The 115,343-nt window shown below is 56.3% G+C and carries 105 protein-coding genes and 2 pseudogenes (2 of these 107 running past the window's edge); 53 read left to right on the top strand and 54 right to left on the bottom strand.

The annotated features are described in order from the left end of the window. Together ACR0LF_RS06355 and ACR0LF_RS06350 are read right to left on the bottom strand one after the other, a co-directional pair. A protein-coding gene (locus ACR0LF_RS06355; protein ID WP_480580540.1) for an HlyD family secretion protein crosses the window boundary here: on the bottom strand, positions 1–529 show its 5' end (the start). 698 nt of this gene lie to the left of the window's left edge; the window shows 529 of its 1,227 coding nt (coding positions 1–529); it begins with the start codon at positions 527–529; its stop codon lies beyond the left edge, outside the window. Next, a complete protein-coding gene (locus ACR0LF_RS06350) occupies positions 522–860 on the bottom strand; it encodes a hypothetical protein (RefSeq protein WP_480580542.1) in 339 nt (112 codons plus the stop codon). The genes ACR0LF_RS06355 and ACR0LF_RS06350 overlap by 8 nt, the downstream gene beginning before the upstream one ends. 270 nt (positions 861–1,130) lie before the next feature. On the opposite strand from ACR0LF_RS06350, the gene ACR0LF_RS06345 reads away from it, so the two are divergent. From ACR0LF_RS06345 to ACR0LF_RS06335, 3 genes and pseudogenes are all read left to right on the top strand, one after another. Beyond that, complete coding sequence (locus tag ACR0LF_RS06345) at positions 1,131–1,301, top strand: hypothetical protein (RefSeq protein WP_480856150.1); 171 nt, start codon at positions 1,131–1,133, stop codon at positions 1,299–1,301. Next, entirely contained in the window at positions 1,302–1,739 is a 438-nt protein-coding gene (locus ACR0LF_RS06340) for a hypothetical protein (protein WP_480580546.1), read from the top strand. Between the two features lie 193 nt (positions 1,740–1,932). Beyond that, a pseudogene (locus ACR0LF_RS06335) lies at positions 1,933–2,475 on the top strand (IS6 family transposase); the annotation flags it as partial. A gap of 155 nt (positions 2,476–2,630) precedes the next feature. Here ACR0LF_RS06335 and nagA read toward each other — a convergent pair. From nagA to ACR0LF_RS06315, 4 genes are read right to left on the bottom strand one after another with little or no spacing between them, the layout of a single operon-like run. Beyond that, entirely contained in the window at positions 2,631–3,764 is a 1,134-nt protein-coding gene (nagA, locus tag ACR0LF_RS06330; RefSeq protein ID WP_480580548.1) for an N-acetylglucosamine-6-phosphate deacetylase, read from the bottom strand. Continuing rightward, positions 3,761–4,789, bottom strand: coding sequence for an SIS domain-containing protein (locus tag ACR0LF_RS06325; protein ID WP_480580550.1), 1,029 nt, complete (start codon positions 4,787–4,789; stop codon positions 3,761–3,763). Before ACR0LF_RS06325 ends, nagA begins: the two co-directional genes overlap by 4 nt. 12 nt (positions 4,790–4,801) lie before the next feature. After that, positions 4,802–5,557, bottom strand: a complete 756-nt coding sequence (locus ACR0LF_RS06320) for a GntR family transcriptional regulator (protein WP_480580552.1) — start codon at positions 5,555–5,557, stop codon at positions 4,802–4,804. After that, positions 5,544–6,431 carry a glucosamine kinase nucleotide-binding domain-containing protein gene (locus ACR0LF_RS06315; protein WP_480580554.1) on the bottom strand — a complete coding sequence of 296 codons (888 nt, stop codon included), beginning with the start codon at positions 6,429–6,431 and terminating at the stop codon, positions 5,544–5,546. The genes ACR0LF_RS06320 and ACR0LF_RS06315 overlap by 14 nt, the downstream gene beginning before the upstream one ends. A gap of 159 nt (positions 6,432–6,590) precedes the next feature. Between ACR0LF_RS06315 and ACR0LF_RS06310 the strand changes: the two genes are divergently transcribed. The 6 genes from ACR0LF_RS06310 to ACR0LF_RS06285 all read left to right on the top strand — a co-directional run bounded on the left by ACR0LF_RS06310 (position 6,591) and on the right by ACR0LF_RS06285 (position 12,618). Then, a complete protein-coding gene (locus tag ACR0LF_RS06310) occupies positions 6,591–7,514 on the top strand; it encodes an N-acetylmuramic acid 6-phosphate etherase (protein WP_480580556.1) in 924 nt (307 codons plus the stop codon). After that, positions 7,511–8,761, top strand: a complete 1,251-nt coding sequence (locus ACR0LF_RS06305) for an ABC transporter substrate-binding protein (protein ID WP_480580558.1) — start codon at positions 7,511–7,513, stop codon at positions 8,759–8,761. The genes ACR0LF_RS06310 and ACR0LF_RS06305 overlap by 4 nt, the downstream gene beginning before the upstream one ends. 69 nt (positions 8,762–8,830) lie before the next feature. Beyond that, on the top strand, positions 8,831–9,745 hold the full coding sequence (locus tag ACR0LF_RS06300) for a carbohydrate ABC transporter permease (protein ID WP_480580560.1): 915 nt from the start codon (positions 8,831–8,833) through the stop codon (positions 9,743–9,745). Between the two features lie 10 nt (positions 9,746–9,755). Beyond that, positions 9,756–10,595, top strand: a complete 840-nt coding sequence (locus ACR0LF_RS06295) for a carbohydrate ABC transporter permease (protein WP_480580562.1) — start codon at positions 9,756–9,758, stop codon at positions 10,593–10,595. Beyond that, entirely contained in the window at positions 10,592–11,626 is a 1,035-nt protein-coding gene (locus tag ACR0LF_RS06290) for a Gfo/Idh/MocA family protein (protein WP_480580564.1), read from the top strand. Before ACR0LF_RS06295 ends, ACR0LF_RS06290 begins: the two co-directional genes overlap by 4 nt. Continuing rightward, a complete protein-coding gene (locus ACR0LF_RS06285; protein WP_480580566.1) occupies positions 11,623–12,618 on the top strand; it encodes an ABC transporter ATP-binding protein in 996 nt (331 codons plus the stop codon). Before ACR0LF_RS06290 ends, ACR0LF_RS06285 begins: the two co-directional genes overlap by 4 nt. Before the next feature lie 172 nt (positions 12,619–12,790). On the opposite strand, the gene ACR0LF_RS06280 is transcribed toward ACR0LF_RS06285, so the two are convergent. The 11 genes from ACR0LF_RS06280 to ACR0LF_RS06230 form a co-directional block, all read right to left on the bottom strand. Continuing rightward, positions 12,791–13,423, bottom strand: a complete 633-nt coding sequence (locus ACR0LF_RS06280) for a DUF1826 domain-containing protein (protein WP_480580567.1) — start codon at positions 13,421–13,423, stop codon at positions 12,791–12,793. Then, positions 13,420–14,634, bottom strand: coding sequence for a GTP-binding protein (locus ACR0LF_RS06275; RefSeq protein WP_480580569.1), 1,215 nt, complete (start codon positions 14,632–14,634; stop codon positions 13,420–13,422). Before ACR0LF_RS06275 ends, ACR0LF_RS06280 begins: the two co-directional genes overlap by 4 nt. Then, complete coding sequence (locus ACR0LF_RS06270) at positions 14,627–15,703, bottom strand: CobW family GTP-binding protein (protein WP_480856147.1); 1,077 nt, start codon at positions 15,701–15,703, stop codon at positions 14,627–14,629. The genes ACR0LF_RS06275 and ACR0LF_RS06270 overlap by 8 nt, the downstream gene beginning before the upstream one ends. Before the next feature lie 216 nt (positions 15,704–15,919). Continuing rightward, positions 15,920–16,612 (bottom strand): FadR/GntR family transcriptional regulator, encoded by a 693-nt coding sequence (locus ACR0LF_RS06265; protein WP_480580573.1) that lies wholly within the window; start codon positions 16,610–16,612, stop codon positions 15,920–15,922. Positions 16,613–16,641: 29 nt separating this feature from the next. Next, positions 16,642–17,475, bottom strand: a complete 834-nt coding sequence (locus ACR0LF_RS06260; RefSeq protein WP_480580574.1) for a sulfite exporter TauE/SafE family protein — start codon at positions 17,473–17,475, stop codon at positions 16,642–16,644. Between the two features lie 3 nt (positions 17,476–17,478). After that, entirely contained in the window at positions 17,479–18,228 is a 750-nt protein-coding gene (locus ACR0LF_RS06255) for a DUF1028 domain-containing protein (RefSeq protein WP_480580575.1), read from the bottom strand. A gap of 1 nt (position 18,229) precedes the next feature. Then, positions 18,230–20,023, bottom strand: a complete 1,794-nt coding sequence (locus ACR0LF_RS06250) for a gamma-glutamyltransferase family protein (RefSeq protein WP_480580576.1) — start codon at positions 20,021–20,023, stop codon at positions 18,230–18,232. 18 nt (positions 20,024–20,041) lie between these two features. Further along, the gene (locus ACR0LF_RS06245) at positions 20,042–20,905 is read right to left on the bottom strand and encodes an ABC transporter permease (protein ID WP_480580578.1); all 864 of its coding nucleotides are present in this window, start codon (positions 20,903–20,905) and stop codon (positions 20,042–20,044) included. A gap of 1 nt (position 20,906) precedes the next feature. Continuing rightward, positions 20,907–21,851 (bottom strand): ABC transporter permease, encoded by a 945-nt coding sequence (locus ACR0LF_RS06240; RefSeq protein WP_480580580.1) that lies wholly within the window; start codon positions 21,849–21,851, stop codon positions 20,907–20,909. Between the two features lie 62 nt (positions 21,852–21,913). After that, positions 21,914–23,425, bottom strand: coding sequence for an ABC transporter substrate-binding protein (locus tag ACR0LF_RS06235; RefSeq protein WP_480580582.1), 1,512 nt, complete (start codon positions 23,423–23,425; stop codon positions 21,914–21,916). After that, entirely contained in the window at positions 23,422–25,533 is a 2,112-nt protein-coding gene (locus ACR0LF_RS06230) for an ABC transporter ATP-binding protein (RefSeq protein WP_480580584.1), read from the bottom strand. The genes ACR0LF_RS06235 and ACR0LF_RS06230 overlap by 4 nt, the downstream gene beginning before the upstream one ends. A 447-nt stretch (positions 25,534–25,980) precedes the next feature. On the opposite strand from ACR0LF_RS06230, the gene ACR0LF_RS06225 reads away from it, so the two are divergent. The 5 genes from ACR0LF_RS06225 to ACR0LF_RS06205 all read left to right on the top strand — a co-directional run bounded on the left by ACR0LF_RS06225 (position 25,981) and on the right by ACR0LF_RS06205 (position 30,505). Further along, complete coding sequence (locus tag ACR0LF_RS06225) at positions 25,981–27,765, top strand: ABC transporter ATP-binding protein (protein WP_480580586.1); 1,785 nt, start codon at positions 25,981–25,983, stop codon at positions 27,763–27,765. 158 nt (positions 27,766–27,923) lie between these two features. Continuing rightward, the gene (locus ACR0LF_RS06220) at positions 27,924–28,154 is read left to right on the top strand and encodes a type II toxin-antitoxin system CcdA family antitoxin (RefSeq protein WP_480580587.1); all 231 of its coding nucleotides are present in this window, start codon (positions 27,924–27,926) and stop codon (positions 28,152–28,154) included. Further along, complete coding sequence (locus ACR0LF_RS06215; RefSeq protein ID WP_480580589.1) at positions 28,154–28,453, top strand: CcdB family protein; 300 nt, start codon at positions 28,154–28,156, stop codon at positions 28,451–28,453. Before ACR0LF_RS06220 ends, ACR0LF_RS06215 begins: the two co-directional genes overlap by 1 nt. Positions 28,454–28,888: 435 nt before the next feature. Beyond that, positions 28,889–29,644, top strand: coding sequence for an SDR family oxidoreductase (locus ACR0LF_RS06210; RefSeq protein WP_480580591.1), 756 nt, complete (start codon positions 28,889–28,891; stop codon positions 29,642–29,644). 18 nt (positions 29,645–29,662) lie between these two features. Continuing rightward, entirely contained in the window at positions 29,663–30,505 is an 843-nt protein-coding gene (locus ACR0LF_RS06205) for a fumarylacetoacetate hydrolase family protein (RefSeq protein ID WP_480580593.1), read from the top strand. Between the two features lie 72 nt (positions 30,506–30,577). Here ACR0LF_RS06205 and katG read toward each other — a convergent pair whose 3' ends face one another. Then, positions 30,578–32,758 (bottom strand): catalase/peroxidase HPI, encoded by a 2,181-nt coding sequence (gene katG, locus ACR0LF_RS06200; RefSeq protein WP_480580595.1) that lies wholly within the window; start codon positions 32,756–32,758, stop codon positions 30,578–30,580. 107 nt (positions 32,759–32,865) lie between these two features. Here katG and ACR0LF_RS06195 point away from each other — a divergent pair, with 107 nt between their 5' ends. After that, a complete protein-coding gene (locus tag ACR0LF_RS06195) occupies positions 32,866–33,798 on the top strand; it encodes a hydrogen peroxide-inducible genes activator (RefSeq protein WP_480580597.1) in 933 nt (310 codons plus the stop codon). Between the two features lie 41 nt (positions 33,799–33,839). Here ACR0LF_RS06195 and ACR0LF_RS06190 read toward each other — a convergent pair whose 3' ends face one another. Continuing rightward, entirely contained in the window at positions 33,840–34,421 is a 582-nt protein-coding gene (locus ACR0LF_RS06190; protein ID WP_480580599.1) for a carboxymuconolactone decarboxylase family protein, read from the bottom strand. Between the two features lie 151 nt (positions 34,422–34,572). Here ACR0LF_RS06190 and ACR0LF_RS06185 point away from each other — a divergent pair, with 151 nt between their 5' ends. Beyond that, positions 34,573–35,676, top strand: coding sequence for a hypothetical protein (locus ACR0LF_RS06185; protein ID WP_480580601.1), 1,104 nt, complete (start codon positions 34,573–34,575; stop codon positions 35,674–35,676). A gap of 3 nt (positions 35,677–35,679) precedes the next feature. Here the strand turns inward: ACR0LF_RS06185 and ACR0LF_RS06180 are convergent, their stop codons facing one another. The 4 genes from ACR0LF_RS06180 to ACR0LF_RS06165 are packed head-to-tail and all read right to left on the bottom strand — an operon-like array spanning position 35,680 to position 38,590. Then, the gene (locus tag ACR0LF_RS06180; RefSeq protein WP_480580602.1) at positions 35,680–36,729 is read right to left on the bottom strand and encodes an aromatic ring-hydroxylating dioxygenase subunit alpha; all 1,050 of its coding nucleotides are present in this window, start codon (positions 36,727–36,729) and stop codon (positions 35,680–35,682) included. Positions 36,730–36,734: 5 nt separating this feature from the next. Further along, complete coding sequence (locus ACR0LF_RS06175; RefSeq protein WP_480580604.1) at positions 36,735–37,070, bottom strand: carboxymuconolactone decarboxylase family protein; 336 nt, start codon at positions 37,068–37,070, stop codon at positions 36,735–36,737. An 11-nt stretch (positions 37,071–37,081) separates the two neighbouring features. Then, positions 37,082–37,840: an amino acid ABC transporter permease gene (locus ACR0LF_RS06170; protein ID WP_480580606.1), complete on the bottom strand. Its 759-nt coding sequence runs from the start codon at positions 37,838–37,840 to the stop codon at positions 37,082–37,084. 9 nt (positions 37,841–37,849) lie between these two features. Beyond that, on the bottom strand, positions 37,850–38,590 hold the full coding sequence (locus ACR0LF_RS06165; protein WP_480580608.1) for an amino acid ABC transporter ATP-binding protein: 741 nt from the start codon (positions 38,588–38,590) through the stop codon (positions 37,850–37,852). Between the two features lie 121 nt (positions 38,591–38,711). Here ACR0LF_RS06165 and ACR0LF_RS06160 point away from each other — a divergent pair, with 121 nt between their 5' ends. After that, on the top strand, positions 38,712–39,482 hold the full coding sequence (locus tag ACR0LF_RS06160; RefSeq protein ID WP_480580610.1) for a transporter substrate-binding domain-containing protein: 771 nt from the start codon (positions 38,712–38,714) through the stop codon (positions 39,480–39,482). A 56-nt stretch (positions 39,483–39,538) separates the two neighbouring features. Here ACR0LF_RS06160 and ACR0LF_RS06155 read toward each other — a convergent pair whose 3' ends face one another. Both ACR0LF_RS06155 and ACR0LF_RS06150 read right to left on the bottom strand, forming a co-directional pair. Continuing rightward, entirely contained in the window at positions 39,539–40,147 is a 609-nt protein-coding gene (locus tag ACR0LF_RS06155) for a helix-turn-helix domain-containing protein (RefSeq protein WP_480580612.1), read from the bottom strand. A 187-nt stretch (positions 40,148–40,334) separates the two neighbouring features. Continuing rightward, on the bottom strand, positions 40,335–40,724 hold the full coding sequence (locus ACR0LF_RS06150) for a DnaA N-terminal domain-containing protein (RefSeq protein ID WP_480580613.1): 390 nt from the start codon (positions 40,722–40,724) through the stop codon (positions 40,335–40,337). Between the two features lie 763 nt (positions 40,725–41,487). On the opposite strand from ACR0LF_RS06150, the gene ACR0LF_RS06145 reads away from it, so the two are divergent. Together ACR0LF_RS06145 and ACR0LF_RS06140 are read left to right on the top strand one after the other, a co-directional pair. After that, positions 41,488–42,795: an AAA family ATPase gene (locus ACR0LF_RS06145; protein WP_480580615.1), complete on the top strand. Its 1,308-nt coding sequence runs from the start codon at positions 41,488–41,490 to the stop codon at positions 42,793–42,795. Continuing rightward, positions 42,792–43,904, top strand: a complete 1,113-nt coding sequence (locus ACR0LF_RS06140) for a ParB/RepB/Spo0J family partition protein (protein ID WP_480580617.1) — start codon at positions 42,792–42,794, stop codon at positions 43,902–43,904. Before ACR0LF_RS06145 ends, ACR0LF_RS06140 begins: the two co-directional genes overlap by 4 nt. Positions 43,905–44,636: 732 nt before the next feature. On the opposite strand, the gene ACR0LF_RS06135 is transcribed toward ACR0LF_RS06140, so the two are convergent. Then, complete coding sequence (locus tag ACR0LF_RS06135; RefSeq protein ID WP_480580619.1) at positions 44,637–45,347, bottom strand: GntR family transcriptional regulator; 711 nt, start codon at positions 45,345–45,347, stop codon at positions 44,637–44,639. Between the two features lie 228 nt (positions 45,348–45,575). On the opposite strand from ACR0LF_RS06135, the gene ACR0LF_RS06130 reads away from it, so the two are divergent. The 7 genes from ACR0LF_RS06130 to ACR0LF_RS06100 all read left to right on the top strand — a co-directional run bounded on the left by ACR0LF_RS06130 (position 45,576) and on the right by ACR0LF_RS06100 (position 51,731). Continuing rightward, the gene (locus ACR0LF_RS06130; protein WP_480580621.1) at positions 45,576–46,763 is read left to right on the top strand and encodes an ABC transporter substrate-binding protein; all 1,188 of its coding nucleotides are present in this window, start codon (positions 45,576–45,578) and stop codon (positions 46,761–46,763) included. A gap of 95 nt (positions 46,764–46,858) precedes the next feature. Then, positions 46,859–47,728 carry a branched-chain amino acid ABC transporter permease gene (locus ACR0LF_RS06125; protein ID WP_480580623.1) on the top strand — a complete coding sequence of 290 codons (870 nt, stop codon included), beginning with the start codon at positions 46,859–46,861 and terminating at the stop codon, positions 47,726–47,728. Between the two features lie 19 nt (positions 47,729–47,747). Continuing rightward, entirely contained in the window at positions 47,748–48,719 is a 972-nt protein-coding gene (locus ACR0LF_RS06120) for a branched-chain amino acid ABC transporter permease (protein ID WP_480580635.1), read from the top strand. Further along, positions 48,716–49,498, top strand: coding sequence for an ABC transporter ATP-binding protein (locus ACR0LF_RS06115; RefSeq protein ID WP_480580625.1), 783 nt, complete (start codon positions 48,716–48,718; stop codon positions 49,496–49,498). Before ACR0LF_RS06120 ends, ACR0LF_RS06115 begins: the two co-directional genes overlap by 4 nt. A gap of 3 nt (positions 49,499–49,501) precedes the next feature. Next, positions 49,502–50,224: an ABC transporter ATP-binding protein gene (locus ACR0LF_RS06110; protein ID WP_480580627.1), complete on the top strand. Its 723-nt coding sequence runs from the start codon at positions 49,502–49,504 to the stop codon at positions 50,222–50,224. Between the two features lie 7 nt (positions 50,225–50,231). Then, positions 50,232–50,909 (top strand): aspartate/glutamate racemase family protein, encoded by a 678-nt coding sequence (locus ACR0LF_RS06105; protein ID WP_480580629.1) that lies wholly within the window; start codon positions 50,232–50,234, stop codon positions 50,907–50,909. Positions 50,910–51,047: 138 nt separating this feature from the next. After that, positions 51,048–51,731 carry an IS6 family transposase gene (locus tag ACR0LF_RS06100; protein WP_480580631.1) on the top strand — a complete coding sequence of 228 codons (684 nt, stop codon included), beginning with the start codon at positions 51,048–51,050 and terminating at the stop codon, positions 51,729–51,731. 550 nt (positions 51,732–52,281) lie between these two features. Here ACR0LF_RS06100 and ACR0LF_RS06095 read toward each other — a convergent pair. Next, positions 52,282–53,892 (bottom strand): arylsulfatase, encoded by a 1,611-nt coding sequence (locus ACR0LF_RS06095; RefSeq protein ID WP_480856140.1) that lies wholly within the window; start codon positions 53,890–53,892, stop codon positions 52,282–52,284. A 131-nt stretch (positions 53,893–54,023) separates the two neighbouring features. On the opposite strand from ACR0LF_RS06095, the gene ACR0LF_RS06090 reads away from it, so the two are divergent. Together ACR0LF_RS06090 and ACR0LF_RS06085 are read left to right on the top strand one after the other, a co-directional pair. Then, positions 54,024–55,196: an adenylate/guanylate cyclase domain-containing protein gene (locus ACR0LF_RS06090; RefSeq protein ID WP_480580364.1), complete on the top strand. Its 1,173-nt coding sequence runs from the start codon at positions 54,024–54,026 to the stop codon at positions 55,194–55,196. 280 nt (positions 55,197–55,476) lie between these two features. Continuing rightward, positions 55,477–55,665, top strand: a pseudogene (locus ACR0LF_RS06085) (transposase); the annotation flags it as partial. A gap of 359 nt (positions 55,666–56,024) precedes the next feature. On the opposite strand, the gene ACR0LF_RS06080 reads toward ACR0LF_RS06085, so the two are convergent. The 4 genes from ACR0LF_RS06080 to ACR0LF_RS06065 are packed head-to-tail and all read right to left on the bottom strand — an operon-like array spanning position 56,025 to position 58,578. Then, the gene (locus ACR0LF_RS06080; RefSeq protein ID WP_480580361.1) at positions 56,025–56,870 is read right to left on the bottom strand and encodes an energy transducer TonB; all 846 of its coding nucleotides are present in this window, start codon (positions 56,868–56,870) and stop codon (positions 56,025–56,027) included. Further along, positions 56,867–57,250 (bottom strand): ExbD/TolR family protein, encoded by a 384-nt coding sequence (locus ACR0LF_RS06075; protein ID WP_480580358.1) that lies wholly within the window; start codon positions 57,248–57,250, stop codon positions 56,867–56,869. Before ACR0LF_RS06075 ends, ACR0LF_RS06080 begins: the two co-directional genes overlap by 4 nt. 4 nt (positions 57,251–57,254) lie before the next feature. After that, positions 57,255–57,626 carry an ExbD/TolR family protein gene (locus ACR0LF_RS06070; protein WP_480580355.1) on the bottom strand — a complete coding sequence of 124 codons (372 nt, stop codon included), beginning with the start codon at positions 57,624–57,626 and terminating at the stop codon, positions 57,255–57,257. 4 nt (positions 57,627–57,630) lie between these two features. Continuing rightward, complete coding sequence (locus ACR0LF_RS06065) at positions 57,631–58,578, bottom strand: MotA/TolQ/ExbB proton channel family protein (protein WP_480580352.1); 948 nt, start codon at positions 58,576–58,578, stop codon at positions 57,631–57,633. A 958-nt stretch (positions 58,579–59,536) separates the two neighbouring features. On the opposite strand from ACR0LF_RS06065, the gene bfr reads away from it, so the two are divergent. Both bfr and ACR0LF_RS06055 read left to right on the top strand, forming a co-directional pair. Beyond that, complete coding sequence (gene bfr, locus ACR0LF_RS06060) at positions 59,537–60,022, top strand: bacterioferritin (RefSeq protein ID WP_480580349.1); 486 nt, start codon at positions 59,537–59,539, stop codon at positions 60,020–60,022. Between the two features lie 63 nt (positions 60,023–60,085). After that, complete coding sequence (locus ACR0LF_RS06055) at positions 60,086–60,334, top strand: hypothetical protein (RefSeq protein WP_480580346.1); 249 nt, start codon at positions 60,086–60,088, stop codon at positions 60,332–60,334. Between the two features lie 19 nt (positions 60,335–60,353). Here ACR0LF_RS06055 and ACR0LF_RS06050 read toward each other — a convergent pair whose 3' ends face one another. The 5 genes from ACR0LF_RS06050 to ACR0LF_RS06030 all read right to left on the bottom strand — a co-directional run bounded on the left by ACR0LF_RS06050 (position 60,354) and on the right by ACR0LF_RS06030 (position 65,436). Then, on the bottom strand, positions 60,354–61,421 hold the full coding sequence (locus tag ACR0LF_RS06050; protein WP_480580343.1) for a siderophore-interacting protein: 1,068 nt from the start codon (positions 61,419–61,421) through the stop codon (positions 60,354–60,356). A gap of 218 nt (positions 61,422–61,639) precedes the next feature. Further along, entirely contained in the window at positions 61,640–62,602 is a 963-nt protein-coding gene (locus ACR0LF_RS06045) for an ABC transporter substrate-binding protein (RefSeq protein ID WP_480580340.1), read from the bottom strand. 10 nt (positions 62,603–62,612) lie between these two features. Continuing rightward, entirely contained in the window at positions 62,613–63,665 is a 1,053-nt protein-coding gene (locus ACR0LF_RS06040; protein WP_480580337.1) for a FecCD family ABC transporter permease, read from the bottom strand. After that, on the bottom strand, positions 63,662–64,708 hold the full coding sequence (locus tag ACR0LF_RS06035; protein WP_480580334.1) for a FecCD family ABC transporter permease: 1,047 nt from the start codon (positions 64,706–64,708) through the stop codon (positions 63,662–63,664). Before ACR0LF_RS06035 ends, ACR0LF_RS06040 begins: the two co-directional genes overlap by 4 nt. After that, complete coding sequence (locus ACR0LF_RS06030; RefSeq protein WP_480580331.1) at positions 64,705–65,436, bottom strand: ABC transporter ATP-binding protein; 732 nt, start codon at positions 65,434–65,436, stop codon at positions 64,705–64,707. Before ACR0LF_RS06030 ends, ACR0LF_RS06035 begins: the two co-directional genes overlap by 4 nt. 142 nt (positions 65,437–65,578) lie before the next feature. Here ACR0LF_RS06030 and ACR0LF_RS06025 point away from each other — a divergent pair, with 142 nt between their 5' ends. From ACR0LF_RS06025 to ACR0LF_RS06000, 6 genes are all read left to right on the top strand, one after another. Then, on the top strand, positions 65,579–66,880 hold the full coding sequence (locus tag ACR0LF_RS06025) for an NtaA/DmoA family FMN-dependent monooxygenase (RefSeq protein WP_480580328.1): 1,302 nt from the start codon (positions 65,579–65,581) through the stop codon (positions 66,878–66,880). A 338-nt stretch (positions 66,881–67,218) separates the two neighbouring features. After that, entirely contained in the window at positions 67,219–68,904 is a 1,686-nt protein-coding gene (locus tag ACR0LF_RS06020) for a (2,3-dihydroxybenzoyl)adenylate synthase (RefSeq protein ID WP_480580325.1), read from the top strand. Positions 68,905–68,942: 38 nt separating this feature from the next. Next, entirely contained in the window at positions 68,943–69,281 is a 339-nt protein-coding gene (locus ACR0LF_RS06015) for an isochorismate lyase (RefSeq protein WP_480580322.1), read from the top strand. 158 nt (positions 69,282–69,439) lie between these two features. Beyond that, on the top strand, positions 69,440–70,630 hold the full coding sequence (locus ACR0LF_RS06010; RefSeq protein WP_480580319.1) for an isochorismate synthase: 1,191 nt from the start codon (positions 69,440–69,442) through the stop codon (positions 70,628–70,630). Positions 70,631–70,647: 17 nt separating this feature from the next. Then, on the top strand, positions 70,648–71,289 hold the full coding sequence (locus ACR0LF_RS06005) for an isochorismatase family protein (protein ID WP_480580316.1): 642 nt from the start codon (positions 70,648–70,650) through the stop codon (positions 71,287–71,289). A gap of 1 nt (position 71,290) precedes the next feature. Continuing rightward, a complete protein-coding gene (locus tag ACR0LF_RS06000; RefSeq protein ID WP_480580313.1) occupies positions 71,291–72,064 on the top strand; it encodes an SDR family oxidoreductase in 774 nt (257 codons plus the stop codon). Here ACR0LF_RS06000 and ACR0LF_RS05995 read toward each other — a convergent pair. The 3 genes from ACR0LF_RS05995 to ACR0LF_RS05985 form a co-directional block, all read right to left on the bottom strand. Further along, a complete protein-coding gene (locus ACR0LF_RS05995; RefSeq protein WP_480856137.1) occupies positions 72,031–72,627 on the bottom strand; it encodes a 4'-phosphopantetheinyl transferase family protein in 597 nt (198 codons plus the stop codon). The genes ACR0LF_RS06000 and ACR0LF_RS05995 overlap by 34 nt on opposite strands. 100 nt (positions 72,628–72,727) lie before the next feature. Continuing rightward, on the bottom strand, positions 72,728–72,958 hold the full coding sequence (locus ACR0LF_RS05990) for a phosphopantetheine-binding protein (protein WP_480580308.1): 231 nt from the start codon (positions 72,956–72,958) through the stop codon (positions 72,728–72,730). Positions 72,959–72,987: 29 nt separating this feature from the next. Then, positions 72,988–74,673 (bottom strand): (2,3-dihydroxybenzoyl)adenylate synthase, encoded by a 1,686-nt coding sequence (locus ACR0LF_RS05985; RefSeq protein WP_480580305.1) that lies wholly within the window; start codon positions 74,671–74,673, stop codon positions 72,988–72,990. Between the two features lie 188 nt (positions 74,674–74,861). On the opposite strand from ACR0LF_RS05985, the gene ACR0LF_RS05980 reads away from it, so the two are divergent. Both ACR0LF_RS05980 and ACR0LF_RS05975 read left to right on the top strand, forming a co-directional pair. Beyond that, positions 74,862–79,253 (top strand): amino acid adenylation domain-containing protein, encoded by a 4,392-nt coding sequence (locus tag ACR0LF_RS05980; RefSeq protein ID WP_480856136.1) that lies wholly within the window; start codon positions 74,862–74,864, stop codon positions 79,251–79,253. A gap of 46 nt (positions 79,254–79,299) precedes the next feature. Beyond that, positions 79,300–80,676, top strand: coding sequence for a condensation domain-containing protein (locus ACR0LF_RS05975; RefSeq protein WP_480580299.1), 1,377 nt, complete (start codon positions 79,300–79,302; stop codon positions 80,674–80,676). Positions 80,677–80,724: 48 nt separating this feature from the next. Here the strand turns inward: ACR0LF_RS05975 and ACR0LF_RS05970 are convergent, their stop codons facing one another. Both ACR0LF_RS05970 and ACR0LF_RS05965 read right to left on the bottom strand, forming a co-directional pair. Next, entirely contained in the window at positions 80,725–83,598 is a 2,874-nt protein-coding gene (locus ACR0LF_RS05970) for a condensation domain-containing protein (protein WP_480580296.1), read from the bottom strand. A 345-nt stretch (positions 83,599–83,943) separates the two neighbouring features. Then, positions 83,944–84,768: an IclR family transcriptional regulator gene (locus ACR0LF_RS05965; protein WP_480580294.1), complete on the bottom strand. Its 825-nt coding sequence runs from the start codon at positions 84,766–84,768 to the stop codon at positions 83,944–83,946. Between the two features lie 308 nt (positions 84,769–85,076). Between ACR0LF_RS05965 and ACR0LF_RS05960 the strand changes: the two genes are divergently transcribed. Next, positions 85,077–87,164, top strand: a complete 2,088-nt coding sequence (locus ACR0LF_RS05960; protein ID WP_480580291.1) for a TonB-dependent receptor — start codon at positions 85,077–85,079, stop codon at positions 87,162–87,164. Between the two features lie 266 nt (positions 87,165–87,430). Here ACR0LF_RS05960 and ACR0LF_RS05955 read toward each other — a convergent pair whose 3' ends face one another. From ACR0LF_RS05955 to ACR0LF_RS05930, 6 genes are read right to left on the bottom strand one after another with little or no spacing between them, the layout of a single operon-like run. Beyond that, entirely contained in the window at positions 87,431–88,336 is a 906-nt protein-coding gene (locus ACR0LF_RS05955; RefSeq protein WP_480580289.1) for an HAD-IIA family hydrolase, read from the bottom strand. Further along, positions 88,333–89,148, bottom strand: a complete 816-nt coding sequence (gene phnE / locus ACR0LF_RS05950) for a phosphonate ABC transporter, permease protein PhnE (protein ID WP_480580286.1) — start codon at positions 89,146–89,148, stop codon at positions 88,333–88,335. Before phnE (ACR0LF_RS05950) ends, ACR0LF_RS05955 begins: the two co-directional genes overlap by 4 nt. Beyond that, positions 89,148–89,963 (bottom strand): phosphonate ABC transporter, permease protein PhnE, encoded by an 816-nt coding sequence (gene phnE / locus ACR0LF_RS05945; RefSeq protein ID WP_480580283.1) that lies wholly within the window; start codon positions 89,961–89,963, stop codon positions 89,148–89,150. The genes phnE (ACR0LF_RS05950) and phnE (ACR0LF_RS05945) overlap by 1 nt, the downstream gene beginning before the upstream one ends. Further along, the gene (phnC, locus tag ACR0LF_RS05940) at positions 89,960–90,754 is read right to left on the bottom strand and encodes a phosphonate ABC transporter ATP-binding protein (protein ID WP_170352080.1); all 795 of its coding nucleotides are present in this window, start codon (positions 90,752–90,754) and stop codon (positions 89,960–89,962) included. Before phnC ends, phnE (ACR0LF_RS05945) begins: the two co-directional genes overlap by 4 nt. A gap of 59 nt (positions 90,755–90,813) precedes the next feature. Further along, on the bottom strand, positions 90,814–91,788 hold the full coding sequence (phnD, locus tag ACR0LF_RS05935) for a phosphate/phosphite/phosphonate ABC transporter substrate-binding protein (RefSeq protein ID WP_480580280.1): 975 nt from the start codon (positions 91,786–91,788) through the stop codon (positions 90,814–90,816). Positions 91,789–91,840: 52 nt separating this feature from the next. Continuing rightward, a complete protein-coding gene (locus tag ACR0LF_RS05930) occupies positions 91,841–92,656 on the bottom strand; it encodes a DeoR/GlpR family DNA-binding transcription regulator (protein ID WP_480580277.1) in 816 nt (271 codons plus the stop codon). Between the two features lie 166 nt (positions 92,657–92,822). Between ACR0LF_RS05930 and ACR0LF_RS05925 the strand changes: the two genes are divergently transcribed. Genes ACR0LF_RS05925 through ACR0LF_RS05900 form a run of 6 tightly spaced genes read left to right on the top strand, consistent with a single transcriptional unit; the run spans position 92,823 to position 99,881 of the window. After that, a complete protein-coding gene (locus ACR0LF_RS05925; RefSeq protein ID WP_480580274.1) occupies positions 92,823–94,484 on the top strand; it encodes a Na/Pi cotransporter family protein in 1,662 nt (553 codons plus the stop codon). Further along, complete coding sequence (locus tag ACR0LF_RS05920; RefSeq protein ID WP_480580273.1) at positions 94,481–94,945, top strand: NUDIX hydrolase; 465 nt, start codon at positions 94,481–94,483, stop codon at positions 94,943–94,945. Before ACR0LF_RS05925 ends, ACR0LF_RS05920 begins: the two co-directional genes overlap by 4 nt. Before the next feature lie 59 nt (positions 94,946–95,004). Further along, on the top strand, positions 95,005–96,030 hold the full coding sequence (locus ACR0LF_RS05915; protein WP_480580270.1) for an ABC transporter substrate-binding protein: 1,026 nt from the start codon (positions 95,005–95,007) through the stop codon (positions 96,028–96,030). Further along, the gene (locus ACR0LF_RS05910) at positions 96,031–98,247 is read left to right on the top strand and encodes an ABC transporter permease (RefSeq protein WP_480580267.1); all 2,217 of its coding nucleotides are present in this window, start codon (positions 96,031–96,033) and stop codon (positions 98,245–98,247) included. It begins immediately after the preceding gene. Then, complete coding sequence (locus ACR0LF_RS05905) at positions 98,244–99,314, top strand: ABC transporter ATP-binding protein (protein WP_480580264.1); 1,071 nt, start codon at positions 98,244–98,246, stop codon at positions 99,312–99,314. The genes ACR0LF_RS05910 and ACR0LF_RS05905 overlap by 4 nt, the downstream gene beginning before the upstream one ends. Then, positions 99,315–99,881 (top strand): histidine phosphatase family protein, encoded by a 567-nt coding sequence (locus ACR0LF_RS05900; RefSeq protein ID WP_480580261.1) that lies wholly within the window; start codon positions 99,315–99,317, stop codon positions 99,879–99,881. A 3-nt stretch (positions 99,882–99,884) separates the two neighbouring features. On the opposite strand, the gene ACR0LF_RS05895 is transcribed toward ACR0LF_RS05900, so the two are convergent. Together ACR0LF_RS05895 and ACR0LF_RS05890 are read right to left on the bottom strand one after the other, a co-directional pair. Further along, on the bottom strand, positions 99,885–100,676 hold the full coding sequence (locus ACR0LF_RS05895; protein ID WP_480580258.1) for an inositol monophosphatase family protein: 792 nt from the start codon (positions 100,674–100,676) through the stop codon (positions 99,885–99,887). 222 nt (positions 100,677–100,898) lie between these two features. After that, positions 100,899–101,810 (bottom strand): LysR family transcriptional regulator, encoded by a 912-nt coding sequence (locus ACR0LF_RS05890; RefSeq protein WP_480627518.1) that lies wholly within the window; start codon positions 101,808–101,810, stop codon positions 100,899–100,901. 107 nt (positions 101,811–101,917) lie between these two features. Here ACR0LF_RS05890 and ACR0LF_RS05885 point away from each other — a divergent pair, with 107 nt between their 5' ends. From ACR0LF_RS05885 to ACR0LF_RS05855, 7 genes are all read left to right on the top strand, one after another. Next, positions 101,918–102,694 carry a CmcJ/NvfI family oxidoreductase gene (locus ACR0LF_RS05885; RefSeq protein WP_480580252.1) on the top strand — a complete coding sequence of 259 codons (777 nt, stop codon included), beginning with the start codon at positions 101,918–101,920 and terminating at the stop codon, positions 102,692–102,694. A gap of 13 nt (positions 102,695–102,707) precedes the next feature. Further along, positions 102,708–103,673 (top strand): LLM class oxidoreductase, encoded by a 966-nt coding sequence (locus ACR0LF_RS05880; RefSeq protein ID WP_480580249.1) that lies wholly within the window; start codon positions 102,708–102,710, stop codon positions 103,671–103,673. Positions 103,674–103,685: 12 nt separating this feature from the next. Beyond that, positions 103,686–104,474, top strand: a complete 789-nt coding sequence (locus tag ACR0LF_RS05875) for an SDR family NAD(P)-dependent oxidoreductase (protein ID WP_480580246.1) — start codon at positions 103,686–103,688, stop codon at positions 104,472–104,474. Positions 104,475–104,566: 92 nt separating this feature from the next. Then, positions 104,567–105,412 (top strand): enoyl-CoA hydratase/isomerase family protein, encoded by an 846-nt coding sequence (locus ACR0LF_RS05870; protein WP_480580244.1) that lies wholly within the window; start codon positions 104,567–104,569, stop codon positions 105,410–105,412. A gap of 78 nt (positions 105,413–105,490) precedes the next feature. Next, positions 105,491–106,477, top strand: a complete 987-nt coding sequence (locus ACR0LF_RS05865; RefSeq protein WP_480580241.1) for a zinc-dependent alcohol dehydrogenase family protein — start codon at positions 105,491–105,493, stop codon at positions 106,475–106,477. 255 nt (positions 106,478–106,732) lie between these two features. Next, the gene (locus ACR0LF_RS05860) at positions 106,733–107,806 is read left to right on the top strand and encodes a TIGR01458 family HAD-type hydrolase (RefSeq protein ID WP_480627519.1); all 1,074 of its coding nucleotides are present in this window, start codon (positions 106,733–106,735) and stop codon (positions 107,804–107,806) included. Between the two features lie 83 nt (positions 107,807–107,889). Next, positions 107,890–108,525: a glutathione S-transferase gene (locus ACR0LF_RS05855; protein WP_480580235.1), complete on the top strand. Its 636-nt coding sequence runs from the start codon at positions 107,890–107,892 to the stop codon at positions 108,523–108,525. 111 nt (positions 108,526–108,636) lie between these two features. Here the strand turns inward: ACR0LF_RS05855 and ACR0LF_RS05850 are convergent, their stop codons facing one another. Genes ACR0LF_RS05850 through ACR0LF_RS05830 form a run of 5 tightly spaced genes read right to left on the bottom strand, consistent with a single transcriptional unit; the run spans position 108,637 to position 114,591 of the window. Beyond that, complete coding sequence (locus tag ACR0LF_RS05850; RefSeq protein ID WP_480580232.1) at positions 108,637–110,148, bottom strand: class I adenylate-forming enzyme family protein; 1,512 nt, start codon at positions 110,146–110,148, stop codon at positions 108,637–108,639. Then, positions 110,145–111,566, bottom strand: coding sequence for an acylating sulfoacetaldehyde dehydrogenase (gene sauS, locus ACR0LF_RS05845; RefSeq protein WP_480580229.1), 1,422 nt, complete (start codon positions 111,564–111,566; stop codon positions 110,145–110,147). The genes ACR0LF_RS05850 and sauS overlap by 4 nt, the downstream gene beginning before the upstream one ends. 59 nt (positions 111,567–111,625) lie before the next feature. Then, positions 111,626–112,585, bottom strand: coding sequence for a Bug family tripartite tricarboxylate transporter substrate binding protein (locus ACR0LF_RS05840; RefSeq protein WP_480580226.1), 960 nt, complete (start codon positions 112,583–112,585; stop codon positions 111,626–111,628). Between the two features lie 42 nt (positions 112,586–112,627). Then, entirely contained in the window at positions 112,628–113,083 is a 456-nt protein-coding gene (locus ACR0LF_RS05835) for a tripartite tricarboxylate transporter TctB family protein (protein WP_480580223.1), read from the bottom strand. Beyond that, positions 113,080–114,591: a tripartite tricarboxylate transporter permease gene (locus tag ACR0LF_RS05830; protein WP_480580220.1), complete on the bottom strand. Its 1,512-nt coding sequence runs from the start codon at positions 114,589–114,591 to the stop codon at positions 113,080–113,082. The genes ACR0LF_RS05835 and ACR0LF_RS05830 overlap by 4 nt, the downstream gene beginning before the upstream one ends. Before the next feature lie 113 nt (positions 114,592–114,704). On the opposite strand from ACR0LF_RS05830, the gene ACR0LF_RS05825 reads away from it, so the two are divergent. Beyond that, a protein-coding gene (locus ACR0LF_RS05825) for a LacI family DNA-binding transcriptional regulator (RefSeq protein WP_480580217.1) crosses the window boundary here: on the top strand, positions 114,705–115,343 show its 5' portion. The gene runs 393 nt beyond the window's last position; the window shows 639 of its 1,032 coding nt (coding positions 1–639); its start codon is at positions 114,705–114,707; its stop codon lies off the right edge, out of view.

The following is a 115,343-nucleotide window of genomic DNA, read 5'->3' as shown; positions in this document are numbered from 1 at the left end:
GTTCCAACTCTTGTTCGCTAACAACGGTGTCATTCCGCTCAGCAAGCGTGAGGCGGCGTTCCAGATCGTCCGTTGCTTGGTTCAGATCGGCCTCTGCCGCGTCCAGTCCCGCAGTTGCAGCGGCTATTTCCGTCGTGACCAGACCAAGCGCTGCGTCAATTTCTTCCAGACGGCGTAGCGCGGTGTCCGCGGCGGCCTCTTGGCGGGTCGTGTCGAGACGGAAAATGGGGTCGCCCGCTTTCACTCGTGCATTGTTGCCGACATAGACCTCGTCAACTCGACCCGGGCGGTCCGAGAGGACAGTCACCGTGCGAAAGGCCGCAGATACGTTGCGTGTCGATGGATGAAAGTAGAAGATGACGGTGATCAGTGTCACAGCCAGTATCGCGCAGGCTGTTAACCCCCACCGCAACTCGTACCAAATGTTGAACAGAGTAATTTCATGCCCCCATCGTTTGCCTTGCCGGTAGCGGCGGAACAGGTAGTCGGGAAGGATTGTGATCAGGGCCGAGAATACGAGTTCAAGCATCGTCGACCTCCGGGTTCCTGTTAGGGGGACTCAGCGGAAACACCTCGTGCAGGGGCACCGCAGCGATCAGGATCGCGGCAATCCAGAAGGCATTGTTCAGCGTAAACAGGGAAATCAACCCCAGTACGCCGACCAGTTGCATCTGCACCTTATGCGCACCAGCCGCCATACGGTCTGGAATGGCCTGTATTGTGAAATAGAGCGCACCGAAGCCAAGCAGCGCAAAGACAAGCAGGCAGCCGACAACAATCAGGAAACCGTCGGTGTCACCCGGCGGCGTTACCCAGAAAGGCAACCTTTCCAGCGCGGCCTCTGAAAGAGAACTGTTCATTCGAACCTCCGATTTTCAACGACCCTTCAATCAGTTAAGCGCGCGGAAACCTGAATATCAACGGATATGAATAACTTCGAACTCCGAACGCTCCAGACTGATCTGCTCCGGACGGCATTCAAGCATCATTTTATGCGAATAGATTCGAATGTTACAATGCCGCGACAACAAAGCACCTGCATCATTGCAGTAAAGGTGCTGTCAGTATTCGGGGGAAGTCACGTGATTGAGTTCTACAAAACCATCTGGAGTACAACCGGACGGCGTCAAATGGTTAACATACTGTTGTCGCTCTTCATTGCTGCTTTGGCAGCGTTTCCTCTGAATTATCAAAAGGAAATCGTGAACGGCCTGACCGAAAAGAACATTGACCCGGGCGGATTACTGTCGCTTGGCGCGGCAATGGGTGGAGTGATCGCTCTGAGCCTCGCGCTGAAATAGGTGCTGGGCTATCTTTCCAGCGTTCTGAGCGAGGACATGATCCGAAAGCTGCGCAAGCGCATTTGCAACCTGTCCCGTCAAAACCCCGCAGGGTCGGAAAAAATTGCCTATGGCGCCAAGGAAACAATGGTATCGGCCGAAGCCGAACAAGTGAGAAAATACACGGGTAGCGCCCTGTCCGAGCCAATTGTACAGGCCGGAACGCTTGTTGTGATCGTTGGCTACATCGCAGCCAACCAACCCTCTCTGGGACTGATCACAATCGGCATGATCATACCGCAGGTCTTTATTGTTCTCATGGTTCAGACTCGGGTGAATTTCCTGGTCTCGGATCGGGTGCACACGCTGCGCCAGGCCACAAACTGGCTCGTGGATGCTGATCGCTCTGCGGCCGAAATCACGCCCGGATTTGACGAGATTTATGACCGCCCCGGATAGCGCATCAGGCAGGTTGTGGAAGGAAACACTGATGTCGGCACCGTGGTTACCGCCACGGTAGGCTTGGCCGGATGTGTCGCACACTATTGCGCCTAGTTGACGAACATGCGTGATCTGACTTTTGTTCCTGTCGAATGGTTTTCGAACAGGTTTCGGCATGATCTCGTTGTAAAGCTGTCCTTTCTCCAAGGATGCGGTTTTGTACGCTGTGTACATTTATCTGCGGTACACGGTGTCCTATCGTTACCTTGTAGAGATCATGGCCGAACGTGACGTGCAGGTGGACCACGTTACTCTCAACAGGTGGGTTGTTAAGCATTCACCGAAGATCGCCGTGCGCGCACAATCGAAGACGCGACCAACGCTGAGTTCCTGGCGCATGGACGAGACCTATATTCGTGTTCGCGGCAAATGGATGTACCACTATCGGGCCGTCGACAAGGCAGGAAACACCCTTGATTTCATGCTGTCTGAGCGGAGGAACCGTCCAGAAGCAGCCGAGTTCTTTGCCAAAGCGCTGTCTTCTAATCGAAGTCCTGGAAAGATCGTCATCGACAAAAGTGGAGCTAATGCGGCGGGCATTCGAGAAGTAAACAAAATCCTTAATCAGTTTGGCTACTCAGCCAAAGTCCAAACAGTCACGTCCAAGTATTTGAACACCCTGATTGAGCAGGTTCAAAGGTTCATCAAGCGTCGCATTCGACACAAGTGTGGGTTCAGGTCGTTCAAATCCGCTTCGGCTATTTGCCGAGATCGCAGGATAGGTGTGTCCAGTACGTCGCTAACTTTGGCCGTTCCAATAGTTTGCGACACATCCAGATTTATCTGCTTAAAGGCATGGTGGATCACCTGTGCTTTACACGTAGACCAACCCCATTCAGCCAAAGCTGATTACGGCCGCGCGGGTCTGGCCTCGGACAAATCCGGAGCAATCAATATCACCTGTGACAGACTTGGCCTTCGCGCTTCACCCTGCCCGGAAATCATCCGATGCGGAACACTCGTTGCTGCCGCAAGGGCCTCACCCAATGGAATTCCCGCCTGCTGCGACAGAACCTGTATTGCCTTGGTCAGGCACAAATCCGCCCCGGCCAGAGTCCCATCCTGCAAAGTCAGCCGACCGTTTTCTCGCCGGATCGAACGGCCCTCCAACTGAAACTCTGTCTTTGACGTACCGGCAACGGCCATCGCGTCGCTGACAAGGAAAATCCGGCCCGGACCGCGCTTGGCGGCCCACGCGGTCCGCATCGTTTGGGGATGAACGTGGATACCATCCGCGATCAGCCCTGCTGACATTGACCCGCAGGACAACGCCGCGCCGACCAATCCCGGCGCGCGGCTGCCAAGTTGGCTCATTGCATTGAACAAATGCGTGGCACATTGCGCCCCAGCCTCGGCGAACGCCTTGCAGGTCTCAAACGACGCATCCGTGTGACCCAGCGAAACGATCACACCGGCACGTTTCAAAGCGTCGACCTGATGCACAGTCGTACTTTCTGGCGCTAGCGTGACCATCAATGCGGGCAGGCGTTTCGCAGCGCGAACGATGGTGTCCAGATCGGCTTGCTGCATCGGGCGGATCAAGCCGGCATCATGCGCCCCTTTGCGACGCTCAGACAAGTGCGGACCTTCCAGATGCAGTCCCGCGATGCCTGGAACACCGGTCCGAACGGCCTCGATCGCGGCATCAATAGCGGCCCTGGTTTTCTCGGCCGTATCCGTGATCAACGTCGGCAGGATACGCGTGGCACCTAACCCGCGATGGGCCGCCGCGATCCGTTCCAGCGTGCCAACAGAAGGTTCGTCGTTGAACATAACGCCACCGCCACCGTTGACCTGCAAATCGACATAACCCGGGCTGAGAATGCTACCCGACAGATCCTCGATCCGATCATCGCCCGTTACTTGATCTTCGGAGATAAGCGCATCCAACACCCCGTTTTGGAACCGCGCGGCACACCCTTCACGCAGTTCGGTGCCGTCAAAGATAGGGCCACCTGCATAGGTGATCGAAGACCCAGTCATACCGTTTCCGTTACTTTCTTCAGATGGCGCGGCGTGTCGGGGTCAACCCCGCGTTGCGTGGCGACCTTCTCAACCATTCCATAAAACGATGCAATGGTTGGTATGGCGTCCGTCATCCAATGCGATGTCCGGACATGCGGCAACACTGTGGCGCGTTTCACGCGGCTGGTCGTGGCAAAAACTTCAGCCCCTTTCGCAGCCAACTCATCCGCAACTTCGGCCAGATTGGCTTCGGTTGCGTCCCCGGACGACAACGCAAGGACAGGAAAGCCGTGATCCACGATGGAAACAGGACCGTGCAAAACCTCTGCCGCCGAATAGCTTTCCGCGTGAATCTGGCAGGTTTCCTTGAATTTCAATGCGGCTTCATTGGAAATTGCCAATGACATGCCCCGCCCCAAAGTAAACAACGAGCGACCATCAACGGCATCGGCAACAGCACTCCAGTCACAGGCGATGGCTGCTGACAGGCTGTCCGGCAAACCGTGGATCGCGCGCAACAAGAGATCATCCCGCTTCACTTGCGCGATCAGCCACAGGCCAGCCACCAAAGAGGTCACGAATGTCTTGGTCGCGGCCACGCTCAGTTCAGGGCCCGCATGAATTGGCAGCGTCGCTGTTGCCACTTCGGCCAAGGCAGAGGCAGTGTTGTTCGTGATTGCAACCGAATAAGCGCCTCCGGACGTCACCGATTGCGTCAATTGTACAATGTCCGGGCTTTGCCCGGATTGCGAAACTGAAATGCAGATTGCGTCGTCGCAGCGCATGTCTACGCCGTAGATGGATTTGACCGACGGTCCAACTGACGCCATCGGCAGACCGAGCAACAGTTCTGATGCGTATTTCAGAAAACTACAGGCGTGATCCGAAGACCCCCGCGCCACCGAGATCAGAAAGCGCGGATCACGGGCCCGGATTTCGTCAGCGGTTTGTGCGATCAAATCCGCGCCCTCGGTCAACAGGCGGTCTACGGCGTCGGGTATCTCATTGATTTCCCGCCGCATTTGAGTGGTTGTGTCAGACATTTTCCCAGGCTTTCAGTTTGACAGGCGCAGCTCGGCCACAAAGTCATAGGCATCGCCGCGATAGATTGAACGGGTCAATTCAGCGACCCGCCCGCTTTCCAGATAAGAGGTCCGTTGAATCCGAAGCCCCGCGGTGCCTTCCGCAACATCCAGAAGTTCCGCCTCGGGCGCTTCAAGGTTGATGGCGGAAATTTTCTGGATCGCGCGCACCGGCCGGTGACCGGATTGTTCAAGAACGGTATAAAGCGACCCCGCGACATCGGTGGGGTTTGGCAGGATATCGAGCGGCAGAGCTGCCCGTTCCAGCGCCATCGGGCGACCTCCGGCCTCTCGCAGGCGGTAAATGCGGGCAACCTGTTCGTTGGCCGACAGGCCCAATGCCATCATTTCCTCGGGCGACGGCAGAAATATCCCACGCTCCAGCCACGTTGAGGTCGTCTTGAGCCCACGCCTCTCCATGTCTTCGGTAAACGAGGTCAGGTGGGACAAGGACTGTTCGACCTTGGCCACGGGTTCCCGAACAAAAGAACCAGACCCCTGCCGTTGTTCGATCGCGCCCTTGCGCACCAGTTCCTGAATGGCCTTGCGCACGGTCACACGCGACAGGTCGGTCAGCTCGGCGATTTCCCTCTCGGGTGGCAGCGAACTGTTGGGCGGCAGGATGCCATCCTCGATCCCTTGCTCGAGACGTTGACGAAGTTGTACGTATCGCGGGCCTGAACTATGCCCCAACCATCCTTCCGGTCGCAGGAAATCAGCTACATTCATGTTCGATTTCCTCCTGATAGGCCCGGGCCAACGCCAGTGCGCCGGACAGTGGGTCACCTGCAGGCTGGACCAAAACAGACTGCATGTCTGAGGGCAGATAAGGCGCGTAGAGGGGGCCAATACCCCCGGTCAGACAAATCGGCAAATCCGCGACCCACCCCATTTTCACCATCATGCCCGCAAGATAGCCTGCTCCATCCTGCAGTATGGATATGGCCAGTGCGTCGCCTTGATCAGCGAACGTCGTAACGGTCGGGGCCAGAGCCCCGAATTCGGATGGGGTCATCTCAGCCGCCGCCCGCACGATACCAGCCGCTCCGCCATACCGGGACAACAGATCCTGCACCAATTGCGAAGGCCCGGTCACGTCATCCGTGTATTCCAGCGCTTTGGACAACGCCCGTTTGCCAACCCATTGCGCAGAGGCCTGATCGCCAAGGACCGGGCCCCAGCCACCAGCAAACCGCATCTCTTTGCCCCTTTGCATCGCGATAAAAGACCCCGTGCCGCAATGCGTAACACATCCGTCCCGAGGGCCCAGCGCGCCGCGCAACGACGCTGCCCGGTCATCTTCGATCCGCACATGCTGAAACGGCAAAGCCGCCGCAAGTTTTCCGGCAATCGCGTCTCCCGTAATCCCGGCCAGCCCCAGATAGGCGGGCGCTTTTGCAAGCTCGTCCCTGGAATAACCAGACTGAGATGCAAGCGCTTCCAGACCGCGCCGCAACTCAATGCAGGCGGCATCGAAATCCGTGGACACATTTGCCGCGCCGACCTCGACCCTATGTGTCGCGCCGCCATCATGAACGGCAAGACGGCAACGTGTTCCACCCCCGTCGACAGCCAGAATCAGAGATTTTGAGACTTGAACCATATAAATACCTTTATAATACCTTTCGGAAATTTAGAAGTCCTAAATACAACCAAATAGCCAATTTTCGCCTTAATGCGGTGAAATATCGGGTGAAAAATAAAATGGTAGACTAATGGTATTTAAAAGGTATGATTTTGAAAGCTCTTGGGGGAGAATCACTTGATCACGCCAGCGACGGAACAATTGCATCAGGATGCGAATGGGCTCGACACCCGCCCGCTGACCGAGGTGGCCACCCTTCTGGCCAAGTCGCAGGCGACGGCCGCGCAGGCTACCCTTGATGCCGTTGCCCCGATTTGCGGCGGAGCGAAGTCCATGGCCAACACAATCCGGTCCGGCGGTAAGCTTCGCTATCTTGCGGCAGGATCCTCTGGCCTGATGGCTGCTGCGGACGCACTGGAACTGGGTGGAACCTTCTCGATCCCCTCCGCGCAAATCCGCATTCACATGGCGGGTGGATTGCCGACCACGGCTGAAATGCCGGGCGATGTGGAAGACGCCGTTGACGGGCTAGCACATGAATTGGCCGATATGGACGCTGCCGATACGCTCATCGCAGTCTCTGCCAGCGGCACCACTCCTTATACTGTCGCCGCCGCAAGGTTGGCGCGCGACACGGGAACGCCCGTGATCGGGATTGCGAACAACGCGGGTTCGCAATTGTTGGAGCTGGCAGACCACGCCGTGTTGCTCTCTACGCCCCCTGAATTGGTTTCAGGCTCGACCCGAATGGGGGCCGGGACGGCACAGAAAATCGCCCTCAATATGTTGTCGACGCTGATGGCCATAGAGCTTGGCCATATTCAGGACGGCATGATGATCAATCTGCGAGCAGATAATGACAAGCTGCGCGCTCGGGCCAACGGCATTGTCTGCCAACTGACCGGTGCGACACCCGAACGCGCTGATGCCGCGCTAAAGACCGCGAGAGGCAACCTCAAATGCGCGGCCCTCCTCGCCGCAGGGGCCGGATCGGTCGAGGACGCACACGTCCTGTTGAACGAAACAAATGGCCATCTGCGCCCCGCGATGAACCAACTGAATCAAGACAACGAAAACAGCAACCTGGGAGAAACCAAATGAAACGCAAAGTTCTAAGCCTCGCTCTGATGAGTACGGCACTGGTCACAAGCGCCTATGCGCAAGAGGCCACGCTGACGATCGAAAGCTGGCGAAATGACGACCTAGCCCTTTGGCAGGAAAAGATCATTCCGGCGTTCGAGGCCCAGCATCCGGGTATCAAACTGGTCTTTTCCCCCTTTGCGCCTACGGAATATGACGCGGCACTGAATGCCAAGCTCGAGGCCGGCTCTGCCGGTGACATCATTACATGCCGCCCGTTTGACCGCTCGCTGGGGCTGTATGACGGCGGGCATCTGGCAGACCTGTCTGATCTGGACGCGATGTCAAACTTCTCGAACGTGGCGAAAGCGGCTTGGCAGACCGATGATGGGTCAGCCACGTTCTGTGTACCGATGGCTTCTGTGATCCACGGCTTCATCTACAATAAAGACGCATTCAATGAGCTGGGTATCGAAGTTCCGACCACCGAGGCCGAGTTCTTTGCTGCATTGGACAAGATCAAGGAAGACGGCACCTATATTCCGATGGCAATGGGCACCACCGATCAGTGGGAGGCCGCCACGATGGGCTACAACAACATCGGGCCCAACTACTGGAATGGTGAAGAAGGCCGTCTTGCACTGATTGAAGGCACTCAAAAGCTGACCGACGAACAGTGGGTCGCACCATATGAAACATTGGCCAAGTGGGGTGCCTATCTTGGCGACGGATTTGAGGCCCAGACCTATCCCGACAGCCAGAACCTTTTCACCCTCGGCCGCGCAGCCATCTACCCGGCTGGCAGCTGGGAGATTTCAGGCTTCAACACTCAGGCCGATTTCGAGATGGGCGCCTTCAAGCCGCCAGTTCGGAATGCAGGTGACACCTGCTATATCTCTGACCATACGGACATTGGCATCGGCATGAACGCGGCCACCGAAAACCCCGAGGCAGCGCGGACATTCCTTGCCTGGGTCGCGTCCCCCGAATTCGCCAATATCTTCGGCAACGCACTGCCTGGCTTCTTCCCGCTGTCGAATGAGCCGGTCGAGTTGGAAGACCCGCTTGCGAAAGAATTTGTCAGCTGGCGCGGAGACTGCGAAACCACGATCCGGTCGACCTACCAAATCCTGTCGCGCGGCGAACCGAACCTCGAACTAGAGACATGGAACGCGTCTGCCAATGTTGTGAGAGGCGCGGAAAGCCCAGCGGACGCTGGTCAGCGCCTGCAGGACGGTCTGGCCAGCTGGTATGCGCCACATCAATAAAACCTGAGCAACTTACACCGGACGCGGCCCAACGCGCCGCGTTCGGCCCTTCTTTCCCAGGAGAGTCCTATGCAGACCCGCCGCATACGCTGGCACATTGCCGTATTCCTCGCCCCTGCGGTGCTGGTTTACACGGCGGTGATGATCTTCCCCTTGTTCAACACACTGCGTCTTGCACTGTTCTCAGAGGTCGATCAAACACGCATCTATGTAGGGCTGGAAAACTTCCGCACCCTGTTCTTTGATCCGCTGTGGTCTGAGCAGTTCTGGAATGCTCTGGGCAACAATTTCTGGTTCTTCCTCATCCATATGCTGGTCCAAAACCCCATCGGCATCGCGCTGGCTGCGATCTTGTCACATCCACGGTTGCGCTTTGCCGCGCTCTATCGATCAGCAATTTTTATCCCGACAATCCTGAGTTTCGTGATCGTGGGTTTTGCCTGGAAGCTTATCCTGTCTCCGCTTTGGGGCATTGCACCCTCGATGCTGGACGCTGTTGGCCTGAAATCTCTGTTCGCGCCTTGGCTGGGCAAGGAAGAATACGCCCTGACCACGCTGGCATTGGTGTCTGTCTGGCAATTTGTCGGTATCCCGATGATGCTGATCTATGCCGCCCTGCTGTCGATCCCCGAAGAGATCCTTGAGGCCGGAGAGATTGATGGCATCACCGGAGCCTCCGCCTTTTGGAAGATCAAGCTGCCACTGATCCTGCCGTCAATCGGGATCATCTCAATCCTGACATTCGTGGGTAATTTCAACGCGTTTGACCTGATCTACGTCTCGCAAGGCGCACTGGCGGGCCCCGATTTCTCGACCGACATCCTTGGGACCTTCATGTACCGCACCTTCTTCGGCTTCCAGCTGCAACTTGGCGATCCGCATATGGGATCCGCCATCGCAGGGGCCATGTTTGCGATCATCCTTGTGGGTGTCTGCATCTACCTCTTCGGCATCCAAACCCGGATGCGCCGGTATCAGCTGTGAGGGTCCCGCAATGAACAAAGCACGCCATAACCCGCTGAACACTGCCGCGATGCACGGGGCGCTGATCCTGTATACCCTGATCGCCCTGTTCCCGGTCTTCGTGATTATCATCAACAGCTTCAAGACCCGCCGCGCCATCTTTCGCGAGCCGCTCGCCCTGCCCGATGCCGAGAGTTTCTCGCTGATCGGCTACCAGACGGTGATGAAACAGGGGGATTTCTTCCTCTACTTCCAGAACTCGCTGATCGTCACCGTTGTGTCACTCGCCTTCATTCTGCTGTTCGGGGCCATGGCCGCTTTCGCGCTCAGCGAATACCGGTTCAAGGGCAACATGCTGATGGGTCTTTATCTGGCGCTGGGGATCATGATCCCGATCCGTATCGGCACGGTTGCCATTCTGGAACTTATGGTGGCCACCGGTCTGGTGAACACGCTTTGGGCGCTGATCCTCGTCTACACGGCGCAAGGATTACCGCTGGCCGTGTTCATTCTGTCCGAATTCATGCGGCAGGTTTCGGACGATCTGAAAAATGCGGGCCGTGTCGACGGGTTGTCCGAATACACGATCTTCTTCCGGTTGGTCCTGCCCCTCGTCCGCCCTGCCATGGCAACCGTCGCCGTGTTCAACATGATCCCGATCTGGAACGATCTGTGGTTCCCGCTGATCCTCGCCCCGTCTGAGGAGACCAAGACCCTGACGCTGGGCAGCCAGGTCTTTATCGGCCAGTTTGTGACCGACTGGAACGCGGTTCTGTCGGCGCTTAGCATGGCAATCCTGCCGGTGCTGGTGCTCTATGTCATCTTCTCGCGCCAACTGATCCGGGGCATCACTTCAGGAGCTGTCAAATGACCAATGTTCTGATCGCTGGCCTCGGCAATATGGGCCTATGCCACGCGCTGGCCCACCACCACCACCCGGACGCGCAGATCGTGGGGCTGGTGAACCGGTCCGGGCGGGTGGACCATCCTGATCTGTCAGCCTATCCGACCTATTCGGATTTTCACGCTGCTCTGAATGAGACCAAACCGGAATTGGTGGTCGTCGCGACCTATTCTGACAGCCACGCTGACTTTGCCTGCGCTGCGATGGAGGCAGGCGCGCATGTCTTTGTTGAAAAACCTTTGGCAACCACGGTGGCCGATGCCAAACGCGTCGTCGCCAAAGCCATTGAGACCAACCGCAAACTGGTCATCGGCTACATCCTGCGGCACCACCCCTCATGGATGCGCCTGATCGCTGAGGCCCGCGATTTGGGTGGGCCGTATGTCTTCCGCCTGAACCTGAACCAACAGTCCTCGGGCGCTGAGTGGGAAACGCACAAGGCCCTGATGCAGACCACCTCGCCCATCGTCGATTGCGGTGTGCATTATGTCGACGTCATGTGCCAGATCACCGACTCCGACCCCGTTCGCGTGCATGGCATGGGTGTACGGCTAAGCGATGAGATCGCCCATGACATGTATAACTACGGCCAGTTTCAGGTGATCTTTGAGGACGGCTCGGTCGGCTGGTATGAGGCTGGCTGGGGCCCGATGATGTCTGAGACCGCGTTCTTTGTGAAAGACATCATCTCGCCCAACGGATCGGTCTCGATCACCGACGGCAACAAAGGCGCATCGTCCGATATCGACGGCCACACCAAGGTCGGTGGCCTTCTGATCCACCGCCCCGAGGGTGACCAGACAATAGATATGCCCGATGAACCCGGTCATCAGGAGCTCTGCGACACCGAACAAGCCTACATGCTGCGCGCCATCGCCGAGGATATCGACCTGACCCGCCACATGAACGACGCCGTGAAATCGCTGGCCATCTGTCTGGCCGCCGACGAAAGCATCCGCACCGGCCAACCCATTTTGCTGAAAGAGGCAACCAAATGACCGCCCTGACGCTTACGAACGTGAACAAATCCTTCGGCTCCGTCGAGGTTCTCAAGGATATCAATATAGAAGTGGAGGACGGCGAGTTCGTCGTCTTCGTTGGCCCCTCGGGTTGCGGGAAGTCGACCCTTTTGCGTGTGATCGCAGGGCTCGAAGATGTAACTTCGGGCGAAGTGCGTATCGACGGAGAGCTTATGAACCTCACCCCGCCCTCCAAGCGTGGCATCGCGATGGTGTTCCAGAGCTACGCACTCTACCCCCATCTGAACGTGCGCAAGAACATGTCGCTGGCGCTGAAACAGGAAGGTCAGAGCAAGCAGGTCATCGAAGAGCGTGTCGCCAAGGCCAGCAAGATGCTGAACCTTGAACCCTATATCGACCGCTACCCCTCCGAACTGTCCGGCGGCCAACGCCAGCGTGTCGCCATTGGCCGCGCCATCGTGCGCGAACCCAAGCTGTTCCTGTTCGACGAACCGCTGTCCAATCTGGACGCGGCTTTGCGCATGAACACACGTCTGGAAATCGCAAACCTACACCAACAACTCGACGCCTCGATGATCTATGTAACCCACGACCAGACAGAGGCAATGACACTCGCCGACAAGATCGTCGTGCTGCGTGACGGGCGCGTTGAGCAGGTCGGCAGCCCGATGGATCTGTATAACAACCCCGCAAACCAGTTTGTGGCGGGTTTCCTTGGTGCCCCGTCGATGAATTTCTTTCCCGCCAGCCTGATTGGCGAAGGTTCAGACATTACCACCGGCATCCGCCCAGAGGATCTGTTTCTGGCGGACGATGGCCCGGTCACGGCAAGTGTTACTCATGTCGAGCATCTGGGTGGCGACACCAATGTGATCGCGAGGATGCAGGACCATCAGATCACTGCACGCCTGTTCGGGCAGCATCAGGTAGATGCGGGCCAGACCATCCGGTTCGGGTATTCACCAAGCCGGGTCTATCGTTTCGACTCTCATGGCGCGCGCTTGGAGTAACAGCTCCTGCTTTTGCCATAAAAGGGGTTCTGACACGCAGAAAGGTCTACGCTCTTCGCGGCCACATCTAAAATCTCGCGCCGGTGTTCCAGCAAGGCGCAACTATAAGGCGGTGGCACTCTCCGCTACAGAGTCTTACCACCGCCCGATCTATCTAAGATGTTTGCGGCCTCTAAGCGTCTTCAAGATCGAAAACAGGGTCAAGCACCAGAACCAGACGGGTTTCCCCAGAACCCTCAATGGGCGGAGAGCGGTGCAACAAACCAGTGGCGGGCGTTTCAGGCCAAAGTGTGCCGCGCATCACCATGGGTGAGCCGGTGGCGACAGTGAACACTTTTCGCGGCTCGGCCCCATCGGTCGAAATGCCGTATTGAGTGCCTGTACCCCGGTAGGTGCAGATCAAACGCGCCATGATCGCGTCAATGTGGAACTTTCGGCAGGCGTTCGTTTTGACGACGCCAAGGCGTAACCGCAGGTACGGCGCGCGCATGGTATCGGCAAACCGCGCCGACAGGTCGGCAATGTCATCCACCAGCCACGTGCGCTCCGGGCATTCCCTCATACCTGCGACGTCGCACAAATGCTGAACGGCCTCTCCTACCGCAGCAGCACGCAGGACCGTCCGGGTTGCTGGCAGCTGATCCGGGTGCAACCCATCGATCCAGTCCTGAAACCCCCGCGGCGGTTGTCTGCGCCAGATCGTGGCGGCGCAACCCGGTCTGCGGATCGCCTCCAGATCATCGGGCTTGTCCGCGATACCAACACCGACCGCAGCGTTTCTGATCTCTGTCTGCACTACGTTCATGCCGCTTCTCCCTCACGTCGCCAACCGGGGAACGGGTCGGGCAGGTCCAGCGGCAATGCATCCGGTCCGGCGGCAATGTCTTCAGGAACCAGACATGCGTCCAGCCGTGCCTTCAGGGTCGGCCAGTCGATGCCAGACCCGATGAACACGATCTCTTGCCGACGGTCACCCCAGGGCTCGGCCCAATGCGCCTGCATGTACGCCCGCGCGCTTTCATGATCCGGCCAGCGCTCTTTCGGGATCGAAGCCCACCATGTGCCCAAGGGTTTGACGGACGACAGCGCCCCCGCCATCGAGAATTCGGCCACCCAATTGGGGCGCGTTGCCAGCCAGAAATGCCCTTTTGCGCGGATCACGCCAGGCAAATCTCCGTTCAGGACTTTCAGAATTTTTTCAGGCTCAAACGGTTGCCGCGCGCGGTAGACAAAACTGGCGACACCATATTCCTCGGTTTCGGGAACGTGTTCGGCGAACCCGTAAAGCTCTTTCGCCCACATCGGGTGCTCATGGGCTTTTTCGAAATCAAACATGCCTGTATCAAGGATTGCTTCCGCGGCAACGTCCGAGTGGTTGGTTTCGATGATACGGGCATCCGCGTTCAGGCTGCGTATGATCTTGCGGGCCGCATCCGTGCGCTCGGGGCCCGCATCGGCCACTTTGTTCAGGATCACAACGTCCGCGAATTCGATCTGTTCCACCAGCAGGTTGACCAAAGTTCGGTCGTCTTCCTCACCCAGAGTTTCACCACGGTCCTTCAGGAAGTCGTGGCTGGAATAGTCCTGCAACAGGTTCACCGCATCCACGACGGTCACCATGGTATCAAGGCGCGACACATCGGACAGGCTTTCGCCCAATTCATCCCGGAAATCGAAAGTGGCTGCGACCGGAAGCGGTTCCGAAATACCGGTGGATTCGATCAGCAAGTAATCAAAACGGCCATCCTCCGCCAAGCGACGTACCTCCTGCAACAGATCATCGCGCAATGTGCAGCAAATACACCCGTTCGACATCTCAACCAGTGTTTCATCGGTATGCGACAATTCGGTATCGGCGCGCACGAGATCTGCATCGATGTTCACCTCTGACATGTCGTTCACGATGACGGCCACGCGACGTCCTTCACGGTTGTTCAGGACGCGATTGAGCAAAGTTGTTTTGCCAGCGCCGAGAAATCCGGAAAGGACGGTTACGGGTAGTCGGGTATCAGTCATTGCCTTGCAACTCCGTAGCATTTTGGCTGTGGGTAGGGTGTGCCTTGCGCAACAAATCGAGGCTGCGCTGGATTTCCGGCCGGCTCAGATTGCGACCGATGAAAACGATGCGGGTGCACCGGTCTGTGCCGGTCCAGTTCTTCAAAGGAACCGGCGGATCAAAGATGAGTTGGACGCCATGGAACGCGAATGGGGTGTCGATCCCGTCCAAAAACAAGATGCCTTTCACGCGCAGAAGGTCGCGGCCCTTGTAGGCGATCAGTGTGTCGAACCACTTGTCGAACACGTCATCGCTCAACGCCTCGTCCAGCACCACGGATATGGACGTTATATCCGTATCGTGACGACGAAACTCGGACGTGGTCACAGGGTTCGCCGCAGAGGTGGGCCATATTCCTGAGAGATTGCCCAGAGGATCATCCGCACCTTTGGGAGTTGTCCATGCAATAGCGTCCTGCTGAGGCGCGTCTTCCCGCATGCTCGTCAGGTTCCAAAGCTTGCGCGGGGTGAAATCGCGATCTGACGGGCAAACAATATCGGCGGTTGGATTTAGGCCTCGCAACCTTTCCGAAATGGCCTTCGCCGCTGCGTTAGGAACCAGGTCCATCTTGCTTAGAATAATCAGGTCGGCTAGCGCCACCTGAGACACGGCTTCGAATTGAGCATCCAAAGTTGCAGGTCCGTTCACCGCATCAACGACGGTGACGACACCGTCCATTCGCGTATTGCGCGCAAGATATGGGTCCACCAAAAGCGTTTGCAGGATTGGTCCCGGATCGGCCAGTCCCGTAGTTTCAATCACCACGCGGTCAAAATTCAGCAGACCCTCATCGCGCCGCGCCAGCAATTTCACGAACGTCTCTGACAGATCACCCCGGACAGAACAGCACAGACATCCCGATGACATCAACATGACTTCACCGTCCACCGTTTCGATAAGATCGTGGTCCAGCCCTGCCTCACCAAACTCATTTACAATGACGGCAATTGGTCCCGAGGACGGGTCCGATAGCACCTGATTAAGCAGCGTCGTTTTTCCGGCGCCCAGAAACCCGGTGAGCAGCGTCACGGGAATTCGCAGATCTCCGAATGAACCCGGCTGGGTTTTTGAGGCGTGGGTCATAAACATTGCTGGTCTCTGTATGTAATAACATTACATCTCTATGACAAAAGAATTGGGCTGTCCAGACAGGCTCGCACGAACCCGATTGTTTCGGCCAAAAGGCAGAAGGCGAAAAAAGTAAGAGCCCCACCCAGCGCATCAATTTTACTGACTCATTGTCAGCTACCCGTCATGCAGTTCGGACAGGTCTTGATTTTGCCCATAGGTCCTGGCGCGCAGCATCGCATTGGAAACCGAAAGCAAGTGCGACTGCATGACTTCCGCGGCCCCCTGGCTGTCGCGCGACGCGATACTGCTGAACAATTGCTCGTGCTGCTCGCCCAGACGCGCAAGGGTCGAGGGCGAATATTGCGTTTCACGCTGCCGGGTCCAGGCCGATTGCTTGCGCACGGCACGGATCGAGTCATACACCGTAAGGAACAACGGATTGTGGGCCAGCTCGGCGATTTTGTAATGAAACACATCGTCCGCGACCCCGTAAGCCTGGGTGTCCGCCGCGTCCAAAGTGGCCCGCATCAGCTGTTCAAGCGTCCGCAATTCTTTCGTCGTTGCGCGTTGTGCCGCCAGAGCCGCCAGCGCAGGTTCAATTTCCAACCTCACCTCCATGACGTCGCGCGGCATCACCTTGGCGGCAACGGCTCGAAACGGGCTTGCACCGACGGCGGGCGGAGGCGACACGAATGTCCCCTGCCCGTGCCTGCGAAACACGGTGCCGTCTTCTTCCAACTGCTCCAGAATGCGACGCATTCGGGCGCGGGTGACGGCCAACGCCTCTGCCAAGGCACGCTCGGGCAGCAACTTGCCGTTCTTGAGGAAATCACCGCTTTCGATTCCTGCCCGCAGGGCTGCGGTCAATTCGGTATCCGTTGGACAATTTCCCAAGGTCAGAACGCTCCGATCAGATCATAAAACATGCGCAAGGACGTAAGCATCAGGAAGGCACCAAAAGCAAGACGTAAGGCACGTTGCGAAATCGTGTGAGCGATGCGAACCCCGACATGGGCAAAGCTGGTCGTCAGCGGAATGATCATCGCGGCTGCGATCAGATTGACGTAACCGAAGGAAAAAGGCGGCAGTCCGGATTGCCCCAGACCTGTACCCGCGTAGATCAGCGCCCCGGGCAGACCGATGACAAATCCGATGGCCGCCGAGGTGCCCACGGCGCGACGGATGTCGTAGCCCAGAAAGTTCAATACGGGCACGCAAACCGTGCCACCGCCGATGCCCATCATCGCGGAAACCGCGCCTGCAAACACTCCGGTCGCAGTCCAAACACGTGGTGAAAAGCTGCGTGGCGGGCCGTCATTGCCGGATTTGCGAAAGATCATGTCCAGCGACACCAGCGCCGCGACCGTTGCGAAAACAGCGACCAGAATATAGCCACTGACCAATCCGCCCAACAGGCCACCGATGACCACACCCACCAGTATGGCAAGCGCCCAGCGCTTCAGAAGCGTCATGTCCAGAGCATCGCGCCTGTAGTGCCCCCAGCTTGAGGACAGCGCAGTGAAAACGATCGTTGCCAGCGAAGTTCCCACCGCAATCTGCATAGTCAGGGAAGGATCGCTGCCGGTCAGAGACAAAGCAAAATACAGCGCGGGGACAATGACGATCCCGCCCCCGACCCCCAGCAATCCAGCCAGAATACCACCGAGAACGCCGGCAGCACCGGCTATGGCGATCAGCGTTACCAGAGTTGAAAGCTCAATCCCGCCCATGCATCACGCGGGGTCGCTTGCAAACGAGCGGCTTTGCCAACCTTCCGCCTGACGCTGCGCATCTGCGCGTGCAATCGCATCTTCCAGCGCTGTGCGGTCGGGGTTGCCCGAGAAATTCTGCTCACTGGGCATGGCCTCGGCGAAATGCAGATACCGTTCACCAGCCACGTCATATAACCGCCGCAGCTCGGCCAGCGGGTCGGCATGATCATCGCTGCGCATGTCCAGCCAGGCATGGGACTGGCCGCGGTGTATCACCAGACCAGCGGCCTGTTTGCCGCGCTTGTCACCACCTGCGCGCTCACCGGCCTCCATCGCAGACATCAGGCGTTCGGGAAACGGCAAAGCGCTTTTTGATGCGTAGGTCTCAAAAGTCGCGTCGACCACGTCCGGCCCGGTCAACATATTGCCCGCAACTGAATGAGCTTCGCCGATCCGGTGCCCGGCCCAATCGACGCAGGCAGCGCCTGTGTAAGCCGCGAAATCGCCATTTGCATCCATAAGATGCGCCTGCCGTTCGTCCCGGCCCGTGTCCCGGGCGACAAGATCATCCAGAACCGATTGTGCGGAATCACCGGCCTCCAGCCGCCTTAATCCTTCGGTGCCCCAGACCGGGTTCGAAAACGCCTGCGATGCAATCGCACTGCACGCACCCAAGCAAGGAACCCGTGCGCCGCAGGCGAAAAAGCGGCTGGCCACGATCAGGCCAATGGCACCGGTCTCAGTGTCTTTTGCGATCAGGGAATACGTCATGTCACCGTCCTATTGCATAAGCCTGCATCAGCCGGGGCGTGGCCGCAGCGCGCAAAGTTCCGTCTTTTTCGCGAAGGGCCGCCGTAAGGCGGCCAACCGTCCAAGGCTCGGCCACAGTGATCTTGTGTCCCCGCGCCCGCAGGTCTTCGATCACAGTTTCGCCAAAGGTCTCTTCGATCATCATCTCGCCGGGTGCGGCAGCGCGTGGATAGAAAGACCCCTGAAAATGCATCGAGTGAAACAAAGGCGCATCCATGCATTCCTGAAGGCCCAGCCCGAAATGAACAAAGCGCAGGAACCAGATCAGTTGCCATTGATCCTGCTGATCGCCGCCGGGGGTGCCAAAGACCAACTGAACCCCATCCTTTTCCGCAAGGCTGGGCGTCAGCGTGGTACGCGGTCTGCGTCCGGGCGCCAGCGAGGTTGGCAGGCCGGGTTCAAGCCAGAACATTTGCGCCCTGCTGTTAAGCGGAAAGCCCAGACCCGGAATGACGGGTGAGCTTTGTAGCCAGCCGCCAGACGGCGTCGCTGCCACCATGTTGCCCCAGCGGTCGATCACGTCCAGATGCACGGTATCTCCGCGTTTTTCCGTCAGATGCGACATGGTGGGCTCACCGGCGCTGGCCCCTGTCCTGGCGGCAAAATCGCGGTCAGCGCGGGCGATATAGGCGTCGGCCAGATGCTCGTACCCCGGAACGCGGCCCGGGCGGTGTTCGTACGAGGCATCCGGGCTGATCAAGGCGCGGCGCTGCGCGGCATAGGCATCGCTCAGCAGGTAGCCCATTGGAATATCACTATGGGCCGGGTCGCCGTAATAGGCCTCGCGGTCGGCATAGGCGAGCTTCATCGCCTCGATCACCGTATGCACGAACTCAGCCCCGTTCGGGTCCATCGCGCCAAGATCAATACCTTTGAGGATCGCCAGCGCCTGCAACAAGACCGGCCCCTGACTCCACGCATGGGTCTTGTGGACGGTCCAGCCGTTGTAGTCGTAGGTCAGCGTCTCCTCGTATGACGCCTGCCAATCGGCCATGTCTTTGCGTGTCATGACCGCACCGTTGCGCTGACCTGACACGTCCATGACCTTGGCATCAGCCAAGTATTCAAAAATCCGATCCGCTACAAAGCCCTCGCGCCACGCACGGCGAGCCGCATCAATCTGATCCAGCCGATCCTCATGGGCAGCCTCGGCATCCGTCACAAGCCGCTCATAGGCCGCCGCCAGCGCCGGGTTTGCAAAGGTGCTGTGCGGCTCGGGCGCTTTGCCGTCGGGCATCCATGTTTCTGCGGATGCGGGCCATTCGTCTTCAAAGAAATCCGAAAGGCCGGCGATGGTATGCGCAACCCGCGGCAAAACAGGGTGGCCATCACGGGCATAGCCGATAGCCGGCTCCATCACGTCGCGCAGCGACAATGACCCATGGTCGCGCAGCATCAGCATCCAGCCATCAAACGCCCCCGGGATCACTGTGGCCAGCAGGCCCGAGCCGGGGATCAGGTTCAGACCCAGCCCGGTGTAGTGCTCAATCGTGGCAGCGGCGGGTGCAGGTCCTTGCGCGCACAAGACCTCGGTCTTGCCGGTTTTGGCCGAGTGAAAAATGGCAGGCATATCACCTGCGGGACCATTCAGATGTGGCTCGACCACTTGCAGGGTCATCGCAGTTGCAACGGCGGCATCAAAGGCGTTTCCACCTTTTTCCAGAATGCCGAACCCCACAGCCGAGGCAATCCAATGGGTCGAAGTAACGACGCCGAACGTGCCTCGGATCTCAGGCCGGGTGGTGAAATCTGACATGCTTTAGGTCTCCGAAATTCAGTGTTCGCGCGGGTCCAGCGCATCGCGCAGCCCGTCGCCCTGAAGGTTGAACCCCAGCACCACGAGGAAGATCGCGATGCCTGGCCACATGGCCATCCAAGGGGCCTGATTGAGGAAGTTCTTGGCCGTGTTCAGCATCGAGCCCCAACTGGGTGCGGGCGGTTGCTGGCCAAGGCCGAGAAAGGACAAGGAAGCCTCGGCAATGATGGCCGTGGCGATGGTTAACGTTGCTTGTACCAGCACCGGCGGCAGCACGTTGGGAAAGATGTAGCGGCTGAGGATTTTCGACGTGGGTAACCCGATGGCACGGGCAGAGGCCACATAATCTTCGGCCCGAACCGACAGCACCTGCCCTCGTGTCAATCGGATGAAAATCGGTGTCGCGGACAGGCCAATGGCGATCATGGCATTGGTCAGTGACGGCCCCAGAAAGGCGGCCAGTGCAATGGCGAGGATCAAGAACGGTGCGGCCAGCAGCGCCTCGGTGCAGCGTGAGATGATGGCATCGATCCAACCGCCGAAGTACCCGGCGACAATGCCCAGCGGTACGCCCAGCATCACAGCAATACCCACCGACACTACGCCCGCCAGTAGCGACGCCTGCGCCCCCCAGATCATCCGCGCCAGCACATCGCGACCGATTTCATCAGTGCCAAAGGGATGCGCGGCGGTGGGCGGTTTGCGCACTGCGCCCCAGTCAGTGGCGGCAGGATCGGGCACTGGCAGGATCGGGGCCAGCAGGGCGATCAGCACGAAGAACGCGACCAGAACGCCTCCCAGCATGGCGCTTTTGTGCGTGCGGAACTTCTTCCAGACCCGGCTTTCGGGTCGGCGCGTCAGGATCGGATCAGCAACGGTCATGTCAGGAGGTCCTCAGGCGCGGGTTCAACAGCACATAGGCTACATCGGCCAACAGATTCATCACGATGAAGCCGACGGCGGTGACCAGAACGATGCCCTGCACCACCGCATAGTCCCGATTGAAGACCGCATCGACCACCATCTTGCCGAAACCAGGGATGGTGAAGATCTGCTCGGTCAACACGGCACCTGCGATCAGTTCGCCAAACAGCAGTGCCGTCAGCGTCACGATCGGGGTCAGCGCGTTTCGGAACGCATGTTTCAGCACCACCCGCCGTTCATGCAACCCCTTGGCACGGGCGGTGCGCACATAATCGGATTTCAACACCCCCAACATGGCCGAGCGTGTATGCCGCATCAGTGTCGCGGCCAGCGCAGTGCCCAAAACAAAGGCTGGCATCAGCATGGTTGTGATCGATTTCACCGGATCCTCGGACAAGGGCACATAGCCCGAGGCAGGCAACAGGTCGAGTTTCACCGAAACCAGAAGGATCAGCATGATCCCCAGCCAGAAATTCGGAATCGACAGGCCGGACAGCGCCACGATGTTAGCGACGTAATCCGTGAGTGTCCCTTTTTTAACCGCAGACAAAATGCCCGCCGGGATACCGATCACAAGCGCAAACAGAATTGCCATGACAGCCAACTGAATGGTCACCGGCAGCTTTTCACCAATCAGTTCCGTCACCGGCTGATTGGTCCGCAACGAAATTCCCAAATCGCCGCGCAGCGCGTTGCCGACCCATGTCAGATACTGCACCGGGATCGGATCGTTCAAACGGTATTTCTCGCGCAGGAATTCCAGCACTTCGGGATCGCGCTCTTCGCCCGCCATGGCCAGTACGGGATCGCCGGGCAGCAGCTTTTGCAGGCTGAACACAAAGACCGAGATCAGCAGAATCGTCGGGATCGCAATCAGAATGCGGCGCAGGATGAAGGACAACATGAGATCAGGGCTTTCGGTAAGACGACCCGCCCGACCTAAGGATCAGGTGGGTCGCGGGTGGCTTATTTCTCCAGCGTCACACCTTCCAGACGGATCATCCCGTCGGGATATGGGGTGAAGCCTTTGAGACCATCATCCAGCGCCCAGATCCATGTTTGGTGATAGAGGTACACGATGGGCATATCTTCGGCCAGAACGTCCCGCGCTGCATCGTAATCCGCCTTACGTGCATCGAAATCGGTCGAGGCACGGGCGGTGTTCAAAAACTCGTCCACCTTCGGATCGGAATAGTGGCTGTCGTTGATACCACCGCCAGTGGTCATGAACTGATGGATATTGCCATCAGGATCGACCCGGCCCGACCACCCAATCTGGCTGGCCTGATAGTCCCCGGCGCTTTGATCGGCCAGCAGGGTGGCAAATTCCTTGGACGTGATCTCGATATTTATCCCGGCCTCGGCCGCCATCGCCTGCACCACCTGCATCAATTGAAGTGGGACGGTGGTGTTTGGTACCTGAACCTCAAGGTCGATCCCGTCAGGGAAACCAGCCTCGGCAAGCAAGGCCTTGGCTTTTTCCACGTCCCGGGCAGGCACGGGGTGATCGGCGTCATACCAAGGTGACGTCGGCGGGAAAGGCTGATTGCCCGGTGCAAAGGCACCTTCGAACACCACCTGATTGATCGCATCCCGGTCCAAAGCATAGCTGAGCGCCTGGCGCAGACGCTTGTCGTTACCCCAGGGGTTATCGCCCTTTTCGCCATTGTTCACATTGATGGTGATCCCCTGATAGCCCAGCGAAACGGCCCGTTCGACGTTGATATCAGCGTCGCCCTCGGCCTGCCCCAGATCGGTTGCGGCCAGACGTTCCAGCATATCGATATCGCCCGATTGTAGGTTCGCCAGACGCACGGTTGTGTCCGGGATCGGCAGGAAGGTGACGCTGTCAAAATGAATCTGGTCCGCGTTCCAGTAGTCAGGGAAGCGTTCCAGTGCGATCCGGTCCTGCGAGACACGCTCTTTGAATTTGAACGGGCCTGAACAGACCGGGTTCAAACCGAAATCCGCACCCGCCGCTTTGGCCGCTGTTGGAGAAACCATCATCCCCGAACGGTCGGCGAACTGCGCCAGCAGGGTCGCGTCCGGGGCCGCCATGTTGAACCGAACGGTGTAATCATCCACCACATCCACGCCGGTCACGGACTTCAGCTCGGACTTACGACGAGATTCCTCAAGGTTTTGCGACCGATCGATATTGTCCACCACAGCCTGCGCATTGAACGGCGTGCCGTCGTGGAACACGACACCTTCGCGCAGCTTCATGGTCAGGGATTTACCGTCCTCGCTCCACTCCCAGCCGGTGGCCAGCTGCGGGATCAGCTCAAGGTCAGGGGTGATATCGACAAGCTTGTCACACATCGACGCGTACACAATGCGCCCCACGAAAGTGCGCGATTGATCGGGGTCCAATACGTCCGCATCCGATTGCAGGGCGATGCGCAAATCGGCAGCCTGAGCGCTCAGGGCGTTGGCGCCGAGTAATCCGGCCAGCAGGCCGGTCTTGAAGACGTTCATGATCTTTCCTCTCTGTTTTCGGCAGAAGCCGGTGGAGATTGGACAGCCGCGCGATACAGCGCGAACCGCTCTTCTGCTCCGGCGCTTCGACGTCGGGGCGGGGCCGGTTTTCCGGCCTCTGGTATGGTTTTCCAGTGATGGCAGGCGACGTGGTGATCCGGGCCTGCACTATCCAGAACGGGGGTCAGGGTTCGGCAATCGTTCTGCGCAAATGGACAGCGCGTGTGAAACCGGCATCCGCCGGGCGGTGAAGACGGGCTTGGTGTTTCGCCGGTCAGCGCCACGTGATCTCGTTCACGGCCCGGTTCGGGCTCTGGGATCGCCGACAGCAAGGCGTGCGTATAGGGATGGCGCGGGTGTTCAAACACCTGATCGGCGGGGCCGGTTTCAACCATCTGCCCCAGATACATCACGGCGATGCGGTCGCTCATATGCCGGATGACGGCCAAATCATGGGCAATGATAACCAGCGTGAGGTCCAGATCCTGTTTCAGGTCATTCAACAGATTGACTACCTGCGCCTGCACCGAAACATCCAGTGCCGAAACGGGCTCGTCCCCGATAAGCAGCTTTGGTCCCGAAGCCAGCGCGCGGGCAATTCCGATCCGCTGTCTCTGACCGCCCGAAAACTCGTGCGGATACCGGTTGGCGTGATCCGGCAACAACCCAACCTGCGCCAGTAACGCCGCAACTTTCTGGCGGCGGGCGGTTTCATCAAGCTGCGGAGAATGCACCTCCAGCGGTTCACCGACCAGTTTGCCTACCGTCATCCGCGGGTTCAGGGACGAGAACGGGTCTTGGAACACGAACTGCATCTGCTGGCGCAACGGGGCCATATCGCGGCGGGCAAGGTCCTGAACTTCTTGCCCGTCAAACAGGACCTGACCGGATGTCGGACGATCCAACCGCATCAACAGGCGCGCAAGCGTAGATTTCCCGCAACCAGATTCACCTACGATGGCAAAGGTTTCACCCCTGCGAACCGCCATCGAAACCCCATCAACGGCCCGCACCTTGGTTTTTCGTTCGAACAGCCCGGTGCCAAGTGTGAAATGGCGGGTGAGGCCCCTTGCCTCGAGGATTACATCGCGCATCTGACCCCCTTGAGCTGTTCCAGAGGGGCATAGTGGCAGGCGACCGCGTGCCCCTGCCCGATGTCCGACAAGGACGGGCGTTCGGCACAGTCCGCGGTGGCAAAGGGGCACCGGGTGCGAAATCGGCAACCTTCCGGCATATCGGCAAGCGAAGGCACGGCGCCCGGCACGGTGATCAGCCGGTCGCGCGATCCTGTCATCCGCGGGACCGAGCTCATGAGGCCGATGGTATAGGGATGCTGCGGATCGTCGAACACCGCGTTTACAGGGCCGCGTTCGACGATCTGCCCCCCCATACATAACAGCCACATTCGTGGCGATTTCGGCAACAACACCAAGGTCGTGGGTAATGAATAGGGATCCCATGCCGGTTTCGGCCTGAAGCTCTCGGATCAGGTCCAGTATCTGCGCCTGAATGGTCACGTCCAGCGCCGTTGTCGGCTCGTCTGCGATCAGCAATGACGGATTGTTGATCAGCGCCATAGCAATCATCACCCGCTGCCGCATACCGCCGGACAGCTGGTGCGGGTATTCGCTCAATCGCTGTTCGGGGGCCGGGATACCGACACGGCGCAACATGGACAGGGCGGTTTCCGCAGCCTCAGTGCGGCTGCAATGACGATGATGCAGAACGGCCTCGGTGATCTGGTCACCGATCCGAAACGCCGGGTTGAGCGAGGTCATCGGCTCCTGAAAGATCATCGCCATCCGGTCGCCCCGCGTTGCAGCGTCCAGCTGTTCCGAGCGCAGGTCATAAGCGCGACCTTCGAATTCCAATCGGCCCGAGGGGATGTCGATGACGTCCCGCGGCAACAACCCCATCAGCGCCATGGCCGTCACGGATTTCCCACATCCGGATTCACCCACAATGCACAGGGTTTCTCCCGCGGATACCGTCAGGTCCAGCCCATCTACTGCTGGTGCGGGTTGGTCGCGAAACGACAGACTGAAGGCCGACAACTTCAGGATTGCGGTGTTTGAGTCAGGCTCGAAGCTGGAACTTGGGTCGGGCACAGGTGTCAACCTTTATGTACAACCAATATCCAATTGGTTGCATTTTTGAAAAATGCTTGTCAACGGTTGTGTTGCTCTTTTTCCGGGTCCAGCGGCCGTCGTCCGCATGCCAGGACTACTGCGTGGGGCATTTATGTGATTGCGCCCGCTGGCGGATTTTTGCCGGAATTGGCGCATTCCCATTGGAATGAAAAACGAACTTTCAAAACCGAATTTTATCGATCCCGCCGTGTTTCAAATCCTGTCCGCAGGCAATTTCCGGGGCGAAATTCGGTTTTCATTGCGGATCCCGGCTCTTGTCCGAACACCAACCAGACCTTATCTAGCGATCTCACAGCTCAGACAGTCGGGATGGGCCGCTCTGCCGCAGCTTAGCATCTGTCCTTTAGGCCCGACAAAATATAGGTTATCTGAGCGTGCGCACAGTTTCATGATTTGGAGAACGCAATGATAAAGCGCGCCTGGAACAATTGGCGATCAGGCTATATGGGCCGCCTTGTAGGTGAGAGCTTTTATGCACAAGGCGGGCTGTATGGCATTGCTGTGCTTGCAATGATTGCTGTGGCGGTCACCACGGCCGGTTCTGCTTACATGATGGAGTACATCGTCGACGCGATGACCAGCCCGGAATTGCGGGGCTACGCGCATTTCATTGCGCTTGGGGTCGTGCTTCTGTTTCTGGTCAAGGCAGTCGCCTCGTACATTCAGGCCATTTACCTGGCCCGTGCTGGCAACCGAATCGTGGCCGAACAGCAGGACAGGGTTTATCGCAAACTTCTCAGGCATGGCGTCTCATTCTTCACCGCCAATGAATCATCGGACCTATTGATGCGCACCACCCACGGCGCGCAGGCCGCCCGAACTTTGATCGATGTGCTGGTCACGGGATTTGTTCGCGACGCGCTGACGTTGGTCGGGCTGGTTGCAGTCATGGTGTATCAGCAACCGGTTCTGTCGGTGTTGTTCTTTGTCGTGGGTCCGATTGCCTTGTTGGGTGTGCGCTACCTGCTGAAGAGTGTACGCTCGATCATGCAGGCCGAATTCAAATCACTGGCTGAAATTATCCGGGTGCTGCAAGAAACTTCGGCCGGGATCAAGGTTATCAAGGTTTTCTCGCTTGAAGATCGCATGATCAACCGCATGGACACCGCAATCCGGAAAGTTGAGCAGCGCTCGAACGACATCGCCAAGTTGCAATCCATTGCCAGCCCTCTCATGGAGTTTCTGGCGGGCCTTGCCGTGGCAGGTGTGCTTGTCGTCAGCACGCTTGGAATCGCGGGAACTGAACAGCCCAGCGCGGGTCAGCTGATGTCCTTTATCACCGCTTTGCTGATGGCATACGAACCCGCCAAGCGTCTGTCGAAAATGCGTGTTCAGATCGAAACCTGCATGGTCGGTGTCGGCATGTTGTTCGACTTGCTGGATCAGGACGAAACCATGGTGGAAAGCCCCAAAGCCCATGACCTGATCGAAGGCCCCGGACAGATCGCCTTGCGCAACGTGACCTTTGGCTATCATGGCGCGATACCGGTGATTGAAGAGATGAACGTCACCTTCGAGGCCGGTAAAACCACGGCGCTTGTTGGCCAGTCCGGCGGTGGCAAATCCACGTTGTTCGGCCTGATCATGCGTTTCTACGACCCCGATGAGGGCAGCGTCGAGATTGATGGTCAGGACCTGCGCGAGGTGAGCTTTGCCTCGTTGCGGCGCAAAATTTCCTATGTCGGCCAGGATACATTCCTGTTCTCGACTTCGATCATGGACAACCTGCGCTGCTCATCCCCCGACGCGTCAGACGAAGAGGTGATAGACGCCGCCAAAGCCGCACATGCGCATGATTTCATCATGGATCTGCCAGACGGCTACAATACACAGGTTGGCGAAAACGGGACTTTCCTGTCAGGTGGCCAGAAACAGCGTATCGCCATTGCCCGCGCAATTCTGAGAAAGGCCGAGATTCTGCTGTTGGACGAAGCCACAAGTGCGCTGGATGCTGAATCGGAATCACTTGTGAAAAAGGCGCTGGATGCTTTGACACAGAATGTGACCGTCATTGTCATCGCGCACCGCCTGTCGACCGTGCTGGAAGCGGACAAGATCATCGTGGTTCAGGATGGTGCCATCGTGGAACAGGGCAATCTAGACGAGTTGATGGATAAGAACGGAAGCTTCCGCAACCTGTTCGATCAACAGTTCAGAAAGCGCGAACCCGCCGCCGAAGTCGCTGAGTAACCGCGGCCTCGCCACCCATACGCAGCCCCCTTCCCGGGCAGCTTTTGTCCGGGACTTGGGGGAACTCGTAAAATCCCGAATTGTCCAACATGCTGGATGCGCATATTTGACGCGCATATATTGTACAGGTATCTTCAGGCATACCGGAGGTTACCTGCATGAATGCCCCGTCACGTAAACCGACCAACCTTTCACTGGATGGCGATATGTTGTCCGAAGCGCGGGACCTGAAAATCAACCTGTCCCGAGCGGCCGAAGACGGTATTCGCGCCGCTGTCGCCGCAGCAAAAGCCGAACGCTGGAAGGCCGAGAACAAAGCGGCAATCGAAAGCTCGAACTCTTACGTCGAGCGTCACGGTTTGCCGCTGGAGACCTATCGGCAGTTCTGATGCCAAAATACGACGTTTTTCCCAACCCGTCGGGCGACGGTTATCTGCTGGATGTTCAAAGCGATCTTCTGAGTGGCCTGAACACTCGCGTTGTTGTACCTCTGCTGCCCGAGGCCTCGGCTCCGGTCCCTGCCGCCCGGCTCAATCCCGTCTTTGAGATTAAAGGCCACCCTCACGTCATGGCGACGCAATTCATGGCGGCAGTTCCGACAGGTATCCTGAAAGCTCCGATCAGTAATCTGGATGAGCACTTCGCGCAGATCACGGCAGCCATCGATATGCTGATGCAGGGGTTTTGATGGGATTTGGCGCGGGCCTTTGGGCAACTTGCGCCGCAAAGGCCCGGACTCAGATGCGATATGTATTTTTGGGAAGTCGGGTGGCTACTGCTGTGGATGGCTGACGCCTGACCTGTTTCAGATCTACCGGGATTTCGGACTTGCAAATCTTGCCCTGTTGCTGCGCGCGCAGGGGATCGACGTGACAAATCTGGCTCAGGCCGCACCTACAACTGAATAGGTGCTGAGCCACACAATCCCCGATCACAGGCGGCACCATCCTCGGGGAAATCGCGGCAAAGGACCATCACCTCGGGACGTGACATGACTGCATTCAGCGTTAATCTCGTTTTAGCCGTATTGAGCAAGAGGCGATTTCTCGTCGGGTATCATTAGTTACGAAACCCTTTCCAGAACATCACCAGCCCTGCTTGCAAACAAGATATGAGGACCAGAATGACGTCGCTCCAGCCTTCTAACCGATTGAAAGGCAAAATCGCCTTCATCAGCGCTGCTGGCCAAGGCATTGGCCGCGCCACCACCGAGTTGTTCGCCGCCGAAGGCGCGCATGTCTTTGCCTGCGATATCAACGAAACCACCCTGGCAGAGCTGTCAGAGATCAAAGGTGTTACTCCGTTTCACCTGAACGTGACAGACGCCAAGTCGGTGCAGCTTGCCGTAGCCGAGCTTCCGCCATTGGATATTCTCTTCAACTGCGCAGGTTATGTGGCGAGCGGCTCGATTCTGGACTGCGACGAAGACGACTGGGATTTCAGCTTTGATCTGAACGTAAAAGCCATGTACCGGCTGATCCGCCTGACTCTGCCAGCCATGCTGCAAAACGGCGGAGGGTCCATCATCAATATGTCTTCCGTCGCTTCCTCGATGAAAGGCGTGCCAAACCGGTTTGTGTACTGCGCCTCAAAAGCGGCAGTGATCGGCCTGACCAAGTCGATCGCCGCCGATTTCGTCACCCAAGGCATTCGCTGTAATGCAATATGCCCTGGTACGGTCGACAGCCCCAGCCTGCACGAACGCTTGAAGGCGACAGGCGACTACGAAAAGGCAATGACCGATTTCATCGCGCGCCAACCAATGGGTCGCATTGGTACAGCGGACGAAATCGCCGAACTCGCACTCTACCTCGCAAGTGACAGCAGTACGTTTACGACTGGTCAGCCTTTCGCCATTGATGGCGGTTGGGCGATTTAAGCTGAAAGGGATCACATCATGAAACTACTGCGCTTTGGGGCGTTGGGTGCTGAAAAGCCGGGTTTGTTGGGCGAAGACGGCACAATTCGCGACCTGTCCGGGATCATAGGCGATCTCTCGGGCGATGTGCTCAGCGATGAAGGGCTGACTCAGCTTCGCGCGCTGGACCCGCAATCCCTGCCGGCAGTTGACGGCGATGTCCGCATCGGCGCCTGTGTGGGCCATGTGGGCAAGTTCATCTGCATCGGCCTGAACTATGCCGACCACGCAGCCGAAAGCGGTATGGAATTGCCGCAGGAACCGGTGATCTTTTTCAAAGCAACTTCGGCGATCATCGGCCCGAACGATAACGTCGAAATCCCGCGCGGATCCGTCAAAACCGACTGGGAGGTCGAACTGGGTGTGGTGATCGGCAAAGAGGCAAAATACATCTCAGAGGCCGAAGCGATGGATCATATCGCTGGCTATTGTGTGATCAACGACCTGTCGGAACGTGATTTTCAGCTGCACCGCTCGGGCCAGTGGGTCAAAGGCAAATCCGCCGACACTTTCGGGCCTATCGGTCCATGGTTGGTGACGCGGGACGAGATTGCCGATCCGCAGAATCTGACGATGTATCTTGAGGTCAATGCCCACCGCTATCAGGATGGCTCGACCCAAACGATGCACTTCGGGGTCGCGACCGTGATTTCTCATCTATCGCAATTCATGTCATTGCAACCGGGTGATGTGATCTCGACCGGCACGCCGCCGGGCGTGGGCATGGGGCAAAATCCACAGGTCTATCTGAAACCCGGCGACCGGATGGAACTGGGCATCGAAGGTCTGGGCGTTCAAAAACAGAATGTGATTGCAGGATAAGTGGGCAAAGGCGGATGCCAGCCCTGAAAAGGAAAATCAGGCGAGGTTCCCCTCGCCTGATTTTTTCATGACTTAAGCAACCAGATCGAACCGATCGTTGTTCATGATCTTGGTCCAGGCCGCCACGAAGTCGCGCACAAACTTCTCGGCGTTGTCGTCCTGAGCGTAAACCTCGGCGTAACCACGCAGGATCGAGTTCGAACCGAAGACCAGATCAGCACTGGTCGCGGTGAACTTGACCTCACCCGAGGCACGGTCGCGCAGTTCGTAGGTCCCGCCATCAACCGGGTGCCAGCTGAGCGACATATCCGTCAGGTTGACGAAGAAGTCCGTGGTCAGCTGCCCAACACGGTCGGTAAAGACACCATGCGCCGATCCGCCATGGTTGGCACCCAGAACACGCAGGCCACCGATCAGAACGGTCATCTCTGCTGCGGTCAGACCCAGCAATTGCGCGCGGTCCAGCATCATCGCCTCGGGCGATACGGCGTATTCCTTCAGCTGCCAGTTGCGGAACCCGTCCGCCAGCGGCTCAAGCACCGAAAAGCTGTCGACATCGGTCTGCTCGTCCGTCGCATCGCCGCGCCCTGCCGAGAACGGAACCGTCACTTCAAAACCAGCAGCCTTGATCGACTGTTCCAGACCAACATTGCCCGCCAGCACGATGACATCGGCGATCGACGCGCCGGTTTCCGCAGCGATCGGCTCCAGCACACCCAGCACTTTTGCCAGACGCTCAGGCTCGTTGCCGGCCCAGTCCTTCTGTGGTGCCAGACGAATGCGCGCGCCATTTGCGCCACCACGTTTGTCCGAGCCACGGAAGGTACGGGCGCTGTCCCATGCGGTGTTGATCATCTCAACCGCGGTCAGGCCGCTTTCTGCGATCTTCGCCTTGACGGCATCGACGTTGTAACCGGTCGAACCTGCCGGGATCGGATCTTGCCAGACCAGCTCTTCTGCAGGAACGTCCGGACCATAGTAGTTGACGCGCGGACCCATGTCGCGGTGGGTCAGCTTGAACCAGGCGCGGGCAAAAGTATCGGCGAAATAGTCCGGATCGGCCATGAATTTCTGACAGATCGCATTATATGTCGGGTCAATTTTCATCGCCATGTCAGCGTCGGTCATGACCGGCATACGACGAGCCGAAGGATCGGTCGGGTCGGCAGGCTTTTCGTCTTCCGGCATGTCGATGGGCTGCCATTGTTGTGCGCCTGCTGGCGATTTGCCAAGCTCCCATTCATAGCCGAACAGATAGTCGAAATAGCCCATGTCGAACTTGGTCGGGTCCTTCGTCCAGGCTCCCTCGATGCCCGAGGTGAACGCGTTGGTCGCCTTGCCGTCCTGATCAGGGTTATTCCAACCCAGACCCTGACCGGACACCGGGCAGGCTTCGGGTTCAGCGCCGATATTGTCGTCGGCCATCGCGCCATGTGCCTTACCGACTGTGTGCCCACCGCAGGTCAGTGCCGCTGTTTCTTCGTCGTTCATCGCCATACGGGCAAAAGTTTCGCGGATATGAAGCGCGGTTTTTGCCGGGTCCGGATTGCCGTTCACACCTTCGGGGTTCACATAGATCAGACCCATATGCACCGCGCCCAGCGGGTTTTCCAGCGTGCCGGGTGTTTCCAGATCGCCATAGCGGTTTTCGGACGGGGCCAGCCACTGGTTCTCCGATCCCCAGTAAACGTCTTTTTCCGGACCCCAGATATCTTCGCGACCAAAGCCGAAGCCAAATGTTTTCAGGCCCATGGATTCATACGCAACAGTGCCCGACAGAACGATCAGGTCGGCCCAGGACAGCGCGTTCCCGTATTTCTTTTTCACCGGCCACAGCAGACGGCGGGCTTTGTCCAGGCTGGCATTGTCCGGCCACGAGTTCAGAGGGGCAAACCGGATGTTGCCCGACCCTGCGCCACCGCGACCGTCGCCCAGACGGTACGACCCGGCCGAGTGCCACGCCAGGCGGATCATCAGGCCGCCATAGTGACCCCAGTCAGCCGGCCACCAGTCCTGGCTGTCGGTCAGCAATGCTTCGACATCGGCACGGACCGCTTTGAAATCAAGCCCTTTGACCGCTTCACGATGGTTGTAGTCGGCATCCATCGGGTTGGTGCGGGTGTCGTGCTGGCTCAGAATGTCCAGGTTCAGCGCATCCGGCCACCATTTGGTGACAGAATTTCCCGTGCCCGTGTTCCCGCCATGCATGACAGGGCAGCCGCCGGATTGATGATTGTGGGGGTTACCGTCCATTGTAAATCTCCTGAGCATATACCTAGGGATGCAGATGCCTTGACTCGTACCCCACCGCTTCGATAATTGGAAATTTGTAATTTCTATCATTGTGATTAATTTTTCCTATGAAAGCACTAACCCTCAAACACCTGCGCTATTTCGAGGCCCTCGCCACCCACGGCCACTTTGGCAAGGCTGCGGCAGCCAGCGCTATTTCGCAGCCCGCACTCTCCATTCAAATCAAAGAGCTGGAGACCATCATGGGCGGCCCGCTGGTCGAACGCGCCGCACGTGAAACCCGCCTGACGGCGCTTGGTGAAGACGTTCTGAAACGTGGCCGCGAAATCCTGACCCGGGTCGAAGATCTGGGTAATCTTGTGCAATCCCCGTTTGGGCCCTTGTCGGGCCGCATCAGAATCGGCGTCATACCCACGGTCGCGCCCTATCTGCTGCCTTCGATCATCAAGGCGCTGTCACAGCGATTCCCGCAACTGATCATCGAGCCAAAAGAGACGATTACCCAAACCCTGATCGGCGAAATTCTCGATTCCAGACTGGACTTCGGCGTTGTCGCCCTGCCCGTCTCGGAACCCAGCCTCCGCGAGTTTTCTCTGTTCAACGAAGACTTCCTCCTGGTCCGCCCGGCGCAGGACGCGGAGTTGCCGATGCCAAGTTCGTCACAGCTCAGAACCATGCGCCTGCTGTTGCTGGAAGAAGGGCATTGCTTCAGGGATCAGGCCCTGTCCTTCTGCTCGATCCGCAATATCGAGCCGCAGCACATCATGGAGGGCAGTTCGCTGTCCACGCTGGTACAGATGGTCGGGGCCGGCATCGGCGTCACGCTGATACCGGAAATGGCGGTCGGACTGGAAACCCGATCCGCCGATGTCTCTGTTGCCCGCTTTCAGGACACGCCCCCGGCGCGAACAATTGGCCTGATCTGGCGAAAGACCAACCCGCTCAGCGAGAACCTTCTGAAAATCGGGGCCATCATTCGAAAAACCGCCGAGGAAAACATCTTGAGCACGGATCAGGCTGCGTTGGCGGAAAGCGACTGACAGAGTATGGCCAACCTTGCGCGACACGACCCTGCCGAAGGTCATTCATCTCCGGTATAGAACCCGATCACATCGTTTTCGGTCGTTGCGCCAAGCCCGTTCAGCAACCGGTTGGAATAGTTGAAATAGGCGCAGACCTGATTGACCTCCAGAATCTCACCGTCTTCACAACCCGCGATCTTGAGCGCTTCGAAATCCGATTTCACTATCTTGCCCACATCGGTTGTCAGCTTTGCCGCATATCGCAGCAGCGCCAGTTCCTTGCCTTCGAATTCTTCCTCGGGTCGATGCGCCTTGAGTGCGACGAATATCCGGTCGCTGCGCGGTTGGTCCTTCAGCAAATTGCGCACATTCATGAAATGGTGGGTCAGCGAATAGGTGCAATCATTCAGGATCGAGGTATAGCTGGCCACCACCTCAAGAAACCAGAACGGCAACTGATTGTCGTCCGAATGCAGGACCGATCGGTACAGCGTCACATGCCCGTTCATCGTCTCGGGACGTAACGAGTGCACACGCATGACGGTGTCGACGGTGCCATGGGGCGTGCGGGCTTTGTCCAGCAACTCTTTCAGGCGGCCATCGGCCTTGTCGTCCGAGATCATCTCGATCCAAGCACTCATTGCAACGTCTCCTGTCCTGTCCGGGCTCAGCTTATGAACAATACCTGCAAGCATGTCAGTTAATTTTTTTCCTAAGGTGAAATTTCTCTGGATCACGGAAACGTGAAAGAGATACATTGCCCGCGTGGGGACTTGTTTGGGATCAACGACGATGCACAGCCCAGAACTTTTGGCGGGCGCCGAAAACCTGTTGTTCAGATGCGGTGGTCTTAAGGCTGGCGACCGGTTGCTCGTGGTCTGCGAAGACGCCGCAAACGGCTATTACGATGCTGAAATCACTGAGGCCGTCGTCGAGTGCGCCCGGCAGAACCGGATCAACACGTCGGTTCAAACCGTGCCTTTCGATCCGATGGGGCCGCTGGTCCCCGAAAACCTGCGCGTGGCCATGAAATCCGCCGACCGCACCCTGTTTCTGTCACGCACCGGTGATCAGATTCGATTTGACGCTGGCATGAAGGACGTACACCCCATCATGTCCTACGCACTGGATGCCGGGATGCTGGCCTCAAGCTTTGGACGGGCGAATTACAGCGGGTTCGTAAAACTGAAAAATGCGGTCAATGCTCTGCTGGCCGGGGCCGAACGTATCCAGGTGACCTGTCCACTGGGCACCGATTTCGGCGGCCCGGGCGCTGCCTTTCCGAGATCGGGCGCCGCGGATGTCAGCGTAACCCGATTTCCGATGTCCGTGTTTGCGCCGGTCCCCGCACAAGGGTTCAGCGGCGTGTTGGTTCAGGACGGTTTTCTGGTCGGCACCGGATCGAAGTTCTATGAACCTTACGGCTGCGATTTGCGCGAGCCGTTGGCGGTTCGGTTCGACGGCAATCGCCTGACCGGCTTTGACGGCCATCCGATGGATGTGCATTGCGCGCAGATGCATTACGAAAAGGTTGGCCGTATGTTCGACCTTGATCCGCTGACCATGCATTCCTGGCACGCCGGCATCCACCCGGGCTGCGCCTATGCCGCCCCGGCCCAGAGCAATTTCGAACGTTGGAGCGGTTCGGCTTTCGGCAATCCACGCCTTCTGCATTTCCACACCTGCGGCGATTATGCACCGGGTGAGATTTCACTGAACGTGCTGGACCCCACGATCCGGGTGGACGGGGTTGCGATCTGGGATGCAGGCGTTCTCCGGGCCGATCTTTTGCCCGGCGGGGCCGAAATCCTTGCACAATACCCCTGCATTAAGGCCGTTTTTGACGACCCTGCCCAACAGGTCGGGCAAGGCCCGAACGGGCGGTTGTCTGCCTGAAAACTATTCGACCTCCTGCGCGACCCGCTTGGCAACCCGTGCGCGGAACCGCATCGCGCCAGCGTCCAACCCAAGGTTGATGTAGCCGGTTTTGCGCCGCGCCATGCCGGTCTGCACATATTCCAGCACATCCTTGTCTTCGTTGAACGCCATGACCGCACCATCGAACATACGCTGTGACATGGCTATGTCGTCCGCATGCATATTGCGGTGCTGAAACCAGAAGTACCGCGAGGTTCCCGCATCGACCGGGGTGATGAAGTTGTACGAGATGTTGACGAACGCATTGGGAGACATTGGCCGATCCGCCCCACCTTCTCCCGTCGGGGTATAGACCGACATGTTGATCGCCGTCGACGGTAGGCGGCATTCGTAGTGCTGCTTGCGGTCACAGCTTGGTCCGAACGGCAGGACCGGCGCGTAATAGGGTGGCGCAGGTTCATCCGCGATCCAGCGCGAAACGATGACTCCATCTTCGGTCTCTTCGATATCCAGCGGACGATTGTCCGTTCCTGCGCCAGCGAATGAGGTCAAATGCACCCATGCCACATGGCTTGGATCCAGCAGGTTGTCGGTGATGTAGAGGTAATGGCACGCCATTTCCATCGCGCCAGTCTGTGTTTTGCCCCAGGACGGGTTGTCGAAATTGGGGATGTCGATGATATCGTCTGTACTGGCTTTCTCCGGGTCTCCCATCCAAAGCCACAGAAACCCCCAGCGATCTTCAGCCGGATAAGCATGAACCGCGGCGCGACGCGGAGGATTGTCCAACTGCGTCGGGGCACTGACACACTCGCCGCCGCAGCCGAAAGTCAAACCGTGATAGCCACAAACCACATGATCGCCTTCGATTGTGCCGCGTGACAGTGGCAGTTTGCGGTGCGGGCAAGCATCTTCCAAAGCGATCGCCTTGCCCCCTGTGTCGCGATAAATCACGATCTCTTCGTCCAACATCCGAACGGCACTCAAATTGCGGTCGAAATCCTCGGACCGCCCGGCAACATACCAACTGTTTCGAATAAACCCGTGTGCACCGGCCAAATCAGGACGCATCGCTACTACTCCGAAAACACATCATAAGCCTTGAGCGCCTTGGCGCTATACGCATAAGACGGCCCGCCACCCATATAGGTCGCCATGGCCAGCGCCTCGCACATCTCTTCGCGGGTGGCACCCAGCCGAACAAGCGATTTCACGTGAAAACCAATGCAACTGTCGCAACGGGTCGCGATGGCAATCCCAAGGGCCATGAATTCCTTGGTTTTCTCGCTGAGCGCACCGTCGGTCTTGGCCGCCTTGCCCATGATGCCAAAGCCTCGCACGGTTTCAGGCACTTCCTTCGAGAAGGTCCCTATATTGGCCTCGGTCTCAGCCATGAAGTCTTTCCAGTCCATTTCGTAACTCCTTATCCGCGCTCGTCCGCGCCCATACGGCGCTCCAGCCAGCGCACGCCAGCACTGATGATCAGAACCAGGATCAGGTACTCGAAAATCAGCAAGGTGTAGATTTCCAGCGGACGGTATTCCGTCACCACCAGTTCATTCGCGCGGCGGGTCAATTCCTGCATTCCGATGACGCTGGCAAAGGCGCTCATCTTGACGATGTAGATGAACTGGTTCGCCAGCGGGGGCAGAATGCGCCGGATCGCTTGCGGCAGGATCACATAGCGCATGGTCTGCACATAGTTCAGCCCGATGGTCTGCGCCGCTTCGCGCTGACCGCGGGCAATGGATTGAATGCCTGCGCGGTAGATTTCGGCAGTAAAGGCACTGTCTGAAATCGCCAGCGTTATGATCGCCCCCCAGAACGGATCGATCGGGATGTTCAGACCCATCGATTGGAACACGATGGGCAGGCCGTAGAAGACCCAGAACAGCATCGGAAGCAAAGGGATGGCGCGAATGAACTCTACATAGACCCGGTTCAAAACCCGCCAGCCGCGTTTTTCGGACAATCCCGGCAAGGCCACCAGCAATCCGATGACAATCGACAGAACGGCGGCGATCAGGGAAATCTGGATCGTCGCGCCCATCCCCGAGATCAGGAATTTCACATTGGTCCACCCCGACGCCGTGGTCGGGTCGATCACATACCAGCCCCAGGTCTGGGAAGACGAACAGCCTGCCAGCAGAAGCAGAGGCGTTATCAGAAGAAGTTTTTTCATCAGCCCCTCTCAGTGCTGCAGGATCTGTGACAGGAATTTGCGACACCGATCAGACTGAGGATTGGTGAAGAAATGCTCGGGGTTGCCTTCTTCGACGATCTCACCGGCATCCATGAAGATCATCTTGTCAGCCACCTTGCGGGCGAACCCCATCTCATGCGTGACGACCACCATAGTCATTCCTTCATTGGCCAACTCGACCATCACGTCCAACACTTCCGAGATCATTTCTGGGTCCAGCGCTGAGGTCGGCTCGTCAAACAAAAGCACGCGCGGCTCCATACACAGGGATCGCGCAATTGCGACGCGTTGCTGTTGGCCGCCCGACAATTGAATGGGCTTTTTGTCCGCCTGATCGGGAATATGCACCCGATCCAGATAATGACGCGCTTTTTCCTCCGCCTCTTTGCGGCTTAGGCCGCGCGCTTTGATCGGGCCCAAAGTCAGGTTTTCCAGAACAGTCAGATGCGGGAACAGGTTGAATTGCTGGAATACCATTCCAACCTCGGACCGAATGGTGGCCACGGATTTCGCGTCATCCGTCAACTCGACCCCATCCACACGAATGGCGCCTTTCTGATGCTTTTCCAACTGGTTGATACAGCGCACAACGGTGGACTTGCCCGACCCAGAAGGCCCGCAAATCACCACTTTTTCGCCGCTGTTCACTGTCAGATTGATGTCTTTGAGAACGTGAAACGTGTCAAACCACTTGTTCACGCCCACAAGTTCGATTGCGGCGTCTGGCATAAGCTGAACTGCCCCTGTTTTAGTCACAGTATAATATTTTCTTGAGGTTATCTTTCCCTTTGGGCTTAAATCAATGATGAATACGGCAACAAGGTCGAAACGCCACCAACGGGAGAAACCTATGAACACATTTTGGAAAGCTGCGGCAGCCGCCGCGCTCGGGCTGGTATTGTCAGGTGCCGCACAGGCACAATCTGCCCTGAACGAGGTGCTGGATTCCGGCGTGCTCAAGGTTGGCACCACCGGTGATTGGAACCCGATGTCGCTGCGTGACCCTGCGACCAACAGCTACAAAGGGTACGACATCGACATCATGAACGAGTTGGCCACCGATCTGGGGGTTGAGGTCGAATATGTGCCAACCGACTGGAAAACCCTCGTCAACGGTGTGGTGGCAGGCAAATATCACCTGACCGGATCAGCCTCGATTTCACCGCCGCGCATGAAGGTCGCAGGCTTTTCCGACAGCTATATCTCGGTCGAGCTCTTCCCTTACACAACCAAGGACAAGGCCGATAAATTCGACGGCTATGACTCGATCAACCAGCCAGGGGTAAAAGTCGCAACTACCCTGGGCACCACGTTTGAAAAACGTGTCCGCGAATGGTTCCCGAACGCCGATATCAAGGTGGTCGAAGCCCCCGCACGTGGTTTTCAGGAGGTGATCGCAGGACGCGCGGATGTGTTCATCACATCGAACATCGAAGGATCGACCCTCGAGGCCAAATTCCCGGTCGAACGCGTGAAGAACGCAGGCCCCCGCTCGCCGTCGCCCATCGCGATGATCCTGCCGCAGGGCGATCAGGTCTGGATCAATTATGTGAACAACTGGATCGAAGTGAAAAAGGCGCAAGGCTTCTTCGAAGCCAATCGCGAGAAATGGGGTCTCTGACCCCCCCCGATTTATCACCAAATTTGCTGAACGCCCGGCCCAGTTGCCGGGCGTTTTCAATTGCCGCCTGACACGGCCTTGGCAACTACGGTGACAAAACTGACCTTGTCGGTTTTCAATTCTATCGGCCCGTGGGTGGCGTTTGAATCAAAGCTGAGACTGTCGCCCGGGCGCATATGATAGGTGGCTTCACCGCAGCCATAGACCATTTCACCATCCGTTACGTGAATGAATTCGACGCCTTGATGTTGATATAGCGGGCATTTGTCCAACGGGCTTTCCAATGTGACGCTGAAACTCTCGAAACTGACATGTTTCGCCTCTGCCCGGCCGATCAGCTTGTAACTATGGCCAAAACCGCTGCCCAATCGCTGAACGGTTACACCTTCGCCTGCGGCCACAAATGACACATCCGTGCGCTCCACGGTTCCGGCGAAGAAGTTGATCAGGGGAACACCGATGCCGTCTGCAAGGGCCTCAAGCGTCGCCAGCGAGGCAGACACCTGTCCCCGTTCGATCTTGGATATCATTGCCGTCGACACCCCGGACCGCTGAGACAACCCGGACAGCGTTAATCCAGCCAGCGTTCTGTGCGTTTTAACCGTGGACCCAACCAGTTGATCCAGCGGTGGTTTTTCAGCGGAAAGAACAGGTGAATCTTCCATTGTCGAAGCCTATCTGTACGTTTGAAAAAGGCAAAGGAATTGTCCGGTTTCGCAGCACGAATTCGGCGGGTATTCCCTCATCCCCGTTCAGAATACTGCCTTTCGCGCATATGTTCCCTTGGAACTGTACGAACCTCCAGTCGCCGCAAAAGAGAAGTTTTTCAGATGCTGAACCTGATTGGTTCCTTCAATCAGCCGCATCAACACGAACCGTTCGGATACTGGGGTCAACACGGCTGTAGGCGGCCAAAAGTCGCGCGGTCCATTTTTGAGCGATGTAATCGGCCATGAACCGCGATGGCGCGACAAGGGTGACACGCCCCCCTGCCCTTTCGGCTTCAGAAAGATGCTGAAACCAACTCGCCCACAGTTCCGGGTCCCGCCCATGCAGAATCGTTTGAACCTGCGACCAGACATCTGCGTCCGAAGTCTCCGGCCCGGCGGGTTTTACCGTGAAAGGTAGGATATTCGTTTCGGGTTCCGGGTCGTCGCTCATCCGGGCCTGGAAGTCTGATCCTATGACCGGCCAGACCTCTTGCGTATCAATCATGATCTGCTTGAGATCGATTTCGTACACTGCAACCCGCCCCCGTGCCGCTGGCCTTTTGACAGTTACCCACCCTAATGCGCGAAATTTGGCCATTTCGCGCTTTACGGTTCTTTCGTTCACTGTCCAAAGGCGCGAAATTTCCTCACGCCCAATCGATAATTCGTTGTTTCGCCAGTTATATCGGGTCGTAATAAGCGCCATGATACGCAATATACTGCGCTGTCGATGCTTGTCGCCTGACAACGCATGGACGCTGAGAGCAGACAGTATATCGTATTTTAAGGCCGCCGCATTCCGCCCGACCGGTTTAGCAAGCTGCATACCCGTTCTCACCGCTCTGTCTGCCTCAGACGAGGTTTCCCTCGCCAGTCCCGCGCCGTTTGCCAACGCTTTTCGTCATCTTGGGACAATTAGCGTCCAAAGCTTCGATTCTGTCAAGAAGAGTCTGAAACCAGTCAGAATTTTGCGCCAATTGATCTCAAAAAATAAAAGAAATTTGGTGAAGTATTGGTGATGGGGGACGTCCTGTGCGTCCCCTTATTGGGCTGTTCTGTCCCCCTATATGTGGCCGTTCATGCGTTAGTGTCCCCCTAAATACGGCGGGAGGAGCGTTGCGAATCGTACCCCTTGATCTCGTCGCCATCCGAATCGCTCAAAGCCGTGTTGGGCCTCGTTTTCTTACCCGTGGGTAAGATTGTATTCTCATCATATTTTCTTTTGCGTAAAGCGCAAATCGGGCGTAAATAAGAAACGAACAGAAATTTACGTTCCAAACTAAGAGACATGAGGCATGTACACGCACGAAGACCTGAATGCATTGCGCAATCAATCCCTCAAGCTGCAGGGATGGATTCGCCAGCAGACCTTTAGCCCGGAGATGGAGAAGACACTCCGTCGGTTTTCCAGTTGGGAAGTGTCCGAGTTGATCTTCCAGGTGAACCAGTCGACCTTTCGGGGAAAGCTGGCCGCCGATCCGTCGCTGCCAGGTGGCGAGGTTGAGCCGGAGGGGCGTCAGCGCTGGTTCAGTTTAGAGGAAGTGAATGAGTTGCGGCGGCGGCTCAAAGTAAACCGCAAATCACTGATGCCTCCTCGACCCGAAGGCAAGCGGGCAATCCGCGCCGCTGTTGCGAACTTTAAAGGTGGAGCCGGTAAATCGACCGTGGCTTTGCATCTTGCTCATGCGTCCGCGCTTGATGGGTATCGGGTCCTCGTCGTGGATTTCGATCCCCAGGCCACATTGAGCCATTCGATGGGCCTGACCGACGTTGCCGAGGATTATACTGTCTGGGGGATCATGGCGCGTGACCTGATCCGCGAAACCGAACGTATGAACAACCGCCCCGCGGCCGCCGAGTCTGGCACCGCCCTGCCCCGCCGCGAGTTGCCGCCGGCAATCACTGACATGGGACTGGGCGATCTGAGGATCAGCGACTTCATACGAAAGACATCGTGGTCGACCATCGATGCGATACCGTCCTGCGCGAACGCTGCTTTCGTCGAGTTCGCCTCGGCACAGTATCGCCATCTGAATCCGGAATGGTCTTTCTTTGCTGCAGTGTCCCGTTACCTGGATCAGATCCCGGACGACGCTTACGATCTGATCTTGTTCGATTGTCCCCCGGCCATTGGGTATCAGTCCATGAACGCGGTTTTTGCCGCGGACATGTTGTATATCCCGTCTGGCCCTGGGTATTGGGAGTATGACTCCACCACATCGTTTATCGGTCAGTTAGCAGAAGCTCTGGAGGATCTAGCCTATGGGTTCGACAAGACCTTACCCACGGGTAAGATCGGTCTTCCGAAAACATTCTGCGAATTGCGGTTCCTTCTGACTCGGTATGAGCCCGGGAATGCCTTGCATCAGGCGATGTTCGATGCCTTCCAGAAAGTGTTTGGTGAACATGTTGCCGAGCATCCTGTTGAGATGACCCGTGCGGTCGAACAGTCAGGCCGTTTTTTAAGTTCGGTGTACGAGATGGATTATCGCGAGATGACCCGGGAAACTTGGCGCCGCGCTCGTTCGACCTTTGACAATGTTTATGAAGAATTCCGGGGCGTGATGCTGTCGGCCTGGGATAAGCTGGAGGATGACGCATGAGCCGTAAGCGCAGAATGTTTGATATCGATTTGCCGGCAATGGATGACATTCCTGTCGGGAAGGTTCCGGATAAGGTTCTCGAAAAACGGCGCGGCCCGATGGCTGCGGCAATTTCGGAAAACGCTGACGCCTTGCGTGACCAGCAATCGACAGAAGAAACCATCCGGGCCGAGAATGATCGTCTTGCGCATGAGTTGGTGCGGTTAAGGTCTGAAGGCCTGGTGACGGAACACGTCGCTTTGGCAGATGTCGTCACTGAAAAATTGACGCGGGATCGCAAGCCGGGCCCGGATCCGGAACTGGATGAGCTCAAGGCATCAATTCGCGAAATCGGGTTGTCCAACCCCATCCGTCTTGAACGCCGATCGGACGGGCGGTTTGAACTGATCCAGGGCATGCGCCGTTTGTCAGCATATCGTGCATTGTTCGAGGAAACGGGCGAAGATCGATACGCGAAAATACCGGCGGGTATTTCTGAAGCCAGCGATCTCGACAGCAGCTACCGCCGTATGGTGGATGAGAACTTGATCCGCAAAGATATCTCGTTTGCGGAAATGGGGGCGCTTGCCCGAGCTTACGCCGACGATCCGGCGAATGATTGTCCGGACGTAGACAAGGCTGTTTCCTTGCTGTTCAAGTCCGCCAGTTATACCAAGCGGAGCTATATCCGGTCTTTTGCCAGCTTGCTGATGATGCTGGACAAGGCTCTGATGCATCCAAATGACATTCCGCGAAATGTGGGTGTGGAGCTGAAGCGCAAGCTCGATTCAACACCGGGGCTGGTCCGTCTGGTGAGCGATGCCGTGATGCGTGAACCGGATCGGGATGGCGCGCGAGAGGTGTCGATACTCAGATCTTTTCTCGGAGATCAGGAAACAAACGCACCTAAAAAGCTCACTGCCGAAAAGAACGCGAGCAAACCGCGCCGTGCGAAAACTACATTTCAGGTCTCGGGGCGGGCAGGGATCGCGAAGTGCTCTGCATCAAGTGGGCGCATTGAGTTGAGATACGATCTGGATTTCACGCGTGTTGACCGCAGTAAACTGGAAGAAGCGGTAGCGGCATTTATTGATGCGCTTCCTGAGGAAGATGATCTTACCCATGGGTAAGGTTGCTGTTTTAAGTTTTAAGAGAGGGCACTGGAAAAATCCGGTGCTCTTTTCTTTTTGCACTAGACCTTTTCCCGAGGTCATTGGAGCTAACTCCTGAGGATTCACTCTGGCACTCTATGTGCCTGTGCCTGAGAAGCACGGATATTGGGGTCAAACCTGTGGTTCCATTCCTGGCTGTGCTATTTGACTCCTGCACTGCAATTTGGGTGACGTCCATCGCTTTGAATTTCTGCAAGGGCTCATCTAAATCCCAATATCTCTATTCCTCACGTGGCTGGCTATGTCGCGGGCTTGAATAAAAAGTTCGAGTTAGCTGATCGTTTTTCATCTTCCGTGGAAGATTAACCAAGGAGCGACAAGTCGGTTCCGCGCAAAGTGTTGTCTCTGAACTGGGCCAGCCCATTCCGACGACAAACCGTACGGATACCCACGCGGTGACAAACAGCAGGTCGCGCTTATAGGCGCGCAGCGTGTTGGCGGGGGTGCCGCGGACATAGAGGTCTGTCAGCGCGTCCTGATCCGCCTGCGACAGGGCAGGGGAGGGGGCCGGGAGATAGGGGGCAGGGGTCGTCATGGGCTCTAATCTGCACCGGTTTTGCGGGAAAATCAATCATTACCGATAAGCGATACTTATCAAATGTAACAGAAAATTTGTGGTTCAACGGAACTAATGAACAAAAGGGCCAGTTTTTGCGCGTAATGTGGGCAGAGGGTTGCGTGGCAGTAAAATTACATGCGCCCGGTGAGTATCTTAGCCAGATCGGGTTCCACCTTTCGGGTTTGTTCCAGATCCAGGCTGTTTTTCACGTGGAGGAGGTGGTGTTGGATGTTGTCTTCCGCGGATTGTGGATCACCACTCACGATCGCATCAATGATCGAAGCGTGCTCATCATCGGGACACGAAGAGTCCCTGTTGGTTCCGAACAATGCCACGATCAGAGATGACCTGGTAACCAGCTCGCGGACAACGCGTGTGAGTACCGAATTGTTGTGGCATTTGGCCAGCTCCACATGAAATTCACCTGAAAGCCGAATGATCTCGGTTCGATCATTTGCTGCCCGGGCCTTATCTTCTTTTTTGACATGTGTCCGTAATGCGTCGATCCCCGCGCTGCCGATCTCATGTGCGAGTGCACGTACGATACCGGATTCAGTGATCAAGCGGGCCTCGAACACCTCTCGAGCTTCGTCAGGGCTTGGACCGGCTATAAAGGCACCTCGGTTGGAGTGCAGTTCAACAATGCCCTGGCTGCTCAATAACAACAAAGCTCGGCGAACGCGCATTCGGCCTACGCCAAAAGTCTCGCACAAGGTTTGTTCGCTCAATTTGGTTCTAGGCGCCAGCTTCTGTTCCATGACCGCAGAATAAATTCGGTCAACGATCAATTGCTCATCCGGATCGGATTGGACGGCGTCGAGTTTTTGTTGGGCGTCTGTCATCTTGTTCCGATTTGGCAGGAATATATGTCGATCGTACTTAGCCGTACAACTTCTAACTGACAATATATCGGTCTTCTGTTTGCAATATCAATAAACACGTTGACTAAAAATGTTGACACAGATTGTTAACAATGCAGTATCCAAGGGGCGTTCCGGGATTCGACCGGTCGCATTGTTTACTTCGCCAAGCGCCCAGAAGAGGCGCCGAGACCTCATAGGGAGGAAAGAATGAAACGTAGAAAACTGATGAAATCCTCGGTCGCATTGGCCTTGGCCGCATCCGTGCTTGGCTCGGTTGCCTGGGCGGAAAACCCCGTGCTTAAGATCGGCTTTGTCGGTGTCACTTCGGGTCCGGCCGCGGCTTGGGGTATCTCTAACCAGCGATCGATGGAGACGCGGGCTGACTGGATCAACGAATCCGGTGGCTACAAGATCGGCGACACGACCTACGATATCGAAATCGTTTCATTCGACGATCAGAAAGACCCCAAGCGTGCAATCGCTGGTATGGAAAAGATGGCCCAGGAAGGCATCCACTATGTGGTAGGCCCCAATGTGGATGACGGTGCAGCCGCCGTTCGCCCTGTCGCCGAAGCAAAGGGAATCATGTATTTCCCATATGCTTTCCCGAAAGAGCTTTATACAGCCCCCGCATCAAATGCGGTTCTGGGCATGGTCGCAAACTATCAGTCAGGCCCTGCCATTTATAAGTATCTGAAGGACGAAAAGGGCGTGAAGACGGTGGCTTTTGTTGCCGCCAATGAATCCGATCCGCTGAGTCAGCGGGATGGCGGGATTGCTGCGGCTAATGCGTTGGGTCTTGAAGTTGTCTCTGACAACGTGACGTATCAGGTGGACACCACTGACTTTACCCCGGTTCTGACACCTGTCATGCGGACGCAGCCTGACCTGTTGGTTCTATCGGGTGTTTCACCGGCCAACGCACCTCAGCTGATCCGCTCAGCCCGCGAGCTTGGTTTCCAGGGCATCATTTCAACTGAAACGGCGCAGGACGCGACAGTTTTGCGTGAAGGTGCTGGTGATCTGGCCAACGGGTTCATTTCCGTGGGTGGCGCTTCGACCCCTGAAATCGCGTCAGATGACATGAAGGAATTCGTCAAGCGTTACACTGACATGTTCGGCGAATATAACGACGAGTCGAATACCAAGGTTTATGCGCTGGAGTATATTCTGGCGACGCTAAACGCCAATCCGGCAGGTATCGACGATGTGAACGCATTCCAGACCACAATGGATACGTTCGAAGCACCAAATCCCTTCATGAAGGGCGATGCGAAGATGCGTTATGTCGGCACGTCATCCTTCGGGCAAAAGCGTCAGATCGCGGTCCCGCTGGTGGTGAACGTCTACCAAGACGGAGAGTTCGAAACGCTCTTTGTTGCTGAAGTCGACTGAGGCAATACTCCCAACCAAGGCAATCGCCTAACGAGCCTCAATCCCTCCCGGGCTGATGATCAGCCCGGGATACCCGAACCTTACGCGGGACTCCAATGGAACAGATACTAGCAAATGGCATCTATCTGGGCGCGCAATATGCGATGATCGCCTTGGGACTGACGCTGATCTTCGCCCTGATGAACGTACTGAATTTTGCTCACGGACAGATGTACGTTCTCGGTGGGTTTGTCACCTACACTTTTTACGGACAACTCGGTTGGCCGTTCGTTCTTGCGCTTTTGGCGTCCTGTATCACTCTGGCTGTGCTAGGCGCGCTGATAGAACGGTTTCTGTTCGCCCCAGTCATAAGACGATCGTCGCGCGAAGAAAGCACAATGCTGTTGGCGGCGGGACTGGCGTTTCTGTTCGATGCGGTCATCCTGCTGGTCTTTGGAGAAAAACAGCGCGGTGTGCCCAAGATCGTCAACGGCGTCTTCAACTGGGATTTTAGGTTGATCATGCCATATGACCGTATCTTGATATGCGTGCTGGCCATCCTGTCCATCGTGACCTTTATCCTTTTCATGCAATATTCCAAAACCGGTCGCGCATTGCGCGCGCTGGCGCAGGACAGAACCGCAGCCCAGCTTATGGGTGTGAATGTTGCCCGCTACTCCATGATTGGATTTGCATTGGGCGCGATGCTGGCTGGTCTGGTCGGCGGCCTGCTCGTGACCATCACCGGCGTCAATCTGGGTATGGGCGGACCGACCTCAATCAAGGCCTTCATGATGGTTATGATCGGCGGCGCAGGTGTGATTTCCGGCGCGATTGCAGGCGGCATCATCCTTGGCTTCATGGAAGCCATTGGTTTGGCGGTGCTCTCGCAATATGGCGATATCACCTATCTGCTGATCTTCATCTCACTGATGATTTTCCTGGCCATCCGCCCGCAGGGCCTGATGGGCAAACCGTGGGGTTAACAAAGTGCCGAAACTTTCCATGATCCAATGGGCCGGTTTGGCGTTTTTCCTACTGGCCATCTTCGTTGCGGTTCCTGGCTTTATCGCGGCGTCCGGGCGGTCTGACCTTTACTATACGCTGACCTCGGTTGCGCTGCTGTCGATTGCCAGCGCCGGTGTCTGGCTGACTTTTTATATCGGCCGCATCAACATCGGGCAGGGCGCCTTTGCCCTGATCGGAGCTTATGTCTCGGCCATTCTGGTGACCAAGGCGGGCATTTCGTTCTGGGTGTCCCTGCCGCTTGCGGGCCTCTTTGCGGCCGGAGTGGCGGTTCTGATCGGCTTGCCGATCCTACGGCTGCGCGGTGTCTACTTTGCGATGATTTCGCTGGTGCTGACGCAGGTTGTCACACTCACAGCCCTTGCGCTGCCCATTACCAACGGGGCTAAGGGCATCACGTCGATCCCGTTGCCGGGGGGCGTTTCTATCTTGGGTATTCCGCTGATCCCGGACTTTGCGACGCTGGAAAACCCAAGGTTGGCCTTCTACTACACGGCCTGCGTGCTGATGGTTCTGACCTTTGCAGCCATGTACCGGCTGGTGAATTCGCGGCTGGGTCACCTGTGCCGATCGATGCAGCAGAATGAGGAACTGGCCAGCTCAATCGGCGTGAATATCTCGTATATTCGGATCATCATCTTTGCCATCTCGTCCTTTTTGGGCGGTATCGGTGGCGCGATGTTCGGGTCGATTGCGCAATCGGTCTATCCCTCCAGCTTTCAGGTCGCTGACAGCGTGAATTTCATGCTGAACTGCTTCCTGGGTGGTCTGGGCTATGTGTTCGGGCCGATGCTAGGCACGCTGGTGCTGTATTTTGGCTGGGACCTGTTGTTCGAATTGGGCCGCTTCCAACTGCTTGCCTATTCCAGCCTGCTGATCCTCTTGATGCTGTTCTTGCCCAATGGGCTGCTCAGCCTGCGTCTGCCCGGCAAGAAGGGAGCGGACAAATGAGCCATCTTCTGGAAGTCCGCCATGTCACCAAGAAATTCGGTGGCCTGACCGCGAACAGCGATATCTCGTTCAACGTCAATGAAAACGAGATCCTGTCGGTGATCGGGCCGAACGGGGCGGGCAAAAGCACGCTGTTCAAGATGATTTCGTCCTTCCTGCCGACTACGACCGGAGAGGTGCTGTTCAAGGGCGAGAGGATTTCAAACCTGAAACCACACGCAGTAGCGCGCAAAGGTGTTGTCCGCACGTTTCAGGAAACGACGATCTTCAAATCCATGACAGTGCGCGAAAGCATCATCGTCGCACAGCACTTACGGGCCCGTGCTTCGCTGGCCGGGTATTTCTGGGGCACAAAAACGGCGCATGAAGATGTCGACAGCTTCGGGCAATATGCCGACGATCTGATCGAATTCCTCGGCATGGCCGAAATCGCCAACGAACAGGCCTCCAACCTGCCGCAGGGCAACCTGCGGGCGTTGGGGATTGCGATTGGTCTGGCGACCGATCCCAAGGTGTTGCTGCTGGATGAACCCTTCGCCGGGATGAACCACGACGAGACCATGAAAATGGTCAATCTGGTGCGCAAGGTGCGAGATGACCGGGGCGTGACCGTTCTGCTGGTGGAACATGACATGCCTGCGGTGATGAATATCTCGGACCGTATTATCGTGTTGAACTTCGGTGAGATGATCGCCGAGGGCACACCGAAAGAAATCCAGAACAACGAAAAAGTTATCGAAGCCTATCTGGGCAGCGCCGATGACGAGATCGGGATCTGAGCCATGACCAAGATGTTAGACTTCAAGGATGTCGAGCTCTACTACGATCACGTCTATGCCCTTAAAGGGGTATCAATTGATCTTGAGCAAGGCGAAACGGTTGCTCTGATCGGTGCCAATGGTGCAGGCAAAAGCTCCATCCTGCGGGCGATCACTGGGCTGGCGAAGATCAAGTCCGGTTCGGTCGCGTTCGAGGGCGAACAGATTGCCGGAACCAACCCGGCCGAGATCGTCTCGAAAGGCATCGCAATGGTTCCCGAAGGGCGGCGCGTCTTTCCCTATATGTCTGTTAAGGACAATCTTCTGATGGGGGCGTTTACCCGCTCGGACAAAGCGGATGTTCAGCGCACTCTGGATTCGGTTCTGGAACGGTTTCCGCGTCTGAAAGAGCGCTACAGCCAGTCGGCAGGAACTTTGTCGGGTGGCGAGCAGCAGATGATGGTGATCGGGCGCGCCCTGATGGCTAAGCCACGCCTGCTGCTGCTGGATGAGCCGTCGTTGGGAATTGCGCCCAAGCTTGTGCAAGACATTGCACGGTCCATCGTCGCGATCAACCGGGACGAAGGCGTGTCGGTGCTGCTGGTCGAACAGAACTCACGCATGGCGTTGTCGATCTCGCACCGCGCCTATGCGCTGACCACAGGAAGTGTGGTTATCTCGGGCAATTCTAAAGAGCTGTTGACCGATCCCCGGATCAAAGCCGCCTATCTGGGCGGAGAAGTGTGAGGATGTTGTGAAACTTCTAGTCGTCAATCCTAACACCACCAGCTCCATGACACGAAAGATCGAGGCAGCCGCCCAGGCTGTCGCGCATCCCGAAACCGAGATTGTCGCAGTCAACTCGCAAGACGGGCCTGCCAGCATCCAGGGCTATCTTGATGTGTCGACCTGTGTACCGGGCCTGCTGGAAGTTGTTGCCCAAAACCCGGACTTCGACGCGATTGTTGTTGCCTGTTTCGATGACACCGGTGTTGATGCGGTGCGTTGCATCACTACTGCCCCGGTGATCGGTGTTGGCGAAGCAGCCTACCATGCCGCATCTATGATCAGCCCAAAATTCACAGTCATCACAACACTGTCTCGCTCGCTTGCCGGGTTAGAAGCAAATCTTCTGCGCTATGGCCTGGATCGCCGCTGTGTTCGGGTTCGGGCATCGGATGTGCCCGTCCTGAAGCTTGAGGAAAATGATTCAAGGTACATCGACAAGATCCGTGCTGAAATTCGGGCCGCCATCGATGAAGACCGCGCCGAAGCGATCGTTCTTGGTTGCGCGGGTATGACCGATCTAATGTCGCATTTGTCCGAAGAATTCGGCCTACCCGTTGTTGATGGCGTTGCCTGCGCTGTCGCGTTTGCTGAGGCGTTGGTAAAAGCCAAGCTGACCACTTCTAAACTGTGTTCATACGCCTGAACTGGGCGGTGGCTGAAAGCTCCTCTCGCTTTTGCTATTGCCTCCCTTGCCAAGGGGGTTCTGTTGCAAACTTTGTTCCCAACTGTCATGCCGGCTGCGGTTCTGATAGCGCGCGCTCGGATATGACAGGAGGAGACCATGACGATCTCATTCAAAGGCGCGCATTTCCCGAAGGATGTGATCTTACACGCGGTCTTATTTTACCTTCGTTATGGTGTTTCCTATCGAGACCTGGAAGAAATCATGGCCGAACGGGGCGTTGATCTGGATCATGCGACGCTGAACCGCTGGGTAGGTAAATATGCCGGGCTCGTGGCTGAAGCCGCGCGACATCGAAAGCGCGCTGTGGATCGTTCTTGGCGTATGGATGAGACATATGTGAAAGTGAAGGGTGAGTGGGTGTATCTCTATCGCGCGATCGGCAAGTTCGGCAAAACGCTTGATTTCATGCTGTCCGAGCGCCGGAATAAAGCTGCTGCAACGAAGTTCTTCGCTCGTGCGCTTGAGGTGAACGGCTTGCCACGGAAGATTGTCATCGACAAAAGCGGCGCCAACACTGCCGGCATAAAAGCAATAAACAAGATGCTGAAAGGCTTTGGTTGCCCAATACCGATTGAGATGGTTAGGCGGAAGTACGTCAAAAATATCATCGAACAAGACCATCGATTCATAAAACAACGGATCAAGCCCATGCTCGGTTTCAAATCCTTCGCTTCAGCCGCATCTGCCCTGGCAGGTGTAGAATTGGTCAACATGATCCGCAAAGGTCAATTCACGCCCGGACTCCACCCGTTTCAACAATTCGCCGAACTGGCAGGCTAAACTGCTCTCTAAGTCTAAAGATGCTTAGCCATCCAAAAGTTTGCGACAGACCCTTTGAAAGTGTAGACGCTCCTATTCTTATTTTGGAAGTGGATCCCCAAGAACGTTGGGGGCCCCAATCGATGGACGCGTTCACTTCGAAGGAGATGCATACAACCAGCGATGGGATGGTGAATGGGGCTAAATGCACGTGGCCGCGTGCAGTGCATATGACGTTGTTGCGGAGATCGTTAGCTAGGCCGTCAAAATAAAGACGAAAAGGTATTCATAGAGATCATACGGTCGTTGCTTTCAAATTGCTGACGGCTTCTTTTTTTGAAGCTTGAAGAAGCTTTTTAGCGGACAAAGAAAGGGTCGGCCTACCGCCCCATCGGACGCTTTCAGCAAACGCTTTGTGCGCATACCAGCCGTTCATAGTGAAGGGTCGAAGTTCGGCTTTGGTCCGCCAACCGAAACTCCAAAGTCAATTTTAGAATGTCCGGTTCGAGCTAGAGAGAGTCCACTCCTTGAAGTACAGAGATGGACGGTTCTGAACCCTATGTGAAGTCAACTATCCTTCGGCTGTTTCAATTTTCCAAGCCTGTAGTAACCTCGGAAGTGCAACATCCCAATCCAAAACTCCTGTCCGATTGGCCCAGTCGTTGTATTGGTTGATCAAGTCCTCCTCCAATTCGGCGTTGCTCCCCCTCAAATCAGTCAACTCCGTGCGATCCGCTTCAATGTCATAGAGTTCCCAATCTTGCCCATGCTGCCTGACAAGTTTGAACTGACCCAGCCGCACCGCCGAATTTCCTTCATGTTCGAAAAAGATAGGTTCTTCTCGCGCCCAATCCTTGCCGCGGAACAGGTTCATCAAAGACTGCCCTTGCATGGGCTGAATTTCGTGACCACCAACCTCACTTTGGTAATGGCATCCCGTTGCCTCTAAAATAGTAGGTAAGATATCAACGACATGACAGGCGGCGTGCGCGTTTTCCTTGGAGGCAAACCCTTTGGGCCAATGTGCTATAAGCGGTGTCGATATTCCACCTTCATGGACGTAGTGCTTAAACAACCGAAATGGCGCGTTTGAGACATTTGCCCACGGTTTATCGTAGCTCTGGTATGTCTGAGCGCTGCCCGGCATAACGTCGGGCCGGTTTCCCATTTCGATTGGGCGACCGTCATTTGTGGTGTCCGGGAAGAACTTTGCCCACCCGTCTTCCGCCATGAATTCAGCGCAACCGCCGTTGTCGGACAGGAACAAAATCAAGGTGTCTTCAAACTGCCCCAAACGCTTTAGCGAAGCGATGAGCCTGCCGATGGATTGATCCATTCGGTCTACCATCGCAGCATAGGTGGCCATCTTACGTGCCTCCCAACCGGTATTCCGTTCGGCCGCCCAGGGGTGAACAGCACCATCACGCGGAGAAATTTCCCAGTTCCTCTGAAACAGGTTCATGCTGTTCATGGTTTCGTGTCGCGCGGTACGGATTGTATCCCAACCGCCTGAATACACCCCGTCATAGCGGGCGATGTCCTCGGGATGGGCATGTAGGGGCCAATGCGGTGCAGTATGCGCGAGATAAAGAAAAAATGGCTGGCCGTCGGGCGTTTCTTCGATCATTTCAATCGCTTTGTCCGTGATCGCATCTGTGAAATAGAAGTCATCGGGGAATGTCATGACACGGCTGTCATCTTCGAGAATGTAGTGCGGCGAGAAGAAGTGGGTGACGCCATCAACGATCCCATAGAAGCGATCAAAACCGCGCTGTCTCGGCGTCGGATGCTCAACATCTCCAACCCGCCAACTGTCAACTTCACGCGCCATGAAATTTCCGGCGACGTGCCATTTGCCAGACATCAAAGTCCGATAGCCGCCTGCGCGAAGATGTTCCGCTATGGTGGCGCTGTCATTACGCAAAAACCCCTGGTATGCGGGCGTTCCCAGATCGGCCCCCATATGGCCCACACCTGCGTTGTGCGGGTACAACCCTGTCAAAAGAGACGCCCGCGTAGGACAACAGCGGGCGCAGTTATACATTGCCGTAAGCAGCACACCATCCCTTGCAAGGCCATCGATATTTGGAGTGCGTATTTCCGATCCGGTGGCACCCAAATCTGCAAAACCCAGATCATCGGCCAAGATCAATATCACATTCGGTCGTTTTCCTGTCGGCATTCGGAGGCTCCATTGCTGCACTTGTGAGCTTACCTCACTATCGAAGATGATCTTGTCCCCAAGCGACCCGACAAAAGAGGGGTAGAGCCAAGGTTCTTTGATCATCTTGTCTAAGCAACTAGTCTGAGAGCATGGCCTCCGTAGCACAACTAACCGACTGGATGATTACCGAAGGACGCCGCTCAGGCGACCCGGTGAAAGTAGTTTCTCATTTCTGCTCGTCATTAATTGAGGAAGGTGTTCCGCTCTGGCGGGTCAATATCGGTCAGCGTTTCGCCAATCCTTTACTCATAGCATGGGGGGTCGTTTGGACCCCTGATGGAACCGACAGCTACGACGTGACTCATGAAACTACGTTGACAGAAGGGTATGTTGGCAGCTCATTTGAGTACATTCTGGAGCACAGGAAGCCGCTTCATAAAAGCCTGCGACAACTGGACCCGAAGACTGAGCATTCATCGTACCTTGAATTTGCTGGGTTAGGTGGCACAGATTACTACGCCACTTTGATGTATTATGGCGACGGATCTCTGCACGGCTGCACATTTGTTACGCAGGAACCAGACGGCTTTTCACCGCGACACCTAGAATTGATTGAGGCGGCACTGCCTGCGCTGTCTTCCGCGTTGGAACCTGTGACGATGCGCAAATCCGCCAAGGGGCTTTTACGAACATATCTTGGCGATGGGCCCTCAGATGCCGTGTGGAACGGGCGGATCAAGCGAGGCGAACGAACAACCCTTGATGCAGTTGTCATGTTTTCTGATTTGCGAGGTTTCACGGCGCTTTCAGAAGTCGCGCCCGAGACCGATGTTTTTGACGCCCTGAGCGGCTACTTTGATCTGGTTGTTCAGTCTGTGGAAGATAACGGCGGCGATGTTCTCAAGTTTATGGGGGATGGAATTCTCTCGATCTTCACTATCTCAACTCAGGCTGATCACGCCGACCGATGCCGAAAGGCTGCGCAAGCTGCACAAAGTGTATTGGCCGGTTTAACGGCTCTCAACCGTCGCCGCGTTGAGGTCAAAAAGCCGTCGTTGGATGTTGGGATCGGGATCAATGTTGGGCAAGTTAGCTATGGCAACATCGGCAGTCCTGGAAGGCTTGATTTCACGGTTCTCGGGGGCGCAGTGAACGTTGCCAGTCGAATAGAGGGTCTAACCAAATCTATCGGCCACAGAGTGCTGGTGACATCAGCGATTGCTGGTGCCTCACCTAATGTGTTTTTGCCTTGTGGGTTTCACGAAGTTCGTGGCCTTCCTCGTCCAATCGAATTGTTTTCTCTCGTCGAAGAAGAGCTTTGATTTCGTGCTGAGTTAATTTTTGGCTGCATCGCAATAGGTAGGAACCGGATATTCGGCGCCAAGTGTCAAAAGGCTGGTTTGCCCCTCATTTCACGAGTTCACGCAGCCTTTGACTTTGCCTTCGTAGTGAACGGCAGGTTCGACGGGCGGCGCGGCATGAAGACTGTGGGGTGAAGGTCCGCTTTGAGCAGGTTTGTGCAAAATATGTTAATTTCGGCATGATAAGGGCCGCCATTTATGAGGCTTAGTCACTGGTCAGCTACTGCGGATATGCGCCAGCATCCCCGGTCGAAAGCAACGCAATACGCCAATCAAATATGACAAGCGCCGTTACAAACGGCGAAACCGAATAGAGATCATGTTCGGCAGACTCAAGGATTGGCGGCGAGTGGCAACCCGATATGATAGATGCCGCAAAGTGTTCCTATCGGCCATCGCCCTCGCTGCGCTCGTCATCTATTGGTTATGAATCCTGACCCTAGCGGATCCGTTCCATTTCAAAACCCCGTGCTCGAAGCACTCTGTCGCAAGCTAGATTTCCCGATCCGGTCTCACGATCCTGTTGTCATCACGTCCATCGTCCTCCTCCGTTCCCGCCGCCTCGCAGCCACAGACGCTTTACGCGTTGGCAGCCGGAGCCCGGTAGACTTCCCTCTTGCCGACCAAGGCCCAGACGATCCTCGCCATCCATTGCCCGTCAGCACATGCTCGCATGTGTGGGGGGGCGTTGGCTAAGTTCAACTTTATGCAGGTGTCAGGCTGTGCGCTGAACGCCCACGGGGTCGTGGCGTTTCGCCAAGTTGCTGTTTCAATCCGTGCGGCCACTGGTCAGCGTGGCGTCAGTCTGATCGAAACAGAAAACCTAAAATTATTGCCCGGCAGGTCTTTCGGTGCTTTCGGGAACCGACCGGCCCGAGTGATGGCTTTCATGGCTGCGTCATCTAACGCAGCCATGCCTGAAGACTTGCGGACGCGATAACTCAACAGCTTTCCGTCGCGCGAAATATGCAGTTCAACCGTCACACCCCCACTGGCTTTGACGCCCCGCGGAAAGCGTTTGCTTCGGTCAATGCGGGCGCGGATTTTTGCCCCCCAAACGGCTTGTAATTTGGCGCTTTTGCCCGGGTCGCCCGTCGTCGCCTCGGCACGTCCAAGCCCGGCCTGCGAAGCACCACCCGCACCTGCGGCGACCTCTTTCTTGCGACCCGCCGAAGCCTGCTTGGCTTTCTGGGCTTGTTCGGGTTGGCGTTCAGGTGGTCGCGGCTTGGGCTTTGTGTCCGATGTCACCTTGTTTTCGGGTTCAGGCTCCGGCGGAGGAGGCGGGGGCTGCACCGTATCGGTTTGGAATTCGTCCTGAGTGTCAGGCATTGGTGTTGCCAAACGCATTTCCGGGCGTGGGGCCGGGCTCAGATCAATCTGAGGCGCGGTCAGTGCCAGAGGTGCAGGTGCAGTTGGTGCAGTCAAAGCGGGTTGTAAATCAGATACGGTCGCAGGGGGTCTTTCCCAGTTTTCGATCATCTCAGTTACGGTGGCAGCTGCAGCCTTGATGGACACAACGGCTTCCCCTCCGCTGCCGCCTGATCGCAACCCATCCTTTGGCTTTTGAGCAAAAGCCAGAACGTGCACACCCAAGGCCAGGGCGACAAAGACGAAAATCTCCAACGCCCGTTTCATCGCGTTGTCACAGTCAGTTCGACCCGGCTGAGGCCAGCGGCTGTCAGGTCCTTCAGCAACTTGGCCAAAACACTCGCTTCCAATTCGGCGTCTGCGCGAAGTTGAATTATGGAATCCGTCTCGCTGATAGAAGCAATGGCCGCCAGAGCGGCCTCTCCCTCGACCCCGTCGAATGCGGTTCTGCCGGTTTTGTCCACATACAGGATGCGTTCCACTTCCACTTCCGCCTCAGAGCGTGCATCTGGCGGCGTGACATCGAACGGTTCGGGTGTGGCCAGGTTCGAGGTCATCAGGAAAAAGATAAGCAACAGGAATACAACGTTGATCATCGGAACAATGGATTCAGATCGCTGCCTGGCTGGGGGAGGGGAAAGATCCATCATGTCACTCGGCCAAAACAACTGAAACATATCCAGCTTGCCGCAGGCTTTCGGTTACAGTGACGATACGTTGCAAAGTTGCCCCGTCCTTGCCGCGAAGCACCAGCATGTCCGAGGGGGACTGCACCAACGGCGCTAACGCCTGCGACAGGTCGGCGGTCACGACACCATTCAGGGACACCCGGTCCGGATAGATGTCGATGAGGCGCGGCGGTCCGCTGTATTCGCCACCAGAGCCCGCCAGCGGAAGCGGCAGCATGGCGTCCGCCCCAAACCGCGATGCCAGCATGAAAAACACGAGCAACAAGAACACCACGTCGATCATGGGTGTCAGGCTTGGCTTTCGCCGGGGTTTTGGCGGCGGCGCGAATTGCATCGCCCTACTCCGCCACCAGCCTGATCTCTTCTGATTGCTGCGCTACAAACAACCGTGTTGCACCATCTTCAACATCCCGCCGAATGCGGTCGATCACAGCCTCGAACCACGTAAGAGCCGCCGATGCCGGAATGGCCACCGCCATACCTGCAGCGGTGGTCAACAGCGCTTCCCAGATACCACCCGCCAGCAAGGCAGGGTCGGCACGGTTGCCGGCCTGTTGCAACGCTTGGAAAGCCGCGATCATGCCTAAAACCGTTCCCAACAAACCCAACAAGGGCGCGATGGTCGCGATCAGTTCTAAGGCCCGCAATCCCGTACCCGCCTGCGCAATCTCGCGCTTTGCCACACGCGCGGTTTCCTCGCGGGCACGTTCCTCTGGCATGTGCTGGATCGAGCGGATCGCGTGCGCCACGACTTTCGATCGTATGCCTATACGACCGTTGACCGTCGATAGCGCTCCTTCGGCGTCGCCGGATTCAAATTTTTCAACGGCTTGCCCGGCTTTCCCGCGCGCCCATGCGCCAATCAGGGCAAGCCGCCAGATTTTCCAAAAGATTAGGGCAAGTGTAATGACCGAAAGCGCGGCAATCGCCCAGATTGATGGCCCACCGTTCCTAAGAAACTCGGTCGCCTTTCCTGATGCATTTTGGGTGGTTTGCCACAGATCCGCCTCCTGTGGACTGGCTGGGACTGGGATTTGGGCAGCCAAGGGGGCTTCGGTGCCCTCGGCCTCAAGCGTGGCTGCTTGAGGTAAGGCGTCAGTGGCCGTTGAATCCGTAGCGAATTCTCGCGCGCTGCCTTCGGGCGAGATTTGCAGCTCTGTTTCTGAGGTTGGGGCCGCCTTCAGAGAATCCGGGAGTTCGGGTGCTGCCGAAGGCGTCGTATTCTGGGCAAAACCGGCAACAGGAATGGCGAGAAAAACAGCCAGTATTATCGAGTTCGTTTTCATTGGCGGCTCCAGTAGGCCGTAGTGTGTTTCAGGGTGGCGGAGTCTCGTCAGACTGGCGAAATCACCCCGGATTTCAGCACAAAAAGTCGAGGGACCAAGAGCCCTCCGGCTTCAATTGAGTTTTCTGTGAGTTGGCTGAATTGCGGCACACAAAAGCGCAATCTGGCTCGGGACTTGGAAACCCGTGTCCATACTGCCGTAAAATTCCCGTGAGATTTTGTCAACATTGTTAAGTCGTGCAACCCCATGCAAATTGTTGCTGTTTGCATGTTTCAGTCTGCGATGCCGGACGCGCTCCAATAAGACCCAATATATGCACGGGCAGGGTCCCCATTTTGGCATTGTAAGCAGCGCGTACCCTCTGGGCACCGGCTTATTCATTGCGAACCACAAAAAGTGCTGTGGGAACTCGGCCAGGGCAGCCAGTGCGAGATCCGCCAAGTTTCTTCCGCCATTCCGATCCGACCAAGTGGCAGAAACACCCGGCGGTTCGGTCAGGGAATAGGCGCAGTTGGCCCCGTTTTCCGTCAAGGGAGTGACGTGCCCCAAGGTGTCCGCAGGCGTGGCGGAACGATGCGGAACCAAGTAGCATCACCCTGAAAATGAACAATCCACGTGCCTTTTGTTCGGATCGCGGTGCTGGTCCCGGCGCGACGAAGAATTGGCGATTGGATTGCAACGGTACGAAGCGCATCCGTTGAGTTCGTTTGGTATCTATCTTCGTCCCTTTGCGACCAAGTTCTAAATCTCGCAACGAAGAGTTGGTCGGCTGCGGGAAAGCGGTTGAAAGCCGCTCTCAGACGGCGTGTTTCAATTCAAACGAGAATCGTCAGGAAAACAGCAACTATTTGTTATAAAACAGGTTATTAGGAAGTTTGGAATCTGCATTTTGAGTGTTAGCATTTTCTCCCATAGAGGTGTTTCAATCCAATTTTAGGTAAAGCCAAGGAGTTTCATCATGAAAGGCGACAAAAAGGTAATCGAGTACCTGAATAAAGCCCTCCGGCACGAATTGACGGCAGTCAGCCAATATTGGTTGCACTATCGCCTGCAAGACGATTGGGGCCTTGGCAGCATGGCCAAGAAAAGCCGCGAAGAATCCATCGAAGAGATGGAGCACGCAGACAAACTGATTGAACGGATCATCTTTCTTGAGGGGCATCCCAACCTGCAAAAGCTTGATCCGTTGAAGATTGGTGAGAACCCGCGTGAAACACTGGAATGCGATCTTGCCGCAGAGCAAAGCGCGCGCGCACTTTACAAAGAGGCTCGGGACGTTTGCAAAGACGCTGGCGATTATGTCTCAATGGGACTGTTTGAACGCCTGATGTCGGATGAAGAAGGCCATATCGACTTCCTCGAGACCCAGATCGAACTGTATGACCGCGTCGGACCCGAGTTGTTCGCCCAACTCAACGCAACAAAAATGGAAGACGCAGATTGACCTGTAGTTCATTGCTTTAGGTAGATCGCAGCTGTTCACTTGATCAGAAAACCAGTGTTCCAGATGGGTTTTGAAAAAACCCAAATCAAAGTGTTGAGGTACCTCGCGGATCATTATCCGGCGTCAATTAATTTGCTCACGTCCTATGGTGAAGATTTGAACATCTCGTTGAGAGGCGCATTGGCGGACTTGATGGAACAGGGCTGGATCGCATACACGGTGTTTTCTTACAGGCATGGCCTGGGGCTGCTGCTGCATTCCATTGTTTTCACGCCTGCAGGGCTCAATAATCTGACAAACCAGGCGGACTAAAAGGTTAGGCCTCGCGGGCCTAACCATTGGTCGCAATCCAATAGGCCGATATATATGCTTCGGACGGATCGCCCTGGCGCAATTTGTATTCTGTGCGGACCAGGGCAACCTCGTCTTTTTCGCTGGCAAACCAAAAGAAATGGTCCGGGTGTTTCGCCTGTTCTTTCAAAGCGGTTGCCGCCAAATCATCTTTGCCTCTGAAAAGTCGTTGCAGCTCCACGCCTGGCAGATCGGCGAATGGATAAGCACGGTTGTCGACGTGGTCCGACAGAACCAGAACCCGCCCTTGTGCGTTTTTTGGCAGATTGTCCAATATGCGTGCGATAGCAGGGAAGGCCGTTTCATCTCCGCAAAGCAGGACTTTCGGGTTTTCCAGTACGCCCCCACCAACCGGCCCGAGCAGCGCGAACCGTTCACCCGGATTTATAGTGCGCACCCATTCGTTCATCCGACCGCCTTCGTGGATAAACACGTCAAAGTCGATAAATCCAGCGGACCTATCCAGGTTTTGAACAGTGTAAACAGGTTTGTGCAGAGCCTTCGCACCCTGAGGCCAGCGGGTAGAACCGTTTTCGACCAGAATGGGCCATTCCGGTTCCAACACCCCCTTTGGCGGCAGAAGCAGGCGGAAGTGAATCGAGTCTTGGGCGAAGCCAGACAAATCAGAGATGCTGGCCCGAACGCGCAGAAAGTTTGCGGCTGGTGACCACACATCAACAACCGTGGCAAAGTGAAAGTTTGGCGGGTGGTCGCCGGCAGCCACCTGTTCCGATTGTTCAGATCCCGTCCACCTGAGGCCACTGATCTGTTCCGGGACCAATTCCGTCAGGCGTGCAAGTAAACGTTCCCGAATGACGTGCAATTTTTCCGGCCGCGTGGCGTGCAATCCCGCCAAGGTTCCGGAGGGCTGCGGTTCAAAGCTGCACAACCCATAGGCCAGTTGGACGACCAGCGCTTGCGCGTCGTCTTGCAAAATGGGCAAGTCCCATCTTTCGGCATCACCCAGCATCAGTTCTCGGGCGGCCGCAAAATCCAAGCCGGCTACGAATGCTTGTGTGTTCAGCGGGTACTCTAATCGGTCCAGCATTGGAAACCTTAAAACTTGGGCCAGATTCCCGTCTTTGTCCCGATGTCACACCCATTGAGAACGGTACATCTTCGAACAACTGTCCGGCCGGATTTATGGAAATAGCTGCCCGGATCGCACGGCGTCAGATCCGATATTGGCTGGGGTGTCTAGGTACTCAGACAACGTATCGGTAGAATTGACGCGCCCTGAAGTCAACCTTGGGAGTAGGCCGCAGATTAGTTTTGGTCACTGATCCAGTCTTCAACGGCATCGAGCGTGTGTTCGGCGCTTGCAACTGTCGGGCTGGTAACCTGCGCGGGATCAAGGTACAGGATGCGGCCCTCACGCGCGGGTTTCATAAACTGATCCCAACCCGGTGCCATTCGATCCAAACGCGCGCGCACAGCCGTTTCACCTTGGGCCGTTTCCATGTAACTGTTCATCAGCACAAGCAATGCAGGATCAAGCTGCATGAACAGTTCCGAACTGATCGGTGCGGCGAAATTCGAACCTGGCGCATTCGACATACCGCCTGCGATATCTGCGCGCGTCAGCCCCAGATCTTCGAGCGCTTGCACCATGCCTGAAGTGCTTCCAACCAGATTGATCTGATCATGCACGATCACGGCCAGAAAGCTGGTGCCCGGTAGTTTGCCCGTCACAGAGTTTTTTAGCGCTTCTACCTGTGCATCATAGGGGGCTTTGCGGGCCTTAAACTCGTCTTCACGGTGCAACAAGCTGGCAAGGTCGGCTTCCACTTCGAATCCCCGCACGCGTCCAGTGCCGGTATCTTGCAGATAGACAGGGGCGATGGCGGAAAGAAAGTCTGCCAGAGCAGCATCATACTCGGTGCCGATGATCAGGTCAGGTTTCAGCGCCCGCAACCTTTCGACGTTGATGTTGCCGAACGGGCCGATCCCGCGCGGGGGGATGGGTTGCGCGCGATCCCCCAGAGTGGCAACCGTGAAATCGACGGCGCTCAGCAATTCGCCCTGGTCGCCGCGCCCATAGGCGCCAGTGATTTCGATGCCGAGGTCAATCAAGGGAATCCCCAGCAGCGGCTCGTGCAACACGACAATCCGTTCGGGATTGTTGGGAACATCTACGGATCGACCGGTGTCGTCGGTAACAGGGTCTGAAGTTGCCGGAAGAGCAGCACTCAGTGTCAAGCAAACGGTGAGAATTCGTGAAATAAGCATGGTGTCTGTCTCAGGATTGGAAAGCGTTTCGCAGCATCCGCAGGCGCAATGTGATGATGAAAAGGGGGACTCCCAACAGTGTCAGGGCTAGCCCCAGAGGGATGTTCGTTTGTGTCGCGTCTGTGCGCACGATCAGGTCTGCCAGCAACACCAGCCAGCCCCCCATCAGGCCGGACAGGATCAACCGAGCGCGACCAGTCGCTGCCGAAAGGAACTGGGCCAGATGCGGCGCCATGACCCCCAGAAACACAACTGGCCCCACGGCGGATACTGCCATCGAGGTCAACACAACGGCGGCCAGCAGCAGAACCGGCTTGATGCGGGCGGGGTTCAGTCCAATGGCGGTCGCGCGGTCGTCTCTTAAATCCAGAGGACGCAAAAATGGGGCGCCAAACACGATAATTGGCACGCTTGGCGCAGCCCACGGCAGCAAACCATTCACCTGAGACCAACTTGAAAGGTACAGTGACCCGGCCAGCCATGTTGATACGGTCAGAGAGATTTCGGCAGGTGTGTAAAGGACAAGCAGGGCCGTGATTGCACTCAGAACGGTATCCAGTGCGATCCCCATCAGCAGAATGGCCAGACCATCGCCCATGTTTCCGCGCAGCAGAAGTCTGAGGATCAGCAGCAAAATCAGACCTCCGGCCAGACCGGCCATTGGTATCAATGCCGTAGGTGCGGACGGCAGAAACAGCAGCATTATCATGATCGTGATCATCGTACCCTGACTCAGCCCCAAGAGGCCCGGATCGGCCAAAGGATTTTGAGTCAGCGATTGCAACATCGCTCCTGAGATGGCCAGGCACCACCCCGCCAGCAGGCCCAGCAGCAGGCGTGGAAGCCGTACATAGTTCAGGGCGAAACGCTGATCATCGCTCAATTCACCTGTTGTCAGATCAGTTAGCCGAATTGGGGTATCGCCGGATGTCAGCGACCAAAGGGCAGTCGCGAAGATTGCCAGTGTCAGGGCAATGCCCGCCACCAAATTGCCCAAGCGCAGGTCCAGCCCGCCCTCAAATCGCAGGACCGGGCGGGAATCGAGAGCGCGGGTCAGCCTCATGCCAACTGCCCCGCCCGACCGCTGAGATAGTGTTGCCTGATGATCGCAACGAAGAAAGCCCCGCCCAGCAGGTCCATCACCACGCCGGTGTGCAGGATGTAGGGCTGGAACATCATTCGCGCCGCCAGATCAGCCACCAGACACAACCCGGCCCCGATCAGCGCAGAGCCCAGCATCAGCGGGCCAACGGCTGCGCCCAGCAGGGGGCGCGTGATATGGGGCACCACAAGCCCGATAAATCCCACCGGTCCGCAGACAGCGACGGCGGAAGACGCTGCAAAGACCGCAGACAGCATCGAGATACGGGATACTCGTGGCACGTTCACCCCGATTGAACTTGCCTTGTCTGCACCAAGAAGGATGAGGTTCAAGGGGCGTGCCAGAGCAAAGAGTACCCCGCAGCAGAGCGCACCGATCCACCAGAATGCCGCCAAGCGGTCTGCGTATACATGGTTGATGTTGCCCGAAGCCCAGCCCAAAAGGTCACTGCGGCGCTGCGGGTCAGACAACAATATGGCCTGGGTTACGCCACTGACGAGCATTGCCACGAGCGCCCCGGCCAAAATAAGGGAAAACCCGCGCGGGTCTTGGGCAAGGCCTGACAGCCGGGCGACCGTCAGCGCCAGAACCGCCCCGAAAACGCCACCCGCCAACGCGGTTATACCCTGAGCAACCAGATAGTCGTTGCTCAACAGTTGAGGCCAAATTGCTGCACCCAGCACCACAAACAACGTCGCCCCGGAATTCACACCCAGAGTTGCCGGCGACGTCAGTGGATTGCGCATCAGAGACTGCAGTACAACGCCCGCACAAGCCATCATCGCGCCGGTGTAAACCGCGATCAACGCACGCGGTACCCGTTGATACCACAGCAGAAAATGTTCCAGCCGGTCCTGATCGAAATGTACAAGCGCATCGATCAAATCATTCGGGCCAATCCAGCGTGTGCCCACGCACAGGTTCAGCCCCAATGCCATCACCAGAACGCCGCTGGCAAATAGCAAAACCCGAACTCGTCGCGAACGGCCCTCGTCAGCGATCATGCGGACATTTCCGTTGTTTGAGGCAGGCAAACAAGGCGGCCTTTGCGGTCGAAAATCTCGGTCTCCATGCCGAAAGCGCGTGTCACGTTCTCGACCGTTATCGTTTCGCGTACCGGCCCGGCAGCCTCGATCCGGCCATCACGCATCAGAACGACTTCATCGGCATAGCTGGCTGTCAGGTTCAGGTCGTGCAGGACGCAAACCACGGTTTTGCCCTTTTGCCGCGCCAACCGCGCGACCAAGTTCAGAACCGAATATTGATAGGCGACGTCCAAATGGTTCACCGGTTCGTCCATAAGGATCAATTCAGCGTCCTGAGCCAGCACCATCGCGATCCAGGCGCGCTGTCGTTGCCCGCCGGACAAGGTGTTCAAAGGGCGGTGTGCAATGTCCAGCAGGCCAACTGTCTGCAGCGCATCCCGAAACAACTTGCGATCCGAGGCGCTGGGGCCGCGCATCACGCGGCTGCGGGAAAAAGCGGACAGTTCGATCAGCTCTCCCAGCGTCATGTAATCAGGACAGTGATTGTCTTGCGGCAAATAGGCGACCTTGCGGGCCAGGTTGCGGCGGCTCAGGGTGCGAATGGGTTTCCCGTCAAGCCGTGCTTCGCCCTGCTGTATTGGCAACAGTCCCATAACAGCACGCAACAAGGTGGATTTCCCGCATCCATTGGGCCCTACAAGCGCTGTGAATCTTCCCTCGGCGAACTGGTGCGATATGTCGCGCACGCAGAGGTTTTTGCCATAGGATACTGAAACATTACACAGCTCCAACACCGTGTGGCCCTCGCTCTTTGCTTGCGCCTCTCTTATTCCATAGTAAAAGAGTCGGCAATTGGAAAATCGACTTAGGTTTCAGGGGTTACGCGACATGAGCAAGCTGCATATCGGAATGTCACTTGCACCGACCTGGCTGAGAGGAGACGCCTGGCGCCGTCCTGACAGCGGTATCGAAAGCTATCACGAGCCGGGTTTCGCCGCCGATATCGCCAAGCGAGCCGAGGCCGCGAAACTGGATTTCGTTTTCCTGCCGGATACGCTGTGTCTGGATTTTCAGGTTCTGGAAACCGGCCCCGGGTTTTCCAGCATGGATCCCACGATGATGATGGCGGCGATCGCACATGAAACGAGCCGGATCGGGTTGCTGACGACTGTATCCACCACGTTCCTGCCGCCTTACGTTGTAGCCCGTCAGTTGCAGACATTAAACCGGATCAGCCGCGGTCGGGCTGGCTGGAACGTCGTGACTGCACTTGGCGGGCAAGAAAACTTTGGACTGGCGTCGATGCCACCGGCCACAGAGCGGTACGCGCGTGCCGCCGAATTCGTCAAGGTCGTGCGCGCCTTGTGGGAAAGCTATCCCGATGCAGCAATCCTGAATGATCGTGAAGCAGGTCGCTATGCGAATGCGTCCCTTGTGAGGCCGATCAATCATGTTGGCGAAGAATTTCAGGTTCAGGGACCCTTGAACCTTCCAGCGTGGTCCGGCGATCGGATTCCACTGGTCCAGGCCGGGGCATCTGATTCCGGGCAGGATTTCGCGGCTGCCATTGCAGACGCAGTTTTTGCCTCAACCCCAGACCGCGACGCTGCGGCTTCCTTGCGTCAGTCGCTCTGCAAGCGCGCCGAGCGTCAGGGGAGGGATGCTGGCGACATTCGCCTGCTGCCCGGTCTCAGCCTGTACCTAGCGGACAGCAAAGCTGAGGCGGAAGACCTTTTTCGAGCTACGCACGCACGTGCGGACCGGAACCGCGCCATCAGACGGATCAGTGCCATGATCGGGCTGGATTTGACCGATTGGCCGCATGATCGCCCAATCACTGCTGCCGATCTGCCGACATTGCCAGCAAATTGTCCCAGCCAAACTCACGCCGAATTGTTGCAACGCACCATCCGCCGCGATTCGCCGTTACTTGGGGATTTATTGACCAAGCCCGAAGTTATGGGATCCGGCCACTGGCAGATTGTCGGGACGGTTCAGGATGCTGCGAACGAAGTAGCCCAATGGGCACGCGCCGGTGCCATTGACGGGTTCATTTGTGTTCCGGGCGGATCAACGCAGTCAATGCGTTTGGCATTGGAACAGTTGCTTCCCGCTTTGGTTGAGCGCGGTCTGTTTCGATCAAATTATTCTGCAGACAGCTTCTTGGGTCATCTATCCGAAGGGCCATAAAATATTTAAATTACAGTATTTTACATCGGGTCGAATCTACACCTATGAGGGAAGTCAATTGAAAAATACACGTATAAGGGTCTTTACATTCCGTAGATTCTGGCTCAGAAATTAACTGACTAAAAGAGTCGCCTATCGGTGTTCGGCGGCCAGTGAGCCTGCCGCAACTTTTGAAAATTCGATACCTGAATGGAGCGATCCATGCATTTGACCAATATACCGCCAGGTTGTTGCGCCCCCTGCGAGCTGGACGCTCCTCTGCCCTAAATCTCTTCTTTCCGCAGGCACAAGTCATCACGACTTTCCCACCGGATCCGACACTTCCCGGGAAATCTGACATGACTGTTTCCGCACTTGACTGGCAATCACTTTGTCCCTTTTGGCCCGATGATGTCGCGCGGCGGTATCGGGATGAAGGCATTTGGCAGGACGAGACATTCTTTGGTTTCCTGGTGGATGGAAAGGCAAGGTTTGGCTCGAAAAAAGCGGTGATCGACGGCAGATGTACCTACCGCTACGATGATCTTCATGACGGTGCACTGAAACTGGCAAGTGCACTTTACGATCTGGGTTTTCGGCGCGGCGATCGGGTTGTGCTTCAGCTGCCAAACTCGATTACTTTCATCGAGCTTTTGTTCGCGTTGTTTCGTTTGGGCGTGGTGCCGGTTTTGGCATTGCCGGCGCATCGCGACCGCGAAATCGGTCAGTTTGCCGAGTTTGTTCGGGCACGCGCCTGTATCGTACCGGAACGGTCGGGTGGCGATGATATGGTGGCCATGGCCGAGCGGGTCAAAGCCGAAACACCTTCGATTGAACATATCATCGTTCTGGGCGATGCGCAGGGACATGTAAGCCTTGATCAGTTGCGGGGCAAAGGCAGCAACCCGGGCACCGAATTTGGTCCCTGGCCCATGCCGGAGGCCGAAGATGTTGCGTGTTTCCAGATTTCAGGCGGTACAACAGGGGTTCCGAAACTGATCCCCCGTCGGCACATGGAGTATCTTTACAACATTCGCTGTGCCGCCGAAGCCAGCGGCATGGATCGGGATACCAGATACCTGTGCGTGCTGCCGGTCGCACATAACTTTCCCCTTGCCTGCCCCGGCGTTCTGGGCACCCTGTCCGTCGGGGGAACAGCCATCATGGCCCCGGATCCGGGGCCCGAGACCTGTTTTGCGCTGATCGACAAGCATAGTGTCAACATAACGTCACTTGTTCCGCCGCTGGCAATCATGTGGATCGAGGCCGCATTCTCGCGTGGACCTCTTTATTCGCTGCGCGTTTTGCAAGTGGGCGGCGCCAAGCTCAATCCTTCGAATGCAAGGCAAGTGGCCCCGAGATTGGGCTGTAAGCTACAGCAGGTGTTGGGAATGGCCGAAGGGCTTATCTGTTACACGGGTCTGGACGACGATGTTGAACGCATTCACACGACCCAAGGGACCCCAATGTCGAAATGGGACGAGGTGCGTGTGGTCCGGGATGACGGAACCGAGGCCAAACCCGGTGAAACCGGTGAACTTCAGACCCGCGGCCCGTACACCATTCGTGGCTATTTCAGCATGCCCGAACACAATTCGCGGGCGTTTTCCGCAGACGGCTTCTATTGCACGGGGGACATCGTCGCGCGCGACCGCGACGGGTACATCTCCGTTGAAGGTCGCAAGAAAGATCAGGTCAATCGCGGTGGCGAGATGATCGGTGTCGACGAAATCGAAGACCTGCTTGTGGCGCATCCCGGTGTGCTGGACGCAGCGGTCGTCGGACGGCCTGACGCACGTGTCGGGGAACGCCTGTGCGCATTTGTCATCGCAACTCCTGGGTGCAAGCTGAAAAGTCACCAGTTGCGTCGCGAATTGGCCAATTCCGGAATTGCCGGTTTCAAGATACCTGATGAGTTCATCTTTGTTGACACTTTTCCGCAAACGGGCGTCGGAAAGATCAATAAGCGAAGTCTGCGCGATATGCTCAAGGCCCAGCATTTCGACATTCCCGACATTTCCAAACTTGAGGAGTTGGCAGGATGACGTCGGGCAATTCAGAGAGTCTGCATCCTGCAGCGCATATGTCGGCAACCGCTCCCCTGACCCCGAATGTCCCGGAACCTGGGCAGGTCGCTGGTCTGGAAGATGTACGGCAAGCCATCGATGCGATTGATGCGCAAATCATCGGGTTGCTAAGTAAGCGTTTGGACTACGTCAAAGCCGCGGCAGATTTCAAACCCGACCTGCAGGCTGTGCCAGCACCTGAAAGGGTGCGAGAAATGTTGGACAATCGAAGCGAATGGGCCCGCGCATTGGGTCTGAACCCTGACTTCGTTGCGCCCTTGTTTGCCCAGATCAGTGAATGGTTCATTCGCCAGCAGATCGACCATTGGCCGAACCGCAGGAACAGGCTGCGCTGACGGCTGAGTTCGTATGCGCTGCGCGGTGCGTCATCAGGAACAGGCGCGAGGCACGCGAAAGATGTGCCAGCGCCGATTGCCAGCAAAAGCCAGCATTACCCAAAAAACCCATTTGCGCGGCCATTGGCCTGGCGCGTAACGAAAAAGGGGCAATATCAATGCTGTCTGTATCAGAACGGTCCCGCAGTTCCACTTCCTGCAACACGCCTGCATGTTTCACCTTTCGCGGCGCTGGGCGGGTCGTTACCGCACAATCCGCGTGTTCGGCAGTGGAACGTGGCACTGTTGACACGCTTGAGACCAGATTGGGCAAGGCGTTTTTTTCTTTGCCGGACGACGTCGTGATCGGAGGCGCTCTGCCCTTTGACAAGCGCCGAACGGATTGCTTGTGGGCTGCACCTCAGACGATGCGATCCGCTGGATCTAACGGTGATAGCGACATTCACGACTCGGCTGCATCGGCTCCGCGCGCGGAGCCTCCGGTTCCCGTTTTCGCCGATGCCGTTGCCGAAGCGATCCGTATTATGGAGCACGAGGAGGGAACCCCTGACGCCCTGCGCAAAATCGTGTTGGCGCGCACCCTGACATTGGAATCCAAACATCCCTTCCAATCCGAGGCGATCCTTTCCCGGCTGATGAACGACCCGGCCGTCACGACCTATCAGATCAGACTGCCCGGGCACGAGGGCGAGCCCCATGGCCGTTACTTGATTGGGGCGACCCCAGAACTCCTCGTTGGCAAGCAAGGAATGCGGGTGTCTTCCTATCCGTTGGCCGGGTCGGCCCGGCGTCATGCAGATCCGGTTTCCGACTCGGAGGCCGCCGGTGCGCTCGCACGTTCAGAAAAGGACAAGCGTGAACATGCAATGGTGGTCGAGTACATACTCGACATCCTTTCACCCTATTGCCGCAATCTGACACGACCAGATGGTCCGGGTCTGACATCGACGCGCAGCATGTGGCATCTGGGCACGCGGATCGAAGGTGAGTTGAAACACAACGATGTGTCTTCAGCTGTTCTGGCGGCCCAACTGCACCCCACGCCAGCCGTGTGCGGGGTCCCGCTTAACCGCGCGGCTCAGCTTATCAAACAACTGGAGCCTGTCGATCGCAACTTCTACGCCGGCGCCGCAGGCTGGTGCGATCAGAACGGCGATGGTGCCTGGTACGTGGCCATCCGCTGCGCAGAAATCTGCGGTCGGCATGCCAGACTTTTTGCGGGGGCAGGTATCGTTCCCGGCTCCGACCCGGCAAGCGAAAGCGCCGAGACCGGCGCGAAGTTCGGTGCCATGTTGGCAGCATTGGGCCTTCCGCCCTTGGCCGGTCTGAGCGGGACTGGCCAGGCTTGAAGAAAAGGAGAACCCGGATGGCTTTGCCGAAAATTGCCGCTTATGATTTGCCGACAGCTCAGGAGCTTCCTATCGCGCGTGGCCCATGGGTGCCCGAACGTCATCGCATCGCGTTGCTGGTGCATGACATGCAACGCTATTTCTGTGCCCCATACCCGGCGGATCAGGCGCCGCTGCCGGATGTATTACGCAATATCGGAGAATTGATCCGCGCGGCACGGCGCGCAGAGATCCCGGTGTTTTATACCGCTCAGGAAGGTGATCAATTTCTGCCGGATCGTGGATTGCAGGCGGACTTGTGGGGGCCCGGCATGAGGGATATCCCCGAGCACTGCAATATCGTGGATGACCTTGAGCCGCAGCCTGAGGATATCGTGCTGGTTAAGCATCGATACAGTGCGTTTCAACGTTCAAATCTGGAAAGCCTTTTGCGTGCCCGTGGACGCGATCAGCTTCTGATAACAGGGATCTACGCGCATATTGGATGCCTTGCGACAGCGTCCGAAGCCTTTCAGCGCGACATCGAAAACTTTGCTGTGGCCGATGCTCAGGCCGATTTTGATCGTGTGCGCCACGACATGGCCATGAGTTGGGTCGCATCCACCTGTGGCGGTCTCGCTACGACCGACCAGATCTTACGAATGATGCAGGACAGTTGATATGCAGCTAACCGGGTTTGAAGGCCGCCACGCATTCGTGACCGGAGCAGCCGGTGGCGTGGGGCAGGCAATCGTCGAGGCCCTGAGCAACGCTGGAGCATTGATCACAGCCACAGATACATCAAGCGCATTGGCTGCGCTCGCCCCGCAGGATGATGCTCGAACAAGGTGGACAGTACTGGATGTTACTGAAGAACAGGACGTATCCGACTGCATCGCCGATGCAGAGCAGCATTTCGGCCCGGTTCATCTTGGCGCGCTTGCCGCAGGAATTCTGAACACCGAGCCTCTTTTGGAAATGTCGCCCGAAAGCTGGCGCGCGCTGTTCGCTGTTAATGTCGACGGCGCGTTTCTGGTCGGGCGAACTCTGGGCCAAAGCATGGCGCAAGGCGGCGGGGGCGCAATCGTCATGATTGGGTCAAACGCGGCGGGTATTCCCCGGATCAACATGGGCGCATATGCAGCTTCCAAAGCCGCGATGACGATGATGGCGCGTTGTTTGGGATTGGAATTGGCAGGCCGGAACGTTCGCTGCAACATTGTAGCGCCGGGGTCGACACTGACACCGATGCTGACGGGTATGTGGACGGATGACACCGGGGCCGCCGAGGTCATAGCCGGAAATCCGCATCAATTCCGGACCGGTATCCCACTGGGTAAACTCGCCAGTCCCGGGGATATTGCTCAGGCTGCGATCTACTTGTTGTCGGATCAGGCCGGACATGTGACCATGGCTGACCTTTATGTAGATGGTGGCGCGACTCTGAGGGCCTGAGGTGCAGGTATTTCAACCCGGGTCAGTATTGCCCCGCGAAATCGGGTGTGTCTGAAAGACAGGCAGGAACCACGAGGCCAATCCAGCCCCAGATCACGGCAAAGGCGCAAAACTCCCGTCCCGTTTTGGTCGCAAGCGACGAGAACCGCATCTTCAAAGCCGAACCATACGCGAGTCAGAGGATACAATGCCTTAAATAGGCTTTCTTTGGCAGAGAACGCCAACGTGACGAGTTCGGGCGACACAGCGCCGCGCCGTTCCGACAATGTCAGTATCTGGGGAGCCAATTTGGTGGTCTTATCATGGCTCAACCACGGCTCAATATCCACGCCAAGCCCCTGATAGATGCTTTGCTCACCAACAAGAGCGACCGCAATGCCGCCACCGTGGCTGATTGAACCCACCAGACCCGCAGGCCAGATTGGCGCGCGGTCGCCGCCGGTGTCCGGCGTGAGAAGTTTGCCTGTCAATGCCCCGATGGATTGCCGCGCGGCGCAGCGCCCGGCGAGATACTCGTTCTGACGTTTGGCGACAGCACGGCGCAGCGTTTCGGGCAGCTCCATTGACTTGTCGTGATCGCCGACCATTCGCCATGAAAAAACGGCTGGCCCTGCGGTATCCGCCCATGGCCAGCCTGTTGCGTTTCTAAAGGTCAAAGATGTGTCAGGCCGCATTTTGACGGGAGGAAATCAGGCTCCACCATGCGTTTATCGTGGGGTTGCTGGCCAATTCTTCGAAGGTGACCGCAATTCCCTGTTCTTTCAGTTCCGTCGAAAGCTCCATAACGCGGATAGAGTCGAGCCCATAGTAGATCAGGCTTTCGTCAGCGGCGATATCTTCTTCATCCTCAATGAGGCTTTGCACACGTGTTTCAAGCCAGTTTCGGTTCAGCATTTTCGTGTCCTTTTTTGTGACAGATGATTTCAAAGGGTTTCCAGAGCTGATGTCTTGTCTGCTTTGATTTCCGCAGCGTCGGTCGACAGCATTTTGCGCAATGCCCGTTTGTCGGTTTTCCTGACCGAGGTGAGCGGCAATTCCTCGATGAACTGCACGCGATCCGGCAACTTGTAGTCAGCGACGCCCAATTCAACCAGATGGCGTCGCAGTGCGACCGGGCGCAGCTTGCCTTGGGCCACAATGAACGCGCAGCTTTTTTCGCCCATCAGGATATCCTCGACTGGCACCAAGGCGGCCTGAAGGACTTGTGGATGGCGCATGAGCAGGCTCTCGATCTCCTCCGAGGCGATCTTTTCACCTCCGCGGTTGATCTGATCTTTTACGCGCCCAACGACGCGCAAATGGCCAGAGGGCAGGCGCTGCACCAGATCGCCGCTAAAGTAGAATCCCTGATCGTCAAATGAATTTGCATTCGCTTCGGGACTGCGGAAATAGCCCCGGAACGTGTAGGGGCCGCGGGTGGCCAGCATGCCCGTCTGACCATCCGGAACGTCCTCGCCATTTTCGTCGACGACCCGTACTTCGTCATCTTCGCTGATCGGACGGCCCTGTGTGGTGAAAATAGTCTCGGGGTCGTCGTTTGCCCGTGTGTAGTTCACCAGCCCTTCTGCCATCCCGAAAACCTGTTGCAGCGCGCAGCCCAGAACAACCGGTATACGGCGGGCTTCGCTTTCGGCAAAGGCTGCGCCACCGACCTGCACCAACTCAAGCGAACTCAGATCGTGCTTTTCCGCTTTCGGGTCAGTTTGCACCTGCTCTGCTGCCCGAAGCCACATCGACACGGCCGAGGGAACCAGTGCTGCCATCGTGATCTTGTGGCGGGCTATGATCGGAAAGCAGGTCTGAGGATCTGGGTTGGGCGCAAGAACTACAGTTCCGCCTGCGTGAAACACGCCCAAAGCGCCGGGGGAACTCAACAGGAAATTGTGCGGTGCGGGCAGAGCGCATAGAAATCGAGTGTTTTGCGGCAGGCCGCAAATCTCAGCGCTGGCCCGAACGCTGTAATCGTAGTCGTTATGCGTTCGCGGAACAAGTTTGGGCGTGCCCGTGCTGCCACCGGAAAGCTGAAAAAACGCGACCTGATCCGGGTCCGTTGGAGCAGTCGAAACATCAGGTACACCATCAGGGTTCGGGTCCATCCAGTTTGCAAGGCTGTCTGCACCAGTGTCTCCTCGAAACAGAATAGTCTTTAGGTTGCCGGTCCGAGCTTTCAGCGATTGGGCATAGTGATCATTTTCAAAGATCGGGTGACTGCGATCAGCAATCAGAACACTGGGCCGAATTTGATCAGCATAGGCATTAAGTTCATTCTGCCTGTGGTTGAAAATAGCATTGACAGGGACGATACCGACCTCAAGCAAGGCAAAGAACGTTATGTAGAATTCCGCACAGTTCGGAAGTTGCACCAGGGCGGTATCTCCACGCCCAAGCCCAGCATTTGAAAATCGCCGGGCGAGGGCAAGAAAACGCTGTTCAACCTCTGCGTAACTTAAGTTTCGAGACCCGCAAATTATTGCCGTGGCATCAGGTTGTACCCGAGCCTGCTGGCGTATTCCGCGCGTCAGCGGCTGGTCAATCCAATATCCCTTTTGACGGTATTTTTCAGCCAGCTCTTTTGGCCAATCGTGAAATTCAACATTTTGATTTATCATAATTTTTAACTTCACTTTTATTTGCCATAGTCACGTCGAGCTGCACGTCACCGGGACGCTGAAACCGAACTGCTCATTTCACCAAATACCCGCAGCAACACCACCTGATTTTGAGCTGGCTGTATTGACGGTCAAAAATACTTGAGTATTTTTGTCGTGAAATGTCAACCACTTTAGAGGGCCTCATTTTGGACCTTACTTCGATGCAAGCCGCCTATTGGACAGGTGGCCACTCCGCTGCAGCCTCAGATGGTGTTGTTGCACACTTATATGGCGAGTTCTACGGGCGATTGATGGATGTCGAAAAGCTGAAGGCGAGTGTTCGGATGCTCTACCAAAGACATCCGATGTTAAGGTTGGCGGTCGCGGGGAACGGGGATGCACACATAGCTGCGATCGATTCGGAACATGGTCTCAGCATGTCCGATCTGCGCCATCTGACAGAGGCTGAACTGTCGCGCGAACTGGAGCGGATTCGGCAGGAAAAAACCCATCAGCGCCTGTCGCTGGAAACCGGTCATGGCGTCGAGTTTCACCTGAGCCTGCTTCCCGGACAACAGCAGCGGTTGCATGTGGATATCGATATGGTCGCAGCCGACCCGTCTTGCTTTGGCATCGTAATGGATGACCTAGCCAAAATTTACTCCGACGGTGCAGTGGATAAACAGCCTCCATTGCCATGCTACGCAGATTTCCGAAAGTCTGCGGCTGCGCAACCTGAACAAATCGGCGCGGACCGGGCGTGGTGGGCAAGCCGATTTGATACGCTGCCTCCTGCTCCTGAGTTGCCGCGCCCTTTGAACAAGGAAGAAAAGCCGTGCAGCACGCGACTGTCAAAATGGATTTCGGCCGGGGATCGCGCTGCGCTTCAGTCCATTGCAAACTCAGGCGGGGTGACGCTGTCCAGCTTGTTGCTGGCTTTGTTTTCAGCCACCCTGTCGCGCGCGTTGAAGGCTGAAAGCCTTTGTCTAAACCTACCCCGGTTCGATCGTCCAGCTAAGGCTGTTGGTTTGGTCGGGGATTTTTCGGACCTGGGATTGTTTGCCGCCGAACTGAGATCGGATGACAGCCTGAAATCGCTTTCTTTGCGCTGTTGGTCCGATATCCAGCGGCAGCTGTCACATACCGCCTATTCGGGTCCCGCACTGTTGCGGGATTTGTCGCGCCATCGAGGTGAGGTGCAACGCGCACCGGTGGTTTTCACCGCAGGGCTTGCGACCGGCAGCTCACCGATCCTGTCGGACATGGCGGGCGAGGTATTTGGTGACCTTGTCTGGGTGATTTCACAAGGTCCTCAGGTCGCGTTGGATGTTCAGGTTGCGCGGATGCGGGATCAGGTTCTGATCAATTGGGACGTCCGCAGGGACATGACCGACATCAATTGGGTCAGGCAGGTTTTCGACACGTTCTGCGAGTCGATTGCCCATTTGGCCCATAACCCGGAAGTTTTTGAACGATCCTTCACCGACTGGGTATCGGCACCCGGGCAGTTGGTCGGGCAATCGACCGGAAAACCACTGAATCCACTACAAAAAGCGTATCTGCTCGGGCGTGGATTGCAGTTGCCGCTTGGCGGCATTGCCATGCAGGATTTTAAGTTGTTTCGCGGTGCAATGCCGTTGGCTGTGCTGCGCGCACGGTTGAAAGCGGCAGTGCAGGCCAATCCCGCCTTGCGCACATATATCGATCCGCTGACCCTCACCCAGACTGTGCGAACAGAACCAGTTCTGAATATTGAAACGCTGGATTTCTCAGCACTTGGCGCAACCGAGGCAGAAGCCCGACTCTCTGCCCTGAAGGACCGTTGGTCGCATGGTGTCTTTTCGCCCGATCAGTCGCCCTGGGGATTGATTGCAATAAGCATGCCGGATGGGGATCTGGCAGTAATGACCCGGTTCGACGCTTTGATCCTGGACGCGCATTCGATCGATGAGTTGTTGCTTTTTGTCTTGGCGCCCGAGGAACGTGACGGGACACCGCCGCAGCCGCTTGTTGGAGAAGAAGAACCGACGGATGCGGATCAGCGATCAGCGGATGGCGAATACTGGAAACGCAAACTTGCCGCTGTCTCGGCGCCCCCGCAATTGCCCTACAAAAAAGACCCTGAACAGATCGCCCAATCCCGTTACAATCGCCAAACCTTGGTGGTGCCGAAAACGAAAATCCGGGACCTTTCGCGAAGGGCTGCGCAAGAAGGGCTGTTTCAGAATGCGACGCTGACGGCGTTGATCCTGGAGGTTCTCGCACGCTGGACCAGCGATCTGAAACCCTGCGTCGCCGTTCCGGTATCACCCGGAGGCGGCAGATCGACCACCGGAAATACTTCGTCATTTATCGCCCTCGCCTATGATGCCAGTTCTGGCAGTTTCGCGGACCGGGCAAAGCAGGTACAGCGGGATGTACTGGAAGGGCTGCAGCACACTGCGTTCTCAGGCGTGGATCTGAACCGGATGTTGTTGAACAAGAACGGTGGCTCTCTCGCCCTGCCGGTCGTGATTACAAGCGGGCTGACCTGGCCAGCCCTTCACCCAGACAGCCCGATGCGATATCAGGACGGACTGACGCCAACGCCTCAAACGGCCTTGGACATACGCCTTACGTTGGACAGCGAAAAGAACCTGATCGTGTCATTGGACTACGCACAGGAGGCGCTATCTGACGAGACCGTGTCCGACCTTCTGATGGCCATCAATCGCGCAATTCTTTCGGTTTCGGCGGCGGATAGGTTGCAACTTGAGGCTTCAGACTTTGTGGATCTGTCGCATTATTGCCTGAATGATCCGGTGGAGCCATTCGAGTGTTCCGAGTTCCTGAAACGGATTGGCGCGAACCTGTTCGAAGGGAAAACCAGTACAACAGCATTGATTTGTAACGGAACAGAGATCTCATACCCTGAATTGGGCGCTTCTGTTCTGTCTGCAATGGGGGCTCTGCTGGCACGAGGTTTGAAATCCGGTGATCTTGTTGCCATCTGCCTGCCGCGCAGTCCTGACCACATCACTTTTCAGCTTGCTTGCGCAATCGAAGGAATTCGGTGGGTGCCGATCGATGCCAGTTCACCAGCGGCGCGTCTGCAATACCTACTGGATGCCTGCTCGCCTGATCTTGTGGTGTTACGGCAGCCGGTTGAAGGACATGATTGTGTCGCGCCGCAAGATCTGTTGTCGTTTTCAACCGATGGGATCGCCCCGCCGGACGCATGCACCTTGCTCAAGCGCAGCAGCTTAGAAATTCCAGCCTATTACTTGTTTACGTCCGGCACGACCGGCAAGCCGAAATGCGTCGCTGTCAGCAATCGTGGCACGTCCAATACTTTGGGGCGCACATTGGATCACTGGCGGGTCGGCGCGCAGGACGTGCTGATCTCGGTTACGCCGCTGCACCATGACATGTCGGTCTTCGACGTTTTCGGAGCACTGACGGCCGGTGCCACTCTGGTACTGCCTGCGGAAGGCGAAGAAAAAGACGCCATACGCTGGTCTCAATTGGTTCGGGATCACCGGGTGTCAATCTGGACTTCGGTTCCTGCCATTCTGGAGATGTTGCTGGCGTGCAGTTGCGATGACGATCTGCGTTCGCTGAGGCTGATTGCCCAGGGTGGCGACTATATCAAACCCGCGACGATTTCGTCGCTTCGTGAGATACTACCGGAAACACGGCTGATCTCGTTAGGCGGTCCGACAGAGACAACCATTTGGAGCATCTGGCACGATATCGACCCTGAGGATGTGAACGTGATCCCCTATGGTCGGCCACTGCAGGGTTGCCGGTACTTCGTCTGTAATGAGCTGGGTGAACACTGCCCGGCAGGCGTCACGGGCCGCATTCACACGACGGGCGTCAACCTGTCGCCAGGCTATGTGGTCGACGGGAACCTCAGGCAAACCGATTTTGTCACTTTGACAGATGATCAGAACCGGACTCAACGCGCCTTCAAGACCGGTGATCAGGGGTACTATCGCCCAGACGGGACGTTGATTTTTGCCACCCGGATCAACGGTTACGTTAAAGTCCGTGGTGTGCGGGTGTCACTCGCCGATATCGAAAACGAACTCATCGGGCATGACGAGCTGAGTCACGTGGCTGTGGTCGATCTGCCCGAGGCTGATGGGCGCGAGGCTACCTTGCTGGCGCTGTGTGTGGCACGTGGGCCTGTTTCGCCAGAGTCTTCTGAACTTCGTGCCTTTGCGCGCGGTTGCCTGCCGGAAACCCATGTTCCCAGCCGGTTTGTTATGGTCGATGCCTTGCCGTTAAGCGCTAATGGAAAGCTTGACCGCAAACGGGCCCGGGAACTGGCACAGCTGCCGCAAAACGCCTCTGCTCCAACAGGTGCTACCGCCGGGCGAGATGTTTCCAATGCGGATCGCATTCTGGATGTCTACCTCTCTGTTCTCGCCTGCAGTGCACCGACGGGCCTGCAAGAGGACAGCCCGTTGATCGCTCTGGGTTTGAGGCCATCTCATTTGCCCGAGGTCGCGCGCAGATTGAATGCGAGCTTCGGCGTGGCGATCACGCCAGGGGCTTTGATCGGTTGCAAAACGGCGCGGCAGGTTTCGGATCTTGTCACACGCGCTGCGTGATCAGTTGGTCACCTGCGGCACACACTCCAAATTTCTGGGAAGCTCTATGTCAGATTTAACAGACCCCAACCGCCTGATGCCTTTGACGCTGGCACAAAAGGACTTTTGGGAAGAATTCACCTTTCATCCCGACCTGCCGGTTTCGACGGTGGGACACTGCATCGAAATAAAAGGCCGGCTGGATAGCGATGCGCTGAGTTGGTCCATTCAAAAAACCTGCGATGAAGCAGAAACCCTGAGCGTACGATTTCACGCTAAACCTGATGCACCCTTTCCACTGCAAAGCTGCGATCCGGACTATCGACCGGTTTTGCGGAATATGGACCTGCGCAACGAACAAAACCCTAGACAGGAAGCGCTGCGCCGGATGCGTGAGGATATGGAAAAGGTAATCGACCTGCGTTCGCAGCCGATATCCCAGCAATGGCTCCTACAACTGAGCGACGATCACTGGATGTGGTACAACCGCGGACACCACATCATTCTGGATGGATACAGCATGCTGTTGCTCGAGAAACGGGTTGCCCAACTGTATCTGCACAAGTTGGGTAAGGCCGAGCAGGGCACACCCTTCCGTCCGTATACCGATTTCATCGACGAAGACCTAGCCTATGCAGAAAGTCCGCGCTACGAAGCGGATCAGAGTTATTGGAAAGACCGCCTGTCCGGTCCGGGGCATTTGCAAGTGCTGGAGAAAGGCGACGAGGATTACGGTGTTGAAGGCCTGTGGGGTGAATGCCCAATTTCTGAACCGACTGAACAGGGCTTGCTGTCTCTAGCAAAAGACACTGGCCTAAGCTGGCCGGATATGCTGGTTCTCGTGTCGGGCGCCTATTTGCTGCATCGGCTGCCCGAGGCGGTTTCGGACCCTTCAACGGGGTCGGATCGGATACTGCCGGTCTGGCTGCCATTCATGAGCCGGATGGGAAGCGTGAATGCAATGATCCCTTCGCTAGGGGTCAACATCCTGCCATTCTACTTGACAACAAGCGCCAGCAACGAAGACCTTGCGAGCTTCCTCAAGCGTTCTGCGCGTGAATTGCGCCTGATGCGCCGCCATGGGCGTTACCGGGTGGAACAGATTGCGGCAGATCATGGAATAGGGTCGGGGCGGCGGTTCTTCTTTTCGCCGCTGATCAATGTGATGCCATTCGAAGAACCCGAGATTTTCGGCTGTGACAGCACACGGGTTGTGTTGTCGAATGGATCTGCTGACGGTTTCAACCTGACATTCCGGGCCGACAGGCAGGGGCGGGGAATGAGTTTGAGTTTGGATGCAGACCCGGCTCTGACCAGCCGTGCCGAATTTGACAGGCATCTGCGCGAGTTGCCCGAGTACTTGGGTCGCGCAATTCTGCCCGAGAATTTGTCGCACCCAACCAAAGATGTTGTGGCGGGCATCCGACAGACCACACCGGCCTAGCCAAGAGGCGCTTTATGCGCCTCTCACTTTTCCAATCAATACTTGTGTTCAGTCGGCCAAGTTTGACAACGTAAGGGCAGCGGCGTCCGGTTCCGCGAAGCGGGCAAACACGGCGTCAAGCTTGTCGCGGATCTGCTCGACCCGATCAGGTCCATATCGGTCCGCGCGATAACTCATCATCACCCGGATTCCACGTTTTTCTCCAACCGTTTCCTCCAGCACTTCGAACTGCAACCCAAGAAGCGTTTCGGATTTATCCGGGTCGATTTGACGGAAGGCGATGTGCCGACCCTGCGCGTCCGTAAGTGCGCCGTTCAGCTTGTTTTGCGCGTGGATCTGAATGAACGCTTCGAACATGGTTTCCATCGCAGGGGGTTCGCCTCCGGTCAGGCGGCGGCCCACCAGATCCAGGGGGATTTCGCTGTGCGGCAGCGACTCGGCGACGTCGTCGCGCACGGTTTGTATCAGAGTTGCTGCGCTTGTCTCATCCGTGACTTGAACCCTGTGAGCGACAATGGTCGTAAAATACCCAACCGTGTCGAAAAACTCGGTCCGGTTGCGCCCGGATGCTGATGTCCCGATGACAAAATCCTGCTGTCCGCTTAGCAGGCTTATGCTGGTTGCAATAGCTGCGTAGACAACATTGAACAGCGATGCCTCTTGCTTTTTGGCCAGTGCATAAAGCCCTTCAGAGACTTTGGTATCCAACTCCAGTTCGACCCAACCGCCTTTTGGCGACCGCGGTGCGTCATCGTCGATATCTTGTGGAAACAAAGGCATTGCGCGCGGTGCGCCTGCAAGTTTATCTGCCCAGTAAGACAGGTGCGCTTCGTTCAAGCCCGAGTCTTTTTGCGACTGGGTGAACCGGAGGAAAGGTACTGGGTCTGTTGTCCATACTGGTGCCCGGCCATCGGCGCGGCAGCGATACGCGATCACGAGTTCGTCCATCAAAAGGTTGACCGACCATTCATCCAATACGACATGGTGAAACAACATCGAAAGGATCTGCTCGCCGCTGTCCGGGTCCACCGAAAACCGCAAACGCAGTGGCAGTTCGCGTGTCAGATCAAAAATATGATGCGCCTCATCATGGCGGTCCCTTCCACGGCTTTCAGCGCTGGACCAGAACCAGCGATACTGATCCAGTTGATCGAACGGCACCACGCGATGTACGGGCTCTCCTTCCTCGTCGGAATGAAGCGCCCGCAGGATGGGATGTCGTTCCATAAGGTCGCAAAAAGCTTGTTCAAACACTTGTTCATCCACTTTGTCGAGAAACCTCAAAGCAAAAGGGATGTTAAAGATGGCGCCTTTGCCGAAGGCAGCATAAGCGCGCCAAAGCGATTGCTGCGCCAGAGACAGCGGAAACGGGCCTTGATCCTGATCTTTTTCCAAGTTTGTGGTCTCGGCCACCTGCTCGTGCTCAACCCGCTGGGCGCGTGCGGCCAATCGCTTGGCTGATGCGTGGCTGAACAGATCGGCAAACCTGATCTCCAGCCCATGATGGCTGAGCAGGCGTCCAATGACCCGGGTCGCAACCAAGGAGTGACCGCCATGATCAAAGAAGTCGTCCTCTTCCGTCATGTCCGGGCTGGCCAAGGCGTCGCGGAATTCGGCCAGGATGATCTTGGCTATCTCGTCGGTCGGCTCCATGGCTGCCTCAACGGGTTGAGCCACAGTCGTGGTTACTTCTGGGATCGGCTGTCGCCCCCGTAGGATGGACATTAGACGTTCCAGAAAAAGAAGACCTGCGTTGGCCGAGATCGTGCGGCCTGTGACCAGTTCGATTGTCAGCCTTTGCTCCTTGTCGGTTCGCATGCCCAGGGTCAGATCGGGAACCCGCACCGCTGTCGGCAGCGACAATGGCGTGCAAGGATCACCCCCCAACGCCATCCCGGTTTGTTCAGGCATCAGGGCAATCACCACTGGTGAGGCGGCAGAAGCCTCGGTTTCCGCCATGCCCCCATTGGCCAGGGCTTGGCGCAAAGAGGCTTCGTCATCCGTTGCGTTGTGCCACGTAAACGAACGACGCTTCGAAGACGCTGCGGCATGGCACAAATCGAAGGCACCGGTGTTGTGCATCAGGTAATCGACATTCACCTCATCTTTGCCGCTCATCTGGCAAAGCAGTCGCAACAAGAGGGACGAGATCCGCGATAATTGCGTGGTTTCGTCCTGATGATGACCGATCATCAACGGTGCAGAAGAGAGCGGCAGAGAAATCTGATGATGATGCGCCAGTGCACCGCGCCATACCCGGCCAAGACGGGGTTCAATAGCTGTCGACGACACGTCTTCCAGCCGCAGGTCAGAGTGCAAACGCAGCCAATGCAGTGGAGAGTCAACACTACATTCGTCAATAGCGTCAACCGACACAAGCGTGTTGGGAATTACCGGGGCATCTATCCAATCCCGGCCATCATATATCGCCGAAATGGCATCAAAAAGCACCTGAAACGGCAATGCATCCTCGGCAACACGATGCCGCAAAAGAGCCAGAACTCGAAAATTCGCGCCAAGCAACAAACGTGCTGCGACCGGAGGCTCTCGGCTGAGGTCCCACTCCGCGCATTGGGCCCGCATCAGGATATCGGAAACCGCATTAACGTTGGTGGCATGATCGCACGCAATAGGTATTTGTCCGAGCGAAGATTTCCGCAGTTGTCCACAGTCGTCAAACAGATACCCAACTCCGGCTTCCGGAAGCAAAATCGCCAGTTTCCGAAGCGCATCCAGCAAGCGCCGCGTGTCGACGGATTTTGGCACTTCAACGGCAGCAACCTGAGCCAGGTTTTCTTCGGGATATTGCTGTTGGCGCAGCCAGATATGCTCCTGATGGGCTGTGGGTACAGCTGCTGACGCAAAAGCATCAGGTTGATCATGTTCTGTCGGTTCGAGCAGATTCTGAATTTCTCGGGGCATGGATTGTCTCGGTTATTGTGTATGGAAGTGGCCGGATCAGGCGGGTGCGATCAAAGCATTTTGGCGCGGGTTTGAGTGTCGTTCAGACAGTCGAATTTCACCCCGGACAAACAACCCTTGTGGGAAGGTTGCTCTGAAATGCACTCTATGCGTGCGCGATGTGGCCACAACAATCCAACGGGGAAAATCATTGAGAGAGAGCATAGTTCGCTGATCCATAGATGCGCCGCACAAAGCGGCATGACAACATGGCCCGCAGGCCATGCCTGCCAGAAAGTCGGCCTTGCCGTGAATCAGCTGGGTCTGGCAGGTTGAGCGGAACTTAAAAACGCGTGCAATTGGTTGTCAAGCAATGTCGGTGCGCCGGGTAAATTCGGTCCATTTGGTCGTACCGGTCATTTGGGCGACCGTATACCCGGCCTCTGCCAAAGCGCCGTCCGCGCTGGGCCCAATTGTGCTGCCCAAGTCAGCAACGATGGTCATCGCGCATACGATTTCGTTTTGCGCATCGAATACCGGTACGGCTTGGCCGGTAACTTCGGTCATCAGATGGCTGCTCAACTCGGCCAGACCGGACGCTCGTATGTCCTGCAGCACATCGCGACCTGGCGGTTTGCCCCGCGTTCTGGATGGTTGGTTGCGGCGAGCGACTTTGATCATGGACGGCGGAAGGAATCCCTGAAACACCAGGCCACAGGCCGAGTTGTCGATGGGCAGTACGTCCCCCAAACTGAGCGAGCTGATTGAAAAATACGCGCTGCGATACCACCGAACCACCGTAGGTCCGCGCTCGGTCCAAACGACCACCCCGGCGCTGGCAGCGACGCGACCCGCAAGTTCTTTCATTTGCTGCGCCGCGACTTCTATCGGGTCGAGGCGCTGCAAAGCGGCAAGACCAATGTCAAGCGCCGCGTGACCAAGATCGTAGTGACCCGAGCCCGGCTCCTGCGACACCAGACCTTCCTGCTGTAGCGAATTCAAGTAGCGATGTGCCGTTGACCCACCGGTTCCGGTGCGTCGAGCCACCTCGCTCAGTGGCAGTGGTCCCTCCGAGTTCGCCAATATCGAAAGAAAACGTGCCGCGATCGATACAGACTGGATCGTCCCTTTTCGCGGTCGGGCGTTTTCCGTCAGACTTGGTTCTGAACGACCTGTCTCTTGTGATGTCATGGTTTCTTCCGACCTTGTTTGGTGCGACCCGGATGGTGGAGCGGCACACCAACCCCGTCAAGCGTACTCATCCAGCATGCAGCCAGGGTGCACCGCGTCAATTTAGCTCAATTACGCAAGCAGATATCAATTTGGTTTCTTATTGCAATGCAGAATGCATTCTGCCATGTGGAAGGCACTGGTGGTAGTTCGACTCGCCAGCCCAAGCTGAATTTGCCGCGGGCAGCCATGCAGAATCCGGCCAAACAATTCATCGACTGCAGCAAGTCTCGATAGCCGGACAGTCTAAAAAACAGAGGGACTAAAGAATGAAACCGCGCACATTCGGGCGGCTGCTCAGCCGTGCGAGCATTGCCGCGCTGGCGACCTGCTCAAGCGTCTCGGCGCAGGCTCAGGAGCGTTCAGAGCCAATCGACGGCACCGAAGTCTTCGAGCTTCAGGATATCATCGTTACCGGCGAAAAAGTGGACCGCACTATCCGCGAAACCGCAAGCTCGGTTTCCGTAATTACCTCGGAAGACCTTGAAGAAAAGCCGTCGGTGACTGACGTGCGCGAAGCGGTCGAGGGTACACCGAACGTTATCTATCCTGCGACCGTTGGCGCGCCGGTAATCCGGGGCCAAGAGGCACAAGGACCCAACACCGGTGCCGGGGCGTTCTTTGGCGGCACAGTGCCGCGCGCAACTGTCAATCTGGACGGCCACTACCTAAGCTATAACGAACTGGCTTTTGGCGCGAATTCGGTTTGGGATGTGGGCACGATCGAGGTGTTCCGCGGCCCGCAAACCACATCGCAGGGCGCTAACAGCATCGCCGGCGCGATCATCGTCAATACCAAGGACCCGACATTCTATACCGAGGGTGCCGCGCAATTGCAGTTTGGCAGCGACAACAGGAAACGGGCGTCGCTGGCATATTCGGCACCGCTTTCTGAACAGTTTGCCGCTAGAATTGCGCTGGACTATTTTTCACGCGATACCTTCATCGACTACACCAACCCGCGCTTCGCACGTGGCGCGACAGACCAGAACTTCGAAAGCAAGAATGCGCGTTTGAAATTTCTTTGGACGCCGACGGGTATTCCAGGGCTGAAGGCGAAATTCACCTATTCTTACACGGATACAAATCGACCGACTACCGAGGCAGCTGACTCGCCGTTCAATGAACCGATCAGCACATCGGCAAGCAACCCCAGCTGGAATCAACGCACCAACACCTCCATTGCCGACATCAGCTATGAGTTCGGCAATGGCATGGCGTTGATCAACCAGCTTCAGTACTCGGATATCGATGTTGACCGGGTCGCCGAGCCATTGAACTTTGGATCAGCCCAAATTGACCAGACCAACCTGTCGAACGAATTACGCCTGACATTCGGATCCGAGGATTCGGTAATCAGCGGCATGGCGGGTATTTACGCAGCCCGAACGGATTCTGATGAAGCCTTGCAGATACGTGGCAATTCGCGTTTTGACGACCGCAAGGACAACCTCGGCATTTTCACGGATATCACCTACAGGTTCGCGGAACGGTGGTCGCTGAACGGTGGGCTGCGTTTCCAACAGGATAAAATCAAGCGCAGCGGCACATCGAACTTTGCTCGGGGCGCATTGGACTATAACGAAACGTTTTCTGACTGGCTGCCGAGGGTGTCGATTGCCTATGACATCTCTGATACGGCAACCGTGGGCGCGCTGATCAGCAAAGGGTACAACCCCGGCGGTGTATCTCTGAACTTCCGGACCGGGCAGTATGTCCCGTTTGAGAAGGAAACTGTTTGGAACTACGAACTGTTCGGTCGCGCGCAACTACTCGATAACAGCCTGTTCCTGACAGGAAACCTGTTCTACAGCGACTTTACGGACGCGCAGCGCTTTGTTGTCGTGGCCATTCCCGGTCTTATCGGACAAGCGATGACGGTCAACGCTGAAAAGGCCAAGTCGTATGGTATGGAGGTCGGCATCGATTATCGCCCATTGAGCAACCTGCGCTTGACCGGTGGCTTGGGCTTGCTGCGCACTAAAGTGACCGAGTTCAGTTCGGCTTCGGCCAACTTCCTGGGCAACGAGTTCAGCAATTCGCCCAGCTATACACTCAGCGTGGGTGCCGACTGGGATTTTGCTTCGAATTGGACGTTGGGTGGAACAGTACGGTTCACCGACGGTTACTTCTCGACCGATGACAACAATGCTCAATTGGCCGTCAACAGCTACACAGTTGCCGATTTGCGCCTTAGCTACCGCCCTCGTGCCGATATCGAAGTGTTCGGTTATGTGAACAACTTGTTCGACGAACGCGGGCCGACACTGAAGAGAACCAATCGCACGATTGGTGGTGTCGAAGGGGAACTGCTTGAACCCCGCTATGTAGGGTTCGGCGTGCGCAAGATATTCTGACAAAGAGTCAACGGTTCAGGCCTAGTATCAACAACCTGGCCTGAACCAGCAGCCCTGTTGAGTTGGTATTGCCGACTCTTATCAAGACTACCGTAGCGTCAGAAATTTGATACTGCGTCGACAAATCGACTGGACTGATGGGCTGGTCCACCAACGCGTATCCGTGATTATCTTGCCCTCCATTCCGAAAAGCTTAACGCCTACATTCCTCCGTCAGGATGCTGATAGATTGAACAGAGTTTCCGTCGACAAGGAACGCTCTGGAATCAAGGCCGGTTTACGACAAAGTTCGGTACTATCCCTGCCTTTTCGATAGCTGCTTCAACATCATGCCCGGCGAAGAATCCAAAGCCTGAGATGAGTGCCGAACTAATCCCGGCGTTTCGTGCGCCCAAGATGTCTGTGTGCAGGCTGTCGCCAACCATCAGCACTCGGGACTTTTCGATGTGACCGATGCGTTGGAAAGCAAGATCATAGATGTTGCCGAAAGGTTTCCCAAAGAACTGAGGGGAGACACCTGTCCGGTCTGCCAGCCGATGCGCAAAAAGGCCGGGCTCTTTGGAAAATCCGTACTCACGAGGAGCGACAATATCAGGGTTGCCGACCATTACCGGGCGCGGACGTTCCAGCAAGGCAGTCTCCAGCATGGCTTGACGCGTTTCGGTCCAAATCGCTGATCCAACCATTAAAAACCCGTCGACGTTTTCGTAGGGCTTCGGGTCATCCTCAAGATAGGATAGTGTCAAACCCTCCAAATCGCGAAGACCAGCGCTGGGGGTCGCCATCAATCCCCAATGCAACTGACTTTGGCCGTTTAGTTCAGACAACAATGTGGCCCGACTTGTGATTACATCTTGCGACGCGAAGTCGTAACCAAGCCTGGAGTACTTTTCCAAAAGAGTTGTGTGGGGATACCCCGCTGCATTTGACACGATCAGAACACGCTTGCCAGCTGCTTTCAGTGACCTGACCCGATCTGGTGTGCCCGGGATGGCCGTATCACCAATATTCAGAACTCCGAAAGCATCGAGGAGGAAGACATCGAATTCATGAGCTATGTCCTCTAGCGTCTCAACTTGACGATAGTTCATTTCAGTAGCTCTGGTTTCGGGAAGGCGGTGTCGCACGGCCTCATAGGCATTAAAAGCCTCTTGAGCAGAGAACTCGGTCAAATGATCGCCCCTCGCACTTTTGCCGAAACCCATTCACTGATCATAACCGCGACAAGAATTACAATCAGGATCAGGCTGACCTGCGGCCAGGCCAGAACATTGAGCGAAGCTGACAATTGCAACCCGATGCCCCCGGCGCCAACCAGCCCCAGAACCGTGGATTCGCGGATGTTGATATCCCAACGGAAGACCGCAATACCGGCAAAGGCGGGCAGGATTTGCGGAACGATTCCATAGGCCATGATCTGCCAACGCGACGCACCGGTTGCCGTGATTGCTTCGACCTGAGTGTGATCAATTTCCTCGATTGCTTCATAGAGAAGCTTTGCGCAAAACCCGATCGAACGAATGGCGATTGCAATGACACCGGCGAAGACGCCCGGTCCAATAATTGCGATCAAAAGCAGTGCCCAGATCAGCGAGTTGATCGAGCGGGTCGAGACAATGACCAGCAGGGCCACGGGCCGGATAAACAAAGCCGATGGCGTGGTGTTACGAGCTGCCAGAAAGGCAACCGGCACAGCCAGACATAGGGCGATTATTGTACCCAGGGTGGCGATGTTCAGCGTGTCCCAAATCGGGCGGCCCAACTGGGTGATGTAATCCCATTTAGGAGGCGTTGCACGGGTCCAGATATCGTTGGCAATGCGAGGCGCGTCCCAGACGAAGAACCAGGTCGTCGATTCCGAGATGAGTTGCCAACAGTAAACGAAGACCGCGACACCCATCAGCCAGCCGAACCATCGAACCAGACTCTGACCCGTCGTGCGTCGGCGCCAAATTTGCGCATCGTCGCGTTCAAGTACCGGCATCACTGAACCCTCGCGCGGATAATTCCTGAAAGGTATTCAAGGGCCATGACGATCCCGATGATAAGTATCAGAATGGCCGCCGCCGTGTCATATTCATAGCGATCGAACGCAGTGTTCAATGTTGCGCCGATACCGCCAGCCCCCACGAGCCCAAGAATTGCGCTTTCTCGGAAGTTGATGTCGATCCGGTACATGGAAAGACCTACGAGTCGCGGCATCACTTGGGGCTGAACGCCATAGTTGATCCACTGCATCCAGCGCGCACCAGAGGCCTTGATTGCCTCGGCCTGAACCTTGTCCATGGCTTCGATATCTTCGGCCAGAAGTTTAGAGAGGAACCCAATAGTCGCGAAGGAAAGCGTCAGAAATCCTGCCAGCGGACCAAAACCGAAGATAGCCACGAGCAGAATGGCGACAATGATCTCTTGCAATGCCCGACTTATCGCGACAATGCCTCGGCAGATCAGGTATATTGGCAACGGTGCGATATTGCGAGCCGCTCCTAATCCAATCGGGATCGAAATCAAAATGCCCACGACCGACGCGGCCACGGTCATTACAATACTTTCCAGAAGACCGCTCCAAATATCTGACCACCGCGATAGAAAGTCCGGGCTGGTGAACGCAAGTACAAACGCCCATCCCCGGTCCAACCCTTCATAGACTCGGCCCCAATCAACTTCGATGGTCATGAAGGCCGCGATCAGGTAGGCAAAAAAGCCAAAGATCAATGCCCAGCGGAGCAATGGATTTTTGACAAAGGCAGGCTTACGCCAACCTTTTCCCAACATGTCGTCCAGTTCTCGATGGCTCATTCTGCAGCCTCGACATCTTCATCTTCATCCACTTTTTCGATGGTCGCTTCCCAGTCTTCCTCCCCATAGATTTCGGTCAGCTTCTCGGGGGTAAGACCTGTTGGAAGACCATCATATACGATTTCACCAAAGCGGAGGCCCACGACGCGAGGAACGAACATCTGGGCAAGCGCCACATCATGGATATTGATAATGGCCGCCAGTCCGCGTTCCTGACACAGTTCGGTGATCAGGCGCATAATCTGGCGACTGGTCTTTGGATCCAGCGACGCGGTCGGCTCATCAACCAGCAACAGTTTCGGGTTTTGAATCAAGGCGCGGCAGATGCCGACCCTTTGGCGTTGACCACCAGAAAGCTCATCTGCCCGTTTGTCCGCCATGTGTAACAATCCGACCCGATCAAGCAGGCGGAAGGCCTCGTCGACATCCGACTGTGGATACCGCCGCAGGAAGCTGCGCCAGAATCCAACATATCCCAGCCGTCCCGACAGAACGTTTTCCATCACCGTGAGGCGTTCGACCAAGGCATATTCCTGAAAAATCATGCCCATTTCACGGCGCGCTTTTCTTAACGCGCCCGATCCGAGTTTGGTCAGGTCCACGTCGTCCAAAAGTACACCACCGCTTGTGGGTTCAACCAAGCGGTTAATGCAGCGGATCATGGTCGATTTGCCCGCGCCGGACGGTCCAATCAACGCAAGAACCTGTCCCTTTGGAACCTCAAGATCGATGGCCTTCAGCGCCTGATCACCGGTCTTGTATGTTTTCGTCAGCTTTTGAAGACGCAGCATGAAATGCCCCAGATTAGGGTGAGCAGCGGGCCTTTCAGGCCCGCCGGATTAGTCAAAGGTCATTGACAGGCGTAAGAAACGCCATTGGCAGCGTCAATTTTACGAATGACGTCCCAGAACTCCTGATAGGTCATCTCAAGAAACTGGCCTTCGTTTGATTTCGAAAACTCAGCTTCCAGCGTCGTGCCTTCCCAGTCGAAACTGAAAAAGGCGTTGCGGATCTTCTCCTGCAATTCGGGCGTCAGATTGTAAACGGTTCCGAATCCAGTGGTTGGAAAGGTCTGTGACTTGTAGATTGTAATGACATCGTCTTCGTTGATCACATCGCGTGAGATCATCCGTGACTTAACCGAGTTCGCAATTGAGGCCGCCAGGTAATCCTTGTTGGCAACTCCCAGGATCGAGTTGTCGTGCTTACCCGAATAAACAGGCTCGAAATCGCGTTCGGGCAGAAGATCAAAGTCGCTTTTCAGAATAGCCGAGGGCGCTTTGAACCCCGAGTTGGACGTTGGTGACGTAAAAGCCAGTTGCTTTCCCTTGATGTCCTCAACCTTTTCGATGCCTGAGCCTGGATAGGTGATGATTTCCATCTCATAGCCAAAGTTTCCGTCTTTTGAGGCCATGATCGTGAAGGGCCGGAAGCCAGCACAGTTCACTGCCAAGGGGTTCGAGCCGGTGTTGAAGCCCGCAATATGTAGGCGCCCGGAACGCATCGCCTCGATCTGTGCGGCGTTGTTTTGAACCGGGAAAAAGACGACGTCCTTGCCGGTTTCTGCTTTCAGGTGGTCAAGAAAATCCGACCAAGCCGTTTTGTATACGGCGGGGTCTTCGACCGGAGTGTAGGCAAAAATCAATGTATCAGGATCAATCTGATCAGAGGGATCTGTGGGAATGTCCGCGATCAGATCGCCGTCCGCGTCGCAAAACCGCTCATCCAGATCACCGCGCGGACAATCCTGCGCCGAAGCGGTCCCGCCGAGCGACAAGAGCGCAATTGCGGATGCTCCAATCAGTAGTTTGATATCGATTTTCATGTCTTCCTCCCAATCATCCTTGGCCTGTTCGGCCACTAATTATCGTTCTTCCTTATGGTTTTTCAGCGACAAGGATCTTGACCTTGGCACTGCATATTGCGTTCTGCAGCTCTCCCTTTGGTTTCGTGTCGGTAACAATGGAATCCAATCCTTTAAGATCGCTCACGTGGGCCAAACCTTTACGGCCGAATTTGTCTGAATCGATAAGAAGATGTCTTGTTGCGGCCCGCGTCAGCATCATGCGTTTGATCGCTGCGAAACCACGTATCGACTCTGAAGGTCCTTCCTCGGAAAAGCCGGAAGCGCCGATCAGGCATCGATCGACATTAAAGGCGGATAGAAACGCGAGCGTTTCCGTTCCGATAGTTGCGGACTCTGCCGCAAGATATTCCCCCGGACAAAGCACTACCTCCGCCGGGCCGTGGCCGAGGGTCATGGCTACCGGAACCGAGTTTGTAATGACCGTGCAATGGATTCCTCGATAAGCAAGTGCCCGCGCCATCTCAATGGTGGTCGAACCCGAGTCGATCATCACGGACTCGCCTTCCTGTATAAGCGCCGCCGCATATATGCCGATCCTCTCGCGCTCTTCCATTCGAGCGCCTGTGCGTTCGTCGAGGCTTGGATAGCGCCCTTGAACCGGGGCGGATGCACCACCGTGTGCGCGTGCAATCAACCCGTCTACAGACAATGCGTCAAAATCTCGGCGCACGGTTTCTGTTGACACGTTGAAGCGCTGAGCCAACTCGCTGATCCGCACATGAGGCCGGAGTTTCAGCTCTAGTAATATTTCGCGCCGACGGTCGAATTTCTTAACCCGATCCTGACCTTTTTCTGGTTTTTTGCTGCGCGTTTTTGATTTGGACATGCAACGACCTGACTAGGTTTCACGTTCACTTTTGTGGTCTTTCGGGCGTTTGGCAACATTTTTTGTTGCATAACCCACGTTTCACTGTGAGAATTCTGAAAATAACAAAAAATACAAGGCGCAGATCGAAATTGCATCGAACTGAAAAACACTGGAAGACGAGCAGATGATATTGATTGCCGGGCACCTTGCGGCGGCGGTCGCACTGCTTTTGTGGTCCGTTCGGTTGATCCGAACAGGGGTTGAGCGCGCATTTATGCCCGAACTGAAGCGCGGCCTGAAAAACTTATCTGATAACACGGTCTCTGCGGCTGCGGGTGGCTGTCTTGCTGCGATGTTTATGCAAAGCTCAACGGCGGTTGCACTGATAGGGGCCGGATTTGCGGTCTCTGGTATGCTTGCTCCTCATTCGGCGCTGGCATTGCTTTTGGGCGCCGATCTGGGATCGGCGATAATGGCGATGCTGCTGCTGCTGCCAGTGCAGGCTATAGTTCCTTTTGTTCTGTTGTTCGGTGTTGCAACCTTCTTCAAGGCGCGCAATCGCAAGGCAAAACAGGTTGGCCGTATCATGATCGGTTTTGCGCTTGTCCTGATCTCACTTGGCATGATTCGACAGGCCACTGCACCCATCGGTAGCAACGCGATCATCCAATCGATCGCGGCATATTTTCAGGGTGATCTGATCAGTGCCTATGTACTCGGCGCGCTTTTAGCTTGGGCAATGCACTCTAGCCTGGCGGCTGTTTTGACCTTTGCAACATTTGCCGCGACCGGGCTAATAGCAGTCCCGGTGGCCGCCGCTTTGGTAATTGGGGCAAATTTGGGTGGCGCCGTCATTCCGTTTGCTCTGCTATGGTCAGGTGAGCGTCCTGCCCGCTTGGTGGTCTTGGGGAACCTTGCCGCACGGGGTAGCCTCACACTTGTGGCGCTGTCACTTCTGATCATGGGTTTCATTCCCTTTCACCTCATTGGTCTTAGCGCCGGCCAGCAGACTGTCGCGCTTCACATCGCGCTTAACGTGTTGCTTCTAATTGTGGCTCTTCCGCTTGTCGGGTTGCTGACGCGCACGGCGGAACAGGTCGTGCCCCGACATCCTGACAGCGAGACCGATAGTGTCAGCCCACTGGATCCCGCAGCGTTGGACCATCCTCCGCTCGCCCTGGCCTGCGCGCAACGGGAACTGCTGCGAATGTCTGAAACGGTCCAGGCCATTCTTGTACCTGTCATGAATCTGTTCCGCATTTGGGACCCAGAAATTGCGCGCAAGATTGAGCGGCGTGAAGATGAAATCGACAGGATGCATTTCGAGCTTAAGATTTACGTGTCGCGATTGCGAGAAACCGCCATCCTGCCGTCTCAGGAGAAGAAGACACTGGAAATCGTTGCCATCGCCAACAGTCTGGAAGAGGCCGCAGACCGGATCGCGGTAAACCTGGTGTCTCTGGCCCAAAAAATGTCGGTCGAAGCTCTTACATTTTCAGATCAGGGCGTTGCCGATATCGAGCATTTTCACGACCAGATCGTCACCAACGGACAATTGGCGCTCAGCGTTCTGACCACAGGGGACGCCGAAGCGGCCCGTCAACTTGTGGCAGAAAAGGACCGCATTCGGATCGAAGAACACAGGCTGCAAGAACGTCACCTCAAACGCCTTCAGCAGGGTGCGCCGGCAAGCATTGAGACGACGAACATTCATCAGGAAACCTTGCGCCTTCTCAAGCAGATCAACGCGGCCCTGACTTATGTCGCCTATCCCATCGCCCAAGAGACCGGAGATCTTCTGGATAGCCGTCTTGCCCGGCCCCGAAGAATTGGCGGCGCGGCATGAGCGAAAAGCAAATCGCCGAACAGATCGCTGCGCTTCCATTGCGCTGGGACAAGGCCAATAAGCTTCGCGTCCTCATGGTTACTTCGCGTGATAGGGGGCGGTGGGTCTTACCCAAAGGCTGGTTGATGGATGGTAAGAAACCTTGGCACGCCGCTGAAATCGAAGCTTTGGAGGAAGCCGGTGCTGTAGGCTCAATCTCAGACCGACCAATTGGACATTTTCACTACAACAAACGGTACGAACACAAAGATGACGTTTGTTGCAGAGTGACCATTTATCCCATGGTTGTCGTGAAATTGAAGCGCCGCTGGAAGGAAAGCGGTGAACGCAAGCGCCACTGGTTTTCGCCTGCAAAAGTGGCAAAACTTGTTGAAGAGGAAGAGCTGTCCCAGTTTCTGAAGGACCTTTCAGTCAATTCGGAAAAACTGGCAGCGATAGAGAAGCTGCGGAAAGCCGCATGAGGACGGGCATAGAAGAACCGGGAAATCCGGACGTATTGGAGCCTAAGGGAGGAAGGACAATGAAGAAATCGACCGCCACCGCATTGGGATCGCTGATTGCGTTTGCTGCATCTTTGTCAGCTGCGCAGGCTGACAAGCTGACCCTCTATTGTTCGGCGCAGGAAGACTGGTGCCAGCTTCTGGCACGCAGCTTTGAGGACGCGACCGGTATTGATGTCAACATGACCCGAAAGTCGTCGGGCGAAACCTATGCCCAAATCCGGGCAGAAAGTTCAAATCCAAAAGGAGACGTCTGGTGGGGCGGTACGGGTGACCCGCATTTGCAGGCCGCTGAAGAAGGACTGACAATGGAATATTTGTCGCCAATGCGCGACCAGCTTCACGATTGGGCGATTGCTCAGGCTGAAAGCGCGGGCAACAAAACGATTGGTATTTATTCAGGCGCGCTTGGGTATGGCTACAACTCTGACCTTGTCGCCGCGAATAATCTGCCCGAACCGGCCTGCTGGAAAGACTTGTTGAAGCCCGAATACAAAGGGCACGTTCAGATGGCAAACCCGAACTCGTCAGGCACGGCCTATACAACATTGGCCTCAATGGTGCAGATCTTCGGAGAGGATGAAGGCTTTGAGTTCATGAAAGGTCTGCATTCGAACATCAACCAGTACACCAAGTCAGGCTCGGCACCGATCAAGGCCGCCGGACGTGGCGAGAACACCATTGGTATCGTCTTCATGCATGACGCTGTGAAGCAGGCCGTTTCAGGATTCCCGATCAAGGTCGTCGCACCCTGCGAGGGCACGGGATACGAAATTGGCTCGATGTCGATTATTGACGGAGCCCGCAACGAAGAAGAGGCGAAAAAGTTCTATGACTGGGCCCTGTCGCCCGAAGCTCAGAACCTTGCCCTTCAAGTCAACGCGTTTCAGGTTCCATCGAACAAGAGCGCGGAAACTTCGGAAAGTGCGCCTGACATGAGTCAGATCAAGCTGATTGACTATGACTTCAAAAAGTACGGCTCCTCAGACGAACGGAAGCGTCTGTTGCAGAAATGGGATGAAGAGGTTTCGACTCTGCCGCAGTAAATGGCCTCCCAGACCTCAAAAACGACCCATCCGGTCCTGATCTTCTGGATTCTTGCCGGGTGGGTCGGATTCTGCCTGCTGCCATGGTACATGGTTGACGGCGGCCTTTGGTCGTTCGAATGGCTTATGGACGGCTACCCATTCGATCAGGATTATGCCCCTGCAATGTTTCTCATTGGACAAGGCGAGAAACTTTGGCTCGCACCGCTCCTGATCGCTCTCGCTCTGCCGCTTCTGGTGCTGAAGCGCACCAAATCTGACCCGCTTTACGCCCGCATTCTGATCCTTTCCGGTGCGCTCGGCTTCGGCTGGTTGATCGCTCAAGGGTTCAGCATTGGTATCAGGGGCTTCAACTTCAATTGGTTGGAAGCGTTGTTTGGCGAACTTGGCGACCGTCAATTCGGAATGGGCTATGGTGCAATGATTTGCGCATCAAGTTTTCTGTTCCTGCTCACGCAAGGCATCGCGGCGAGGGGCGCAATTAATGGTGATGTCTTCGTCGTCAGTGCCATCGGCGGCGTTATTACAATTGTCACAGCGTTTGTCTTTTTTCCCATCGCCAAGATGCTTTTCGCTGCCTTCATCACTGAAGATGGCGCTTACTCTATCGCAGTATTCTTCTCGAAGTTTTTCGATGATCGACTGTGGGGGTTGGGGTGCTTTCGGGGTGCGCGCTGCGGCGCCGCCTGGAATTCGCTGTTTCTTGCCATCCTTGTTGGTGTCATCACCACGATTCTCGGTTTGTGTTTCGCGTTGGTCGTGACGCGCTCGGGCTTTCGCTATAAGCGCGCGCTGCGGGCCCTGACCGTTCTGCCAATAATCACTCCGCCATTCGTGATCGGCCTGGCGCTGATCCTGCTTTTTGGCTTGTCCGGATCGGTTACGCGGTTTTTTGCAGAGCTTTTCGGCACACAACCGACACGTTGGCTTTACGGAATGCCTGGCATCCTGATCGCGCAGACACTCGCCTTTACGCCAATTGCGTTTCTCGTTCTCATAGGGGTTGTCGAAGGTGTCTCTCCGTCGATGGAGGAAGCAGCTCAGACGCTCCGCGCCAGTAGATGGCAGACATTCAAGACAGTTTCTCTGCCTTTGATGCGGCCTGGTCTTGCGAATGCATTTCTTCTGGGCTTTATCGAAAGCATGGCCGACTTCGGGAACCCACTTGTGCTGGGTGGGAATTTCGACGTGCTGTCGACTGAGATATTCTTCGCGATTGTTGGCGCTCAATACGATCAAGGCAGGGCCGCGGTTCTGGCCATGGTGCTGCTGTTCTTTACCCTTTCGGCCTTTTATGCGCAGCGGGTCTGGCTGGGAAAGAAGAGCTACACAACGGTTACCGGCAAGGGCGATGCAGGGGTTCATCCGCTGATGCCAACTGGCCTTTCGGTTCCCGTGCTGCTCATCGCTCTGGGATGGGCGCTGTTCACAATTGTTGTCTATGTGATGATCGTCTACGGCAGCGTGGTCGAGCTGTGGGGCGTCGATAATTCGCTGACCATCAAGCACTATATCACCGCGTTCTCAGTGCGCTTTGAAGAAGAGGGCATCCGCTGGACCGGAGCCGCCTGGGACAGTTTCTGGACCACCATCACAATCGCGGCCATTGCAGCACCTTTGACTGCCGCCGTTGGTCTGGTGACCGCTTATCTGCTGACCAGGCAAAGTTTTGCAGGCAAGAACGCTTTCGAATTTGGAACAATGTTGTCCTTCGCTATCCCCGGAACAGTGATAGGCGTTAGCTACATTCTGGCCTTCAACGTTCCGCCAATCGAAATCACCGGCACGGGTGTTATTCTCGTTGTCAGCTTCATCTTCCGAAATATGCCGGTTGGTGTTCGCGCGGGCATCGCGAGCATGTCGCAGTTGGACCGCAGCCTTGATGAATCCTCGCTGACCCTTGGTGCAAATTCGTGGCAGACATTCCGGAATGTCATCCTGCCGCTGTTGCGCCCTGCGATACTTGCTGCGCTTGTGTACAGCTTTGTTCGCGCCATGACGGCGATCTCGGCCGTCATCTTTCTGGTTAGCGCGGAATACGACATGGCAACCAGCTACATCATCGGCCGGGTCGAGAATAACGACTATGGCCTTGCGATCGCCTATTCGACGACGCTGATATTTGTGATGCTCGCGGCGGTCGGCTTATTGCAACTTCTCGTCGGTCGGGTCCAGATTGGCCGACGTACGCAGCACGGAACGGAGAGATCGCCATGACCGACACCAAAATCGGTTCCAAGGCCGCCCCGGTACGCTTTGAGAACGTGTCGAAAGTTTTTGGCAAGGATGTTGTCGCTGTCGATAACATCAATCTTCAGGTAGACGCAGGAAAACTCGTCACGTTGCTTGGTCCGTCTGGCTGCGGAAAAACAACGACGCTACGCATGATTGCAGGGTTAGAGATGGCCAGTTCCGGAACAATCCTGATTGGCGACCGGGACGTGACCAAACTGCCGGCCACCGACCGCGACGTATCCATGGTGTTTCAGTCATACGCATTGTTCCCTCATATGACAGTGCTGGAGAATGTGATGTACGGTCTCACGTTTTCGGGCTTTGTGAAGGATGAAGCACGCAGTCGCGCGTTGTATGGCTTAGAGTTGGTTGGCCTCCAGGGGTTCGACAGCCGCCTTCCTTCAGAGCTATCCGGAGGCCAGCAACAGCGTGTCGCCGTTGCACGGGCGCTGGTTCTTGAACCGCAAGTTCTGCTGTTCGACGAGCCGCTATCCAACCTGGACGCCAAACTTCGCCGTCAGGTGCGTGAGGATATTCGAGCAATCCAGCAAGACCTTGGCCTAACAGTTGTTTACGTTACCCACGATCAGGAAGAGGCACTGGCGGTCTCGGATGAGATCGTCGTCATGCGCAACGCCGCTATTGCTCAGACGGGTACACCGCGCCAGCTATACGATGCCCCGAATGATCGGTTTGTTGCCGATTTCATAGGCGAGGCAAACCTTCTGAGCTGCCAAATCGTGGATACGGTTGGCGACATGGCAACCGTTGAAATCGAAGGTTATCGCCACACACTGCCACACCGAGGTTTGTCCAAAGGACCTGCAACCATCGCAGTGCGACCCTCACGCCTGGTAATCGGTTCCGATCGGGGCATACCAGCCACGGTTGCCAAATCGACCTATGTTGGCGTCCGGATGGAATATACCCTGACAGGTGAGTTTGGTCAGGTTTTTGCCGTCCACGATGATGTCGATACACCGCTGGAACCCGGCGCCCGGATCAAGATGGGTTTTACCGACAAAGGGCCGGTGCTTTTGCCCGACTAGATGCCAAACCTCCTGATCATCACACATCCCGAGGTCTCTGTTGATCCGGGCGTCCCGATCACAGATTGGGGCCTGAGTGCGACGGGCCGCAAGCGTGCGGCTATGTTTGCTTCTGGTGAAATCTTGTTGAGTGTCACGCAGATCTGGACCAGCGATGAGCGAAAGGCGCGCGAAACTGGTGAGATTTTTGCTGCAACACGATCTCTGCCCGTAAATACCCACTTGGGTCTTGGTGAGAATGACCGCAGCGCAACCGGGTATTTGCCTCGGGAAGATTTTGAGGCTGCGGCTGATGCTTTCTTTGCTCAACCGGAAATCAGCTATCGCGGTTGGGAAACAGCGATTGAGGCACAGATACGCATTCATCGGACAGTCACTGAGATTATCCAGATGCATGGCGCCGGGGATCTTGCAATCGTGACGCACGGAGCGGTCGGCACTTTGCTTTGGTGCGCCCTCTCGGGTTTTTCGATAGACCGCAAGCACGACCAACCCTCACAAGGCCATTTCTGGCAGGCAGATCTATCGACGCTCAAACCTCATTCAGACTGGGTTTCGATGGGATAGACGTTAAGCGTTCCAAGCGTTCTCTGCGATTTCAAGCAACGTCTCGAACACATCTGGAGTACCCGCGATTACGCGCCCACCTTCTCGGATCATTACATCGGCGTTCTGATCCTCAACGACGCCACCCGCTTCGGCGACCAGCAATTGCCCAGCCAAACAATCCCAGGCGTTCATGTGCTCTTCCACGTAACCCAGAAGTCGTCCGGCAGCGACGTAGGCCAATGAAAGCGCTCCGCTGGCGTTTCTGTGAAACATAGCCCCGTGTTCGATCAGGTTTTCGACAACGGGTAAAACATGGCGGATCTCGATCCGGTTCGAATATCCCACGGCGACTGTTCCGTCCCGCAACGCCACTCCTGACGCGACGCGCATTGGTGATCCGTTAAGTGTCGCAGCTTCTCCGCGCGTTGCCGCAAAGGTTTCACCCATGTTTGGATCGTGGATCACACCAACCGCCGTTTGTCCCCCGGTGACACCGGCCAGAACAATGGTCCATGCCGGAATGCCGTTGACGAAATTCGTTGTTCCATCAATTGGGTCGATGACCCAGTCAAAGCCGCTCTCTCCTGTTGTCGCGCCGTGCTCTTCACCAAAAATCCCATCATTGGGCCATGCCTCCGCGATTCTTTGACGAATGAAAGTTTCGACATTCCTGTCCGCCTCGCTGACCCAGTCCTGAGCGCCTTTTTGATCGACGATCAGGTTACTCCGGTCAGCGAAATACTTTTTGGCAATTACCCCAGCTTCCTCGCAAACTTCGATGGCAAAATCTCTGCGTTCTGAAAGTCGAGACATTGGTGCTCCTTTTTCGGATGGGGGTCACCGTGCAAGTTTGCAGGCTAAGCAAACGCTAGGCAATCAAAGAGGCATTTCGCTTACTTCCTGAAACTTTCTCAGTGTGGGGAACTTGGAGAAGCCAGAGATGGCGATCTCTTCCACATTCAGCTCCCAGGTGAATGGTTCGTTATCCGACCTTGACGATGGGATGCCTCAACCGACGTAGAATTTCTTTTTGGTTCACGTTTCCCAAGGCGGCTTTGCACCAATCTCCGCAATCAGAAAATCTATGAATACCCGTACTTTGGGGGATAGCACGTTGGATTTGGGATAGATCAGCCACAAGACATTGTCTTCCGCGGCTTCATATTCCGGTAGTACCCGTATCAAATGACCTGACTTCAGTTGATCATGCACACTCCACAGAGCGTTCAGGGAAATCCCGGCCCCGGCCAGCGTGGCGCGGACCTGGCTTTGACCGTCGTCGATAATCAATTGACCCTTAGCTGATGCAGGGTCGAAAACAGCTTTCTCGCCTGTCCGCCCTGTCAACGGGCGTGGTTGTCGATTTCGAAAGGCGATCAAGTGGTGGTTTGTGAGGTCGGCAGGGGTAGTGGGAATGCCGTGCATAGCGAGATAGTGCGGTGCGGCGCAGAGAATGCGTTGGTCATCGGCTAGTTTGCGACCTTTCAGGCTGGTGTCGACAAGTGGCGCGTTCCTGAGTGCAAGGTCATAGCTCCCGTCGATCAGGTCGAACTGCACATCCGACAGTCGCAAGTCGAGCGTCAGGTCGGGGTGCTGTTGAAGAAACTTAGGCAGGATCGGTACGATATAGAGTTGCGCAAAGGTGCTTGGCGCAGCGAAACGCAACGTGCCCTGGATGTTTGTCGTCTGCTTGCCCAAGGCTGCAAGTGCGGCTTCTTCCTGCGCGATAATCTCGCGGGCGAAGGGCAGGAAATCGGCACCTTCAACCGACAGCGACACTTTGCGCGTCGTGCGGTGCAGGAGTTCGGAACCCAGGCTCTGTTCCAATTTGGCAAGCTTTGCACTGGATACGGCCGGAGCCATGCCCATCGCGCGCCCCGCAGCGCTGATGTTCAGCAATTCCGCTGCCCTTACAAACAATCGAAGCGCGTCTGTATCTAGGCCCATTATATCCAAAACCAGAATTATCAATCCGCATCCAGGCTGTTTATCCGCATTTCATTTGAAGTTAAATCCCCTTCATGAACACAACAGAACACGGGAAGGAGGCGCGAATGACACGGACAGCCACAGTCAACTACCACGTCCACAAGCCCTATCGGCAAGCCTTTGAACTTGATGCAGGTGGGATTGCAGGCAATCTGATTTCTCCCGAATTGGTCCCTTCTTCCATTGCGTTGGCGGACAATCGCGCGGCGAGCACGTCGGTCAATTTTGCATCTGATGCAGTTGCATTCATATCGCTGAAAACGCTGGTCCGGGACTTTGCAGGCGATGCCTGGAAACAGACATATGACGCGGAACTGACGTCGATGCTTAGGAACAAGCTGGGTGCGCGAGAGGTTGTGATCTTTGATCACACGGTTCGGACAGACGAGCCCGATGCAACGCGCAAACCTGCGCGCAACGTCCACAGCGACTACAGCATGGACGGAGCCAAGCAACGCCTTGTCGATCTGTTGGGGGCCGAGACCGCAGCTGAATGGGCGCAGGGTCACTATGCCTTTGTCAATGTCTGGCGCCCGATGGAGCATCCGATCAATTCAGCACCTTTGGGCTTTGTCCGCCCGTCGTCGGTTGACCCGTCCGACTGGATTCTGCTGGATCTGATCTATCCCGACCGCAAAGGACAAATCATGGGGCTGGTGGGAAACCCGGACCATGAATGGGTTTATCAGTCCAGGATGACGCCGGATGAGGTGGCGATCTTCAACATCTATGACAATCAAGGGCTGCCGTCGATCGCGCACAGTGCGCTCGATACGGTCGAGGATCCAAACGTTACGACCATTCGCAAGAGCATCGAGAGCCGCATATTGGTGCGTTATTGAGGGGCGTCAGAACATGTTGGATAATATGCAGCCTACAGAGTTTGCCCAGATCAACGTGACCTACAACCGGGTGTTTCGTCCGGGGCGGTTGAGCGTCGGCCTTGTCCTGCCGCTCGAAGCCTACGCCGTCGGTGCAGAGCCGACGCTGCAGGGGCATTTGAAAGCGGCACAGACAGCAGAGAAACTTGGGTTTGCAGCACTTTGGCTGCGCGACGTACCTTTCAATGTGCCAAGCTTCGGTGATGCTGGACAAATCTTTGACCCATTTGTCTACTTGGGTGCGCTTGCAACGGCGACGGACCGGATTGCGCTTGGAACGGCGAGCGTGATCCTGCCACTGCGCCACCCCGCCCATGTCGCCAAGGCCGCGGCATCAGCGGATGTGCTGTCGGGCGGGCGGTTGTTTTTGGGTGTTGCTTCCGGTGACCGACCTGAAGAATACCCGGCGATGAACCAGAGCTTTGACGACCGGGGTGCCCGCTTCCGCGACAGCGTGGAATACATCCGCGCGGTTCGATCAGCCTATCCCACACATGAAAGCGCGCAGGGCACACTGTCTGGCGGGATTGACTTATTGCCAAAACCGCACGGTACCCGGCTGCCGATGCTCATTACCGGTGGTAGCCAACAAACCCCCGATTGGGTGGCGCAGAACGGAGACGGTTGGATGACATATCCGCGCAACGCTGCGGCTCAGGGGCAGGTCATCGCGGATTACCGAAGACGCGTGAAGGCAGCGGGCCAGCCCGACAAACCTGTCATGCAATCGCTCTATGTCGATGTCGTTGCAGATTCCGCTGCACCTCCGCGCTCGATCCACCTTGGGTTTCAGTCCGGAACGGATTTCCTGTGCAGCTATCTGCGCGAGATTGAAAAACTCGGGGTCAATCATGTCGCGCTGAACCTGAGGTTCAATCAAGCACCTATCAACACCACCCTCGAACATCTGGCGGACGTTGTGCTGCCTGACTTTTCCTAAAGGATCAGATCAATGACCAAGACTATTCTTATCACGGGTTCAACCGACGGCATTGGTTTGCTTACGGCAAAGAAACTGACCGCCAAAGGACACCAAGTGCTGCTCCACGGACGAAGTGCATCCAAATTGGAAAGCGCAGCTGCCGAAGTCGGCAGTGATGTCGAAACCCATGATGCAGATCTGAGCGATCTGTCCGCGGTTCGAACGCTGGCCGAAAACATACGGGCCAAACATGACCGGTTGGATGTGCTGATCAACAATGCAGGTGTATTGAAAGCCCCGCAAACCATGCTTGAAAACGGGCAGGACATCCGCTTTGTCGTCAACACACTCGCACCATATCTGCTGACGGAATTGGTGCTGCCAATCATTCCCAGCGACGGGCGCGTCGTGAACCTTTCGTCGGCGGCGCAGGCCCCGGTCAATATCCAGGCCATGAAAGGCAATGTCCCACTGGCTGACATGGACGCCTATGCTCAAAGCAAGCTGGCGATCACCATCTGGACCCGGGAATGGGCGAAATCGCTATCCGATGCGCGGGTCATGGTTGCTGTAAATCCGGGCTCGCTTTTGGCTTCAAAGATGGTGAAAGAAGGCTTTGGCCTTGCTGGCAACGACATGAGTATCGGCGCTGATATCCTGATTGATGCAGCATTGGGTGAGCGGTTCGCTGACGCGTCTGGTGCCTATTTTGACAATGACAGCAGTGCCTTCGCAAATCCGCATGCCGCGGCGCTGGACAAAGATCACGCTGCCGATGTCATGAACGCCATCAAAGACTTGATCAGCCAGACGGGCTGATCAACCCGGCGCGAAAACGCCGAACACTTCCACCTTTAGCACTCCCTTACTCCTCACGCGTGCTGTGTCGAGGCCCAAGAAAGGACTGCCTGATGAAATACGAGAACTTTCAAACCTTTGACGTAACCGTTGAAAACGGCATCGCCACGGTCACCTTCAATTTTGGCTCTGTGAACGTGCAAGGCCAGGAAATGCTGGCCGATCTCAACAGCCTCGCCATGCGGCTGGAGCGCGACCGCGACACCAAGGTTGTGATCGTTCAATCCGCCAATCCGGAAATCTGGGTCTGCCACTACGACACCGAACTGCTCAAGGACATGTCGACTGAGGCGGTATCCCGCGAGGATGCACAGCTTTTGGATTTGCAGTCGGTTTGCGAGCGGATCAGCAAGGTGCCGCAGGCCACCATCGCAAAGCTGGAAGGGTTTGCGCGTGGCGGCGGGCACGAATTGGCGTTGGCGCTGGATATGCGCTTTGCAGCGCGTGGAAAGTACAAGTTCATGCAAATGGAGGTTGGAATGGGTATCCTGCCCTGCGGTGGTGGTGCCTCGCGCATGGCGCGTCAGACCGGCCTGGGCAAAGCGCTTGAGATCATCCTTAGCGCGCAAGACTATGACGCGGATGACGCAGAGCGTCTGGGCACCATCAACAAGGCGTTGGAACCGGATGAAATTGGCCCATATGTGACCGCGCTGGCCGAGCGGATCGCGAAATTCCCGTCCGAGTCTATCAACGCCTGCAAGCAGATGGTTTATGAATCCATCGACAAACCCATTGATAAGGCGCTGAAGGCCGAAGCCTATTGGCTTTATCAGGCCACCAGCAAGACCCCAGCGGTCAAACGTTTCTCTATCGCGGATGAACAAGGTCTGGAACACGACATCGAAAACCAGCGCAAATGGGGCGATCTGGTGATGCAGGTGCAGGACATCAACTAACCCCAACAAAAGGATCACGTCAGGGCGTCAGTCGTCGCGACACGCGAGCTGGCGTCTGGAAAGAAAAGGAATAATCCGATGAAAGCAATAGTTCTGAATGACTACGGGACTGACGCAAAGTTTGAGTTCGCAGAGATGCCCGACCCGGTCGCGACATCAGGACATGTGGTGGTCAAAGTCGCCGCCACCAGCGTCAACACTGTCGACACGATGATCCGAAACATGGGGGCAGAGCTTCCTCTGTCTCCCGCATTGCCCGCCGTGCTTGGCATGGACTTTGCGGGTACCGTCGTCGCGCTGGGCGACGGTGTGACAGATTTCGCTGTGGGCGATGAGGTGTACGGCTGCGCGGGTGGTTTGATGGGGCTTTCGGGGGCACTGGCAGAGTACATAAACGCGGATGCCCGCCTGATTGCGCATAAACCCAATACGCTGAGCATGCGAGAGGCCGCAGCGCTGCCGCTCGTCGGCATCACCGCCTTCGAAGGGTTGACCCGTGCCGGTGTTGGCGAGGGGCAAACTGTGTTGGTTCACGGCGGTGCTGGCGGCGTTGGTCATGTCGCCGTGCAAATTGCCCGCCACTTTGGCGCAACCGTGTCCGCGACAGGTCGCGGTGCCGATCAGTTAGCCCTGATCGAAGGGTTGGGCGCGCGCGCCTTGGATTTCACTACGCAAAAGGTTGAGGACTACGTGGCGGAGCATGCCGGTGGCGTGGGCTTCGATGTGGTGTTTGACAGCGTGGGTGGGCAGAACATGACAAACTCGTTCGAAGCGGCCAAGCTCAACGGCCATATCGCCTCGACCGTTGCGATAGTCGAGATCGATTTGACACCAGCGCATTTCAAAGGCCTGTCCCTGCACGTCGTCTTCATGCTGATCCCAATGATGCACAACGTCGGGCGGCAAACCCATGGTGACATCCTGAGGACATTGGCGGGCATCGCGGATGCGGGCAGGCTTAAACCAATCGTGGACGAACAAAGGTTTGGTTGGGAGGATGTCGGCGCGGCTCATGCGCATCTGACAAATGGATCAGCGGTCGGGAAAGTCGTTGTAGAACTGTGATCTGATCCGGTTAAAATTGGTGCGCGCTCAATGATGTTGCACACAAGCTCAAGCAACCAGCGGATGTGGTACAGCGCCTTTGGTGTCTTTGCGCAAAGCATCATCCTATCTTGAAGGTTACTGAATACTCAACTCCTTCAAATCTGAGATGAACTACGCGTTTTTCATGGGGAATGCTAGCTCATTAGCTCTCATATGTCCCGACCCCAATTGGGCCACAACGGGTGCCGCCCGTTCTGTGCTTAACTGACCGTGATGCACGTTCCGCACCAGTTGGTTTTAGCTCTACGCGGCTATCAAAGGCGGTTCTGTTTTTCCCCGGTCCAAAATCATTTGACCGTCACGGGCGGCCCAAAGCTGCCGCCCGTAACAGCCAAGCCAACTGCATCACAAATTGCCCAATGCAATCGCTCGTGCTGGGCGCGGCATTCCCTCATCCGAAATCCGCTGCAGTGCGAGGGGTTGCGCATCCTCTGCAAGAGCGGTGAGGAGTTTCCGAGGCCATCAGTTCAGGGCACCGATACAAGTGCTGAAGTTGACGCCTCGCTAAGGCTCGGGCACAGTTTAGTAATGATCCAAACAGTTCTGCTTGATGTCTCCGGAGTTCTTTACCAAGGGGCCGAAGCAATCCCCGGAGCCGCCGAGGCACTTACCCGTTTGCGTTCCAGCGGGCGGCAAGTGAGATTTCTCACCAACAGCACCCGGCAGCCAAAACACCGCATCATGAGCAAACTGCAAAACCTTGGCTTCGTTGTTCAACCGGAGGAGGTGTTTACACCTGTTGCAGCCTGCCTTGATTGGCTGTCGCGCTCGGGACATAGCCCGCATTTGCTCATCCACCCCGCACTTGAAGAAGAGTTTTCTGGTTGCGACAGCAGTGGACCGCCAGCCGTTATTGTTGGTGATGCCGCCCAGGAATTTTCATATGAAAACATGAACCGGGCGTACCGATTACTGAAGAATGGAGCGCCTTTGGTCGCTCTCGCGAACAATCGCGTTTTCATGGATGCCGATGGACAGCTAAGCCTTGACGCCGGATGTTTTGTCAAAGCGCTGGAATACGCGACCGGCATCCGCGCTCAACTGTCAGGCAAACCAGACCCTGGATTTTTCAGAGCCGCTGTTGTCAGCACCGGAGCCTCTCTTAAGCAGTCCGTTATGATCGGTGATGATGCTGAAAGCGATATTGCCGGCGCCTTGGCTGCGGGCCTGGCAAAAGCGTATCTTGTGCGCACCGGGAAATTCCGTCAAGGCGACGAAACCCGGTTTGACCCTAAACCGACGGCCACTGTGGCCGATGTTTGCGAAGCGGTGACCCGCTTGACCTGACCCGGCGGCGTCTAAGCTGAAGCTCCTATTTGACTGTCGAGGATGGGTTTGACCCCACTGGCGGATTTCAGATAAATCCTCCTATGGCTCATCACCCTATCTTATGGACGTTCCGCCGCTGCCCGTACGCAATAAGGGCTCGCCTCGCATTGGCGAGTTCAGGCGTCAAAGTCGAATTGCGTGAAATCCGTCTGAAGGACAAGCCGCAAGCTTTCCTGCAAACATCGGCATCCGGTACGGTACCAGCGCTTCGCCTTGCGGATCAGGTTTTTGATGAAAGTTTGGATATCATGATCTGGGCTCTTAAACAAAATGATCCGCAAAGACTTTTGGACATGCCTAAAGAAGGGTGGAACCTGATCGCGGAAAATGATGGACCATTTAAGGCCGCATTGGATCACACAAAGTACGCTACGCGCTATCCGGAAGTTGACCACGCGGCAGAGCGTAAGAAAGCTGCGAATTACTTGATCAGCCTTGATGAACGGTTGACCGGGCCGTCTTGGCTGTTTGGAGATCGCCCAACCCTAGCAGATTTGGCAGTTCTGCCCTTTGTCCGTCAGTTCGCTCACATAGACAGGGTGTGGTTTGATGCACAGGAATGGCCGAATTTGATTGCTTGGCTGGATCGTTTTCTGGCAAGCGAAGCCTTCGAGCATGTAATGGATAAGCACTTGCCCTGGGCAGATGGCGACACGCCGCTATGGTTCAACGGCTAGGCTCGACATGGCGGACCGGTTCACAGCGGGTGGTGGAGCACCCAGCCGATGCCGCAGTGCAACCTCACAAGTGCGGAGGCTGGGCTTTCGTACAAACGGCTTATCGAACGTTTATTTCTTCGAATCTCCAAATTTCGCGTTAACGATCTCGAGTATTCTGTTTCTTTGAATTTTTCCCGACGGGCCTTTTGGGAGGTCTGGTAGGATATGAACTTCATCGGGTGATTTGAAACGGCCCAATTGAGTTTCGCAAAGTTTCGACAGGCCCAGCGACGTAACATCGGAACCTTCACGAATTTTGACGGCGGCCTCGACGGTTTCGCCGTAACTTTTGCAAGGACGTGCAAAAGCGGCGGCTTCAACGACATCTGGGTGAGAATACAGGGCCTCGTCGATTTCGCGCGGTGCAATGTTTTCGCCGCCCTTAATAATCAATTCCTTAAGCCGTCCGGTGACAAAAACGTAACCATCCTTGTCCATGCGGGCGAGATCACCAGTTCGTAACCAACCATCAGAGCTAAACGTGCCATTGGTAGCGTCGGGGTCGTTGAGGTATTCCAGCATTACATTCGGTCCGCGAATGACCAATTCTCCTTCCGTTCCGTGGGGAACAGCTCGGAGGTTTGTGTCAAAAATTGCAGCTTCGTTCCCGTATGCGATGCCCGGAGAGCCAATCTTGCGAACGCCTGGAGGCAACGGATTGGACAGAATTTGTGCAGCGGTTTCCGTGAGCCCCATGGTTTCTACAATTGGGATTTCAAAACGGTCTTCAAAGGCCCGCTGCACGTCTGGTGCCAACGCTGAAGATGCAGAACGACCGAAGCGCACTCTCTGGCGAGTGGGCTTATCCGGCTTGGTATCCGAATGCAGCAAGTGAGAAATGATGGTTGGAACAACCGAAAACCACGTCGCCTCGACCTTACCGAGGTTGTCCCAGAACCGGCTGGCTGAAAATCGTTCGCACATGGCCAAAGACCCGCCTGAGACAAGCGTTCCCATGACTGTCACGCAAAGCCCGTTGATGTGGTAGATCGGCAATACGCAAAACCCGCGATCGGCTTCGGTCAACTCATGTGCAACTGTGGTCGTCCAGCCACCCGCCAGAAGGCTGGAATGTGTGTGAACCACGCCCTTGGGGCGCCCGGTCGTTCCGGAGGTGTACATCAACAGCGCATGACTATCTGACGTTATGCTGTGCAGGTTGTTACCGGTGTCGACCGCATCTGCAACTTGCAACGGGATGATCCTGGCGGGATTGGCTGTACGCTCGAACAGGTCCATTTGCCCCGGATGCACGAATCCATAGCGTGCGCCGCTGTGCTCTAGGGCGTAGGCGACGGCGCTGTCACCCGCGACAAGGTTAATCATCGTCGCCCGGAACCCGCCATAGAGAACGCCAAAAAGAACCTCCAGCGCTTCTCGGCAATTGGGATAGAGGATCGCAATACTTTCGCCTTTTGCCACACCTAATTCGGTTAACATGGCAGCGACGCGCCGGGCCGTTTCGCGCAGTTCTTCCCAACTTAGGTCTGCTGCCCCGTCCGGGAAAACAAAACCGGTTCCTCTCTGACATGCTCTGAAATCCAACCAATCGCGAACAGTTCCCTTGGGTGGTTCGATCATCGGCCGAACTCCGACCAATAGTCATCGAATATCTCTTCCAGCCCGGGTTCACGCGAAGGTGTTTCACGAACGATCTTGGTCGTCTGAACGAAATGCCGCCAATGCAGGTTGGTATCGATGGAGTTGCCGCCCCAACTGCCGCAGCCCATCGAAAGCGAAAAGGGCATACCATTCGTAAAGCTGCCGCCCGTGGCAAAGGTATGCGCCTGGTTTACGATAACCCGACAAGTGGGCAGGTCACGCCCCAACCCCACCGCGCGCGCGTCATCATCCGTATGGATGCCAACCGAATGCCCGGCCCCCTGATGTGCCAGGATGCGAGTGGCAATAGCCTTGGCCTCTGCGAAATCTGCCGCGCGATAGAGTGCCAGAACACGGCTTAGTTTTTCACCGGACAAAGGATGATCCGAACCTATTCCGTCAGTTTCCACCGCAAGATACTTGGTCCCATTGGGTACTTTGCCCGACATTCCCAAGGCCTCGAGCATTTTGTCAGCGTCCTGCGCTATGGCCGAACGATTGAGATGACCATCAGGCCAAAGTCGCGCCACGATGTCATTTGCCTCAGAGGACGGCACCAGGGCACCGCCTTCGGCTGCCATCGCGGCAACGAAGGCGTCATAGATCGCGTCCACAACAACCAGTGCGTTTTCAGAAGAGCAGGACGTCGCATTGTCAAAACACTTTGAAGCCGTGATTTTGGCTGCGGCTGCTGGCAAATCGGCAGTTTCGTCCACAATCACGGTCACGTTGCCCGCGCCAACCGCCACGGCCGGCGTACCACAGGACTGCGCGCGTTGGACATTGTTCTGGCTGCCTGTGCAGATCACCCGGTCAACAGTTTCCATCAAACGTTGCGTTTTGGCCTTTGAGCCAGGCGCGGGGATCATTTGAACCAAATCGCGATTCAGCCCCAGCTTGTCGAATTCAGAGTGAATGTAGCCGATCAACATCTCACAAGACGCCACGCCTTTCGGGGATGGTGCCACCACAATCGAGTTGCCGCATTTGAGCGCATTGATGATGTTGTTCGCGGGCGTCGCGGCAGGGTTGGTCGATGGTACAACTGCGCCGATCACGCCGATAGGACGGGCTATTTCGGTAATACCGGTGGCAGGATCGTCACTGATGATGCCATGGGTTTTCGCCTCAGCGATATCGCGCAACAGGCCCAGTGTCTTACGGTGGTTCTTTGTGATCTTGTCGGGCACATTGCCCAACCCTGTGGTTTCAACGGCAGTTTCGGCCAATGCCCGGTTGCGTTCCGGTTGCATGATGGCCCAGCCCGCCGCCAATGCCGCTTTGTCGTACAGCGCCTGATTTCCGCCTGTTTCAAAAGCCGCCTGGGCTGCGCGCGCTTGCGCTACGATGCGATCTACTTCAGCGATTTCGGGGGATATCCCGTCCTGAGCGTTCATCTTTGACCTCGATAGTTTAACCGGGGCGGACCAGCTCCGCCCCGTATAGGTGGACCGGATCAGAGACCGGCCAGCAATTCGTTCAGCGTCTGTTGGCGCTGTGCCCACATCTCGATCACCTCGTCACGTGTCATGATGTGCATGGGTGAACCACCGGCCTCCATCTTTTTGGACACACGGTCGTTGGCGAACATCTCTGGCACTGTTGCGGCGAGTTTCTCGATCACTTCCGGCGGTGTTCCTTTAGGCACCATCACGCCCCGGAAATTGACCGACGAATTGTCGACATCCAATCCCTGTTCCATCATCGTCGGAACGTCCGGCAGGAAGGCGTTACGCTCAAGATCTGCGACCCCCAGGATTTTGACGTTGCCCGCTTCCTGCGCGCGGAAGGCGTCGGACAGGTTATTGATACCGCCCATGACCTCACCGGCAATCACCGCTTTCATCGCGGCGGCCCCACCGCCCTTGGTTGGGATGTAGGCCATCGTGGTGCCCGCTGCCTTGTCGATCTGCAGGGCTGCAATGTGGTGGCCCACAAACAGGCCCGCACCGGAAACCGTCAGTTTGCCGGGGTTTTCCTTGGCATAAGCAACGACGTCCTCCATTGAGTTGAACTCGCTGTCTGCACCCACAACAAAGACCGCCGGGTCGGCACCCCAGTTTGCAATCGGCTCAAAGCTGTCCGTCGAATACTCCACACCGCCTTTGATCGACTGAGCGATAAAATGCGGAACGTTATAGGCCGCCAGAGTGTAGCCGTCAGGGTCGGCTTGCGTTGCAAACCAGTTCCAACCGACACGCCCGCCTGCGCCGGGTTTATTGATGATGGCGATGGGCATCCCCAGCGCGTCTTCGTTTCCGGACGTCATGGTGACAATCCGCGCCTGAAAGTCAGTCGCGCCACCTGCGCCATAGCTGACCATCATCATGATCGGTCGTTCTGGGTATTCCTCCGCAACTGCGGCACCTGTCAGGCTCATGAGGGCCAATGCAGCCCCTGTAAGTGTGTGTTTCATCTGCGTTTCCTCCCTAATTTAGCTCACCCGCACCTCGTGCGGTCAGAACAGAATTTCCTTTGGTGTGTAGACGTTCAGAAGCATGGCAAAGAGCCCGTACATCACCGCTAAAAAGATTGCGGTGATAACGCCGCGTTTGACCCAGGTTTTGGCTTCGGAATGTGGGGCTGGATCGTAGAGCGACAGCAGAACAAAAAAAGCGATAGCCGTTGCCGTGTAGAAACCCAGCGACTTGGCCGCCCAGAATACGTAGATCAATGTAACGATCAGGCCGGGCAGCATGTTTATGAACATCGCGCGGGTCACACCGTTCCCGACTTTGGACAGCCCCATCACCGCTTTGCCGAAGGTCCACCCGGCCAGAACCACAAACACCGATGCGATAAGACGCGGGAACAGGAATGCCTCGGCGGGTTGCTGGGTATAGCTGACCCAGGTCACCCAAAGGCCTACTGCAAAGACCAGACCGGACCCGAAAACATGCTGCGAGCGATTCATATCTGCGCTTCCTCTTTGGTGGTGTAGCGACGGTGACGGAGTTCCATCCAGACCGAGTATGCGATTGAAGCCAAAACCACCGCGATCAGCAGCAAGTTCAATCCACCGGTCAGGAAATACGAAGCCTTGCCCACGGTCGCGTCAGCGATCATCCCGCCTTGAATGAAGTTGGCCTCGGCGATGGGCCCAAGGATCAATCCCAAAACCAGTGGTGCGGCGGAAAACCCAAAACGTTCCAGGAAGAACATACCGATGCCGAGGCAGGCCATGACATAGACGTCGCCCATTGAGCCCTGCACCGAATAGGCCCCAAAGACTGACAGGGCCAGAACTATGGCCGCCATGACCGATTGCGGCACCTGCGCGACGCGTGCGGCCAGACCGGCAACATAGAGCCCGAAGATACACATCAGAACCTGCCCGATCAGCATGGAATTGATGAAGGTCCACGCCACATCCGGGTGGTTGTCGAACAGGTCCGAGCCTGGAAAAATCCCGTGGATTAGCAGCCCGCCCAGCAAAACAGCAGCGGTTGGGCTACCCGGGATCGACAGCGTCAACAGCGGTACCAAAGACGGGCCGACCATCGCATTATTGGCGGATTCCGCAGCAATGACTCCCTCGGAATGCCCTGTGCCGAACTTGTCCTTCTCGGCTGAAAACTTCTTGGTTTGGTCATAGGCGACGAGCCCGGCAATTTGTCCGCCGACGCCCGGAATTAGGCCAATGATCGAGCCGGTGAGTGTGCCAATGCTGAGTGCGCGGGTACGGCTGAACAGTTCTCGAAACGCTGCCAGGATCGAATGGCGCTGAACTTCGATGACTTCCGCACCCGTGTTATGTCGACCCTTTGCAAACATCGTCAACACCTGAGGGATCGCAAAAAGACCAATCAGCGCGGCAATGATGTTGATGCCTCCGCCCAAAGCGGGGTGAAAGATAAAGCGTTGCGCTCCCATGATGTCGTCGAAGCCGATGGTGGCCAGCCACAATCCGATACAGCCCGAAAGCAGACCTTTGACCACCGAGGCGGAATCCAGCGTCCCGATCACCGTCACACCAAGAATGGCCAGCCAGAACAGATGCGAGGGGCCGAATGCCAACGCCCATTTGGCCAATACCGGGGTCAGAAAGATCAACAACAGCACGCCAAAGATGCCACCCACGGCCGAGGCCAGAAATGACAGTTGCAGTGCCCGCGCACCCTGACCCTGCTTGGCCATGGTATGCCCGTCCAATGTTGTGGCGATATTCGCCGGCGCGCCGGGTATCTTGAGCAAAATAGCACTGACCGCACCGCCCGCCACAGTTGAAGTGTATGCGGCACCAAGCAGGATTAACCCTTGCGCCGCCTCAAGCTGGAAGGTGAACGGGATCAGCAGCGCGACCGCCATTGTAGGCGACAAGCCCGGCGTCGCGCCCAGGATCAGGCCTCCAATCGTGCCACCCAAGAGCAGCAAAAACGACAGCGGCGTGAAGACTTCTCCGAAGTAATAAATGAATTCCATTCAGGGCCTCCCAACCCGTCGGTTCACACTTTTACTTTTGTTGACAAATCAGGGTAGGCGATGAAAATAGTATTGCAAATGTTTTCATAAATTCGACCAATAGGGAGAATATTATGGCTAATTATCAAAAGGGTAAGGTTGATATTGTAGCCGTTGCAAAGGCTGCAAAAGTGTCACCATCCACAGTGTCCCGCACCTTCAATCACCCAAATTTGGTCAGCCCAGCGACTCGGAAAAAGATCAATCGAGCGGTGCAGAGGTTGGGATATATCCGCAATCGTGCAGCACAAACGATGCATGGCAAACGGTCAGGCACAATCGGTCTCGTTGTCCCAACCATCAACCACGCCATTTTCGCCGAGGTCATTCAGGCCTTTTCGGATTCTATCGATAAAGCCGGGTTCAGCCTGTTGCTGGCGTCACATGGATATGACCTTGATCGGGAATACGCGATGGTGCGCAAGTTGTTGGAACATCGCGTGGACGGAGTGGCGCTGGTAGGGTTGGAGCATTCCGAAGCCACAGGGCGACTGATAGAACAGCAGAGAACACCGGCTCTTGCCATATGGAACTATTCGGAAGACTCCCCGTTACCGTGTGTCGGGGCTGACAATCGCTTGGCAGGGCGCCTTGCGGCGGAGCATCTGTTGGCCCTCGGGCACCGTGATATTGGGCTAATCTTTCCCGATGCCTCTGGCAACGACCGAGCACAAAACCGGCTTTCCGCTGCGCATGAAGCTCTTAACGTAGCG

This window comes from Ruegeria sp. E8 (genome assembly GCF_056533985.1).
Note: the sequence above shows the minus strand (reverse complement) of the source record. Positions and strands in the feature narration are given on the sequence as shown.

Coding starts and splice junctions, on each gene's coding strand:
- ACR0LF_RS06300 (WP_480580560.1), top strand. CDS start 8,831: ATGCAGACCCGCCGCATACGCTGGCACATTGCCGTATTCCTCGCCCCT.
- ACR0LF_RS06010 (WP_480580319.1), top strand. CDS start 69,440: ATGCTGTCTGTATCAGAACGGTCCCGCAGTTCCACTTCCTGCAACACG.
- ACR0LF_RS06345 (WP_480856150.1), top strand. CDS start 1,131: ATGGTTAACATACTGTTGTCGCTCTTCATTGCTGCTTTGGCAGCGTTT.
- ACR0LF_RS06050 (WP_480580343.1), bottom strand. CDS start 61,421: ATGCTGGACCGATTAGAGTACCCGCTGAACACACAAGCATTCGTAGCC.
- ACR0LF_RS06100 (WP_480580631.1), top strand. CDS start 51,048: ATGACGATCTCATTCAAAGGCGCGCATTTCCCGAAGGATGTGATCTTA.
- ACR0LF_RS06005 (WP_480580316.1), top strand. CDS start 70,648: ATGGCTTTGCCGAAAATTGCCGCTTATGATTTGCCGACAGCTCAGGAG.
- ACR0LF_RS06305 (WP_480580558.1), top strand. CDS start 7,511: ATGAAACGCAAAGTTCTAAGCCTCGCTCTGATGAGTACGGCACTGGTC.
- phnE (WP_480580286.1), bottom strand. CDS start 89,148: ATGCCGGTACTTGAACGCGACGATGCGCAAATTTGGCGCCGACGCACG.
- ACR0LF_RS06215 (WP_480580589.1), top strand. CDS start 28,154: ATGCCAAAATACGACGTTTTTCCCAACCCGTCGGGCGACGGTTATCTG.
- phnE (WP_480580283.1), bottom strand. CDS start 89,963: ATGAGCCATCGAGAACTGGACGACATGTTGGGAAAAGGTTGGCGTAAG.
- ACR0LF_RS06195 (WP_480580597.1), top strand. CDS start 32,866: ATGAAAGCACTAACCCTCAAACACCTGCGCTATTTCGAGGCCCTCGCC.
- ACR0LF_RS05965 (WP_480580294.1), bottom strand. CDS start 84,768: ATGACATCACAAGAGACAGGTCGTTCAGAACCAAGTCTGACGGAAAAC.
- phnC (WP_170352080.1), bottom strand. CDS start 90,754: ATGCTGCGTCTTCAAAAGCTGACGAAAACATACAAGACCGGTGATCAG.
- ACR0LF_RS05840 (WP_480580226.1), bottom strand. CDS start 112,585: ATGAAACACACACTTACAGGGGCTGCATTGGCCCTCATGAGCCTGACA.
- ACR0LF_RS06035 (WP_480580334.1), bottom strand. CDS start 64,708: ATGATCGCTGACGAGGGCCGTTCGCGACGAGTTCGGGTTTTGCTATTT.
- ACR0LF_RS06040 (WP_480580337.1), bottom strand. CDS start 63,665: ATGAGGCTGACCCGCGCTCTCGATTCCCGCCCGGTCCTGCGATTTGAG.
- ACR0LF_RS06115 (WP_480580625.1), top strand. CDS start 48,716: ATGAGCCATCTTCTGGAAGTCCGCCATGTCACCAAGAAATTCGGTGGC.
- ACR0LF_RS06205 (WP_480580593.1), top strand. CDS start 29,663: ATGAAACTACTGCGCTTTGGGGCGTTGGGTGCTGAAAAGCCGGGTTTG.
- ACR0LF_RS05920 (WP_480580273.1), top strand. CDS start 94,481: ATGAGCGAAAAGCAAATCGCCGAACAGATCGCTGCGCTTCCATTGCGC.
- ACR0LF_RS05990 (WP_480580308.1), bottom strand. CDS start 72,958: ATGCTGAACCGAAACTGGCTTGAAACACGTGTGCAAAGCCTCATTGAG.
- ACR0LF_RS06110 (WP_480580627.1), top strand. CDS start 49,502: ATGACCAAGATGTTAGACTTCAAGGATGTCGAGCTCTACTACGATCAC.
- ACR0LF_RS06065 (WP_480580352.1), bottom strand. CDS start 58,578: ATGAAAACGAACTCGATAATACTGGCTGTTTTTCTCGCCATTCCTGTT.
- ACR0LF_RS06290 (WP_480580564.1), top strand. CDS start 10,592: ATGACCAATGTTCTGATCGCTGGCCTCGGCAATATGGGCCTATGCCAC.
- sauS (WP_480580229.1), bottom strand. CDS start 111,566: ATGAACGCTCAGGACGGGATATCCCCCGAAATCGCTGAAGTAGATCGC.
- ACR0LF_RS05890 (WP_480627518.1), bottom strand. CDS start 101,810: ATGGGCCTAGATACAGACGCGCTTCGATTGTTTGTAAGGGCAGCGGAA.
- ACR0LF_RS06320 (WP_480580552.1), bottom strand. CDS start 5,557: ATGAATGTAGCTGATTTCCTGCGACCGGAAGGATGGTTGGGGCATAGT.
- ACR0LF_RS05835 (WP_480580223.1), bottom strand. CDS start 113,083: ATGAATCGCTCGCAGCATGTTTTCGGGTCCGGTCTGGTCTTTGCAGTA.
- ACR0LF_RS05960 (WP_480580291.1), top strand. CDS start 85,077: ATGAAACCGCGCACATTCGGGCGGCTGCTCAGCCGTGCGAGCATTGCC.
- ACR0LF_RS06170 (WP_480580606.1), bottom strand. CDS start 37,840: ATGAAAAAACTTCTTCTGATAACGCCTCTGCTTCTGCTGGCAGGCTGT.
- ACR0LF_RS05970 (WP_480580296.1), bottom strand. CDS start 83,598: ATGCCCCGAGAAATTCAGAATCTGCTCGAACCGACAGAACATGATCAA.
- ACR0LF_RS06295 (WP_480580562.1), top strand. CDS start 9,756: ATGAACAAAGCACGCCATAACCCGCTGAACACTGCCGCGATGCACGGG.
- ACR0LF_RS06235 (WP_480580582.1), bottom strand. CDS start 23,425: ATGAACGTCTTCAAGACCGGCCTGCTGGCCGGATTACTCGGCGCCAAC.
- ACR0LF_RS06240 (WP_480580580.1), bottom strand. CDS start 21,851: ATGTTGTCCTTCATCCTGCGCCGCATTCTGATTGCGATCCCGACGATT.
- ACR0LF_RS06095 (WP_480856140.1), bottom strand. CDS start 53,892: ATGCCGACAGGAAAACGACCGAATGTGATATTGATCTTGGCCGATGAT.
- ACR0LF_RS05930 (WP_480580277.1), bottom strand. CDS start 92,656: ATGTCCAAATCAAAAACGCGCAGCAAAAAACCAGAAAAAGGTCAGGAT.
- ACR0LF_RS06135 (WP_480580619.1), bottom strand. CDS start 45,347: ATGACAGACGCCCAACAAAAACTCGACGCCGTCCAATCCGATCCGGAT.
- ACR0LF_RS06285 (WP_480580566.1), top strand. CDS start 11,623: ATGACCGCCCTGACGCTTACGAACGTGAACAAATCCTTCGGCTCCGTC.
- bfr (WP_480580349.1), top strand. CDS start 59,537: ATGAAAGGCGACAAAAAGGTAATCGAGTACCTGAATAAAGCCCTCCGG.
- ACR0LF_RS06220 (WP_480580587.1), top strand. CDS start 27,924: ATGAATGCCCCGTCACGTAAACCGACCAACCTTTCACTGGATGGCGAT.
- ACR0LF_RS06175 (WP_480580604.1), bottom strand. CDS start 37,070: ATGGACTGGAAAGACTTCATGGCTGAGACCGAGGCCAATATAGGGACC.
- ACR0LF_RS05985 (WP_480580305.1), bottom strand. CDS start 74,673: ATGATAAATCAAAATGTTGAATTTCACGATTGGCCAAAAGAGCTGGCT.
- ACR0LF_RS06260 (WP_480580574.1), bottom strand. CDS start 17,475: ATGGGCGGGATTGAGCTTTCAACTCTGGTAACGCTGATCGCCATAGCC.
- ACR0LF_RS06225 (WP_480580586.1), top strand. CDS start 25,981: ATGATAAAGCGCGCCTGGAACAATTGGCGATCAGGCTATATGGGCCGC.
- ACR0LF_RS05880 (WP_480580249.1), top strand. CDS start 102,708: ATGTTGGATAATATGCAGCCTACAGAGTTTGCCCAGATCAACGTGACC.
- ACR0LF_RS06190 (WP_480580599.1), bottom strand. CDS start 34,421: ATGAGTGCTTGGATCGAGATGATCTCGGACGACAAGGCCGATGGCCGC.
- ACR0LF_RS06055 (WP_480580346.1), top strand. CDS start 60,086: ATGGGTTTTGAAAAAACCCAAATCAAAGTGTTGAGGTACCTCGCGGAT.
- ACR0LF_RS06245 (WP_480580578.1), bottom strand. CDS start 20,905: ATGACCGTTGCTGATCCGATCCTGACGCGCCGACCCGAAAGCCGGGTC.
- katG (WP_480580595.1), bottom strand. CDS start 32,758: ATGGACGGTAACCCCCACAATCATCAATCCGGCGGCTGCCCTGTCATG.
- ACR0LF_RS06015 (WP_480580322.1), top strand. CDS start 68,943: ATGTCGGCAACCGCTCCCCTGACCCCGAATGTCCCGGAACCTGGGCAG.
- ACR0LF_RS06350 (WP_480580542.1), bottom strand. CDS start 860: ATGAACAGTTCTCTTTCAGAGGCCGCGCTGGAAAGGTTGCCTTTCTGG.
- phnD (WP_480580280.1), bottom strand. CDS start 91,788: ATGAAAATCGATATCAAACTACTGATTGGAGCATCCGCAATTGCGCTC.
- ACR0LF_RS06280 (WP_480580567.1), bottom strand. CDS start 13,423: ATGAACGTAGTGCAGACAGAGATCAGAAACGCTGCGGTCGGTGTTGGT.
- ACR0LF_RS05900 (WP_480580261.1), top strand. CDS start 99,315: ATGCCAAACCTCCTGATCATCACACATCCCGAGGTCTCTGTTGATCCG.
- ACR0LF_RS05865 (WP_480580241.1), top strand. CDS start 105,491: ATGAAAGCAATAGTTCTGAATGACTACGGGACTGACGCAAAGTTTGAG.
- ACR0LF_RS05995 (WP_480856137.1), bottom strand. CDS start 72,627: ATGGAGCTGCCCGAAACGCTGCGCCGTGCTGTCGCCAAACGTCAGAAC.
- ACR0LF_RS05895 (WP_480580258.1), bottom strand. CDS start 100,676: ATGTCTCGACTTTCAGAACGCAGAGATTTTGCCATCGAAGTTTGCGAG.
- ACR0LF_RS05830 (WP_480580220.1), bottom strand. CDS start 114,591: ATGGAATTCATTTATTACTTCGGAGAAGTCTTCACGCCGCTGTCGTTT.
- ACR0LF_RS06140 (WP_480580617.1), top strand. CDS start 42,792: ATGAGCCGTAAGCGCAGAATGTTTGATATCGATTTGCCGGCAATGGAT.
- ACR0LF_RS06165 (WP_480580608.1), bottom strand. CDS start 38,590: ATGCCAGACGCCGCAATCGAACTTGTGGGCGTGAACAAGTGGTTTGAC.
- ACR0LF_RS06120 (WP_480580635.1), top strand. CDS start 47,748: ATGATCCAATGGGCCGGTTTGGCGTTTTTCCTACTGGCCATCTTCGTT.
- ACR0LF_RS06155 (WP_480580612.1), bottom strand. CDS start 40,147: ATGGAAGATTCACCTGTTCTTTCCGCTGAAAAACCACCGCTGGATCAA.
- ACR0LF_RS05875 (WP_480580246.1), top strand. CDS start 103,686: ATGACCAAGACTATTCTTATCACGGGTTCAACCGACGGCATTGGTTTG.
- ACR0LF_RS05915 (WP_480580270.1), top strand. CDS start 95,005: ATGAAGAAATCGACCGCCACCGCATTGGGATCGCTGATTGCGTTTGCT.
- ACR0LF_RS05910 (WP_480580267.1), top strand. CDS start 96,031: ATGGCCTCCCAGACCTCAAAAACGACCCATCCGGTCCTGATCTTCTGG.
- ACR0LF_RS06315 (WP_480580554.1), bottom strand. CDS start 6,431: ATGGTTCAAGTCTCAAAATCTCTGATTCTGGCTGTCGACGGGGGTGGA.
- ACR0LF_RS06185 (WP_480580601.1), top strand. CDS start 34,573: ATGCACAGCCCAGAACTTTTGGCGGGCGCCGAAAACCTGTTGTTCAGA.
- ACR0LF_RS05925 (WP_480580274.1), top strand. CDS start 92,823: ATGATATTGATTGCCGGGCACCTTGCGGCGGCGGTCGCACTGCTTTTG.
- ACR0LF_RS05870 (WP_480580244.1), top strand. CDS start 104,567: ATGAAATACGAGAACTTTCAAACCTTTGACGTAACCGTTGAAAACGGC.
- ACR0LF_RS06255 (WP_480580575.1), bottom strand. CDS start 18,228: ATGACGTATTCCCTGATCGCAAAAGACACTGAGACCGGTGCCATTGGC.
- ACR0LF_RS06000 (WP_480580313.1), top strand. CDS start 71,291: ATGCAGCTAACCGGGTTTGAAGGCCGCCACGCATTCGTGACCGGAGCA.
- ACR0LF_RS06325 (WP_480580550.1), bottom strand. CDS start 4,789: ATGTCTGACACAACCACTCAAATGCGGCGGGAAATCAATGAGATACCC.
- ACR0LF_RS06180 (WP_480580602.1), bottom strand. CDS start 36,729: ATGCGTCCTGATTTGGCCGGTGCACACGGGTTTATTCGAAACAGTTGG.
- ACR0LF_RS06045 (WP_480580340.1), bottom strand. CDS start 62,602: ATGCTTATTTCACGAATTCTCACCGTTTGCTTGACACTGAGTGCTGCT.
- ACR0LF_RS06020 (WP_480580325.1), top strand. CDS start 67,219: ATGACTGTTTCCGCACTTGACTGGCAATCACTTTGTCCCTTTTGGCCC.
- ACR0LF_RS05885 (WP_480580252.1), top strand. CDS start 101,918: ATGACACGGACAGCCACAGTCAACTACCACGTCCACAAGCCCTATCGG.
- ACR0LF_RS05855 (WP_480580235.1), top strand. CDS start 107,890: ATGGCTCATCACCCTATCTTATGGACGTTCCGCCGCTGCCCGTACGCA.
- nagA (WP_480580548.1), bottom strand. CDS start 3,764: ATGACTGGGTCTTCGATCACCTATGCAGGTGGCCCTATCTTTGACGGC.
- ACR0LF_RS05975 (WP_480580299.1), top strand. CDS start 79,300: ATGTCAGATTTAACAGACCCCAACCGCCTGATGCCTTTGACGCTGGCA.
- ACR0LF_RS06275 (WP_480580569.1), bottom strand. CDS start 14,634: ATGACTGATACCCGACTACCCGTAACCGTCCTTTCCGGATTTCTCGGC.
- ACR0LF_RS06160 (WP_480580610.1), top strand. CDS start 38,712: ATGAACACATTTTGGAAAGCTGCGGCAGCCGCCGCGCTCGGGCTGGTA.
- ACR0LF_RS06075 (WP_480580358.1), bottom strand. CDS start 57,250: ATGGATCTTTCCCCTCCCCCAGCCAGGCAGCGATCTGAATCCATTGTT.
- ACR0LF_RS06145 (WP_480580615.1), top strand. CDS start 41,488: ATGTACACGCACGAAGACCTGAATGCATTGCGCAATCAATCCCTCAAG.
- ACR0LF_RS05860 (WP_480627519.1), top strand. CDS start 106,733: ATGCACGTTCCGCACCAGTTGGTTTTAGCTCTACGCGGCTATCAAAGG.
- ACR0LF_RS06090 (WP_480580364.1), top strand. CDS start 54,024: ATGGCCTCCGTAGCACAACTAACCGACTGGATGATTACCGAAGGACGC.
- ACR0LF_RS06210 (WP_480580591.1), top strand. CDS start 28,889: ATGACGTCGCTCCAGCCTTCTAACCGATTGAAAGGCAAAATCGCCTTC.
- ACR0LF_RS05850 (WP_480580232.1), bottom strand. CDS start 110,148: ATGATCGAACCACCCAAGGGAACTGTTCGCGATTGGTTGGATTTCAGA.
- ACR0LF_RS06080 (WP_480580361.1), bottom strand. CDS start 56,870: ATGAAACGGGCGTTGGAGATTTTCGTCTTTGTCGCCCTGGCCTTGGGT.
- ACR0LF_RS06250 (WP_480580576.1), bottom strand. CDS start 20,023: ATGTCAGATTTCACCACCCGGCCTGAGATCCGAGGCACGTTCGGCGTC.
- ACR0LF_RS06130 (WP_480580621.1), top strand. CDS start 45,576: ATGAAACGTAGAAAACTGATGAAATCCTCGGTCGCATTGGCCTTGGCC.
- ACR0LF_RS05905 (WP_480580264.1), top strand. CDS start 98,244: ATGACCGACACCAAAATCGGTTCCAAGGCCGCCCCGGTACGCTTTGAG.
- ACR0LF_RS06125 (WP_480580623.1), top strand. CDS start 46,859: ATGGAACAGATACTAGCAAATGGCATCTATCTGGGCGCGCAATATGCG.
- ACR0LF_RS06025 (WP_480580328.1), top strand. CDS start 65,579: ATGAGCAAGCTGCATATCGGAATGTCACTTGCACCGACCTGGCTGAGA.
- ACR0LF_RS06070 (WP_480580355.1), bottom strand. CDS start 57,626: ATGCAATTCGCGCCGCCGCCAAAACCCCGGCGAAAGCCAAGCCTGACA.